This window comes from Butyricimonas paravirosa, assembly GCF_032878955.1.
GTDB classification, from domain to species: Bacteria; Bacteroidota; Bacteroidia; order Bacteroidales; family Marinifilaceae; genus Butyricimonas; species Butyricimonas paravirosa.
Genome location: NZ_CP043839.1, coordinates 4,900,138 through 5,015,480, shown reverse-complemented (window position 1 = coordinate 5,015,480; position 115,343 = coordinate 4,900,138). Strand labels below are relative to the sequence as shown.

Below are 115,343 nucleotides of genomic sequence, written 5' to 3'. Positions count from 1 at the left end.
ATTCCCGATCTTATTATATCGGACGTAAATATGCCGGAAATGGACGGAAGAACATTCCTCAAGCAGCTAAAAGCAAGCTCCACGTTCAATTTTATACCCGTTATTATTTTATCCAGCCTGGAGAGCAGTAACGACCGAATTGAATTGCTGGAGGCAGGAGCCTCTGACTTCGTGCTAAAACCTTTCAACCCGCAGGAGCTGAAGATCAGAGTACGTAATTTATTGCGGTAAAGATATGTACACGTACTATATCGGGGAAAACACGGACTGGATAAACAAAATATCACACTGTCTGAATTGTCAAGTTATTACTTTCAATAACCCGATTAAAACGATTTTGTGCATCAATGAACAATCGAAGAAAGATATATCCCCTACCTATATCTTCGTCGAATCATACAATAAAAAAAGGGATTTACAATGGTTGAATGCCATCGCTCAAGGCGATCTGAAGAACACGTATCTACTACTGCTTTCAGAGAAGATTGCAAAAGAAGATATTGTGGACTATCTTCATGCTGGCACTAGCGAAATCGTCAATATCAACACAACCCCGGAAGATTTACAAACGACATTGGCTTTCCTGCCTAAAATAAAACAGCACACGACAGTTCATGTTCAAAATAATCCCCGGAGATTCAAGCTCCCTTGGTGGAAAAGAACATTTGACATTCTCTTTTCCGGGACGGCAATTATTTGCCTCTCCCCGTTTCTGATTGTAACGGCACTTGCCATCCGGATCGAAAGTAAAGGTCCTATTATATATAAATCCAAACGAGTCGGAAGTAATTACGACATATTTGATTTCCTCAAATTCCGTTCCATGTACGTGGATGCGGACAAACGCCTGAAGGAATTCGAGGCCTTGAATCAATACCGGGAAGAAACACAAGATCAACAGGCTCATACCGAAACTTCCCCAACCTCCAATCAAACCAACGAGACTCTTCTCGTGGCCGATGATTTCATCACGACAGAAAAACAATTATTAAAGAACAGACGGAAACAACAGAAAAATGCTTTCGTCAAATTCGAGAACGATCCCCGAATTACCAAAGTCGGACGTTTCATCCGTAAATATAGCATTGATGAACTTCCTCAACTGGTTAATATACTGAAAGGAGATATGTCCATCGTCGGCAACCGCCCCCTCCCCTTATACGAGGCGGAATTACTAACCACGGACGAATACATCGAGCGTTTCATGGCACCTGCCGGACTCACCGGTTTATGGCAAGTAGAAAAAAGAGGTGACCAAGGAGCCCTTTCCGCAGAAGAAAGAAAACAACTAGATATAAAATATGCCCGCAACTTTTCGTTCGGGAACGATATAAAGATCATTTGCAAAACATTCACGGCGTTTGTGCAAAAAGAGAATGTGTGATTAACAATATTTTAAAATATGGGTGCTAAATATATTATTATAGCCTGTTTATTATGTGCTGATTTTGTTTGCCTTGCTCAAGAGAAACAGAAAAGGGATTCTATTCTTCCTTATGAAAGTTTCGTTCCGCAAACATTAACAACCAATGAATATATTAACTATCAATTACCTCCACTGGACTCGCTTTTTGAAGGAGCTAAAACAAATCCCCGGCTGAAAGCAATAGGCGCATCTATCGAGGCTGCCCGTAATGACCTAAAGGCAACCAAACGAGATTGGTTACAATACTTTTCCGTACGAGCCGGGTACACGTATGGAATTCTCGGAACATATACCGATCAAGAAAGCCAGTATACACCCTTAACAACCGTATATTCCGGAGCAACTCAAAATAGCTGGTCCATAGGAGCCAATATCATTATTCCTTTCAACAGGTTCTTCAGCCATCGGGTAAACGTGAAAAAACAAAAAGAACTTGTCAAGAATGCAGAGTACACGCAACAGATTAAATTCGATGAAATCAAAAACGAAATTATCGAATTATATTGCAACATTCAATACCAATTGAAATTGTTAAAGCTAGCAACAGAGTCCATTACCCTGTATAACGCAGAATATCAGGTAGCGGAGCTTGACTATATCAATAACAAAAACAACAAGGACAGGTCGCTAAGTGACTTGAAACATTCACAGAAAGTGGCAAAAATTGAATATGAGAAAATCATAAATGAATTAAACATCATGTTCTTAAAGCTTGAACTCATCAGTAATATTCATTTTAGAAACCAATAGCCATGAAATATATTACCTACTTTATCAAGTTCTTCTATCGTATTCGCTTCTGGTTGATCATAGCACCGATTATCGTTGCTTCTCTCGTCTACTGGAAAACCAATAATTCCCCCCGCGATTACACGACGACTTGCTCCATATATACCGGAATTATCACGGGTGTCAATATTTTATCCGAAAGCGGGGTTACCACGACATCTTATACTCAAGGTAGTATGATGGATAACCTGTTAAATATCATCACTGCGGACCAAACCTTAAAACAGGTTTCATTACGCCTATATGCTCGCATTATGGTATACGGTGATCCCCATAAAGACAATATCTATACAAAAGCCAGTAATTATAGAAATCTCTACAATCACGGAATACCTATTCATAATTTAATAGATAAAAAATCTGATAATGATTCGATCAACGAGCAACGTACCTACGAAAAGTTACTTGCTTATGAAACAAACGATCCGACAAACTACGTCTACGGAATATATCAATGGAATCTCCCCTATGTAAATCGGGAAACTTTGAAAAAAATATATGTCAAACGCCTTGGTAATAGTGATGTGCTTGAAGTTTCATATACAACAAACGATCCCGGTATCGCATATCAAACAGTACTGATTTTGATTGATGAATTTAATAAACAATATCAAGAGCTACGTTTCGGCGAAACTAATAATGTCATCAAACATTTCCGCCACGAACTGGATAGTATTGGAAAAGAACTCAAGATTTCAGAAGATTCCCTTACCAAATATCGAGTGGAAAAACAAGTGATCAATTATGACGAAGAGACAAAGCATGTGGCAGCTTTGAATCGGGATTACGAATTACAATACTGGGAAACACTAAATAATTATAATTCAACTGATAGTTTAAAACGGGAACTCGAAAAAAGGATGCAATTATACACGGAAATTATTCAAAACAATAATTCGTTTATCCTTTTAAATAGCAAAATCAGCGAGATCAATGAAAAGCTGGCCATGGCAAAATACTACACGAGTGATGCTGTTTCGAAAGTAACCATTGATTCTCTCCAGCGTGAATTAGACAAAAACGAGACGGCTTTAACTGAAGCCGTTCATAAAATAGGGTATCTGAAATATAGTAAAGAGGGAATTTCCAACGAGAACATGATCGAAGAGTGGTTGAAACAAGTTCTCGCCTATAAAAAGGCTCAGGCAGAATTAATCGTTTTAAATAAACGAAAGATTCATATGGCTCAAAAATACATTCATTTTGCCCCTATCGGTTCGACCCTAACACGTAAAGAACGTATGGTAAACATCAATGAAAGAAGATATTTAGCGATTCTTGACGCCTTGAATACAGCTTTATTAAAACAGAAGAGTATTCAAATGAATTCTGCCAGTTTGAAACTAATGAACGCCCCCTACTACCCCTTAGTTCCCTCCGCACTTGGTAAACACAAATTACTAACAATCGGAGCTTATTTAGCAACATTAATATTCACAATATTTTTCTTCTTGATTATTGAGATACTGGATCATACATTACACAATCTCTTCAAAGCCGAACAATTAACCGGATGTAAGGTTCTGGGAGCTTTCACCCGGCAATTATCTCTTGCAGCCAGAAGATATAATAAAGTTTACGCCACGCTTTCCGCACAAAACTTGTGCAATTCCGCAACGACTTATTTTAAGCCTGATCAAAGTAATATTATAAATTTAATCAGTAACGAACCCGGAGAAGGAAAGAGCTATATCATGGAGCAAATGGCTCAACAATTTATGGAACGAGGATATGACGTAACACAATTATCCTGGCAAAATGAACCACAGACAGATGCTCAAGCTTTTATTCAATCCTTGAACATGAATGACCCGGATGATTTGGAAAAGAACAGCCTAAAGGAAAAAATCGTTATCGTAGAGTATCCTTCGTTAAAAGAAGCCGCATTAACAGCCAATATCTTACAAAATGTCAGCCTAAATTTACAAGTTGTAGATTCTAGACGTACATGGAAAAATACAGATCAACAACGATTTGAACGGACAAAAGAAATGTGTCATAAAGCACCCCTGTTTTTGGTATTAAATTACACGAAACGGGATGCGGCGGAAGACGTGAATGGTTTAATGCCACCTTATTCTTTTTTACGCAAATTATTGTATCAACTTTCACAATTAGGACTAACTGCAAACGACAAGACAACACAAATCTCTAAAGATAAACACCGTAATGATTAAAAATGGCTCGTCCTATATTACAGCGATCGCATTTTTCATCGGTCTGAGTGCTATATACCTATTAACACTAAAAGGAGGAATTATCCCGGCCCTTCTTTTTGCCTGTTTACCGGCAATAGCCATGGTTACAGCCAAATTTTGCCGGAAACAGTATTACTTTTACGTCTTTTTTGTCATAAACTACGTCATCACTGGAATTGACCGATATATTCCATTGAAATTTGGAATGATTATGCTCGGTTTAACTTTAGGGATCGGATGTCTTCTTCTTTTAAAAAACATCTTCCAAGTATATGAATGGAGACGTGGCTTTAATGCGCTAACCGCTTTATGGGGTATATGGTTCTTTTATTGTTTATTTGAACTTTTCAACCCGTTAGCGGTGGCTGACGCATGGTTTATCGCCATAAACGGATATGCTCTTTTCCCGTTGATAAGTGCTATAATTATACCCGTCCTCTTTACTCAATTCAAACATTTTCATTGGCTATTAGTCCTGTGGGCTATCTTATCCATATTGGCAGCCTTAAAAGGATATTGGCAAAAAAGTCATGGATTTGACTCTGCCGAATTATACTGGTTGTTTGTAGAAGGCGGGGCAAGAACCCATATTATCCATTACGGAGTTCGTTACTTTTCCTTCCTATCGGATGCGGCAAACTTTGGAATCACAATGGGACTTTCTCTAGTCGTATTCGGGATTTCAGGCTTTTTCGTTAAAACACGTTGGATAAAATATCTATTTTGGCTTACTGCCCTTACCTCTACCTACGGATTATTAATCTCCGGAACCCGTAGCGCCATTGCTGTTCCTTTAGTCGGGTTATGCGCATACGCAGTACTATGTCGAAGTTTCAAGAATCTATTCATTGCCGGAGGAATATTAATAGTCATTATCTTATTTCTCACCCAAACCAATATAGGCAATAGTAACTCCATTATCCGCAGGATGCGTTCCGCTTTCAATAAAGAAGATGCCTCTTTTAAAGTCAGAGGGATCAACAAGGAAAAAATGATTCCTCTAATGAGGGATAAGCCTTTCGGGGTCGGATTGGGACTAAGCGGGGGACGCATGGAACGTTTTGCTATAAATAGTAAATTATCCGAATTGCCCCCGGACTCCCTACTTACGATGTATTGGCTGGAGACTGGAATCGTGGGATTATCTCTCTATCTTTCTTTGCTGGTCCTCATTTTTACACGGGCCTCCTATATTGCCATGTTCATCATCAAGGACAAACGATTGAAGAATATTCTATTTTCCATTATAGCCGGTCTGGCAGGTGTATTTGTTGCGGCCTATGCCAATGACATCACGACTTACCCGAACGGTATCCTCATTTGTATTCTATTTGTATTCCTATTCATTGCACCCTATTACGATAAAGAGTTAACACAGAATGAACCAACAACCTGATATATCCATTATTACTATTAATTATAACGGTTTGGAAGAAACCTGCCAACTAATAGAATCTCTACAACAATACCCACAAGATTGCTCGTACGAGTTTATTATTGTCGATAATGGTTCTATTCAGAATGAAGCGTTACTTCTTCAAAAAAAATATCCGGAAGTTCACGTCATTCGCAGTGAACAAAATGTAGGTTTTTCGGGAGGAAATAATTTGGGGATTCAGACTGCCAAAGGAAAAGGGATATTCTTGCTAAATAATGATACATTGGTCACAGCCAACGATCTAAAGTATCTATACGAAAGATTGTATAGCTCCCCGGTAATAGGTGCCGTAAGTCCAAAAATCAAATTTGCTTTTCCACCCCAGCATATACAATTCGCAGGGTTCACTCCTTTAAGCAAATACACGTTACGTAATCGGACTATCGGGTATAACGAAACGGATGAAGGACAATTCGACATACCACAAGAAACGAGTTATTTACATGGAGCCGCCATGATGGTAAAACGAGAAGTAGTCGAACAAGTCGGGAGGATGCCGGAAATCTATTTCCTCTATTACGAAGAAATGGACTGGTGTACACAAATGTCAAGACAAGGATATCAGTTATGGTACGAACCTCGTTGCACCATATACCACAAAGAAAGTCGCAGTACCGGTAAAGATTCTCCTTTAAAAACATATTACCTCACCCGGAATCGCTTGTTATACGCATGGCGCAATCGACAAGGAAGGACACTCTATATATCTATACTATATCAGCTTTTAATGGCCAATCCTAAAAATATAATGATGTATCTACTACACGGCAGATTATTGCAAGCAAAGGCCATTTTTGACGGGAGTAAGGATTTTTTTCTATTAAAACATAAAAGAGAAAATATATGAATATTCAAGAAGTATTATACATATTCGAGTATATTTGTTGGATTCTTGCAAGTATTGCCGTTGCATACCCACTAATTTATTCTCTTGCCTCTCTAGGAACAAGAAAATCATATTACCCGACAGCCAATAAACAACATAAATTCGCCATCCTGTTCCCCGCTTATAAAGAGGATAGGGTTATCCTTCCGGTCGTGGAGTCTTTCCTACAACAACACTATCCACAAGAGCTGTACAAAGTAATTGTCATCTCGGATCACATGCAGGAAACCACGAACGAACGGTTGGCTCAACTCCCAATCACGCTACTCAAAGCAAACTATGAAAATAGTTCGAAAGCGAAAGCCCTGAATTTCGCCATGGACCACTTCGGACGGGATGAATTTGATGCTGTTGTTATTCTGGATGCCGATAATATTGTTGATACAAATTTTTTATTAGAAATTAATAAAGTCTTTGATGCCGGAGTGCAGGCTATCCAAGCACACCGGACGGCAAAGAATCGGAACACGGACATTGCGGTTCTTGATGGTCTTAGTGAAGAAGTTAACAACTCCATTTTCCGACGTGGACATGTAAGACTAGGCATATCCTCCGCCCTGATAGGTTCGGGAATGATATTCAACTATCAATGGTTCCATGACAACGTAAAACACCTCGTCACCACAGGGGAAGATAAAGAATTAGAAGTTTTATTACTCAAACAGAGAATATTTATTGAATTTCTGGACGAAGTGTACGTATACGATGAAAAGACACAAGGAGAAAAAGGATTTTACAACCAACGCCGCCGTTGGTTGGCAACACAATTCGCTCAATGGGGACGAGTCTTCAAGGATCTTCCCCAAGCAATCTTGTCCGGGAATATTGATTACAGTGATAAACTGATCCAATGGATGTTACCACCTCGTCTTATCCTATTCGGAGGAATCATCGTGATGGGAAGTATCATGCAAATCATTGATTGGCCGCTTGCCTTGAAATGGTGGGCTTTATTTCTTATCATGGGAGTCACGTTGTGTCTCGCCATACCGGACAAACTAGTGGATGATCGGTTCAAAAAATCAATCAACAAACTACCCTTGTTATTTATCATGATGGTAGTCAATTTATTCCGGATGAAGGGAATGAACAAAAAGTTCGTGAACACGGAAAAGAATGGTTCCTCAACTTTATAAAATGAACCCTATGAAAATAGCCATTGAAGCACAACGCATTTTTCGCACGAATAAACACGGGATGGATTTTGTCGCTCTCGAAACAATCCGGGAATTACAAAAGCTAGATCATATTCATGAATATTACATATTGGTTGCCCCCGGAGAAGATCATTGTCTGGAAGAATCAGCCAACTTCCATATTATAGAAATAAAATGCCCGACCTATCCGCTATGGGAACAAGTTGCCTTACCACTAGCCATACGCAAGATAAAACCGGAGATTGTACATTGTACGAGTAACACAGCTCCATTATTCTGTCCGGCACCACTAATCCTCACATTACATGATATTATATTTTTAGAAAAACGGGTACACAATAATAAGTCCATGTACCAAAACATGGGATGGTACTATCGTCGTTTTGTTGTTCCCCGGATACTGAAAAAGTGTAGACAGATTATTACCGTGTCCCAATTCGAATGTCATCGGATTCAGGAAACATTACATCTGCCGGAAGAACAAATTATCGCCATTCACAATGGTTTCAGCCAGCGTTTCCATCCGCTAGAATCGGTTTATGACACCACGAAAAAATATATCCCGTCCAAAGAATATTTATTTTTCTTGGGAAATACCGATCCTAAAAAAAATACACCACGCACGTTAAAAGCGTATAGCGTGTATGTACAACAATCTGCCCACCCATTACCCCTGTTGATTGCAGACCTGAAAGAAGAAGTCATCCATCAAATATTAAAACAAGAGGGTATCGAAAACATTAAAAATATGCTCTATTCTCCGGGCTATATCACCCATTCTGATTTGCCCGCCATATATAATGGTGCCCGGACTTTCCTCTACACTTCCCTACGGGAAAGTTTTGGAATTCCTCTTTTGGAAGCCATGGCATGTGGCACTCCGGTCATTACTTCTAACACCTCTGCCATTCCGGAAATCGCAGGAGACGGAGCGATATTGGTTAATCCGCTAGACGTTAATGCCATCGCCAAGGAATTACTCAGACTGGAAACAGACGTTCCCTACCGGAATCAACAAATTGCATACGGCTTGGAAAGAAGTAAGCTATTCTCTTGGCAACACACGGCAGAACAATTACTGAAAATATATGAATCTATACACTAAAAAAGAAGATTATGAATGATTATATATCTATTATCAGTTCGTTGATCATATTTCTATTTCCATACTTGGGGCGCAAATGGTTTAATCCTCAACTATTAAGTTCAACTGTGGTTAGTCTCGGATTACTGGGAACTTTTGGAGGTATCATGTACGGCCTGTGGGTTTTCAGTGTCGAGCAAATCGACTCATCTATTCCGCAATTATTGGAAGGATTAAAAACAGCCTTTTTAACTTCTATCGCAGGTATGTTAGCCTCGTTAATACTCAAGCTTGTACCCGTTTTTTACGGGATTAGAAAAGAAGAAGAACAGGAAGAAGAGATCACAGACAAACAATTACTCCTAGTACTTGAAAATATCGAGAAAAATACACAACCGACAGCCACACTGGCATTGGTTCAAGAAGTTAAATTTTCAAACGAACAACTCAAGAATAATTTTCAATCCCTGAACGACAATCTACAAAATATGGTTGCCAGAGAATTACATTTCAACACGGAAGCACTTGCTAGTTCTCTCCAAACGGTTATATCCAATTTAGACAATAGGATTTCAGAACAAATTAATCAAACCATTTTAAAGATATACGATATACTGGAACAACAATTACAGCATATCATACATTCCCAAGAATTTAACCAGACAATACAGGAACAACTTCAAGACACTCTTTCTAAATTACAAGAAACAATACAGAACATCGAAACCTTTTTGGGAAAATCCAATAATCTAAATATGAAACAAAATCATGTTTTCATGGAGCAAGTGACCTCATTCGGTGAATTTATCAAAGGCTCGGAACAACAAATGAGTTCTCAATTAAACCGTATGGAAGAAAAGTATGAAAGGGAATTAACCGAACTAGAGAAGTTTACCAAGACGTTAATGACGATTATCAAGAAATTATCACAAGACCACGATACACTGTACAAAAAAACAAATGACGTGGAATGAACATCTAATTGTGTATTATGAGAATATTTAAATCATCGAAAGAAGAAAACCAATGGATGTCAATCTCAGACTTGATGTCTGTACTTATGATGATCTTTCTTTTCATTTCTATCGTGTATATGAGAAGTGTGAATCTCGAAAAAAATAAAATAACTTCCATTGCCCAAACCTATGAAACCACACAGGTTGAAATCACGAACGATTTAAAAAAGGAATTTACAAAGAATCTGCAAATCTGGAATGCCGTATTGGATTCCTTAACGCTTTCCATCCGTTTTGAAAATCCCGAAATCTTATTTAAGGTCGGAAGTGCCGAGTTAAACGATCATTTCAAAAGTATTCTGGATAGTTTTTTTCCCCGATTCATACAGATTCTAACCGATCCCAAATACAAGAACGATATTGAAGAGATTCGTATAGAAGGCCACACGTCCAGCGAATGGGCCGGAGAATCCTCACCCTATCAAGCTTATTTCAACAACATGGAACTTTCACAGGACAGGACTCGCAAAGTATTAGAGTATATCCTTTCGCAGATAAAAGATGAACAACTACTCCACTGGACTAAAAGTAAACTTACCGCCAATGGTTTATCTTCCAGTCATCTAATCTATAATCCAAATCAAACAGAAAACAAAGAACGTTCCCGACGGGTTGAATTCAAAATAAAAACAAATGCAGAACAACAAATCATTAGAATTTTAGAGCAAAGCAAGTAACAAAATAATTCTATTTTGAAAATCTTTATCAAGAATCAATAACGTAAATCACTTATTACCATGTCACTTACAAAAAGAATATTATATTTTTTCATAAAAAAAAGTTCGGAAAAATCACACCGGATTTATTACAAACAAAAAAACAATTACTATATCAACCAATACATTCAGTGTACCCAAAAGAAAAGTCCATCAAAAATTCGAAAAGAAACACATGAACTATGGAAATATTGGAAAATATACCCAATACAATATTTCCGCTATAATATGTATCGCTCAGATTGCCCTCTAAGCATATCAGAAATGAAAAATTATATTCCAGATTACTTTGCTTATTATCTGTTCTATCCGAAATCTTTCAAAGAAAGGAATATTCTTTGTGAAGACAAGTTTCTCTTCTACACAATCTGTCAAGGTTTAAGAATAAATCAACCAAAAACAATTCTCTATACTAGAAATAACTCATTTTTAAATGATCAGCAAAATATTATAACTTTACAAGAAACATTAGAAATTATTCAAAATATACCAGACAAAAAACTTTTTATAAAACCAAGATTCGGAGTTGGAGGCACTGGTATTCACGTATTAAACAAGACAAATCCTAATACTTTTATTGATAAACAAAAGAACGTTATAGTAGATCTTGAATACATAAAAGAAATCGTTAAACAAGATTATATCATTCAGGCCGGGTTAACACAACATACCATCATAAACGAAATATACCCATTTTCAATAAATACATTTAGAATTGTAACTGAATGTATTGATAACTCTAAAATAAAAATTTTATTCGCACTATTAAGAATGGGACATGGAGGAATGGAAATTGATAACGCAACTTCAGGTGGTCTTTACACAAAAGTAAATCCAAACACCGGAGAACTCTATAAATATGCCCTAACAAATAATCAGGAAAAGTTTCTAGCACACCCTTATACTAATTTCAAATTTGAAGGATTCCATATTCCATTCTGGGACAAGATTGTAGAATTCACGTTAAAGCTCGCTTTCAAATTTTGCGATATAAAATATATTGGTTGGGACATCGCCTATACCGAAGACGGTCCAGTTGTCATCGAAGCAAACAATGGGCCTGATATAAGTATTTTACAAGATTTCTATGGAGGTCTTAAAAATCATTTTAAAATAAATTCTCCCACAGACTTTTGGTATTCAGAAAACTATGGAATTAAAGACCTATAAAAACACATCAAATGTTTGATAAATTAAAAACTGTTATAAAAAGAAATACTCAAATTAAGAGATTCATCATGTGGTCAATCTCCCCTACTAATAATCCCCGGCCTCGTCTCTGGGTTAAATGGTTCATTAATCCCTTTGTACACAAAAAAGGGAAAGGGGCAATCATCCGCCGAAGAAAATCACGTATTGACGTGTTCCCGTGGAATCAGTTTTCTATTGGTAATAACACGATTATCGAAGATTTTACAACAATAAATAATGGAGCGGGCAATATCATTATCGGTAATAATGCCCGTGTCGGGATCGGCTCTGTCATTATAGGTCCCGTATATCTAGGCAATAAAGTAGGCTTAGGACAACATGTCTTTATTTCCGGTTTCAATCATGGATATGAAGATGGAGAACGGGATTCTAACGAACAGGCTTTAGTAAAAAAAGAAGTTATCATTGATGATGAGTCCCATATCGGGGCCAACTCTGTCATCGTTGCAGGAGTTCATATCGGTAAAAGATGCCAAATTGGAGCAGGAAGCGTTGTTACCAAAAATATTCCCGATTATTCTGTTGCCGTAGGCAATCCTGCGAAAATTATCAAACGATACAATTTTCAAAACAAAACATGGGAACGGACACAAGAATTAGTTCCCCTTGTCAATAATAATAGTAACCATATTTAGAATATAATGAACTCATTTAAAGTCAGCGTGATTATTCCTGTATACAACACAGAGTTATACATAAAACAAACCGTTGAATCAATACAAAAACAGACATTATATGACATTGAAATCATTATCATAAATGATGGTTCCACAGACAATAGTCTTTCTCTACTCTTGGAACTATCAAAACAAGACCATAGAATAAAAATATTCTCTCAAGAAAATCAAGGTTTATCTATATCCCGCAACACCGGACTAGAAAAAGCATCTGGAGAATTTGTTTATTTCATGGACAGTGATGACCTTTTGGAAAAAGATGCACTGGAAATATGTTATCAGAAATGTATTGCCGAAAAATTAGATTTTGTCTTTTTCGATGCAGAAAGTTTCTATGCTGAAAATACATGTCCAAGAAACTACCAATATCAACGCAATCTGCAAATATCCGATAACGTTTGGCAAGGGACAGAATTGTTAAAGATACAGGATCAAACAGGTAATTTCCGGACATCTGCTTGTCTTAGTTTTTCCAGTTCAAGTTTCCTGAAAAAAAATAATATTCGGTTTTATCCTCACATTATCCATGAAGATGAATTATACACGGCTCTGTTATATTTAAATGCTACACGAGTAAAATATATTCAACGAACTTTTTTCAAAAGACGAGTAAGAAAAAACTCTATCACCACCCGTCCATTTTCAATGAAGAATATCCAAGGATACTTTACCGTGGCAAATGAATTAAAAAACTACACGTATTCACAAGCTGCAGTAAGAGAAATCATTCATAATCACTTATCTAAAATGCTCAACGCTGCCATACGAAATGCGTTCAAACTACCTGCAAAACAACGTCTTTACATTGCGAAATGCGCCCTAATGGACTACTCTAAATATGTGAATTGTAAAACAATTTGCGTGTTACTTTTCAAATCTCTACTAAAAAGATAATTCTATGGGTTCGATTAAAAAAGAGCTACTCTCCGGTGTTTTTTATACAGCCATTGCTAAATATTCAGGTATTCTCATATCATTGATTATTACAGGAGTACTTGCCAGATTAATATCCCCGGATAAATTCGGTATCGTGGCCGTAGTAACGGTTATCACCTTTTTCTTCAGCATATTCAGTGACCTTGGAATAGGAGCGGCTATCATACAAAACAAGGAACTTCAACAAAAAGATCTTAACCAATTATTTTCATTCACGGTATGGAGCGGGTGTATCTTAACACTATTATTTTTCCTTTGCTCATGGCCGATTTCCTTCTTCTACAAGGAACCGAGCATGAAGGCGATCACCCAGCTATTAGCTATAAATCTTTTCTTCGCATCAGCAAACATTGTCCCGAATGCCCTATTGTATAAAGCGAAAGCTTTCAAATTTCTCGCATGGAGAAGTCTTGGCGTGCAAGTAAGCGGAGGTATAATCGCTATTCTGGCAGCTCTTGGTGGGGCAGGACTTTATACTTTAATTATAAATCCCATTCTTTCCAGTATCCTATTATTTATCATATCTTATCAAAAATATCCTCAAACACTGGAAATGACCTGGGGCATCCCTTCTATCCGGAAAATATTCAAATTCTCGGCTTATCAGTTCATGTTCAATATCATCAACTATTTTAGTCGAAATCTCGATAAGCTCCTTATCGGGAAATATATGGGAATGTCACCCTTGGGATATTACGAAAAATCATATCGGCTGATGATGCTTCCTTTACAAAATATCACCCATGTCATCACTCCCGTGATGCACCCCATCTTTTCAGACTATCAGCATGATTTAAATCATCTAGCAAATTCATACGAAAAAATCATCCGTTTACTAGCTTTCATAGGGTTGCCATTATCTGTTTTCCTTTGGTTCTCAGCACGTGAAATCACCTTGATGGTATTCGGAGAACAATGGATGCCCTCTGTATCAATATTTCAAATATTATCTATTTCTGTCGGAATACAAATCATCATGTCTACCTCCGGCTCCATTTTCCAAGCATCCAACGACACAAAGAGCCTATTTTTATGTGGGTTATTCTCATCAATCATCAACGTGGCAGGTATATGCGTCGGATTATTTATTTTCAAAACACTGGATGCCATAGCCTGGTGTATCACGATCACATTTTCAATCAGTTTCCTTCAATGCTATTACCAAATGTATTACATCACCTTTCGTCGTTCCATCATTCATTTAGGGAAACAATTTCTCTCCCCTATCCTACTCGGTAGTATCGTATTTCTAACACTATTTTTAATTACCCCTTTCATAACTCCATATTCGTTATTTATCAATTTGATCATAAAATCAGTTGTCTTTATAGGAATAGATCTAACCTATATTCATATCACAAAAGAATACAATTTGGTGAAACTACTTAAATTCAAAGCATGAAAGCATTATTTCTCACGTTCCATGGCTTTCACGCCACCAATGGAATTAGCAAAAAGATCCACTATCAAGTACGAGCACTCGAAGCTAACGGGGTGGAGACTCATCTTTGTTATTTATCGGAAAAACAAGGAATAAAATACCGTATGCTGGATCAAGAGATTCTGGCAGATTACGGAGATGGTATAAAAGGAAAACTATACAAACGTTTTGAATTCAATTCGGTCTTCCGCTACATTATTAAAAACCAAATTGATCTGGTATATATTCGCTCTGACCACAATGCCAATCCATTTACGATTAGGCTAGTACGTAAAATAAAAAAGGCCGGAATCCACGTGGTTATGGAAATTCCCACGTATCCGTACGATCAAGAATACATTCTATCCAAAGGGAAAATACAACTACTTATCGACAAATGTTTTAGGAAACAACTTGCTAAATATCTGGATCAAATCATCACCTTTTCCAATTACAAAACGATATTCGGAATCCCAACACTCCAAATCTCTAATGGGATTGATTTCAATGACATCCCCGTAAAACAAGAAGCAAACGACACTTCACAAGAAATTCATTTAATCGGGGTAGCCGAGATTCACTATTGGCACGGATTTGACCGCTTGTTGAAGGGCCTTGCTAATTACTACATTCATTCTCCCCAATACAAAGTGTATTTTCATATTATTGGAGATTTTTTTAGTCCTAGAGAACGTGAAGAATATATGTCTATCATCAAAGAGAATCACCTAGCACCCTATGTTATCCTGCATGGACGGCAAGCTGGACAAATGCTTGACCTTCTTTTTGAACTATGCGATTTCGGAATCGGTAGTTTGGGACGCCATCGTAGTGGAATCACAAATATTAAAACGCTTAAAAACAGAGAATATGCAGCTAGAGGCATTCCGTTCATCTATTCAGAAATAGACGAAGATTTTGAAAATATGCCTTATATCATGAAAATTCCCGCAAACGAGGAAGCTGTGGACATAAAGCAAATACTCAATTTTTACAATCAATTACATATCACGCCTTTAGAAATAAGAAATTCGATTCGACATCTTTCATGGAATAACCAAATGAAAAAGGTACTTGATGAGATGCAGAAAAAAGATAAAATAAATCCAAACAACAACAATATTGCTAACTTTGCCACATTATATACTAATAAATTTATCCCTAATAAAGAGAAATGGCCGCACTAAGGTTTTTCTTTTACCTGTTAATGAAACCAGCAACCCTAGGAATGACATTCTTGGGCGCATGTGGAATTTTCGCACCATGTATCAATCCTGATAAATGGTGGATTCCTGCGTTATCTGGTCTATTCATGCCGGGAATTATATTAGTCAATTTCTATCTCCTAGTATTTTGGGGGATCCATAAAAAATGGTGGATTATATTACCATTTATCACAATCATCAGTAATCATCAATTCTTTTCAGGAATGTTCCAATCACCTTGGAAACAAGATATTCCCTATGTTCCAAAAGATGAAATCACCATTGCTAGCTATAATGTTGAAGGTTTTTACTGGATCGCACGAAATATAAAATATAATATAAAAAAATTAGTAGAAGACAATCACATTGATATTTTATGTATCCAAGAACATTGTGAAGAATCACATCTGGATAGCATCACCATTCAACAAAAATTCGGACTTCCCAATCGATGTGTGTTTTTTAACAGACAAACGGCATGGGCCAATTTTGGAATCAGTATATATAGTCATTATCCCATAATTCGATACGGTGAAATCAATTTTAATTCCGAAAAGAACAATAGTATGTGGGCAGACATCTTAATCGGAAAAGATACCATCCGTGTATTCAATAACCACTTACAAACAACAGATGTCAGCATGAATGGCAAAAAATATGAAGAATACAGAAGCGTTAAAGACTGGAAAGGTCAAGCCCGAACACTTGTGAACATCGTGGAACAACTAAAAGCCAACTTTGTCATTCGTGCCAGCCAAGCTATACAGGTTCGAAACCTCATTGACACGACCCATTACCCTGTCATTGTATGCGGAGATTTTAACGACACGCCCGTGTCCTTTGCCTATAACCATATTGCAGGAAATAACTTAACAGACGGTTTTCGAGATCGAGGGAAAGGATATGGACATTCATTCAACGGGATTAAAGGATTGTTACGAATAGATTTTATCAGTTACGACAAATCTTTCACTGGATTAGTGTACGATTCACCCCATCTTCCATGGAGTGACCACAACCCGATTATAATGAAAGTAAAATTAAAAACGACATCAAGATAAGACTTCTATGGCAGCTCTCAGATATTTCTTCTCACTCTTAATGGTCCCGATTAGTTTCGTTACGGCTGGATTTAGCCTCATCGCATACATGGCCGGGCAAACAACCCCCAATGAATCAATATTTATCACGTTCATCGGGTTAGCCACTCCTGTTGTTCTGATTATAAATTTACTAATTCTCGTTTACTGGATCATTAGAAAAAAATGGTGGATAATCATACCCATCGTCGCCATTTTACTAAATAGCGGTTATATCACGTCAATCTTTCAAATGACACTATCATCTTCCAAATTACCAGATGGAAAACTTCCCCTACGTATAGCCAGCTATAACGTGGGAAAATTCAAATCATGGGAACATTTGGAAACCCAATACTATATTTCGGAATTTCTAAAAAATAACGAGACTAACATTATCTGTTTCCAAGAATACCGGGAAAACACCAAGATCAACGCAGACACTCTTTCCCATTTGTTAAACTGCCCCCATCATGCAATAACTTACTTATCCGGTTCCACAACCTTGGGAACGGGAATTTTTAGCAAATACCCTATTTTGCGATTCGGGAAGATACCTCTTGATTCCCAAACAAATGATGCCATGTGGGTTGATATTCAAACCGGGGAAACAACGACAAGAATAATCAGTTGTCACTTACAAACAACAAATTTCAGCAGGAAACGGAAATTACTAGATGATCCCGCACTACAAAATGCAGACATACAACAAGTAGAAGACGTCGTAACGGATATATCACAAGAATTAGCCCTAAATTTCAAGATCAGAGCCACGCAGGCTCAAATTGTAAGACAAGTTATTGACACGACACGAATTCCCACAATCGTCTGTGGAGATTTTAATGACACCCCTTCATCCTACACTTATCAACATATCAAGGGAAACTTAAAGGACAGTTTCAAAACACGAGGTAACGGATACGCCTATACTTTCCGGGGAATACACCACCTGTTACGCATTGACTTTATCCTTTATTCTAAAGAGTTTAAATGTACAGACTATTACTCGCCGGAAAAAGGATGGAGCGATCATACCCCAGTTATCAGTGAATTCTATCTAAAATAACAATTATGACACAATTTCTTCAATACCTATTCTGGATTTCCATTATTATCGTATTCTACACATACATCGGGTACGGAATCCTATTATACCTCCTTGTCAAGATCAAAGAAAAACTCCACCCGGAACAGCCGTTAACACTTCCGGAAACTCTTCCCGATGTTACGTTACTTATAGCAGCTTACAACGAAGAAAAGATCATCAAATCAAAAATGGATAACTGTGCGACTCTCGATTACCCGAAAGACAAGTTACACGTGATCTGGGTTACCGACGGTTCCACCGATTCTACAAATATGTTATTGACCACATACCCGAACATAACGGTTCTCTTTTCCCCCGAGCGCAAAGGAAAGACTGCTGCCCTGAACCGGGCAATGTCATTTATTAAAACATCATACACGATTTTCACGGATGCCAACACGATGCTCAACACGGAGTCGATAAAAGAAATTATGACTTGTTTCACCAATCCCAAAACGGGATGCGTGGCCGGAGAAAAACGTATCGAAAATAAGGACAAAGATAACGCTGTTTCAGGTGGAGAAGGTTTTTACTGGCGCTACGAATCAAAATTAAAAGCGTGGGATTCCAAGTTGTACTCGGCAGTAGGAGCTGCAGGGGAATTATTCGCCATCCGTACGGAATTATTCACCCCCATGCCCGAAGACACTTTACTGGATGATTTTATTCTCTCGCTACGAATTGCCATGCAAGGTTATAAAATTGCTTATTGCGACAAGGCCTACGCTATTGAATCCGGCTCCATGGATATGCACGAAGAACAAAAACGCAAAGTACGCATTGCAGCAGGGGGTTTACAATCTATCGCTCGGCTAAAAGAACTACTCAACCTATTCAAATATGGCACCCTCTCCTTTCAATATATATCACACCGGGTACTACGCTGGTCGGTTACGCCCGCTCTATTATTCCTACTATTCCCGTTGAATTTGATTCTCGTCATTGTACAGGGAGCATCCCTCTACAAGATCATACTCATCCTACAAATTATCTTTTACGTTCTAGCTTGGCTCGGGGCTATTATGGCCCAAAAACAGATAAAAATAAAGATTCTATTTATTCCTTACTACTTCATGTTCATGAATTTAAACGTGTTGAAAGCACTTTTCTATCTGAAAAAACACAAGGGTAAAGGAACTTGGGAAAAAGCGAAAAGAGGATAACAATTACAATTGAGACTTAAAATAATCTATCGTTTTCAACAACCCATCCCGCAAAGGGATCATCGGCTGCCAGCTTAACTTCATTCTAGCTAACGTTATATCCGGTCTGCGCTTTCTAGGATCATCTTCCGGGAGTGTTCCAAACACGATTCGGGACTTTGATCCTGTCAATTCCAATACCAAATTTGCCAGTTCCAACATCGTGAATTCCCCGGGATTACCAAGATTCACTGGACCGGTAAAATTATCCTCCGTGGCCATCATTCTAATCATACCATCGATTAAATCATCCACGTATTGAAAACTTCGTGTCTGGGTTCCATCACCATAAATCTCAATATCTTTTCCTTGTAAAGCATTCACGATAAAATTCGATACCACCCGCCCATCATTCTGAGCCATACGAGGTCCGTAAGTATTAAATATACGAATAATTTTCACCACAACCCCGGCCTGACGGTGATAATCCATGCACAATGTCTCCGCACATCTCTTTCCTTCATCATAACAAGAACGCAGCCCGATAGGATTCACGTTTCCCCAGTATTCTTCAGTTTGCGGATGTTTCACTGGATCACCATAAACCTCACTCGTAGACCCCTGTAACAACTTTGCCTTAACCCCTTTCGCCAATTCCAACATATTTACCGCACCAAAAACAGAGGTATTTATAGTTTTTATCGGGTCATATTGATAGTGTACCGGAGATGCCGGACAAGCCAGATTATAAATCTCATCCACTCCCTTCATATAAGGCCAGATAATATCCCGTTCCTCCAATTCAAAATTAGGATTACCTACCAAATGCTGAATATTTTCTTTCGAACCGGTAAAAAAATTGTCTAAACAAATCACATAATTACCTGATTTTATCAATCGATCACACAAATGCGATCCCAAAAAACCTGCTCCGCCAGTCACTAATACACACTTCATAATTCACCTCTATTATTTATACAAACATATAAAAAAATATTCGGAAATCACACTAATTAGTGTGATTTCCGAATATTTATATTTACAGAGACAATTAGAACGAATATCAGTACATCTGATTCAATTGCTCTTTAATCTTATCACTCGTGATATAATCATCGAAATCCATTCGCTTGTCTATCATCCCGTTAGGTGTCAATTCTATGATCCGGTTACAAACGGTTTGGATGATCTCATGGTCATGAGAATTCATTAAAACAATTCCTTTAAACGCCACCAATGTATTATTAAAAGCCTGAATGGATTCCAAATCCAAGTGATTGGCCGGAGAATCCAATAACAAGACATTCGCATTTGTCAACATCATCTTGGCTATCATACAACGCATCTTCTCACCCCCGGATAAAACTTTCACCCGCTTGTAAATATCCTCCCCGGAAAATAACATTTTCCCGAGGAATCCTCTTAAAAACGTTTCACTTGTATCTGCAGAGTACTGTCCCAACCACTCTACCAAAGTCATATCCGTCTGAAAATAAGCTGAATTATCCAACGGAAGGTAGGCATTCGTGATCGTCACTCCCCACGTGAAACTACCCGTATCCGGTTTTTCATTTCCTGCAAGGATCTCCAACAAGGCAGTCATCGCTCTCGGATCACGTGACAGGAAGGCAATTTTATCCCCTTTCTCCACGGTAAACTCTACATCACGGAATAAGGTCTGTCCTTCGATAGATTTACTCAAATTACGAACATCCAAAATCCGGTCACCCACTTCCCGTTCCGGGGTAAAGATAATCCCGGGGTATTTCCGGGTAGAAGGTAAAATCTCCTCTACATTCAATTTCTCCAACATTTTCTTACGGCTCGTGGTTTGCTTTGACTTTGCCACGTTAGCACTAAAGCGGGAAATAAACTCCTGTAACTCTTTCTTCTTCTCCTCCGCCTTCTTATTCTTAGCTTGAGCCTGACGCAAAGCTAACTGGCTAGACTCATACCAGAAACTATAGTTACCGGCAAATAACTGAATCTTACCAAAATCAATATCTACCGAATGTGTACACACGGAATCCAGAAAATGCCGGTCATGCGATACCACTAAGACCGTGTTCTCGTAATTGGCCAGATAATTTTCCAACCACATAACCGTCTCCAAGTCCAAATCATTCGTGGGCTCGTCCAATAACAAGTTATCCGGTTTCCCGAATAGGGCCTGAGCTAACAAAACCCGTACTTTCTGCTTTCCACTTATATCTTTCATCAAGGAATAATGCAAATCTTCCTTGATACCTAATCCACTCAACAAGTTCGCCGCATCACTCTCGGCATTCCATCCGTCCATCCCGGCAAACTGCTCTTCCAGTTCGGCAGCTCGAATCCCGTCCTCATCCGAGAAATCCTCCTTCATGTATATCGCATTCTTCTCCTGCATCACCTTCCACAAAGAGGAGTGTCCCTGTAACACGGTATCCAAAACCGTACACTCGTCATAAGCAAAGTGGTCCTGTTTCAATACCGACAACCGTTCTCCCGGTCCGAACATCACGGTTCCCCGCGTTGGCTCCAAATCGCCACTCAATATTCTCAAGAACGTAGATTTCCCGGCACCATTGGCACCTATTACTCCATAACAATTCCCCGGTGTAAACTTCAAATTCACATCCCGGAACAAAGTTCTCTTCCCAAACTGAATCTCTAAATCCGAAACTGTAATCATTATTTATCTTTTTCTAAAAACGCCCGCAAAGATACACGTTAAAAAGTTGCCATGCAACTTTTTAATGCTTCTCTCCAATCCCGGATCTCCAAATCGAAAGTCTCCTTAATTTTTGTCTTATCCAAAATTGAATAAGCAGGTCTTTTTACTTTAGAAGGATATTCCTCTGTTGTCACTGGGTTCACTTTACAATTTGCCCCTGTAAGAGCCACGATTTCTTTGGCAAAATCATACCACGTACAAGCTCCTTCGTTCGTAAAGTGATACACACCTTCCAATTCCGGGAGATCATCCCGTTCCATAATGCTAATAATAGCCTCGGCCAGATCCCCCGCATAAGTCGGCGTTCCCCACTGATCGCTCACCACGTTCAACTCGTCCCGCTCAGAAGCTAAACGGGATATTGTTTTCACGAAATTATGTCCATATCCGGAATACAGCCAAGCCGTACGGATAATAACATACAGACATCCCGATTTTTTGATTGCCTGTTCTCCTTCCAATTTTGTTCTTCCATACACGCTCTGCGGATTTGTAGCATCTTTTTCCGTGTAAGGATGATCCGATGTCCCGTCAAACACGTAATCTGTCGAGATATGGACCAGCAGACAATCCAGTTTCACGGCAGCATTGGCCAAGTTAGCCACGGCATCACGATTCAATTTCATCGCTTTTTCCTCATCGTCTTCTGCTTGGTCGACAGCCGTGTATGCAGCACAATTAATGATCGTGTCAATATCATGCGTCTCAATAAAGGCACATATCGCCTTAAAATTCGTTATATCCAATTCTTCAACATCCGTGTAAAACACGTCATCCAGCAAAGAAAAGCTACGATTTCTCAGCTCTGTACCCAATTGTCCATTCGCACCCGTGATCAATATATTAGCCATATATAATTTTAAATTTATGATTTCTACCCTTAAAACCCACTCACTTTAGCCCCCTTATCAACTTATGGATTCTTTATCATATTTTTCGAATTCAGAATTTCGACTGACAAACTCAGGTACAATATCCTTCATCATCTTCACCATCTCCGGGATATTTACCCTAGCAGCCAATTCATTCAATTTATTCAATTCATTTACGACATCAAAATAATTATACTCCCGGACTTTCGCTACCCGAATTTTGTTGTGAGCTGTCGGCAAAGTGTTCTCCTTGTTACTTAACAACTCTTCGTATAGCTTCTCCCCCGGCCTTAACCCCGTGTAGATAATGGAAATCTCCTTATCCGGATCAAATCCCGATAATTCAATCATCCGTCTTGCCATATCGGCAATCTTCACGGGACGTCCCATCTCGAAAATATAAATCTCACCTCCCATACCCATCGTTCCGGCTTCCATCACCAAACGACAAGCTTCCGGGATCGTCATGAAATAACGAATAATATCCGGATGAGTCACCGTAACAGGTCCCCCGTTGCGAATCTGTTCACGGAACCTCGGAATTACCGAACCGTTAGATCCCAACACGTTCCCAAAACGAGTCGTGATAAAACGAGTAGTTCCTACTTGCAAACCATCCCGAATGGCCACACTTAAACTTTGTACATATATCTCGGCCAAACGTTTAGAGGCTCCCATGATATTCGTCGGGTTAACCGCCTTATCCGTGGAAACCATAACAAAACGCTCCACCCCATACTTCACGGCATGATCCGCAACATTCATCGTCCCAAACACGTTTACCCGCACGGCTTCACAGGGATTCGATTCCATCAAGGGCACGTGCTTGTAAGCTGCCGCATGGAATACCACTTGAGGATGATAATTACGGAACACAAAATCCATTCGATCAAGAGATCTCACATCCCCAATCACAGGCACAAAAGGAGTCTTCGGGAACTTATCCGTAAATTCCAACTGGATATTATGCATTGGAGTTTCAGCCGAATCCAAAAATATCAATTGCTTGATATTAAAACGTGTCAATTGACGACATAACTCGCTCCCGATAGAACCGGCAGCTCCCGTTACCATAACGACTTTCCCTTCCAATCCTTCCGCAATCTCCTTCATGTTAATCTTTATCTCGTCACGCCCAAGCAATTCCTCCAAACGGATTTCCTTCATTTGCGGACGCGGCAACTGCCCGTCACTCATCTCCTCCACGGAAGGCAGTACTAACATTTCCAACCCCAATTTCTGACAATAACGCACCAATCGTTGTTGTTCCTCCTGAGCGGTCCGATAATTCGGGAACACGATTCCATCAACCTGTAAACGCTTTACCAACCGGTTAAATCCTTCTTCTCCCGTGATAAAGTATACTGATTCACCGGATAACCGGTAATGCTTATATCTTTTTCCAATAGTCAAATACCCCGTTACCTTGTAAGATGGCAGGAAACTGTTAGAAACTGCCGTACTGAGCGAGGCAGAACAATCATCCATCCCGAAGATCAACACCCGCTTTTGTTCTCCATGCAAACGAACTTTCAAAAAGTCATACAGGCTCACTAACACCACTCGCACGGAAACCAACACTACGGTAGTCGTCATCATGTCCAACAAAGCCCCTAAAATCAATCTTTCATTAGATACCTGCGGGTAGAATACATGAATCAAAGGGTAAAGAATGATCACTTTCAAAGCCATCGCTATCCCCAAACGCCAAGTTTCCCGTAACGTGGTGAAACGCATCACGACACGATGAGCATGTAATATGGCAAATGCCAAAGCACTAATGACCGCCGCCAATAATGCCAAATATGCAACCCACGACCAAACAACAGGTTCTTCCCTGACAAACCGGATAAGCCAGTAAGCAAAAACCGTTACCAAAGTTGAAAGCACAACGTCAATCCCCATCACGATCCAGCGACTCAGGTATCTCGTGTGTACAATCTTGGTAGCTAATCCATTCGGTCCAAATAAATAATTTTTCATTTAATTCCTTTTTACAACAATATCGCATCCCGCAACCTCGGATGCTTTTTATCCTTCTCCGACAATATAATATCCTCTAACGGCAATCTCCAATCTATCCCTAAATCCGGATCATCGAAACAAATCGCCCCTTCATAATCCGGAGCGTAATATTCGTCACACTTGTACTGAAATATCGCCTCCTCACTCAAAACCGCAAATCCATGCGCAAACCCCTTAGGTAAGAAAAATTGCAATTTATTCTCTTCACTCAGCTCCACGGCAACATATTTCCCGAAAGTCGGTGAACCTTTACGAATATCCACGGCAACATCCAAAACACGACCTTTCACCACTCTCACCAGTTTCGCTTGCGTATATGGAGGTAATTGATAATGCAAACCCCGTAAAACACCATATTTAGATTTAGATTCATTATCCTGCACAAACACCGTTTTACTTACCTTCTCTTCAAAATGTTTTAAAGAAAAACTTTCGAAGAAATATCCCCGATCATCACCGAACACCCGCGGTTCAAGTATAAAAACACCTTCTATTTCAGTCTCAATAACCTTCATTATAATTGAAAATTGAAAATTGAAAATTGAAAATGTACCACTAGGTACAATTTCATACTTCAATTTACAGATTATACATTGATTCGCAATACTTCATGTATTCCCCACTCGTCACGTTATCCAACCAATCCTGATTCTCCAAATACCATTTTACCGTTTTTTCAATCCCCTCCTCGAACTGCAAGGAAGGCTCCCAACCCAACTCTTCATGTAATTTAGTGGAATCAATAGCGTAACGCAAATCGTGCCCGGCCCGGTCTGTTACATACGTGATCAGCTTCTCGGAAGTTCCTTCCGGACGGCCTAATAAACGATCAGTAACCTTGATCATGACCTTGATCAGATCAATATTTTTCCATTCGTTAAACCCGCCTATATTGTAAGTGTCCCCCACTTTACCTTTATGGAATATCAAATCAATTGCCCGTGCATGATCCTCCACGAACAACCAATCCCTCACGTTCTCTCCTGTTCCATACACAGGAAGTGGTTTATTATGACGAATATTGTTTATAAACAACGGGATCAACTTCTCCGGGAACTGGTAAGTTCCGTAATTGTTAGAACAATTAGAAATTTTCACGGGTAAACCGTAAGTGTCATGATAAGCTCTCACGAAATGATCCGAAGAGGCTTTCGATGCCGAATAGGGAGAATGAGGATCGTATTTTGTGGTCTCCAAAAAGAAACCTCCATTCGGTTGCAAAGAACCATACACTTCATCCGTTGAAACATGATAAAATAGTTTTCCGTCAAAATCACCCTCCCAAGCCAATTTCGCTGCTTGCAACAAGCTTAACGTTCCCATTACGTTTGTCTGGGCAAAAGAAAACGGATCTTTGATAGATCGATCCACGTGACTCTCTGCTGCCAAATGGATTACCCCATCTATTTCATATTCAGCAAAAACCTCACGCATTTTCTCAAAGTCACAAATATCCGCTTTCACGAACTTGTAATTCGGCATGTTCTCAATATCCTTCAAATTAGCAAGGTTACCCGCATAAGTCAATTTATCCAAATTGACAATACGATACTCCGGATACTTGTTTACCATTAGCCGAACCAGATGCGAACCGATAAATCCGGCCCCGCCAGTGATTAATAAATTTTTCATTCTTCAAAATTTAGTTTCAAGTTTGCAGGTTACAAGTTGCAGGTTGTAGAATCCAGATAAGTAATTAACTTACAACATCTTTAGATAAACCATACAATCGGACAATAACCCGTTTACCTTTATTTCATCTATATTTTAGTTACAAGTTTACAGGTTACAAGTTGCTGGTTGTGGAATCCAAATAAGTAATTAATTTACTGATACCTTTAGATAAAACCATACAATCAGACAATAACCCGTTTACCTTTATTTCATCTATATACTTCAAATCTTTAGCTAAATACAACATACTCCTGACTTCACCACAACTTCCCCTCGATATTTGCAAAAACTTCTTAAACATCACATTACCACCAGCCTCATACCCCTCCGCAATATTATTCATCACCGAAACCGCCGCCCTTCTAACCTGATCATTAAACCCATAATCCTTCACTCCTGCAGTGTACAAGTAAACCTGATTTACCAACAAACGGGCATCCTGCCAAATCTTAAAATCCTCAAAACACCTAACCGTCCCCATAAACAATTTATAATCTGTAAATAACTTGTAACCTGTAACCTGCCAACCTGCAACTTATTGAAATTACTGCAGTAATTTCAATAAATACTGTCCATACTGGTTTTTGATCATCGGTTGAGCCACAGCCCTCAAACGCTCCGCATCTATCCATCCCTTCATATAGGCAATTTCCTCCAAACAAGCAATCTTCAGCCCTTGACGTTTCTCGATAACTTCTACAAAATTAGAAGCTTCAGCCAATGAATCATGAGTTCCCGTATCCAACCAAGCAAATCCACGTCCCAACAACTGAACTTTTAAGTCACCCGCTTCTAAAAAGGTCTGATTCACAGAAGTAATTTCCAACTCTCCGCGAGCGGACGGTTTTATCTCTTTAGCAACACGAACCACTTCGTTCGGATAAAAATACAACCCGACCACGGCATAATTCGATTTCGGATTCTTCGGTTTTTCTTCAATACTCAGCACATTTCCGTCTTGATCGAATTCGGCCACCCCGTAACGTTCCGGATCATTTACCCAATAACCGAAAACAGTTGCTTTATCCTCCCCTTCCGCGGCTTTCACGGCATCTAACAACATTCCTGTAAAATGCTGTCCATAAAAAATATTATCCCCCAACACCAAGCAAACCGAATCATTTCCGATAAACTCCTCCCCGATAATAAATGCTTGTGCTAACCCATCCGGGCTTGGCTGTTCTGCATACGTGAAATGAACCCCGTAATCGGAGCCATCACCGAGTAAACGTTCGAACCCCGGTAAATCCTGCGGGGTTGAAATAATTAAAATATCCTTGATTCCCGCCAGCATTAATACTGAAATGGGATAATATACCATTGGCTTATCATATATCGGCAATAACTGCTTTGATACGCCTTTCGTAATTGGATATAACCTGGTCCCGGATCCACCGGCTAATACAATTCCTTTCATATCATTAAATTCTGACGCGAAGTTATCATTTTATTTATAGGCTCCAGTATTTCATCAGGTGAATTTTCCCCCTATAAATCCCTTTTATATCTCCTAATACAGCGTGTTCGTATGTCAATCCACGGAAATACTCCTCGTCCAGATCCATGTACTCCTTATGCGCTACTGCCACGATGACAGCATCATAATTTGCCCGGGGCTTCTCGATCAACTTAAAACCGTATTCATGCATCACTTCTTCGGAATCTGCATTCGGGTCCGTGACATCTACATCCACGCCAAAATCTTTCAACTCGTTCACTATATCCACGACTTTCGAATTCCGAATATCCGATACATCCTCTTTAAACGTAACCCCCATAACCAACACTCGAGCGCCCAAGATATTCTTTCCCATCCCGATCATCTTCTTCACAATCTTCTTGGCTATATATCCTCCCATCGAATCATTTACAAACCGCCCGGCATTAATCATTTGCGGATGATACTTCAACTCTTTTGCCTTATGCACCAAGTAATAGGGATCCACCCCGATACAATGTCCTCCCACTAAACCGGGATAAAACTTCAAGAAATTCCATTTCGTCCCCGCAGCCTCCAGCACGTCATACGTGTTGATACCAATACGGCTGAAAATAATGGATAACTCGTTCATCAGAGCTATATTCACATCCCGTTGTGTATTTTCAATAATCTTCCCGGCCTCAGCCACCTTAATATTCGGAGCCCGATGTACTCCCGGTTTCACTACTAACTCGTAAACCTTAGCCACCGTTTCCAAAGTCTCTGCATCACATCCAGAAACAATCTTTACCGTGTTAGCCAACGTATGAACCTTGTCGCCCGGATTAATACGTTCCGGAGAATAACCGATCTTAAAATCAATTCCAACTTTCAGTCCGGAAACCTCTTCCAACACCGGGACACAATCTTCTTCCGTACAACCCGGATAAACCGTAGATTCATAAACCACGTAATCTCCCTTCTTTAAGGCCATTCCTACCGTGCGGGATGCCGCCAGCAGGGGTTTCAAATCCGGTTGATTAAACCTATCTATCGGGGTCGGAACCGCCACGATAAAAAACGACGCTTCCCGTAACTCATCCACGGAAGAAGTAAAATAAATATCGCTATTCTCAAACGCATCCGTCCCCAACTCATTACACGGGTCGATTTTCTTTCTCATCTTTGCCAACCGTTCCTCGTTAATATCAAAACCGATCACGGAAATCTTCTTGGCAAACTCCAGTGCTATCGGTAACCCGACATACCCCAACCCGACTAATGCCAACTTTGCCTTTTTATTTAGTAACTTATTATACATACACAGTAATTTAAAATGTAGAGTTTAGAATTTAGAGGAGAAAGAATCTGTAACTCGTCCAAAGCGAACGCTCGTGCGACTAAAATCTAAAATCATAAATCTAAAATTAATCAAGTCTATCTTCCGGCCCCAACGGACGGTACGGCCCATCTTTCACTTCAAAAATCACGGTTCCTTTTTCCACGACTTCCAACGTGTGCCATTGCCCGGCAGGTATATGAATACCATATTCACCTTTCAACGGATTCAAGGTCACGGACTCGGTTACCCGCTTGTCATCATCATAAAAAAACACGTTAATTTCACCACGCAGCACGATATAAGTCTCCGCGGTAAAACAATGTCTATGCACAGGTAATTCCGTCCCCGGCTCCAGAGCATTCAACAAACGTTGAGCATTAGCCTCCAACGTATCGTGAAAATTATAATTCATCCTCAGACGCGGACTCTCCGCAGCCTGCCGAGAAACCTCATCTAACAACCCATTATCAATAATCTTCATTTTCCCTTTATTTTTAGTTTTTACCCTTAGTTTTTAATTTTTTATCTTTCAGTTTTTAACTTTTATCTTTTAGTTTTTATCACCTTCCCCAACCGAAAGGATGTTTTACCAATGGTAATTTAGCCAAGGGATGATAATCCCCTTTTAAACCAATTGGGGTTGCGTGTCGAATATCATGAACTATCCCAATACAATTACGGGCTTCTTCTATACGGAACCCTTCTCCTGCCAGAATTTTCCGATAACTCTCGGTATGCAATTCCGTGAATCCTTGACTAAATTCAAATTCCTCCCCCTCAATACGGATAGAACGATAAGTTCTTTTCTCCCCTTGTACGGCATTTTCCGGTAAATTATCAGCATTTATACTCAAAAAATAACGTACACGAGCCTTTTCCAATCCCAAAAAACCGGCAACTCGGTCGTGACTCATCACATGCACGATATTCTCCTTTACCGGACCAAAAATCCATGACAACATATCATAAAAATGGACCCCGATATTCGTGGCGACACCTCCACTCTTCCGCTCGTCTCCTTTCCAACTCGTGTAATACCAATTTCCGCGAGAAGTAATATAAGTCAAATCCACGTCATACACCTTGTCTTTCGGTCCTTCCTCGATCTTCTTTTTCAAAGCTTTTATTGACTCGTGTAAACGCAATTGCAGGATTGTGTACCCTTTATGTCCTGTCTCTTTCTCCACGTCCTCCAATGCATCTATATTCCAAGGATTCAATACCAACGGTTTCTCGCAAATCACATCAGCCCCCAAACGCAAACCATAACGGATATGAGCGTCGTGCAAATAATTCGGCGTACAGATTGATACCATATCCACCCGTTCGTCTGTCTTCTTCAATTTTGAACAATGACGATCGAACAACTCCATCTCCGTGAAAAAAGAACAATTCGGGAAATAACTATCCATGATGCCCACGCTGTCAAACTTGTCATAAGCAGCTACCAACTGATTCCCCGTGTCTTTTATAGCTCGCAAATGCCTTGGAGCTATATATCCTGCCACGCCAATAATTGCAAAATTCTTCATATCCATTTTATTAATTCTTTACTCACGTCTACCTTTGGGTCAAATTAAAAATTTGAACTTCAAAAATATAACATTAATACTTTACATCAAACGAAAGAAGGACGAAATTCGAAGTTATTTTTCCTTCGTACATTTCAATGCCTCGTACAAAACTTCTATCGGATGCAACGCCTGTTTCCCCGTACCATCCTTTATTTGTTGTCGGCAACTCGTTCCCGGGGCTGAAATACAAACATCCTCCCCAGCACCCCTCACGGCAGGAAATAACACTTGTTCCCCGATTTTCATGGACAACTCGTAATGTTTTTTCTCGTACCCGAAAGCTCCCGCCATCCCACAACATCCGGAAGGAATAACCTCCACGCTATAATTCACTGGCAAAGATAACATTTCTCTAGAAGGCTCGACAGAAACCAACGACTTTTGGTGACAATGCCCATGCAACATAATCTTCAACGGTTGATCAGTAAATTGTTCTGCCCGGATTCTTCCGGCACGAATCTCCCGGGTAAAAAACTCGTCATACAACAAGCAATTTTTCCCTAACCTCACGGCCTCTTCCTTCAAATCATCTCCTACCAAATCCGGGTATTCATCCCGGAACGATAATATACACGAAGGCTCAATACCTATCAATGGAATATTTTCTGTAACCAAGCTTTTCAACAATAGTACATTCTTCCGGGCCACTCCTTTCGCCACCTTCAACATACCTTTCGAAATCGCTGTCCGTCCACTTTCCACGTGTTTCGGTATAATAACCTCATACCCTAACCGATCCAGTAATTCAATCATCTTTATCCCGATCTCCACGTCCATGTAATTGGTAAACTCATCGGCAAAAAGAAACACTCTTCCCACGATCTCACCCCTATTCTTTCGCCGATAACGACCAAGCCAATGTTTCAACGTGGTCTTATAAAGAGTAGGAATCGCCCGCTCCGGGGCAAAATGCAACATTCGTTTCAACATCCCGCCTGTCATCCGGTTTCGAACGACGGCATTATAAAACCACGGTAAGATCGTACCCAAACGCTGAATTTCTGTCAAACGGGCAATCAAAAAAGCCTTCATCGGCACCCCGCACACATCATAATGCTGTTGCAGGAACTCTGCCTTAAAACGAGCAATATCCACGTTAGAAGGACATTCTGATTTACACGCTTTACATGAAACACAGGTATCTAACACTTCTAAAATCTCCCGCTGATCATATATCTTTTTCGTTCTCGGACGAGTCATCAACTCCCGTAACGTATTCGCCCTAGCCCGTGTCGTATGACTCTCTTCCCTTGTGGCACGAAAACTCGGACACATCGTACCACCAAAAGCATATGATTTCCGACAATCTCCCGAACCGTTACATTGCTCAATGGCGCACAACCAACCTTTTTCCTTCGAAAAATCAAAATAAGTACGACTCGTCACGTTCGAATCCCCTATCTCATATCGAAGAGAGGTATCCATGGGCGGCGTGTTCACAATCTTCCTCGCATTAAAAATGCCCTTCGGGTCCCAACAAGCTTTAGTCTCCTGCATCAAGTCATACACCTTCTCCCCGAACAACAATGGAATAAACTCCCCTCGTAAACGTCCGTCACCATGCTCTCCACTTAAAGAGCCGCGATGCTTTTTCACCAACTTAGCAGTCTCTTCTGCCACACGCCGGAATAACACCCGGTCATTCTCCTCCTTCAAATTCAACACGGGACGTAAATGTAACTCACCCGTACTGATATGTGCATGATACACGCACTTCAATCCCAGTCGTTCCAGCATCTCCCCGAAATCCTTCATGTAAGCAGGTAACCGTTCCGGAGCCACGGCTGTATCCTCAATCACGGACACGGGCTTCGCATTCCCCGGCATTCCGGACAACAACCCTAGTCCCGCCTTCCGTAAACTCCACACCCGGTTAATATCACTCCCGTACACTCTCGGGAAATGATACCCATACCCGTGCATCTTCATATCCGCTTCGATCTGGTCTGCCACCTGATCCACCTCTTCCCTACTTTTCTGTGCCAACTCAACAATCAGTATTGCAGCAGGATCACCTTGAACGAAAAAACGGTTCTTATTTTGTGCTATATTTCCTTTACTTAGTTCTAATATATTCTGATCCATTAACTCGATAGCCACCGGGTGGTGTTTCAATGCGACCAGATTCCCCTCAAACGCCTCCTCTAATGTCCTGCAATGTACACAAATTACCGCCTTTTCTTTGGGTGGTAACGGGACAAGATTCAATTTCAACTCGGTCACAAATGCCAGAGTTCCTTCTGATCCGGCTAATAACTTGCACAAATTAAACTTTTCCTCATAAGCAACATCAAAGTAATCCGAGTACAACAATTGATCAATGGCATACCCAGAATTTCTTCTCCGCAAAGCCGGGTCCGGAAAATGTTGAATAATCTCCTCTCTATTATTTTCCAACATCTCCACAGAACACCTGTATATCTTTCCCTCCAACGTGTCTTCCGTCATTTTATCCCTCACCTCATCTTTATTCATTCCCTTCAACCAAGCCTCCTCCCCGTCACTCAAAATAACTTTTGCCTCCAGAAGATGATCCCGAGTACTCCCGTACACCAAAGAATGAGAACCGCACGAATTATTTCCCACCATTCCTCCCAAACAACAACGATTAGAAGTAGAAGTCTCCGGCCCGAAGAACAATCCCAACGACTTTACCCGCATATTCAATTCATCCAGCACTACCCCCGGTTCAACCCGAACCCAATGTTCTTTTTCATTTATCTCTAGCACGTGATTCATATACCGGGACACATCAACGACCACCCCATTCCCTACCACCTGTCCCGCTAAAGAAGTTCCTGCGGCACGAGGAATCAATGTAATCCCATTTTTTCTGGCAAACTTGATACATTCCTTCACGTCCGAGGCATCCCGAGGATATACAACAGCCAATGGCATCTCCCGATAAGCCGATGCGTCTGTCGCATAAATCATTTGATGAAGAGAATCCGTCATCACGTCTCCCTTCATATTTCGTGCTAACTGTTCAAAATCAATCATTTTCAAAGACTATCAAATATTTTATCACACGTCCCGGTCCCCACGTACCGCAAAGGTAAAAAACTTCTCACAAAAAGAGGTATGCCAATACATTTTGACACACCTCCTGTAATATGAAAACCGGATCCCCGATTACAAACTTATTCTTTTATAAACCGTTTCAATTTATCATTTCCAAAAATATTAGCCACGAAAGGTAATGCCAAAACCATACCCACTCCAGCAAAGCCTCCCAAGAACGTAAACAACACGCAAATCAACCCCCTTTTAGGTTTAGAACGTTCAATCGGAACTACAACCGGTTCCACGATCGTCAAAATCGGTGTGGTTTCATTCACGGCAATCTTAGCCTGTTCCATCTGTTTTGCCAACTCGGAATACACGCTATAAGCAAGATTATATTCATTCGTTAAAGCCTCCTCCTGAGTCTTTGCCACGGCAGAAGAAAAACTCTTGTTCGCATCTCTGAAACGAGCCAAACTATCCTGCATCTTCTCGTAACGTTTTTTTGCAGCATCATATTGTTGCTCCACGAAAGTCAAATTTGACTTCACCTTCTCGATTTTAAAATCCGTAATATACGTCTGTAACAACTCTTGAGCCCGTTCAGCCAACTGAGCTACAGCCAAAGGTTCTCCTAAAGACGCAGACAATTGCACGTAACCGTCTTTATCATTCACGTTCAAAGAAATCATATCATTCAACATCTCCGACATCTTCTTCTCATCCTTTGAAAGTGACTGAATCGCACTTCCCTGCCCCGCAGAAATCATCGTTGTATCTTCTCCCCGAATTGCATTTATGATCACTCCCGGTAAACCAATCGTGTATTTCGCAATTGTACCTCCCAAACTAAATTTCTGGTACTCATCCTTTGTATAATAATCCAATAACGTGATCGGTTGATCATACTCTTCAAACTTCAACGGGGTCGCCATCAAGTCCTTCTTAAAAGGAATACTTGCCACAATCTTAGGATAAATTGTCGGAGATAAAACCTCACCACCAGAAGCCCCACCTAAATTAATTCCGACCATGGATGCCAGTCCACTCAAATTTCCACCAACTTTCTTATCCCCGGATTGAGGGACCATCGTACATCCAGCAGTATATTCTTTCGGACTAAACAGGGCCACTAATACCCCTAGTACCATAAACACGACGGTAATTTTCAGTATCAGCTTCCGGTTTTTCCACAACTTCCGGACCACCTCTACCAAATCAATTTCTTCCTCCTGTGGCATCTGATTTGCCTGCTTTACTTCCTGTTCCATACTATTTCGTGTTGTTAAGAATTGCAGTAACCATTGCCGCTATCGAAGTCGTTGATGACGCCAAACTCAAAATTTCCGGTAAGCCCATCCGATTTTTGTTCATGGATTTCAACGGAACTATAATCTCGCATCCCGGCTCTATCTTTGTACGATTTCCCTTGCATACGGCAAGCGTCCCGTTTGGATAAAGCACATATGCTCTCCGTTTTTTCGCATCCACACTATACCCTCCGGCATTTTCCACGTAATCCTTATATTTCATTTTCTTGTGATAAGTTACAGCATTAGGATGCATCACCGCACCACTAATCTTAACTGTATTCACGTAATTAGAAACGTGCAACACATCACCTTCACGAAGTACCAAGTCTGCCTCGCCTCCCGGATTTTCCAATGCCTTTTTCAAATCGATTCCCACGTAATAAACCTTTTCCAAAGACATACTATCTATCACTAAAGAATCACGACTGGAATGTTTAGCTAACTGCAAAGCAGAACTAACTCTTGCCAATTCATCAGCATTCATCCGACGCAACAAACGAGCCCCATTCACGTAGGCTTTAGAAGTAACCCCGCCAGCCCGTTTTACAATATCAGAAAGACGATCATTAGATGAACGCTTTGCGTATACACCAGGGTAAAGTACCTCGCCATTCACCGTCACGTTCTGCTGTTCACGGTATCCCGGGGAACGACGAACATATATCTCATCAAAAGGTTCAAGTGTAAATTCAGGATCTCCTTCCACAACCAAACCATTCTTTAAACCAAATGTAAATAATTCAGCCTCAGCCGGAGCTTCCTCCGTACTATTAGGAGACTTTATTCTTCGGGAAACATCCACACGTACCATAGAGGCCGACTCCAACAAACCACCCGCTTGCAACACGGCATCTTCCAACGTCATATTATCCACGAAAGGATATTTTCGAGGATCCTTTACTTCTCCCCGAATATCAATCACATAATCTCCCCGCAATTGAGTTGCAGAAGGTACATACAAACGATCATTCTTTTTCAATGGAATATCGTCAATCTCACCTCTTAGCAATTTTCCCAAATCAACAGCAAGCATTTCTTGACTTAAATCCTCTTTCTCACGATATAAAATAGTTCTATTTAAAAAGGCATCTTCCCGCGGTCCTTCCACCACGTTTACCAAATCCTTCACGGTCTTTATGGAATTATTTATCGCGTAATTTCCCGGCCGATATACCGCCCCAGTCACGGATACTCGATTTTCGTACCGACTTATGATAGGATCAATCATAACAGAATCACCATCAGCTAACGTAAAGTCAACAAAATCCTCGTTATTTACAGTATATATCTGAAACTCGGAGTCTCCCTTACGGCTCACATTTACATTCTTCTTGTAAGCATCACTAGTAAATCCCCCAGCATACTCCAATAATTTACTCAGGCTCTCCTCTCCCTTCATCTCGTAACGCATCGGACGTTTCACTTTACCAGCTACAGTGACAATTTTCTCGTAAGTACCCACGTTAATCAAATCACCATCCTGCAAAGTAATATCAAAACTATTATTACCATTCATGATATAATCATAAACATCCACGTGCTTAAAGGCTTTTCCATTCCTATACAACACGACATCACGCAAAGTTCCCACGTTATTTACACCTCCTGCCGCATACAATGCGTGAAACACCGTTGCCAAAGAGGGCAACATATAAGTCCCAGGCATGACAATCTCCCCCATCACGTTCACCTGAATACTTCGAATTTGTCCCAACGATACTTTCAAAAATGTTGATGGATTTTCCGACGCTAAATCTGAATAGATACGACTAAACATCGTTTTTAAATAAGAAGATGCCTCTTGAATCCGTTTTCCATTCAAATAAATCGGTCCTATATTCGATACGTTTATACTCCCCTCCGGGGATATCACCTGCCGAACAGTCGCTTCCGAATTTCCCCATATATCAATGATAACCTCGTCTCCTGGCCCCAACACATAATTCTCCGGTGTAGGAATATTCAAACTCGGTTCAAAAGTTAAATTTTTATTACTAAACAAATTTCGACCGAAAATACTATTCTTATCCCCTTCTGTAACCAACACCACATCCCGATTCTCTAACGAGATAGTCTCTATACGCTCTCTATTTTCTTGAGCCAAACCTCCCTGCTTTCCTGAATTCTCTCTCTCGTAATTCTCCTTGATTCTCAACACCTGCTCTTTCGTGACGCCTTTTTGCGATAACATCAAAATAATCTCATCTTGACTTTTTCCTTGAGCCTGTGCGGACTTCACGGCTTCAATAACTTGTGCATCGGTCATCTGCGCACAAGCAATTCCCGTGACGCCAAGCATAAGTACAATAAAAATTAAAAATCTCATATTACTTTTTTTGAATGTTTTTTATGCAACCATCCCACAGGTTCATCTTTCTTGATTCACAAATCAATCCTGATAAACCTATATGCCGGATCGGCCACAAAGATACTGCATTAATTGAAAATCAAAAATCGAAAATCGAATTTTATTATAGTTTTCAGTCTATAATATTTCTTCAAATCTCATACTTGCTCTCGTAACGCATAAAATTTACGTCTCAAAGGTAAATAAACAACCACCAGCACCACCATAGAAATAATAAAATAAATCAATGTATACTCTGGAGTATACATCAACACCAACAAATACCCCAAATTAACAACAGCCTGTATTCCCATGTAGATCAAAGAAACAGGCAAATGAGCAAGCTTTCCCTCATTAGCCAACAACTGGTATAAATGTTTCCGATGTGGTTGACCGATATTCTCTTTCAACAAAATACGATGTATAATCGTCAGCACGCCATCTACCCCGTAAACAGCTAAAAACACCAATGCCGATACGTGTCCGGTGTGTATTATAAAGCTACCCAACAAAAAGAGTATAATAAAAGCCATTGATATAGCTCCTACATCTCCCGAAAAACATTTGGCATGAGAACGGAAATTATAAAAATTAAATACCAGCAATGATAGTATCACCACGGGAATAAACCCCGCCGGCGCTATCGGGAAAACAAACGCATTGATTCCCCATAACGCCAACATGGCAACCAGACTATATCCTCCGGTAATACCGTTAATACCATCCATGAAATTATATATATTGAGTATGGCTAACCCGACAAATAAAGCCACAACCACGTATCCCCACGAAACCTCATGAACCCCTAGCTGTAACAGCAGCAATAACAAAGAAAAGGTCTGGACCAAAAGACGAACCTTTGCAGAAAGCGGGTGCATATCATCAATAAAACTCACCAAAGCCACCAACGTCAACCCGCATAAAAACCAAGGTGCAAAAAAATCAAAGATCAATCCATGTACAAGTACCCCTAAATAAAAAATCACCCCACCTCCTCGTAGGGTAATTGCATGATGAGAACTCCTTGCATTAGGAACATCCAAAATATTATATCTCTTGGCAATCTTAAAATAAATGTTCTCCAGCACGAAAAGGAGCAGGAGAACAAATCCATAGATCCAATTTATCATTTTTGTTGCTTAAACGATTCAACCATTTCTCGAATTCCATCCTCCAACGTGTAACGAGGCTCGTAACCGATAGCGCTTAATGCTAACTGACGATCAATAACCACATCTCCCCAGAGTTTCTGATAAAGATCAGGACGAACCTTCTCTATCAGTTTCAAGAATATGGATGGAGAAGGTAGATTTATCGTGTGTACTCCCAATTGACGAGAAATTTCCTCGACCACGTTACGCGTAGAATAAGGAACTTTATCCGTCGGATAGAATACACCCTCAACCTCTTTCTCCACGGCTAAATGAATAAACTCAACCAAATTTTTTACATTAATAAAATCACGACTATTCCGGGCTGAACCGAAAGGCAGCGGAATATGTTTATTTACCAAACGAATCAAACGCAACATATTACCCGGAGCCATTCCACCCCCGTATGCCATTGGCGGACGAATAATTGCGGCCTTAAATTCCCGGTCACTCATTGCCACTAACTCTTTATCTGCTTTAAGCTTAGAACTCCCGTAATAAGTCTGTGGTCTTTCCGGTGTTGTCTCAGAAATTCGACTGGCACTACCGAACACGGCAATCGTACTCATCTGCACGAACTGACGTACCCTTGCCTGTTTTGCTTTTTGAGCTAATAAACAAGCCATCCGATAATTCACATCATCATAAAGCTCTTGGTCTTTCACTTCCGGACGATGTACGATAGCTGCAAAATTTATTACCGCATCAAACCCTGAAAATGCTTCAACAGGCATATCTCGAAATGCTTTCACAACAATCTCTTTCTCGTACCCGGTCGGCCTGCGACTGTAACACGTGATAGAATCCGTTGATACATATTTCTTTATAAATTGCCCGGCAATAAAACTATCTCCTCCAATAATCAATATTCTTTTCATTCCTTGATCCATTTAAAACGGCATAAACCTCCAACTTGCCCACATACATGAGCATCATTATCTATCTCATATTAGCGTGTTTATAAACAGGATACGCTCTCTCCCTCTTATCTTGCTCCCCCTTTTACGTCGTATAGACCTCAGATGTTTTATTCGTTCTCATATAATTAATAATAGTGTTGTGTGTGTTGTTTTTAATCAAGATGCAAAAGTACATCAATGGTTGCGTCACAAAATGATGTTTTTTTGTTTTTAACAAACTCTTAACAAAATTGGAACGCAATTAAATAAAGATTACCTCCTTTTTCTATATGTATAAACTTATATGTATTTTTGTCGAGTTAATCTATATCGAAAAACTATCAATGATACAAGAACATAGTCAACGTATTACAAGAAACACGCTAATACTTTACTTTCGAATGATTTTTACAATGCTCGTAAGTTTATATACATCGCGTGTTGTCTTGAATACATTAGGAGTGGAAGATTTTGGCATTTACAATGTCGTAGGAGGCGTGGTTGCAATGCTCAGTTTCATAAACGGCTCATTAAGTGCAGCTTCATCACGATATATTACTTATGAATTAGCGATAGGAACCCCAGAAAGTCTAAGAAAGACTTTTAGTTGTGTTATGACGATTCACATATTTATTGCCTTACTTATTGCGATCTTAGGAGAAACTGTTGGCTCATGGTTTTTACTTCATGAACTCAAAATTCCTGAAAACAGATTGAATTCTGCCATATGGGTATTCCAATGTTCTATTTTAAGCACAATGCTATCTATAATTAGCGTTCCTTACAACGCTACAATTATAGCTCATGAAAAAATGAATGTATATGCATATATCTCGATCATGGATGTAATGCTCAAATTAGGTATTGTCTATTTATTAGTGATTCTTCCTTTTGACAAACTTAAAATTTACGCATTACTTATACTTGCGATACAAATTTTTGATGTTTTCGTATACCGTTGGTATACATCCACTCGCTTTAAAGCATGCAAATTCAAATTTACCTGGGATCAATCCTTATTTAAAGATATTTTTATTTTCGTAGGCTGGACAATAAACGGTAATTTGGCCGTAATCGGTTACACTCAGGGATTAAATATTTTATTAAATTTATTTTTTGGCCCCGCAATCAACGCTGCAAGGGGAATTGCTGTACAAGTACAAACAGTTATTCAAAATTTTTGTAATAATTTTCAAGTAGCCCTAAACCCTCAATTAACAAAATCGTATGCACAGTCAGATTTTGAGTACATGCATAAACTATTAATTATTAGTTCTAAATTTTCATTTCTCCTACTTCTATTGCTTTCAATGCCAATAATCTTCGAAGCACAAACCATATTAAAATTATGGTTGAATATTGTTCCAGAATACACAGTCATTTTTCTAAGATTAATTTTGTGTTCAAGTATGCTCACGGCTTTAGCCAACCCACTCATCATATCCGTTCATGCCACAGGTAAATTAAAAACATTCCAGTTAGTTGAAGGTAGCATGCTTCTAACAATCGTACCAATATCGTATTTATTACTAAAATTTTGCAATGTTCCCCCAGAAGCTGTTTTTATTGTTCACATTGGCATTGAGATTTGTACACAATTTGCAAGAATGAAAATTGTTCTTCCCATGATTAACATGAAAATTCACGATTACATTAAAAATGTTCTATTTCCTATCACAAAAGTGCTTATCCTATCTCCTATTATTCCATTCATTATATATATTTGTATGCCCAATAATTGGTATTCTTTCATTATGGTGTGTTTCACATCGGCATTTTCAGTATTAATAGTAACATATTATATTGGATGCCAAAAACATGAAAGAATATTTATCAAACAAAAAATATACACGATCATAATGAAACTCAAATTAAAGAAATGATAAAGACCCCACATATATCGATTATTGTACCAGTTTATAATGTAGAACTTTACCTAGCGACTTGTATTAATAGTTTAATAAATCAAACATTCTCCGATATTGAAATTCTTCTCGTTGACGATGGAAGTTTAGATGGATCAGGTAACATTTGTGACAAATACGCTTCAGAAGACTCAAGAATTCGAGTATTTCACACCTCGAATAATGGAGTAACCTTTGCCCGTAAAACTGGTACAGAAAATGCACAGGGAGAATGGATTTGTTTCGTAGACTCAGATGATACGATGCCTTTAGATGCTCTCTCTCAAATGCTACACATGGTCGGTAATTGTGATATGTTAAAGGGAGACCATCGGAAAATTCATAATATAGATGCAAGTTCTTCACAATGTTCCATTCAACAGGATCTGATACAACTTCAATCAACAGATTTCATTTGTGAATGTCTAAAAAATTGGAAACTTCGAGGTCCTTGGGGAAGCTTGTATAAGAGGAAATTATTCGACAATAGTATTTTTGATCTTCCTCGAGATATCGTTCGAGGAGAAGATTATATAATGAATGTCAGATTAGGTAATAAAGCAAAACAAATAGCAGTAACCACATCTATTGTTTATAATTATTTCGACCGTCCAGGGTCTTGCATGAACACGTTCATTCCAACATTACAATATGAAAAACAATTTGAAAAATATTTAGTTGCAACCTTAGACTCCATACTCAACTCAAAAGAAATAAAGGAAGCCCTATTTTATCATCGCTATGCAGTAATAAAAACATTATATTTAACAAATAAAAAATTAGATACTAAAGATACTTACATAACAGAACTAATAAAAAATACCCGACATCTAAATTTAAGTAAAGAAGACAATATAATCCGTCATCTTTATAAGTACCCTCGACTTGCCAAAACCAGTCTAAAAACACTTCGGATATTACACAATTTAAAAGAAATCATAAAACCATCATGATTAAATATTTAAAATATATTCTATACCAACTTACATACAATATATTACCATTAATAATGCAAATCCCATCTTTTGCCATTAGACATGCAATTTTAAGATTATTATTAAAAAAGATCGGGAAAAAAACTTCAATATTTAGAGGTTTTGAATGTATAGCAGGATCACACATCTCTATCGGAGAACATTGTGTTATTAATAAAAATGTATTCATGGATGGTCGGGGCGGTAACTTAACGATTGGTAACAACGTCGATATTGCTAGAGAAGTAAACATTTGGACAATGGAACACGATGTACACGATGATCTACATGGACTTAAATGTGGTGAGGTCACAATAGAAGATCATGTATGGATCGCTTCACGTGTAACAATTCTTCCTGGAGTAACAATCGGACAAGGAGCCGTCATTGCATGTGGTTCTGTCGTTACAAAAGATATTCCCCCACGTGTAATAGCCGGAGGAATTCCAGCAAAAATAATTGGCCAACGCAACAACCAACTGAAATATGAATTATATTATCGACCATTATTTGAATGACAACATATTACTTTTTCTAAAAATAGCCTCATTTCCACCATAGAAGCAGTCATTGAATAATTTTTTAGAAACATTTCACGAGCATATCTCTGACATTCTAATAAGCGTTCTTTATTATGTCCTAAATCATTAAGAATTGTAATCATATCTTGAGCCGATACACTACATCCTCCAACTTGACGGGTGTCAATATCATACCCCTCAAAAGCCTCAGGTGTTCCAACAATAGCTTTCCCATACATCATAGCCTCTGCTGTTTTTGTCTTCATTCCACTACCTAAAAATAAAGGGCAAACTACTATATCCACTTTAGCATACCATTCTTTCAAACTTTGAACATAGCCAATCACTTGTACTCGATCCGAAATCAAATGAGATACAGCCTTTTCCATACCTTTCCCTACAATGAACAATTTCCCATCTACATACGGCATTACTTCTTGTACAAACCACGTGATCCCTTGAATATTTGCAAAAAAATCACTCCCTACAAAAAGATACTTAAGCTCATCTAAACCCTCTTCCTTCTTCGCCTCTCCCGAATCACTAAATGAAGTTGGTAATAAAGCTGTTACATCCTTTTTATATATATCTAATATTTGTTTAGCATCTCTATTATTCAATGCTATTAAATAATCACTATACTTTACTGCTAGTTTTTCTGCTCTATAAACAAAAAAGATGTTTAATAAATTTCCCATACTCTTTACATTATTTTTAAACATCTCCCAAGCATACCTTACCTCAACATTGTGCAAAAAAGTTACAATAGGTAATTGCGGGAACTCATCTTTCACCCGTTTCACAATACATCCATACAACGAATGTGCTATAAATACCAAATCCACTGGATGTTCCCTCAAATGAATAATAATTTCTTCTATATTCAGCCTCGACACCCCCCCATTAACTCCATGAACTCGTTCTTTTAAACGCTGCCAAAAAGGTACTTTATACTGTTCAAACTGAAAAACTTCAACATCACAACAAGTAGCTCTTAATAACTCTAAATTTCGATGATTAATCACACCTCCACCAAAATCTTGATCCATTTTCCCTACGATATAAAAAATTCTCATATCACTACTTTGTTATGTACAAACTCTTTATACGATTATTTATCTTTCTTCGCTCTGTATCATAAAACCATCCCCACTTATTAAAATAATAAATAGCAGCTTTTACATGGATTTTAAATAAACGCAAATTCTTATGGGATCCTTTTCTGAAATGATGATATACAAACGCCTTGGGATAAAACATAGTTTTATACTTTCGCCCTATACGACGACACAAATCAGTATCCTCACCATACATAAAGATTCCTTCATCAAATACCCCAATTTCAGTTATTACATGCCGAGGAATAAAAAGGAAACATCCAGAAAGATAAGGGACTTCCATTATAGAATTATAATCAGTAAAACGCATTTCAAAATCATAATCTAACTTTTTTTTCACCCTATCAATAGGAATAAGGCTACGTGCAATCCAATTAATTGGTGTCGGTAACAATTTACACAAATATTGCAAACTACCATCCGGATAAAGAACTTTAGGCATACAAATACCTACATCTTTATTCTGATCCATAAATTGCACCAACCGTTCTATGGTGCCAGCCTCAAAACTAATATCTGGATTCAATACTAAATGATATCTACCTAATCTTATCTCTTCCCTCATAATAATATTATGAGCGGCTCCAAAACCTATATTAGCATTATTAAAAATGTATTCAAGTCGAGGAATATTTTCACATAATACTCTTAAATCATCTGTTGGAGAGTTATCTACAATATAGAGTTTAACATTCAAAGTTGTATTTAAAAAACTATCAATAGCTTTCTTTAATACGTCTTCTCTTTCCTTATATGTTACAATCGTGGCCGTTACTAATAAATCATTCATAAATATTTCTCATCGTATTAAATCAAACATAAAGCAAATCACATTTTTGATTTTTCTCAAAAACCAATATGCAAGCGACGAATAAAAAATAATATCCTATAAAAATTTATCCCCCTCTTAAAACCTGCTAAAATCAACCTATGCTGCCAAATAAGAAATTTCAAATATTTTGTCCGGTAAAAATCACTATATATTTGTTTTACCAAGCTTTCTTCTCTATCTACTCCCCCTTGGTTGCAACAAGTCAATAAACATCTCAAATTAATAATTGCAATATCATCAAAATAATCACTATAAACATTCCTTGCTTTAAAAAAATCTGATACATACTTTGCGGCCAATAACGCATCCATCGCATGCTTTTTCGTTGGAGTTTTTGTTGCAGCACCCTGACGTTGATAGTAGTGATATCCATAATAACTACTTTTCGCTATTACTCGAGCATAAAATGATAATTGTAGCACACCCAACATATCCTCTGCCATACTCAAACCATCAGGAATGACCATCTTATGACATATTGATTTTTTTATTAACTTCATCCACAAGCACCATGGTTGCTTTCCTATTGCCAAACTATGAATAAACTCCTTTGAAGAAAGAACATCAAAATTAGTTGAAAACATTTCTATGTCCTCGTTATCAGTACTATAATAAGCGTTTCCCACAATAATATCTGCATCTTGCTGTTTTCCAAGCAAATATAACCGTTCTAAACTCTCACTCTCCAACCAATCATCTCCATCTAAAAAAAATATATATTTTCCCTGGGCATTCGCAAGTCCTTCTCTACGACAAGAGGTTACGCCACCATTCTCCTTATTAAGAACAACAACTCTTTCATCTCTTATCGCATATTCTTCTAATATCTCTAATGAATTATCAAGACTTCCATCATTTACAACAATAATTTCCAAATTTTTATAAGTCTGTGATATAACAGAATCTAGACAACGCTGCAAATACGAAGCTATATTATAAACTGGAATAATTACAGATATTTTATCCATTGTGTTATTTATTTTTATAAACCTGCTCAATTCCTGCCAATGTCCCTTTAAAAAAAGAGAAATTTTTCTCCAAACAACTCTTGATAAGGTTCAATAAAAGTAATCCTAATAAAACCCAATTCATTTTCAAAGATGATCCCAATCTATGTTTTCGATATATATGAACGTAATTAACTACATATTGTCTACGATAATTACTTTGATCTTTTTGTATCGTTGATACATGAGCATGAAACCCCTTAAAACCATCAAAAAAGCACGCTTTAAATTTTTTATTAAATTGATGAGAGAAGTCTGTATCTTCAAGATAAGCATAATCCTTAAAATATTCATCATAACAGATATCTGCAAAAACATATCTTCTATACACAGAAAAACCTCCTCTCAAAAAAGATGCAGGATGTTCCTTATATGAATCTAAAGCTAAAATAGGTAACCCACCCAAAGTCAAAGACATTTTTCCAAAATAGGAGGTAAAAAACAACTTTCCAAAAACATATTGCAATCTTCTTGTAAAAGTGGAAGGCAGTACTCTTTCAGACAAAGCCCCTGTAATTGCATCAATTTCAGGACGTTTCATAAAAAAAAGTCTCATTTTTTCTAAAGAGGCAGGAAAAAGATATATATCATCATCTAAAAACATTACCAAATCACATGTAGCTTTAGCAATTCCATAATTTCGTTGTAAAGGCAACCCTGGTAAAGTATGAAAATAACGAATATTAGGTTTCACCTCTCCAAAATCCTCTCGTCCTATTGCTCTAGGTCTATCACTACTATCAACAATTATAATTTCATCTCCTATATTAAACTGGTCTATAAAAAGTTCCAGATTATGAATAAGTATATCTCGACGATTTCTTGTGCAAAGTATCAAACTAACATTCATTTCAACAACTTACAATATTATCACTTACATCTAACTTGCTTGCTACTTTCTCTTGCCTATAAACATAGGACAAAAATAAAATAAAAGATAATAATGGGAAATAGAATATTTCTAAAACATTTCCCAATAAAAATATTGCAACAAATAGTAGTACAAAATTTTTATCTAGAAAATAATAACAATAAAATGCACAAGCGAAAACGATTAACAAACAAACGATCCCCATCTCTAATAAGATTTGGAGATAAGAATTATGCAAATTCATTCCTTCTGTCGTTATTTCACGAGTCTTTCCTGCTCCCAATCCCCAACAATAATCATCATTCAATTCTAAAGCATCGAAAGCCTCCAATTGACTTTCAAATCGTAAGGACAAAGAAACAAGTTTTTCTGCTATATAATCATTAGAAGTATCAACATCACGTAAAGTTGTCAAGACAAATAACATCCCATAATATATAACAAACACTCCAACTAAAACCATTCCACCTAAAACCTTCACATTCCTATTTGGCAATACCCACAATTTTTTTACATGAAAAAGTATAATGACACCAAACATCGTTATTATTAAAGAAAGAGAAAAAGAAAGTAAAACTGCCCCTATCAAAAAATAATTGAAATGCCCAGTTTTTACTTTCAAATAATAAATATAAACAAATAACAGATAAGAAAAAAAATTAGAATCTTCTATTACTCCAGAAAAACGCATGAAACCATGCGTTTCAACGCCTGTTGTCAATGACAATCCCAAGGTATTATATAATACCACATCAATATAAATTAATGCTGCATTAAAAAGAAGGAAACAATGAAGTAATTTCGTTATCCGTAAGTCATTTACCAAAGGTATATAAAGCGTTAACCAGATCAATGTTAATGTTTTAAATATCCTATAAGCTGCCCCTCCATCATGAATAAGCAAATAAAAAGTAGTTAGGACACCAACACTTACTAAATACACATAAAACCCTTTTCGATGCCTCACATCTGATCCTAGAAAAAGACAAAATAATATAGCACAAGCAAAAACGATATATAAATTCATCGCATAGGTTAATGAGAAAAAACCTAGCACAAAAAATATATTATAAAGTCCATTAAAAGAAATCAAGTTTCTCATTTAAACATTCCCCTAACCAAAAGTCCTATTATTCCAAAAAATCCGAATAAAAAAACACTTCCTAAAATAATTAATAATGTTCTAGGTTCGCTTGGATATGAAGGAACAGAAGCTGGTTCTATTATAGCAAACGTAGGCGTTTCTTCTTGAACTTTCATTTTTGCTTTATCCAATTCCTCAATCATCGATGCGTATGGCTTATAAACCAATTCTACGTCTTGTTTCAATCGAAATTGCTCCATCGTTGAAACACTAGAAACACTTTCTCTATGAGAAGCTATATATTTACTTAAATCTTCCTGCTTTTTTTCATAATTAAGCCGAGCGTTATTCAATAGATTCTCATAAAATTTCACATCAACATTAGCTTTATATGTTTTTTTCTCTGCCACCAATGTTTGCATTTTTTTCAGGATTTCATTTGCTACTAACGCAGAAACCATAGGATCTTGCATCCTCACAATCAAATTCATCACACCATTGCGTTTATCCATTTGGACTTTTATGTCCTTATTCATTCTCCCTACAAATGTAGCTTGTTCTGGTGCTAGTTGAAATAAATTTACAGTATCAAGAAAAATAGGCTTTCCATACCTCCATTTTTGTATCGTAGCAGGTAGCTCTATAATATCTCGCCACCAAGGGAACTTATATTCATTCAATATATAATTTCGCAATAAAATTTTACTTTTATCTAGCTTAGAAACTTCTAAACTCCAAAAGTTTAATAGGAACGGTTTACTTTTAACAATATCCGAAATAAAATTACTATTATCAATAGTAGACTGATCTGGAACTATCTTTATCGTTGTAGTATACGCAGTTGGAATACTCCAAGACACAATTAATCCAACAACAACCCCTATACAAATAATTAACAATAACTTTTTCTTATTTGTCCAAACCTGTTCAAACATTATCAAGGGATCTATCCCTTTTAATTTTTGTTCTCTATTCATCAGAATTCAATTAAATATTCTTTTATTTACATTTTTCACGGAATAAACTACTATTAAACAACCATATAGATTAATAGATAAAAACAAATATTTTGTTTGCGAAGTTACAACAATAAGTAGTTTAAAGCAAACAATTAATCACGAAACTATTTATACGATAATTCAATCATCGTCATCACAAGTAACCATGAGGCTCATGCAGATTTTCTAAATCTTCCCACATCCAAAATCGTTATCCCACCGCCACATGACGGGAACATAACATAAGAGAAAGCGACCAGTAAGACCCAAGAAATAGTTAAACCATAGAATTAAGGTATTATTACTCTAGGAACAAGCATAACAAATAAAATTACAGCTGAGAAAATATCATGTAACACAAATTCAACCCAAATGAAGAAGTAATCCTACCCCAATAATCCCTCTCATTCAGAGATTACTCGAAGATCCCTCGTAGCTCATTCATTCCGTAATATTTGAGCTACAAGGGATCTTCGAGTAATCTCTGAAAAAGGGGGATTATTTCCTTAGGATTTCCCCAGCTTCTCGACAGGTTCTCATTATAAACCTAGTTCTACGCAGAGGTATACATTTCGACCCTATAAAAAGTTTCTGACGATATAACTTCTCTTCAAATACTTATTATACTTGATTTCGACACAATCCCAAGAAATTGGAAACGTGCTTTTCAGCATCCCACGTAACAGAGTGCTACATCAAAAACACACTTTTCGTATATTTTACAAGCCAAATAATTACACTTTTCCGAGAAAAATAATAAATCCGAATAATTACAACGCCTTTACGCAATCTAATGAAACATTTGCACAAACACCTATCAAACAAGGAACATGAACCATAATCCGATGGCCACCAGCTACCTCGACCAACTCTCCCTGTACCCCGGTTAATTCACCTTGAATCACACGTACACCAGATCCTACCGGAATTTTCCCATTCACAACTTCAATCATCTCCGCCCGTTCATTCAAAATCCGCAAACTATCCAACTGTTCGTCCGAAATCACAACCGGGCCTTGTTTCTCTTTTAACAACGCAATCACGCCCCCAATTGATAACACGGAAGGTAAATTTATTTCAGAAACACGGACAAAAATACACCCCGTAATCACAGGAACTTCCAACCTTTTCACCAATCCATCCCTCACAAACTCGACCTCTCGCACAGGTAAATAATTCTCGATTCCTGCTTGTTCCAAACGCTCCTTCACACGTTTTTCCGCCCGAGAAGCAGTGAAAACTGCATACCAATTCGTCTTCTCCATTACTCTCTGACTTCTAAATTTTCGGCTACCTGAATTTTATTTAAAACCTCTTCCATATGATGTTCTACACCTTCCTCTTCCATCTGGAAATCAATAGATTCATAGGTTGAATTTTTCGATTTAAACTCAGGTACGATACATTTCATTTGTTTCACCACGGCAAAATTATCTTTTGTCTGCAAAGCTATATCAAGAGCCTTTATCGCATCCGTAACTTCACTATAATTATATTCACGTACTTTGGCAATCTTTATTCGTTCATGCACGGTCGGCAAAGTTGTCTCCTTCACGTTAAGCACCTCCTCGTACAATTTCTCTCCCGGTCTCAAACCGGTAAAAACGATATGAATATCTTTCCCAACTTCATAACCGGAAAGTTTAATCATCTTACGAGCCAGATCGACAATCTTAACGCTCTTACCCATGTCAAAAACAAATATTTCACCGCCATTTCCCAACGCCCCCGCTTGCAAAACGAGCTGACATGCCTCGGGAATAGTCATGAAAAAACGAGTTATTTCCGGGTGAGTAACCGTTATCGGACCACCCGCCTCTATCTGTTTCTTGAAACGAGGGATCACTGAACCATTCGATCCCAAAACGTTCCCAAAACGAGTAGTAATAAAACGAGTATTCGCGATGCGATTCAATGATTGCGTGTAAATTTCCGCTATACGCTTACTTGCACCCATAACATTCGTCGGGTTCACCGCTTTATCGGTAGAGATCATCACGAAACGCTGGCAATCATACTTCACAGCACAATCGGCAACATTTTTCGTTCCGAAAATATTAGTTTTCACACCTTCAATCGGGTGTTTTTCCATCATGGGAACGTGCTTATAAGCAGCCGCATGATACACGATATTGGGATGATATGTTTTAAAGATTCCTTCCACCCGGCTCGCATCACGTACATCCCCGATCTCAATTTTATAATCCGTGAAACCACACTCTTCCTTCAGTTCCAGCTCAATATCATAAAGCGGAGATTCGGCCTGATCAAACAAAACGATCAAAGAAGGATTAAAATGCGTCAACTGCCGCACGATTTCACTCCCGATAGAACCAGCCGCCCCGGTCACCAAAACCACTTTATTCAATAATTGTTTCCGAAGATTGGTCTCCTCCATGTGAATCACGTCCCTCTCCAACAAATCTTCGATCTTGATATTCCGGATATGCCGCATACTTAACTCCCCGTTAATCCAACTTTCAAAACGAGGTACTTCGAGTACGTTCACATCAGCGGCCAAGCAGATCTCGACAATTTCCCGTTTTTTATCCGGAGAAATCATCTTTTTGGCGATGACCACCTTGTCCACCCGGTTACGTTTCAACAAACCGGGTAAAGACGACATCTTATAGATCTTGACCCCCTCGATAATCTTTCCCGCTTTCCGATCATTCACATCAACAAAAGCAAGAATATTATACGTGGCATCCTCCACGTTATCCATGGCATGTTTTGCCATGATACCGTATTCATCGCTACCACATATAATTACATTCTTTTTAGTACGCTCTGCACCAATATACTGTGCGAAGACTTTCTTCACGATCACCCGGCTCATAACCATCAAACTGGTCAGAAGAACGTACTCCGTGAGTAAAACGGAAACCGGTATAAAAAGATAATCATACAACAGAAAAAACACGCCACTACCCAAAAGAAGGGCAATCTCCCCTGCCGTCAACACGTAGTAGATGCGCAAAGCATCCTCCGTTCCCGTGAAACGTACTATTCCGGAATAAGTATGTCCCAACAAGAAACTGATCACCCGGATACCCACAATAACAAGGGCCCCGGTCAAGACAAAATCCAATCTCATCCGGTCAATCTGGAAATTGACCCAAATCAGATAGGCAACGCTAACTGCCATAATAGCAAGAGCCACGTCGATCAAAAATACAATCCATCGAGGAGTGTATGAGAATGAACGCAATGTCCTCATTCTATTCAGACCATTTGTGATAAGTGCAACCATAATTTTTTAATATAAAAATAAAACCTTCACGGGATAAACCTCCTAAAAGGTGGACACCCGCAAAGGTAATAGTAATAATATTAAAAAAAAAATTTTTTAGTAGGCCTTTAAAATATTAACCTCATCTTCAGTTAGGAAACGCCAGTGACCCCTGGGCAGATTTTTCTTCGTGATCCCAGCAAAAAAGACACGGTCCAAACGAAGAATCTGGTACCCCAAATGCTCGAAAATCCTCCGGACGATACGATTTCTACCGGAATGAATTTCAATCCCCACCTGTGTACGATCATCTTCCGCCACTCTCACGTCATCCGCCTGGATAAAGCCATCCTCCAAGTCGATTCCCTTACGAATAGCCTCCAAGTCGCCCGTTTGAACCACCTTGTCCAAGAACACGTGGTATATCTTTTTCTGGTTATACTTCGGGTGTGTCAATTTCTTGGCCAAATCGCCATCATTCGTGAAAAGCAACACTCCCGTGGTCTGGCGGTCAAGTCGTCCAATCGGGTACACGCGCTCTTTACAAGCTCCCTCGATCAAGGTCATCACGGTTCTACGTTCCAAAGGATCTTCCACGGTCGTCACGTAATCTTTCGGCTTATTCAACACCAAGTATACTTTACGCTCGGGAGTAATCACTTGATCATCTACCTCCACTCGATCCGTACGTTTTACTTTTACCCCAACTTGTTGCACGACTTCCCCGTTTACTTTCACCCGACCGGCTGCAATCAACACATCAGCATCACGACGTGAACACACCCCGCCTTTAGCGATATAACGGTTCAAGCGTAATTCTGTCTCCTGCCCCTCGTTCTTCTTGCGATATTCAATTTGTTTTTTCTTACTATACACACTTTTGGGAGCGCCATCCCCATCTGCCCGACGGGTAAACACTTTTCTCGCCGGACGATCAGAATAACGATCCCGACGATCATCCCCCTCTCTGCGATCCCGACGATCGCCACGATACCCTTCTCCACGTCCTCCTTCCTCACGGAAACCTCTTTCCCGACGTCCTTCCTCACGTCGATCATTACGATCCCTGTTTTGATAACGATTATCTCTTCTTTCTGCATTTTCATCCCGATCTTGAGGCCGCCTTTCACGACGCTCTCCACGATCGGAAAAACGATTGTTATCCCTGTTACCTCTCTCGTACGATCTTCTATTATCCCGATTCTCGTAACGATTATTATCCCGATCCCCTCTTTCACGGTTTCTATCTGAATCCCGGTAATAACGATTCCCGTTATCTCGATCTCCCGTACCCTCGTTACGCTCTCTCTCCCGTTCTTTGTTCAAATCACGGATATACCCGTGTCCTTGTTCCCGTCTCGGTCTGTCCGTGTTGAAACGGTTAGGTCTTCTTGTTTCGCTTTCTCCACCTTCACGGTTTTCGAAACGCGGTGTTCTGCTCCGACGATTCTCATCACGATTCTCGATCGGCCTTGTAATTCTAGGTCTTTTAGTCTCCCTATTCATATACTTACGTATAAATTTTTGATTTTAAATTTATGATTCTTGCTTATAGCCCTCATCGGCCTATTCTATTGATTGAAGATATGCACTCATTTTTCATACCTTCTTAATTATTCATTTTCAATTCTACATTTTCAACATTCAATTATTTCGGTGCCGCCCGGTATACAAATAACGCCACCACAGCAAATAACATATTCGGTATCCATACCGCTAATAACGGACTCATGCCTCCATTGGTTGCAAAAACCGTGGAAAATTGCATAAATAATATGTACGAGAAACTGATTAACAATCCCAATCCCAAATGGAACCCCATTCCTCCCCGAATCTTACGGGAAGCGATACATACCCCGATTAACGTCAATATAAATGTAGCGAAAGCGCCCGAAAACATCTTGTACTTCTCAATCTGGAACTCAACCACGTTACTACTTCCCCGCAATTTTTGCCGGGCGATGTATTCATCCAGTTCCGGTAATGTCAAGCGCTCCTTAATTTTCTTGGGGTCCTCGGAGAATTCCGCCGCACTAAAATTTAATAGCGTGTCAATAGTTTGTCCTGTCGTGTAAGTCTCCTTGATCCCGTCAAATTCCCGTAGCGTCCAGTTGTTAATCCGCCACTTCTCAAGTTCTTTATTCCATGAAATAGATTTTGCCGTCAACTTACTAACCAGCGTATCCTCCCGAAATACCTCGTAGGTAAAATCATTACCCCGGCTGGAATACACGTTAAAACTCGACATGTAGATAAAAACACCCGGTGCAATCTGCCGGTGAATATTCTCTTCCTTGTTACTATACTTTTTCCAAATATATTGCTCGGAGAACTCGATCCGCTTCTTGTTGGCATTCGGAATAATAAAAGCACTCAAAAGAAGTGACAAACAGGCAATCACCCCGGCCGATATCATGTATGGCCGGACCATTCTCCGGAAACTGATACCCGTACTTAAAATAGCAATAATCTCACTATTATAAGCCATCTTTGACGTGAAGAAAATAACAGAAATAAAAGTAAACAACGAGGAAAACACGTTCGCAAAATAAGGCACGAAATTCAGGTAATAATCAAATATGATCGCCTTCACGGGAGCCTCGTTCTCAATAAATTTCTCCAATCTCTCCGAAAGGTCGAAAACCACGACAATACTCAAGATCAGTACCATCGAAAAGAAAAAGGTACCTAGGAACTTCCGGATAATATATAAGTCTAATTTTTTCATTTTACGCTAGTTGCTTCTCAGCACTATAATCTTCTTGTAACTTTCTTTATCGTACTCTCTTTCCACGTCACGAAATCTCCTTCCAGTATATGTTTACGAGCTTCACGTACTAACCACAAATAAAACGACAAATTATGGATCGAGCAAATTTGTAGCCCTAAAATTTCATCCGCCTTGATTAAATGGCGCAAATACGCTTTCGAGTAATCATCATCTACAAAACTCAACCCGGCCGGATCAATACGACTGAAATCCTTCTCCCACTTCTTGTTCTTTATATTGACCACGCCCTCCGTGGTAAACAGCATACCATTTCTCCCGTTTCGGGTCGGCATCACGCAATCAAACATATCCACACCTAAAGAGATTGCCTCCAAAATATTCTCCGGGGTCCCGACACCCATCAGGTAACGGGGCTTATCCTGCGGCAAAATCCGGTTTACGACTTGAATCATCTCGTACATGACCTCAGCCTCTTCCCCAACAGCTAATCCCCCGATTGCATATCCCTCTCGATCAAGAGAAACAGCGTGTTCCGCTGCCTTTTCCCGCAAATCCCGGAAAGTACATCCTTGCACGATCGGAAAAAGCGACTGGTGATAACCGTACAATGGCTCCGTGGAATCAAGTCGTTTCACGCATCGTTCCAACCAACGCTGGGTCAGCTCCAATGAATTCTTCGCATAACCGTATTCACTCTGCCCCGGGGGACACTCATCAAATGCCATGATTATATCAGCCCCTATCTTACGCTGAATATCCATGACATTTTCAGGAGTAAACAGATGTTTCGAACCATCAATATGAGAACGGAAGACGACCCCTTCTTCCGTGATTTTCCGACAATCTCCTAAAGAAAAAACTTGAAAACCGCCACTATCCGTGAGGATCGGACGATCCCATGAATTAAATTTATGTAGTCCCCCTGCCTCTTCCAACACCTCTGTACCCGGTCGCAAATACAAATGATACGTGTTGCCCAAAATGATCTGGGCCTTAATATCTTCCTTCAACTCTCTCGCATGCACGGCTTTCACGGTTCCCACCGTACCCACAGGCATAAAGATCGGAGTTTCAATATTCCCATGATCCGTGGTTAACACACCACATCGTGCATCACTGTTTTTGTCTTTCGCTAAAAGGGTATATTTCATCTAATCATGATTTTGAGCGCACAAAGATAGGAATAATTAAATCTAAAATCATAAATCTAAAATTATTTATATCTTTGGTCCAAATTAAAAAAACAAAAAATAATTGTCATGAGGATGTTTTACAAGTTAATTGTATGTATGTTTATCGTGGGGTTTGCCCTACCCGGAAACGCTCAAAACAAGGGCAAAAAATTCACTCTGGAAGATTTTAACTTGACCTACACGTTCAGGACACAAGGTGTTTCAGGCCTCCGTTCGCTAAATGACGGGGAACACTATACAGTGTTGGAAGACAAAGGCAAAAAGCTGGTCATGTATAGTTACAAAACCGGGAAAGCCGTAAGCACTTTACTAGACTTGAACGATCCCAAGTACAAAGCTGTTCAGACTATCCAAGATTACGAATTCAGCCCGGAAGAAGACCGGATTCTGATTTGCACGAATATAAATCCGATCTACCGTCGTTCATTCACGGCAGACTACTTCGTGTTCGATTTTAAAAATAAGGAATTAAAACCTTTATCGGAAGGTGGTTCTCAACGTTTGGCAACCTTCTCTCCTACCGGAACGAAAGTGGCATTCGTGAGAGACAACAACATCTTTATCGCGGACTTACGTTTCGGTTCCGAAATTCAAATCACCTTTGATGGGAAATTTAACGAAATCATTAACGGAGCCCCCGACTGGGTATATGAAGAGGAATTCGGATTCAACAAAGCCTTCGAGTGGGCCCCCGACGGCTCTGCCATCGCGTTCATCAAATTTGACGAATCAGCCGTGAAGACTTACCACATGAATATGTTCAGAGGACAATATCCGGCATACGAACAAAATGCCCTTTATCCCTCAAACTATTCCTATAAATACCCGAAAGCCGGGGAAACCAATTCCATCGTGAGCGTCCACGTTTACGACATTAAAGATCGTGTCACCACCCCAATGAATATTGGTGAAGAGACAGATATTTATATACCCCGTATCAAATGGACAAAAGATCCGAAAAGATTAGCTATCATGAAACTGAACCGTTTCCAGAATCAACTGGAAATCCTGTTGGCCAATGCCCGCGTGGGAAGTACAACCGTGCTTTACCGGGAAGAAAATAAATATTATATCGCGGAAAGCAACTTGGACAACTTGATCTTCATGGAAGACGGGCAACATTTCATCATGAGTAGTGAAAAAAGTGGTTATTCTCACCTTTACTTGTATGCCATGAGCGGTAAAGAAATTCAGCCGATCACTTCCGGTAAATACGACGTGGTTGATTTCTACGGGTACGATCCGGTAAAAAAACTTTATTACTACGCCTCTCACGAAGAATCACCTTTGGAAAAATATATCTACTCTATTGACTTAAAGGGTAAGAAGAAGAAACTCACCCCGACAAAAGGATGGAATGAAGCAGAATTCAGTAAATCATTCAAATACTATATTAATATAGTATCTAACGCGGATATGCCTCACGTGTACACCCTCTATGCGGCAAACGGTAAAGCAGTCCGCACGCTGGAAGACAATGCCGCGTTGAAAACGAAACTAGCAGATTACAATGTTGCCAAAAAAGAATTCATACAAATCCCGGCAGCAGACGGAACCACCATGTTAAATGCATGGCTCATGAAACCTGTGAATTTTGACGCATCCAAGGCTTACCCGTTATTAATCATCCAGTACAGTGGTCCGAACTCTCAGCAAGTAAGCAATAGCTGGGGCATGGACTGGACACAATACCTCGCACAAGAAGGTTATATCGTGGCTTGCATCGATCCTCGTGGAACGGCTGCCAGAGGGGAAGAATTCCGCAAATGCACTTATATGCAACTCGGAAAAATCGAAAGTGACGATATGATCGCCGCCGCAAAATGGCTTGCCGGACAATCTTACATTGATGCACAAAAAGTAGGTATCTGGGGCTGGAGCTTTGGTGGATTCATGTCATCACTTTGCCTTATGAAAGGGAACGACGTGTTCTCCACGGCTATCGCCGTTGCTCCCGTTACTCACTGGGGATTCTACGATTCCATCTACACGGAACGCTTCATGAGACGCCCGCAGGATAATCCTTCCGGCTACAATGACAACTCCCCGATCAACTGGGTAAAACATTTAAAAGGAAACTTATTGTTATGCCACGGAACTGCTGACGATAACGTACACGTGCAAAACACCTACGAATTATCCGAGGCTCTTGTACAGGCAAATAAACAATTCGATATGCAGATTTACACCAACCGTAACCATAGCATATACGGCGGTTACACCCGGTTACAACTGTATACCAAATTTGTAAACTATTTGAATCAACATTTGAAATAAAATTTCAAATGTTGATTCAAGTTACAGGTTGGCAGGTTACAAGTTACAGGTTTAGCGTCAACGCTTGCACGTCAAGAACCTGTAACTTGTAACTTACCAACCTGAAACAAAAAAAACAGATAAGTTGTGATTCGGTCACAACTTATCTGTTTTTTTTATATCTTGCAAACGATAGAAATAAACATGATCTCAGCGTAATTATCTTCGGGATAACCAAACTGAAATCTTAAATCATAAATTTAAAAATAAAAACGTTATGAGTAAATGTATCTGTACGTTAGAACCCAAAGCCATCTGGGAAAACTTTTATAAACTAACTCAAGTTCCACGTCCGTCAAACCATGAAGAAAAAGCCAGAGAATTCGTTATGAATTGGGCAAAAGAAAACGGAATCCATGCTGAAATGGACGAGGCTAACAATATATTATTGAGCAAACCGGCAACCCCGGGAATGGAAAACCGCAAGGGAGTTATCCTGCAAGGTCACCTGGACATGGTTCCTCAAAAAAATGAAGACAAACAACACGACTTCACCAAAGATCCTATTGAAGCATATATCGACGGGGAATGGGTAACAGCAGACGGAACCACTCTTGGAGCAGACAACGGTATCGGTGTTGCCACCGGAATGGCTATTCTATTATCAAAAGATATTCCTCACGGTCCGGTTGAAGTGTTAATCACGGCTACCGAAGAAACCGGAATGGATGGAGCAAACGGCATCCGCCACAACTGGTTAAAAGGAGACATCTTGTTAAATCTTGACTCTGAAACAGAAGGCGAATTGTATGTTGGTTGCGCCGGAGGTATTGATGGAGAAATAGCATTCGACTACACTCCCGAAGCCGTTCCCGCAGAACACAAAGCATTCCAATTATCATTGAAAGGATTAAAAGGTGGTCACTCCGGGATGGACATCAACTTGGGTAGAGGAAACGCCAACAAATTATATTTCCGTTTCTTGAAAGCAGTCAGCAAAGAATTAGACCTCCGTCTTTCTTCCGTATCCGGAGGAAACATGAGAAACGCAATCCCGCGTGAAGCTTTCGGAATCATAACTGTTCCGGCTGCCAATGCAGACAAATTCCTAGCTAAAGTAAAAGAATACGAGGGAATATTTAAAGCTGAATTAAGCGCTAAAGAACCGAATCTCACTTTCTTTGCAGAAGAAACAGCTCTTCCACAAAACGTGATGCCGGTAAAAGTACAATATAACCTGATAAATGCCATCAAGGCTTGCCCGAATGGTGCCATGAGAATGATTGATTCCATGCCGGACACGGTTGAAACATCCAACAACTTGGCGATCGTGAAAGGTGGAGAAGGAAAGATCGAAATCTACATGTTAATGCGTTCTTCTGTTGAAACTGCAAAAACATCGTTAGCTCAAGTAGTAGCATCTGTATTTGAACTGGCAGAAGCAAGCAAGATCAACTTTACCGGAGAATACCCGGGATGGAAACCAAATCCGGATTCAGCTATCCGCAAAGAAATGGAAGAAGTTTACATGAAATTATACGGTAAGAAACCGGCGATCATGGCTATCCATGCCGGATTGGAATGTGGTATCCTAGGATCTGCCTACCCACATTGGGACATGATTTCTTTCGGACCGACCATCAGTTCTCCTCACTCTCCGGACGAGAAAGTGAACATCGAATCTGTAAGTAAATTCTGGGAATTCTTGAAAGCTACATTAGCTGCAATTCCTACGAAATAATTAAATAAAAGGGGTTGTCCAAAAAGTCATTTAATTTCAAAAAACTCCTCCGTCACTTCGTGCCACCTCCTCTATAAACAGAGGAGGAGCTGGTGACTCTTCCTGAAGACAGGGAGTATTTCAACTCTCCCTCTGTTTATAGAGGGAGTACGGCGAAGCCGGGAGGGAGTTTGAAAAATGACATTTTGGACACCCCCTTTTCCCATTTTCCCGAAAAGAATAAAAAGCCGGAACCCTCAAATAAATCAAGCGTTGCCGATACGTAAAACACTAGAAATTGTTTCAAATTTTCCTCACTTTCAAGCCATTTACTCTATTTTTAAATATTTTAACCACATCGTATTGTTTTCTGTATTATCTTTGTATGGAAAATTCATATTATTAAAACATGACTTTAAAGAAATTGACACTACCGGAACTCTTGAAAAATAGCTGTTCCAAGTTTTCAAAAAATTTATCTTTAAATTTTGTCGCAAGCGGAAAAAGAACTTACCAAGATCTATATAACGAAGTTGTATCTATTGCTAACCACTTACTTCATCTAGGTGTAAAGAAAGGAGACAAGGTTGCCATTTTAAGTGCGAATATGCCGAACTGGGGAATCACCCAATTTGCCATCGCAAACATCGGAGCCATTGCCGTACCGATCTTACCGGGATTCTGTTCTACAGAACTCCAGAATATATTGGAACATGCAGAGGTAAAAGTGATCTTCGTTTCCCGCCTACTGGCAAAATGTTTGGAAGGAGTAAAAACACCATTCCTTGAGCATAAAATCCTGATCAATAACTTTGCCACCATGCCGGAAGGATGCTACCAACCGGAAGACTTGGATAAATTGGTCCCGGATATTAATTTGAATAATACAACCCCTCTTCCCGAAGTTTCAATTGAAGAAGAGGACATTGCATCAATCATTTACACCTCCGGTACAACAGGATTCTCGAAAGGAGTAGTCTTAACACACAAAAACTTGGTATGGGATGCACGTCAGTGCCGTACCATTCAACCTGTAGATGAAACCTACCGTTTCGTAAGTATTCTGCCCATGGCACATACTTACGAAAACACACTGGGACTTTTGTTGCCCTTGATGTTCGGAGCACAAGTATATTATCTGGATCGAGTACCGACCCCCAAATTACTTGTTCCGGCAATGCAGAAAATCCGTCCTACGGTAGTTTTATCCGTACCCTTGATTATAGAGAAAATTTACAAGTCGCAAGTGTTGCCTAAATTCACCAGTTCGAAATTGATGAGCAAGCTCTACCAATTCGCTCCGGCTCGTAAATTATTCAACCGATTGGCAGGAAAGAAACTAATGGAAACCTTTGGTGGGGAACTAAAATTCTTCGGAATCGGTGGTTCTAAACTGGATGGTACCGTGGAGCAATTCCTTCGGGAAGCTAAATTCCCCTATGCTATCGGTTACGGACTTACTGAAACAGCTCCTATGGCTGCAGGTTCCAACCCGTCACAGACCTTCCTTCAAGGAGTAGGTCCCGTCATGGAAGGTGTGCAAATTAAAATCAACAATCCCGACAAGAGCGGACAAGGTGAAATCTGGATCAAAGGTCCTAACGTGATGAAAGGATACTACAAACGTCCGGAACTCACTGCGGAAACCTTCACGGAAGACGGTTGGTTCAAAACGGGAGACTTGGGTTCTTTCGACAAGAAGAATAGATTAGCTATCCGCGGAAGGATCAAAACCATGATTCTCGGTGCATCCGGAGAAAACATCTACCCGGAAGAAATCGAATCTATCATTAATAATTTCCGTTTCGTGAACGAATCCCTCGTAGTGGAAAATAGCGGTAAACTGGTAGCAATGGTCCATTTTAACATGGAAGAACTTGAAAAACAGTACCAGAAATTGAAAGACCAAGCCGGGAACTACAAGGAAAAAATCAACGACTACATTGAAGAACAAAAACAAGAACTACGGGATTACGTGAATGCCCGGGTGAACAACTTCTCAAAACTACAACTTGTACTCGTACAACATGAACCTTTTGAAAAGACTCCCACTCACAAAATCAAACGTTTCTTGTATTGCAAATAATACAAAAAAATCGGGTTTTTAGGAACCCGATTTTTTATTTCTATCATTTTACCTGAAAGTCCAGCAAACATTCCCCGTCTAAAAGCACCCGAAGGTGATCTCCTATTGATAAATTCCTTTGTCGAAAAACACCTCCACAAAACAAGAAGTCTCCTATTTTCAACATATAATACTCAGACATTGCTGCAAGTGTCTTCTCCGGTTTTTGCGAAATCTCACAAACTTTACGTGTGAAAACGCTCTCATCGTTCAATTCAAATGAAAAGATCATATCTCCCAGCGAGACGTCCACCAATGATTTCATCGGTGAAATTGCCGCCGAAGAATCAAAAGCCATTGCCGCTGTAGGAGACAAAGAAGCCGCCAACAATTCTCTTTCCAGATTATCCGCATAGAAACGGATCCCCACCCCCACCTCCTCGTAATACCGTCCGGCAAAACGCTCGGCCACGTGTTTTCCGATCTTCCCAACCCGTAATACTATTTGCGGTACACAACTCAACTCCGTGGCAAAAGCCGGAACATAGAAATCATCATTGTTTCGCAGGAGGGCATTATCGCCAATGACATTATAGGCAACCTCACCCGCCTCATTATACTCCGCACAAAGTAATTTCATCTCTACAATCCAAAATTTAGAATCAAACTTTCAATTATCACAGAATCACCAATTCATCCAAAGACCGTTTCGGCACGTGGTGAGATCCGTCCGTTTCCCGCCAGTACTTGTAATCACCGTCTTTCATCTCTTCCAACACCACCGTTTCTTTCGGTTTACCCAGTGCGATAACATACATGACCTTCAAATGCTCCGGCAGTTGCAACACCTCTCGCAACGACTCATTCTTGAAAGCCTTGATAATACAACCGCCATATCCTTTCTCCACGACTCCCAACAATATAGTCTGTGCTTGAATCCCGTCATCACACAAACAGTTCTCCACGATAGAAGTATCCAACAATTGGATCAAATAAGCTGCCGGGCGTTCTCCCTCTTCCGGACCATCCCAATCTTTTAGATAGCCAGCCCATGCTAAATTAGGAAACACCTTACCACACAAATCGGCATCCGCCACCACCTTGTATTTCAACGCCTGTGCGTTTCTTCCCGAAGCACAATACCGAGTCAGTCCGACCAATTCCGCCAATTCCTCCCGTGTGATCCGAACGTTCTGAACAAAACGACGGTAACTTCTATTTTTTAATAACAGTTCTTTCAGCATAAATCTATATTGAATCTAATGATTAAATTGTAAATTTGTTCCGAAACAAAAATAGTAATAAAATATGAATTCGTTTCTTCATCTCCTGGCAAAAGATCTGATTCAGAAATATGGCCACAATTTTGACAACCTGACCATTCTGTTCCCGAACAAACGAGCCGGACTATTCTTAGCTCAAGAACTGGCCCAACTGATTGATCGTCCCGTGTGGATGCCGGAAATACTGACGTTAAGCGAATTCATAGAACGCCAGACCGGACTGAAAAAAGCCGAAGAACTGACTCTTATCATCAAACTTTACAAGACCTATCAAGAATATGCCGGAACGACCGAACGTTTTGACGATTTCTATTTTTGGGGCAATATGTTACTTGGGGATTTCGATGACATAGACAAATATCTCGTGGACGCCAAAGACCTCTTTTCCAACATCACGGCATTGAGGGAAATTGAATCCGCCTTCCCCTACCTTACCCCGGAACAGGTGGAGTTTATTCAAAGTTTCTGGCGGAGTTTCAACTCGGAAAAATACAGTCGGGAACAACAGGAATTTCTAAACGTATGGGATAAACTCTACCCGACCTATACCCGTTTTAAGACAAAACTACTCGATGAAAACTTGTGCTACGAAGGTATGGGGCAACGTCTATTCTGCGAACAACTCTCCCAACATCACACGGATCGTCAACTGATATTTGCCGGATTCAATGCCTTGAATCAATGCGAAAAACGGATATTTTCCTATTTCCGGGATAACCGACAAGCCCTCTTCTACTGGGATTACGACTTGTACTATTCGGCAAACGACAACCACGAGGCAGGCATTTATATCCGGGAGAACATGAAACTGTTCCCCAATGCCCTGGGACTGGAACATTTCAACAACTTCAGGTACAACGACAAAGCCATCGAGTACATCTCTGTTCCCTCAACCATCGGACAGGCCAAACTGATCCCGACACTGATTGAACAAATCCACCCGGAACGGCAAGATTCATACACGGACACGGCCATCGTCCTTTGCGACGAAAGCTTACTCACCCCGGTCATACACTCCATTCCCGACACGATCGACAAAATCAACATCACGATGGGGTACCCGGCACAGAACACGTCTGTTGCCGCCTTGATTGCCATGCTGGGAGATTTAAAGCATTATGCCAAGAAAGAGGGAGAAATGACCCATTATTACTACAAACCGGTCATCGCCCTGTTGAACCATAAACTAATAAAAAGTTCCTGTTCGGAAGATATTCCCAAGATCACGAATTACATTAACACGAACAATATCGTGTACGTGGCAGAAAAAAGTCTTCAATTCAGCGAAATCACACGAGCCATATTCTCCTCGTCGGAAGAGAACTTGCTCGATTACCTGTTGCGCATTTTGAAACAACTGATTGCTTCCATACAGCCCGAAAGCCATGAAGGACTAGCCATCGAAAAGGAATTTCTATTCACGATTTTCACGACGATTCAAGGCATTAAAAATACCTTTATTGAAGAAAATATTATCCCGGACAATAAGTTTTACCTGCAAATTATTCACAAGATATTACAAGGTGTGTCCATCCCATTCTCCGGAGAGCCGCTAGAAGGAATGCAGATCATGGGATTGATGGAAACCCGTATGCTGGATTTCAAAAACTTGATTATCCTGTCTGCCAACGAGGGAATTCTGCCGAAAGGCGGACACGCCTCGTCATTTATCCCCTACAACCTGCGACTGGGATTCGGATTACCAACTCCGGAACACATGGATGCCCTTTTCGCCTATTACTTTTACCGCCTCTTGCAACGGGCTAAAAACATCAAACTATTGTACACAGATATCACGAAAGGCATGAGTAGCGGCGAGATGAGTCGTTTCCTTTACCAGATAAAATACGAATCGGGACTACCCATCCGGGAAGTCCATTTCCAAAACAAAATATCGGTTCAGGACAACCCGACCATTTCCATCCCTAAAAATCCGTCGATCCTGGAGAAACTGAAAAGTTACACGGATGAAAACGAACGGGGAATCTCGCCATCCGCGCTCAACACGTACATGGAGTGTCACCTGAAATTTTATTTCAAATACATCGCCCGGATCAAAGAGAAAGAAGAGATGGCCGAAGAGCTGGATCACCGCCTGTTAGGGACTATTTTCCATCAAAGTACACAATCTCTCTACCAAACTTTCCCTAACGGGGAGATCACGGCAGAAGGTCTCGATGCCTTGATGAAAAACGATTCACTGATTGAACAACACATTCAGGCTGCCTACGAAAAGTTATACGACACGACCGTGTCCAAAATGTTGGAAAGCGGGGCCAATGACCTTGTATTATCTGTCGTGAAAAAATACGTGAAGAAGGTTTTCGAATTTGATAAAACGTTATGTCCTTTCCACATCATTTCCATGGAAAGAAAATATCGTATGCCCGTCACGATTTCCGCTTTTGACCAGCCCACAGTGATCTACGTGGAAGGAGACATCGACCGGGTTGACCGGGTCGCCCAAGGAACCCGTGTCATAGACTACAAAACCGGAGCCGACAAAACCGATCTTAAAGACCTGCCGTCCATCTTTGATTCAAACAACAAACAGCGAAATAAAGCGGCTTTCCAAACCTTGCTCTATTGCATGATGTACGAGTACGAAAATCCGGGTACAGACCCGATTCTTCCGGGAATATACAGCACGAAGTTGCTTTTCACGCCGAATTACAGCTATCTGTTGAAGTGTAACAAAGAACCGATTCTTCGCTTTAAACCATACGAACCGGAATTTCAAGATCTACTCGTGCAATTATTAGAAAAACTCTTTTCACCCGAAGTACCGTTCACGCAAACGGAATTACCGGAAAAGTGCCGTACTTGCTCGTACAACGAAATCTGTAAACGGAAATAAAAGAAAGTTGGGATCATTCCGAAAAGAGTTCGGCGGGAAATAAGTCGGGATGGACGTTTCTCTCTCCATTCTCCTCCGTTTCAAAGCCACTTGAGCTGATCGAATATGATGGGTAGGGTACACGTCTTTAGTTGCCACGTACGGGCTTATTTCCCAATAAACACGCCCCGAACTCTCACGTGACACGGGTACTATACCTGTTCCTTGGCTTTCAAATAAAAAGGAAGCCGGGATTCCAGATGTTCCCGAACAAAAAACTCCAACTCATCATCAGAATACATGGCCAATAAAGGCCGATTAGTGCGTTGCCGTTTCAAGCGATCGACAATAACAAGAGATGACGTGTTCAAGAAAACAGTCGTTCCCTCTTGGTTCATATAATCCATATTGTCAAAGAAACAAGGTGTTCCCCCTCCCGTGGCCAGTACAAATTCATCCGTCTCGTTACATATTTCATGCAAGATTTCCCGTTCCCTCTTCCGGAAATACTCCTCTCCCTCCTTGGCAAAAATCTCCGAAATCGACCGTCCCTCTCTGCTCTTGACACTCTCGTCCAGATCCAGAAAAGGAAGTCCTTTATCTTTGGCCAATTCCTTCCCGAACGTGGACTTGCCACTCGCCATATATCCCACGATAAAGTACTTCATACTTTTCACTTCCGGCATTTATTCAAAATCCAACTTCATCTGCGTCTCGTCACTCAGCATATCCGGGTTCGTGATCTCGAAATCAATGTCGGTCGAAGCCGTTTCCTCGCTTTCCTCCTCACCGCTATCCAAAGGTTCGATCTCGTTGATCTGTTTTACCTCGTAAGTCGTCACCCGCTTTCCGCGAGCCTTGTACGATTTCTCGGCAATAAACTCATCCGCAACAATCACCTCAGCCGGACGACTTTCGTAACGTCCACCAAACACAACCTCGAACCGAGGTCGCTTTTCACCGCTCAAGGCTACAAGATACGAACCTTCCGTTTCCCCGATAAACAGCGTATGACGCACCACATTCTCGAAACGGAAACGTTTCAAGTAATAGAATTGTTGTTCCGCATCAAAGAAAACAGCCGACCAGACTTTCTCCGGTTCATACTTCTCAAGCACCGAGAATCCCTCCTCGTAGTGATTACTCAAATCATAATCCGTCGTGTAGTAAGTACCGTTTTTATTCACCACCAGAATCCGGTCCTCTCCCTGAAATTCTCCCAAGTAACGGCCACGCCCGTCAGTATTCAGCCGCAATACATCCTCGTCAATCCATATCTTCCGACCTCCCAGCGTGGATGCCCCTTTCTGTACCAATGAGATCTTGTGAATATCATTCTTACTCAACACGTTTCCCTGCGAGTCACGTCCCTTAATCGCCAAACCTGCAAAATCATACTCGAACACCAGTTTCTTCATGCCTGGTTTCGGTTTCAAGCATACCTTGATCACCTCGGCCTCCCCGTTCGGGTTAGCACTGAAATACAGCACCCGTGACCCCTGCGTACCTTTCGTCAAGTTATATTGCTTATCGCGGGTCGTTCCCGTCACGAAGAAACGTTTCACGTAAGACGGTCCCACTTTACCATCCCGGTAGGCCACGTTATATATCGTACGCTTATCATTCTTCTTGAACACATTCACGTACAGCACGTCTTTTCCCACGAACAACTTATCCGCCACCTTGGTCACGTAATACGTACCATCCTTCCGGAACACGATTACATCGTCAATATCCGAACACTCGCAGATAAACTCGTCCTTCTTCAAGGCCGTCCCGATAAAACCTTCCTCCCGGTTGATGTATAACTTTTCGTTTGCCACCACGACTTTCGTGGCCTCGATATTCTCGAAATTCCGAATTTCCGTGAGACGTTCCCGACCTTTACCGTACTTTTTCTTGATATTTTCGTAATAATTGATCGAGTAAGGAATAATATGCTCGATGTCAAATTTCACCCGGGCAATCTCCTCTTCCAATCCCTTAATATAATTCTCAGCCTGTTCCGAGTTGAACTTCAAGATTCGTTTCATCTTGATCTCCAACAAGAGCTTTATATCGTCATCCGTCACCGGACGAATCAATTCTGGCAAGAACGGTTCCAAGCGTTTCCGCACGTGAACCACCACCTGATCAATCGACTCGCTCTCCTCGAATTCTTTATCCTTGTAAATACGTTCTTCAATAAATATCTTTTCCAGAGATGAATATTGCCAATCCGTCTCCAACTCGCCCAGCTTAATCTTCAACTCCAACAACAACAAGGCCACCGTTTCGTCCACCGATTTCCGTAAAATATCGGTAATCGGCATGAAAATCGGCTTATCATTCTCGATCACGCACGAGTTCGGAGAAACCGACAACTCGCAATCCGTACAGGCATACAAAGCATCTATCGTCTTGTCGGAAGAAACTCCCGCGGCCAGATACACCAAAATCTCCGCTGTTGCCGCCGTGTTATCATCAATCTTCTTGATCTTGATCTTTCCCTTCTCGTTCGCTTTCAGAATCGAATCGATCAAGGCCGAAGTCGTCCGTCCGAAAGGAATTTCCGTGATCCGCAGAATCTTATTCCCGGCGTCTTTCTCTATCTTTGCCCGAATTTTCACCACTCCCCCGCGCAACCCGTCATTATATTTCGACACGTCGATCATTCCCCCCGTCGGGAAATCCGGGTATAAAACAAAATCTTCATTTTTCAAATAAGCGACACAAGCATCCAGCAACTCGTTGAAATTGTGCGGCAATATCTTCGAGGCCAATCCCACGGCAATACCTTCCACTCCTTGAGCCAACAACAACGGGAACTTCACGGGCAACGTCACCGGCTCTCTTTTCCGACCGTCGTACGACAGCTTCCAGTTCGTTGTCTTCGGGTTAAAAGCCACCTCCAAGGCGAACTTCGAAAGACGTGCCTCGATATAACGTCCGGCTGCCGCATCATCTCCCGTCAGGATATTTCCCCAGTTTCCCTGGCAATCCACCAACAGATTCTTCTGTCCCAACTGCACCAACGCATCCTTGATTGAGGCATCTCCATGCGGGTGATAAGCCATCGTACTCCCCACGATATTGGCCACCTTATTAAACCGCCCGTCATCCATCTCCTTCATCGCGTGTAATATACGACGCTGCACAGGTTTTAACCCGTCGTTCACGTAAGGCACCGCACGTTCCAGAATCACGTAGGAAGCATAATCCAAGAACCACTTCTCGAACATTCCCGACAAATGCTGAATCGACCGCACCCGGCCGTTTTCTTCCTGTTGCTCCGGCTCCACATTCTCTACTTCCCCGTTCTCTATTTCCTCGCTCATATTAATTGAAAATTGAAAGTTGCAATCTAAAATCTAAAATTTAAAATCTAAAATCATAAAATGGTTAGATTTCATCCTTCTCCACGTACAAATTATCTATAATAAAATCCTGCCGCTCGTTCGTGTTCTTTCCCATGTAATAGGATAGGATCGTACTAATCGGGTCCTGCTTTGTCATGCGTACCGGTTCCAAACGGATGTCTTTCCCGATAAACCCACCGAACTCGTCCGGAGAAATCTCTCCCAAACCTTTAAATCGCGTGATCTCCGGTTTCGGTCCCAACTGCTTGATCGCCTTCTCTCGTTCCGCATCAGAGTAACAATAGCGTGTCTCCTTCTTATTCCGCACCCGAAACAACGGGGTCTGCAAAATGTACAAATGCCCTGACCGTACCACATCCGGGAAAAATTGCAAAAAGAATGTCAACAGCAACAATCGTATGTGCATCCCGTCCACATCCGCATCCGTGGCGATAATAATATTATTATAACGTAATTCTTCTATTCCATTCTCGATATTCAACGCTGCCTGCAAAAGATTGAACTCCTCGTTTTCGTACACGATCTTCTTGGTCAGCCCGTAGGAATTTAACGGTTTACCCCGCAAGCTAAACACGGCCTGCGTGTTCACGTCCCGCGACTTCGTGATAGACCCACTGGCAGAATCCCCCTCGGTAATGAATATCGACGATTCAGTCTTCCGCTCATGATTGGAATTGAAATGCACCCGACAATCCCGCAACTTCCGGTTGTGCAGGCTCACCTGCTTGGCTCGTTCTCTCGCGATCTTCTGGATACCGGACATCGCCTTCCGCTCCTTTTCCGTCTCGACAATCTTGCGTAATAACAACTCTGCCGTGTCCGGATTCCGGTGCAGGTAATTATCCAGCTCCTTCGTCACGAAATCAAAAATAAAATTACGCACCGAAGGACCCTCCGGAGCTATATCTTTAGAACCTAACTTTGTCTTCGTCTGCGACTCGAACATCGGTTCCTGTACTTTTATGCTGATCGCCGCAATAATCGAAGTACGAATATCAGCCAAATCAAAATCTTTCTTGTAAAAATCACGGATCGTCTTCACCACGGCCTCCCGGAAAGCAATCAAGTGCGTACCTCCCTGCGTCGTGTGCTGACCGTTCACGAAAGAGTAGTACTCCTCCCCGTACTGCCGTCCGTGTGTCATTGCCATCTCAATATCATTTCCCCTCAAATGAATGATCGGGTACAACCCCTCCCCACTCATATTCTCTGACAACAAGTCATACAACCCTCTCTTGGAATGTAATTTCTGACCGTTGAAATTGATAGTCAACCCGGAATTCAGGAACACGTAGTTCTTGAACATGGCCTCCAGGTAATCCATGATGTAATGGTAATTACCGAACAACTCCTTGTCCGCAATGAAAGTCACCAACGTACCATTCGGTTCCGTGGTCGGGGCCACCTCCTGATCTTCCACGATCAGCGCCTTGTTGAATCGCACCCGTTTCGTCTCCCCGTCCCGGAAGGACTGGATGATAAAACTCTCGGAAAGGGCGTTCACGGCTTTTATACCAACACCGTTCAATCCCACGGATTTCTTGAAAGCCTCGGAATCATACTTGGCACCCGTATTCATCTTCGAGGCCACGTCAATCAATTTACCCAACGGAATTCCTCGTCCGAAATCCCGTACCGAAACTGTCCGTTCCTCCACCTTGATAATAATCTCGCTCCCCGCTCCCATCGCAAACTCGTCAATACTATTATCCACCACCTCTTTAACCAGTATATATATTCCATCGTCCATTGCCGCTCCGTCCCCCAATTTTCCGATATACATACCGGGGCGCAAGCGTATATGTTCCCTCCAGTCCAGCGTCCGAATAGAATCTTCCGAATAGTTCTCTACCATAAGTTATCCATGTTTTGCACAAAAATAATCAAAACTCCGCAATTTAAAATCTAAAATCTAAAATTTAAAATCATAAATCGTAAATCATAAATCTAAAATTTATAGGAGATTTCCTTAAAGCCATATACCCGCTCATTCCCCTCCACGTCCTCCAACACCAGCTGTCCGAACTCGTTTACCCCCCGAATCGATGCCCGGAACATTCCCCGTTCATCCTCCCAATCATATACTCCCTCCCGACGGTACAACACCTTCAAAAAATCACGTTCCAACCCCTCGTAATCCCGTATTGTTTCATATCGCTTTCCAATACAATCCAGCAACTCCTCCAACGCACGCTTCACGGGAATTTCCTTCCCGATCAACTGAAACAAGGAAACCGGATTCGGTGCATCCGACAAGAAACGTTCCTGATTAATATTCACCCCGATACCGCACAAAGAACCTCCCACGTAACGCCCCATGATGGAATGTTCGATCAATATTCCGGAAATCTTCCGATCCCCCACGTAAATATCATTCGGCCACTTCACGGAACACCCGCTCACGTAACGGGAAATAAAATCACAAGCGCCCAAGGCAATCACCATCGACACGGCAAACTGTTGTCCCGCCGGTAACTCTCGCGGCTTAAACACCACCGTCATGGATATATTCTTCCCCGGCTCGCTCTCCCAATGATTCCCGACTTGTCCCCGTCCCTGCGTCTGCCTGTATGTCAAAATCACCATCTTATCTTCCAACTCGCTCCACCCCACACGTTCTGCTTCCGTGTTCGTGGACTCCAACTCCTCGTATTCCCTCACCCGAAAACCGCTAACTTGATATTCTTGCATCATACTTACCACATTTGTTTTTTCAAGCCAAAAGTAACTTTTTCCACCCAATTGCACAACTTTGTGTAACACACATCTGTGTCATTCCCCCTCAATATTCGAGCAAAAACGAATCACAATTATCCCGATGTATCACTTGGAAGTCGCTATTTTCGTATGAATCTAAAAACAAACGAGGAATTTTCACTTTCTGATCAGGATTCCATTTAAATTCATATCCTGTTATTTTTCCATCTCGTTCCTCAACCAAATCAATCTCTTTTTGTTCTTTTGTTCGCCAAAACCATGAATTGCCCCACAAACGATTATACTCCAAAAACTTTTTCCTTTCTGATATTAAAAAATTCTCCCACAAAGCACCCCGATCAGCTCGTCCCTCTATTTGATTAAAATTGGCAATTAAAGCATTCCTGATACCATTATCATAGAAGTATATTTTCTTACTGGTTTTCAGTTCATTTCTTAAGTTTCGACTAAAAGAATTCAATCTGAAAATAACATAAGACTGTTCTAACAAAATAACATATTTCTCCACCGTTTTTGAATCCAAGCTACATAATTGAGCCAATTCATTATAAGAAACTTGGCTACCTACCTGAAAGGCAAGAGCCTGCAACAATTTGACCAGACTATCAGGCTTATTGATTTGATCCGACATCAATACATCTTTATACAAATAACTATCAGACAATAATCTTAAAATCTCCCGTTCTTCTCCCGGACGCATCACGACTTCCGGATAATAACCAAAGATCAGTCGATGCGGGATCATTCTTTTCTCATCTAGTAATCCATGCTCATCTACCATCTCGCCAAAAGAGAGTGGGTACATCTTGTACTCCCATTTTCTCCCGGTCAAAGGTTCTCCCGTTTTAGTCGCCAATTCAAATGCAGAACTTCCTGTAGCGATCAATTGTACATCTTTTATTTGGTCTATCACCAACTTCAAACGTAAACCTATATCAGGAATTCGTTGAGCTTCATCAATAATGATTATTTTTTTACGACCAAACATTGCCTTCAAACGAGTTGCCGAAACCCCTTCAAACAACGCCTGTACATCCAACTCATCGCCATTTAGCCACATAACATCCTCCCGACCTTCAAAAAGCTCTTTCAATAAAGTTGTTTTCCCAACCTGTCTAGGACCCATTAACAATATCGCCTTACCATCAAAAAGCCTCTTTTCTATAATATCCCGTAACTTCCGTTTGATCATAATTGCTTTATATTTGCTCCAAAAATACAACTTTTTCGGAATCAATTCCAAAAATTCTTCAACTTTTTCGGAATCAATTCCAAAAATTCTTCAACTTTTTCGGAATCACCTCGAATTTCATCGTATTTATAAACAAAAAAGCCCCGGAATTTCCGAGGCTCAATTCTTTATACAAAATTTCAAATCACTTTATCACCAAATGTAATTTGAAATACTTTCTCATAAACAACACATACCCTATTCCCAATACGGCAACACTTCCTCCCAAACAGGCATAATGCATCCCCGGCATAGCCAGATAAACCGCTACTATCACGGCTTGCACCCCCATATACACCAAAGAAACCACCACGTGAGGAATCTTCAACTCGTTCGCCATCAACTGGTACATGTGCTTCCGATGCGGTAACCCGATATTCTCGTGTAACATCAACCGATGTATGATTGTCAGTACACTATCCACCCCGTAAACCGCCAAAAATATAATATAACTCCAATCCCCCGTTTCCAAAATCAACCGCCCCAGTAAAAACAAAATCACGAAAGCAATGCTCACCGCCCCCACATCCCCGGCAAAGCACTTCGCTTTCCGCCTGAAATTAAACCCATCAAACACCAACACCGCCACCATCATCGTGTAAATCATCTTCTCGTCAACAAAAGGAACAACCCATCCATTCACGTATGCCAATCCTCCCAACACCACCAGACTATACCCTCCCGTGATCCCGTTAATTCCATCCATGAAATTATAAGCATTAATGATCCCCGTGCAGACAACCAAAGCCACCAACACGTACCACCAAGGCAATGACACCATTCCCCACTGGTAAAACATCAATAGCATCGCCACAAAATGCACTACCAGCCTCACCCGTTGCGTCACGGATCGCACATCATCCACGAAACTCACCCCGGCAATCAACGTCAACCCCAACATAAACCACGGAAAACTAAACCCACTAGCCACAAAATAAACCAATGCCCCCACGTAAAACACAATTCCCCCTCCCCGCAACGTAATCCTCGTGTGAGAACTCCTCTCGTTCGGCTTGTCAATAATATTAAAATAGTCCGCCACCCGAAAATAGAGCAACTCTACCCCCAGTAGCACCACAAATACCACCAAATAATACAACATGGAAACTAAAATAATAAAACAGACTCCAATTTTAATTTATTAAAGAAACAGGAAAACTTATTTTATAGAAGATAACATCTCATGAATTCTTCGGATATCCTGACGAACATCAAACACCAACACGATATAAACAAACTCACCTTGAATAAAATAAAAAACTTTGGTTTGTTTATTAATTACAAAGAACCGAAATTCATATTTCAAAAAATTACTAGACTCATACTCCTTCCCTAACAAAGGATTTCGCAAAAGATCATTTACACGCCTTGTCACTTTTCCAATAATAGAAGCTGTAATATCTTTTCCGAAAGAATTATTTAAATAAAAAGCCAATTCTTTAAAACTTTCTATTGCCTTTTTCGTCCAAATTACCTCCATCCAAGCTGGTCTTCTATATAATTTTTCACGTCTTCGGTTGTGTAAACGTCTCCTCTCTCGTGGGCCTTTAAAGCATACTCAGCATTAGCATCCAACATTTCTTCCAACAAAGTCACCTCTACAGTTTCCTTCCTCTTTGTTAAAGTTAATATATAAGCATATAACTTTTGCAAATTATTTTTATCCAAAGTCATCAGCTCCTTGAATATATTCACCCGCATTGAATCCAAATTCATCGTTTCCATCCTGTTGAGTATTTATTACTACAAATATAAGATTTTTTTCTATATCACGTATATTTACTCGAAGGTTTGGAACAAATAATCTCCAACTATCCAGCATTTACAATCGCTCAATTTAAAATCTAAAATTTACAATTAGTAAACGACCTTATCGTCTTCCTCAATCCCTCCACCGCCGTCACCGGCATCCGCTCAATACCCAATGCCCTCTTGATCTTCTCATTCGAGACAACATAATTCTCCGTCAATTTCTTCAACCGCTCCAAATTCAACGGCAAACGTAACAAAGTCCCCAACCCCGCACACTCCTTCATCAACCCCTTATTCATCCGCCAAATATGCGCCTTCTTCCCCATCACCTCACACATCTCCCGGATCAACTCGTTCGTCGACAACGCCTCATCATCCGCCATGTGATAAATCCCTGACGGGACCTCCTTTTCAATCAATCCATTCACCACGTAACAAAGATTATCCACCGAAGTAAACGACCTCCTGTTCTCGAAATCCCCCAACGGCCACGGTAACCCTTTCTTCACCACACTATACAGCAAATTCAAATTCCCCTTATTCCCCGGCCCATGAATCATGCAAGGTCGCAAAATATACACCTTCTTCCCCTGCATTTTCAATTCTCCATTTTCAATTTTCAATTGTTCTAGTATGTAATTCTCCGCCGCAATCTTACTTTCCCCGTAGGGGCCCTTCGGAGTCGGGATCACCTCCTCCGTCAACTTATCCCCCACCACAAAATCCGCTGCCGCCTTCACCGAACTAAAGAAAATAAACTTCTTCGCCGAAGACTTCATGAAAAAATCAAATACCTTCTGTGTCAATCCCGTATTTATCGTAAAATACGTCTCCGCCAACGCCTCATTTTTCGTATCATGCGCCTTCCCTGCCAAATGAACAATCGCATCTATCCCCTCTATTCTCTCCAATTCTTCCCACGAATACGTCCTCATTACCCCCTCTTTTTCCGGGGCAACAATATCCAAACCATAAAGAACATGCCGCTCTTTTAAAGACGACACAAGATTAGAACCCACGAAACCGTGGATTCCTGTAATAAGAATATTCATAAATATACACCCATAAAACTAACGACACTCAAGAATAGAGCGTGCCATCTCTTTCATTATATTTTTCCGGGCAAACTTGTTAACAAAATCACCCTGTTCTTGATTCCCTCTGTCAAATTTCAATATTTGTTCCACCATACTCTCAACATCAGTTGGTGCAAACAATATATAATTACTCAAATTTTCTCGAATAAATTGACTAGCATAACCGCCAACGCCCGCTATAATAGGCTTGTCAAATGCCGCATATTCAAACAATTTTGACGGAAGCACTTTTTTAAATGCCTCCAAATCATTCAAATGCAAAAACAGAAAATCAGAATCATTATAATACCCTATCAATTTTTCTCTTGACACCGGATCTAACAACTCCACATTACGAACTCCCAATTCTTTTATTCTATCTTTCAACAATGTCTTAATTCCACCATCCCCGATAATCCTGAAAAAATAGCGATCTCCTAATTTTTTAGCTGCCATTGGGATTACCTTTTCTAATCCTTGTCCACTCCCGATATTTCCGGCATAAGTAATAACTTTCACTTCAGCAGCTTGCCGCTTAGACTTCGGGACATCAAGAAAAATATCATCTATTCCATTCGTAAAATACGAATAAACAGGTTTTCTGTATTTTTCGAAATACGTTTTAAATCCTTCCGAAACTAAATTAATATGCTTGGCCCCCGAAAATGTATATCGTTCAATCCATTCAAAACAAATCCCGGCCGGAATCCGGATCACCTCCCTCCCCTTGAATACATCCTTGATCGTATCAACAAAAATATCTCGTATATCCAAATACAAAGGAATACCCTGTTTTCCAGCAATTCTTCTACCTAAAAAAGCAGTAAACAATCTTGAAGAAGAAGCATACACTAAATCATAACGCTCTCTTCCCGCCAATCGCAACGCCTCTTTATAAAACACCCGAAAAGAACGAGCTTGATCAACAAAGCCACTCTTGTGTTCCGGAATACGAATCCGATCTATCTTATAATTATCACCAATTTCCCTCGCTTGCCCCTCGACATGAAAAGACTGATAACGATTCGGTTGTGTCGTAATCACATGAATCCAATCTTTCTCATCCATCTGGCGTAATAACTCTCGAAATAACGGTGTATTACGAAATGACCCGGCACAAAGATCCGGTTCAAAATAAAAAGTTAAGAATAAAATTTTCATTGTATAATAGTCTCTAGCCTCCTATCAAAAGAAACACGGAAGCTTCGTCTTTCTTCTCTTTTATTAAATTCGGAAGCGTACATAGACGTGAATGGTTCAATCTCACGGGCCCCTTTGAACTCTATACAATAATCCGATCCGAGAAGCCTGTTGCCATCTAAAACGATATTCTCTTTCGGCATAAAATGTAAATAAGCCATCCCCTCACAATCAATTTCATCAACAATCCGAATATGTTCTTTCATCTTTTCCACTTTACGGGTATGCAAACACCTCAAACGTTTATAGCCATCATGCACGGCAATAACACGTTCTTCTTCATCGCAAAGGACTTTAACCCTTGCCCGTCGAGCCACACGATGTCCCGCCCAAACCTGACTGGAATTTTGTCCGGATACAACCACCGTATTATGAGCCGCAGTACTTCTTTCATAAAAACGAGTATTATTTACCTCGTACGTGGAAGTTCCGGTATCGACAATGACAGGCCGGCCATTGATATATAACTCAAAACTAAATGTATCCGCATGTGCATGCCCCGGCTGATAATCCGGTCCAACTTCCCCTACATCAATAAACAATTCGAACTTTCCCCATTGAACCTTCCGATACCCGGACTCTTTCAATCTCACTTTTTTACCACAAAATATCCCCAATCGTTGGCCATATTCATTTAATTCCTTGGCTGTCGGGGCTATTCCCACCGCTGCATCATTCAGTAGTGGAATCCTTCTATCACTATAAACAACTTTTTCCAACCACCCCAACATAACCTCTGCCTTTTCTTTCAGAGTATCTTCCAACTCCTTTCCGAACAAAGCATTATTACGTACCAAATTATAGCAATCTAACACCCGATACAACATGATACAATGATACATTGGACTCCTCTCAAAATGCCCTCCATCACCCAACACCTGTTCCTGCAATTCCGGTATCAGTATCGCTTTTGCCTTCTTATAGAAAACTGGATCATTAAAATAATAAGCTCCGAACAATAATGCAAAACCATTTTCCAACAAATGGTTTCCTAACAAATGATATTCAAGTTTATGGATTAACAATTTCAATTGTGCGTATAAAACAGCATCAATATCAACATCATTTATACCATTACACGACAAAAAACGAATCCAATTTATAGACCTTAATGACAAAGGGTAAGGCTCCATCCCCATTCTGGCTTTTGGAAGATGTTGAATGAAATCTTGAATCAATTTTTTCCCTTCCCTCACGTCTATACCTTTTTGATTCAAAAACTCAAAATAGTTCAAATTATATCCCCACAATCTTCCAAACTCAACAAATTCCCAATCAACTTGCTCTCCAAAAGATTTCTGCAAATTTAAAAATTGAAAAGTATTGTCACCTAAATACGTGATTTCATTCGGGATCGACGGTACAAAATTCAATATTTGCCTATCAGGAGTCGTATCTAATGATTGCAATTTTTGTGGAAAGAATCGTTGCCACCACAACTTAGCACGATAACGCCACTGAATCGGTTTTAAGTACTTAACCGTATTCCATAGTATATCAATCTTACTAAAAGTTGACATTTATTTCAAAGAACAATCCGACAAAATTATCTAATCTCAACCCAAGCCTTCTTCTTTAAACTTTCGATACAAGCAAAAGAAGCACGAGTCGTATTTACAATACTTTCAAATGGAATTAATGCCTCTCCTCCCTTCTGCACCCTCTCATTCAATAAAGCAAATTGACGTTTATGTCCTTTATCCATCGTCCCCGTCATTTTTGAGAATCCTTTCACGCCAAACCCTTCCAGTCTCCTCCAATTATCCAACACCAACACCTTTTCTTGCGAGAATACCTCGACACGCTCTTTCGCATAAGATTTCGACCCATTAGCAAAATAATTAATCACGGCATTCGTACCATTTTCATATTTCAATAAAATCGAAACGTTATCTGTATTCTCTTGCGGGTTCTCTCCCAATGCATTCATACAAACAGCGATCACCTTACTATCGGCAAGGAAAGAACACAAATCAATAAAATGACAAGCTTCACCTATAATACGTCCTCCCCCCACTTCCATATCTTGCACCCACACTTCTAGCGGAATATATCCGGCATTCATTGTTGCCACGATATTTTTAGGTCCACCACCAACCAATGCTTTCATTTTTACCGCAAACGGAGAAAAACGACGATTAAAACCAACGGTCAGCGTTATTTTGTCGTTCGCCTTCATGTACGCATTTTCTATATTTTGTAATTCCTCCTCGTTCAAACAAAGCGGTTTTTCAACAAAAACACTCTTACCTGCCTCCAAAGTTTCCATCACCATCGAAGCATGTAAATTATGTCTTGTTGTAATAATTACCATATTTATTTCCGGATCATTCAACATGACACGATAATCAGAAGTCGCATTCTCCGCTTTGGCTTTCTTGGCTAAAACTTTCGCTGTCAATCCCTGCGCACTGGCAATATATTTTATTGGAGCATTTACTTTTTGCAATGCAGGAATAATTGTTGCAGATGCAAAATTCCCGGCCCCAATAATTCCTAACTTACCACTTCCAACCATCACACGATTCTCCCCAACAGGAACAACTCTCTCAATGGTTGAATCCACCGGAAATTTTAAGATTGAAGCTATCGATCCATGTTTACGCATATCTCCATAGATCTCCGCATAATTGGCCAGATCCACCTCTTCCGTAATCAGAGGTTGTACATCCAGTATCTTAGATGATATTGCACCAAGTATCGTTTCAAAATTTCTCTTTTCCGTCCATCGCACATAGGCTAACGGGTAATCATGTCCTTTATTTTCATACTCGTCATCATATCTTCCGGCACCGTACGAACAGGATACCTGAAAAGATAACTCTTTTTTATAAAAATCATCTCTTCTCATGTTTAACCCGATCACACCTACCAACACCACACGCCCTCTCTTGCGAGACATTAAACAAGCTTGATGAATCACCTCATCTCCTTTAGCTGAAGCTGTAATAAGCACTCCATCCGCTCCAACACCTCCGGTTATCTCTTCAACATATTTCACAGGATCAATCCCATTCTTAGGATTAATCGCATATATACCTTTATTTTTTGCAATATCCACCTTCTGTTGATCGAAATCTACCCCGATCACCTTACAGCCATTTGCCTTTAGTAATTCTGCCGCAACCAATCCAATCAATCCCAATCCAACAACAACAACACACTCCCCCAGTTGAGGATTTAACAAACGAATCCCTTGTAAACCGATAGAACCAATCACCGTAAACGTAGCCTCTTCATCCGTCACATTATCCGGAATCTTAGCCACCAAATTCTTGGGAACACAAACATACTCCGCATGATTTCCATTGGAAGCCACCCGATCTCCAACCACAAACTCCGTTACACCTCTTCCCACAGCTACAACTTTCCCCACATTACAATATCCTAATGGAAGAGGTTGTCCCAACTTATTAAATACAGCTTCCAAAGTCGGTTGCAATCCATCCGTCTTAATCTTATCCAACACCTGTTTCACCTTATCCGGTTGCTGCCGAGCCTTATCAATCAAATTCGCCTTCCCAAACTCAACCAACATCCGTTCCGTTCCCAACGAAACTAACGTTCTAGTTGTTTGAATCAACACATAGCCACTCTTTACCTGTGGAACCGGAACTTCTTCCAAAACTGTCGCTCCCGACTTAAGATCTTGTATAATTTGTTTCATGCTCAATATTATCTTTTTCCTCCCTTTTCTATACCTAGCAAACGTGATATGGATGTCCCTACGTTATAAATCGACTGTTGAGATTTATAATCTTTATACGTCTTTTTATCTAACACCATATAACTCATAATTTCTTGATAAGACACACCTAGTTTCTCTGCAATATAAGCAGTATCTTTATCTATAGAAGAGACATCGTATGGTTTTGTTGCTAATATATCTAAAGCTTTTTCTCTACTAATCTGTCCTGTAAGAATCAAACTAGACAATTGTACCCTTCTCACATCATACCCAAATCTTTCATAAAGCCAATAAGATTCATACCATCTCGTAAAGAAATCCTCAAAATGTTTTTGAGGATATTTTTGATAACCAAATTTTTCTTCTAAAGTACGAATAGCTTCCTCCTTATTATACGGGATCAAATCTAACATTCGTATTAATCGAACCCCTTTTATATAAGGCAAATAAAATTTATGCCACAAAATATTCGTCAATGGAAATTTTTTCAAAGGTTTAGTTCCAAATTTTTTATGAATATCTTTCAATTGACGTACATCTGATTGATAATACATCCATTCTTTCGGATTTCTTATACACTCTGTTGAATAATTTCCTCCTGTTAATATGTAAGGAATATTATATTTAGAAGCGAACTGATACATTGTTGCGAAACAAGCATGATCTTGAGGTGTATCTATATGTGGCACGCCTGATTTAAAAAATGCCAATTGTAAATCAGCCATCTCTTCCCAATCAATAGTTACAGTATGAAGTTTCACTCCTAATTTCTCAACAAGAGTATGAACATTATAAATCGACAAATCCGTATTCCAGCCAGTATCAATATGGAATACCAAAGGACGCAAACCTAACTCCTCTACAGCATAATATAGTAAATAAGAACTATCTATTCCTCCACTCATACCCAACAAACAATCATAATCCTTACCTTTCCCCCATTCCTTTATCTTATTTACGATATCATACAATTTACGTTTATCACCATCACGTTGATTCCAAAAAGGTTTTATATCCTTGTTAAACGTGTTGCAATGATCACAAACACCATTCTCATCAAAGACAATTTTTGAATCGGTTGTATCCATCACACAATTAGTACAAATCTGATATTTATCTTCCATATATTCAAATTAAAGCATCAATTAATACTCGTTCAAATTCATCAATATCCACCTTTATTTCTTTTAATAATGTATCACACCCCCATAAAAAAATATTTTGGTCAAAAGTTTTTACATACTCACATATTTTTTCGTATATATTATCGCCTTTTTTAATTACAATTCCAAGCTTATATTTCAATACATATTTCGCTTGTATACTTTCCTCATTCACAATCATAGGTTTCCTATAAATTAAAGAAAGATAAAAACGATTACTCAAAGGAGTATTAAATGATAAAGTATCCGGTAAAAGGATGTTGATAAAATCTACATTTTTCACAATATCAGCTTCCTCATCTTTTTTATAACGACCTGTAAAAAGTATATTATGAAATTTTTTTGAATATTTTTTTAAATTTTCATACTCATTTCCATATCCAACAAATTCCAGTAAAATATTAGATTTATTCCCAACTGCTTCAACTAAAGATGCATTAGGGGAAAAATTACGAATTTGTCCTATAGTTAGTATTTTTATCACCTTATTAGAAAAAAAACATGGAATTATCATTGGTATATTTAATAGTTTTCTTCTCAAATTATGGCCTATAATATATTCATAATTCCGAGGTAACCACTTTTTATAACCTGGAGAAGATATAACAGTAAATTTTGAATTTACAATTATCTTATGCATAAACATTCGAATGCAAGGAATAATTGGAGAATAATCTCGAATATCATATATATATTTTTTTTTAAACTTTTTACATAATAATGGCCATAAAAAAACGACACTGGCAGTATCATATAAAATCAAAATATCATAATCTGTATCTTTTATATTATTAGATACAAACTTTGAAAATTTGTAATAATCAAAAAGTTTCAAGAGATTATTTTTAGTTTCTAACGACCTGTAATTAAACCAATAATAATTATTTTTCATGAAACTTTTATAGAAACCATCACGATTCCAAGATAATAAATCAAAATTTAAGTTTAATCGTTCCAATACATCCGTATAGTATTTAATGTAAGGACATTTTTCCGGGTGCGCAGAAGATATTATTGCAATTTTCACAATTCTACAATTATTTTTAAACAACTCATAAAACAAATTTTACAATCTAAAAAATAATTATTTTTTTGTAATATATGCTTTATCCTTTTTCATTGACTTTCTTAAATTTACATACGTCCCAAACCAATTCGTCATTCCTATAAATGGATTATTCCTATAGTACAAGCATAATTTAACAAAATTTACACAGACACGAATCCCATATTTTCTAGCTTCTAAAAGATAATACATCACAGATCCTTGATATCTATGTTTGTGATGTAATCTTAAAAATTCATTATAACGCAAAACGACTTCATATCTTGCTTTTAACGTCTGTAAAGTCAATCTATTTGTTAAACTCCCTTTAGTTACAGTAGCACAATAAACAACGTTATCTACACATTTAATACTAAAAGCATAATATCCCGAATAAAGAGAGAACATAACATCATTACTTGCAATAACCTCATCGAATTTTATTTCTTTTCTTTGGATCAATTCGCGAGAAACCATTTTAGCACAGGGAGAAACAAATTTGTACCTTACAATTTCTTCTGAAGTGTTTTTCTCTTTCAAATAAAAATCAATCAAATTATTAAATAACACATCTCGATTTGCAGGTAAACCAGAATCTGAGTAACAACTATTCATTTTAAAATATATAATCTCTTCAGAAGAATCTGCCTCAGCAAAAAACAACTGGAATGCATTGTTTATATAATAATCATCTGCATCTAAAAAAAGCAACCATTTACCTTTCGCATATCTTAATCCAGTATTTCTCGCCCCCCCAGCACCTAACTGAGGATCAGAATAAAAAATCTCTACATTCTTCCTATTACGTTTAAATAAATCAGAAGGTATTGGAGAAATACTATTATCAATTATTAAAATTTGAATATCTAAACTATCAGGTATTGAATCTACAGCTCGATATAATAAAGCGATACAATCTTTATGTGGAATAATAACAGAAAAAAGCATATACAATCAGTTATAATCTTCCATCAATTTGTGTTAACGACAAAACACCTTTAACATCATAGATAACACCATTATCCGAACTCAACAAATCTCGCCAATTAATTTGTTTAAACTCATCATGAGCAACACATAAAACAATCGTATCAAATAGTTGAGTAAGAATCTGTTTGCCATCTTTTATCAAAGATATTCCATATTCTTGCCGAATATAAGAAGGATCAACCCAAGGATCATAAATTACAACATTAGCAGAATATTCTCTCAATGTTGTATAAATATCAATAACCTTAGTATTACGAATATCGGGACAATTTTCTTTAAAAGCAAAGCCAAGTAACAAAATTCTTGCATCTTTTACCATACATCCTTTTTTATTCATTATTTTAATTACTTGGTTTGCAACATAATCTCCCATTCCATCATTTAATCGTCGAGCTGCTGACATGACCCTAGGTAATACCCCATATACTTGTGCTTTCTGGATTAAATAATAAGGATCCACACTTATACAATGTCCTCCAACAAGTCCTGGTTTTAATTTTATAAAATTCCATTTTGATGATGCAGCTTCTATCACTTCATTAGTATCAATCCCCATTGCATTGAATATTTTCGCTAACTCATTCATAAAAGCAATATTTACATCTCTTTGTGCATTTTCAATAATTTTAGATGCTTCTGCAACTTTAATTGAGGATGCCTTATATGTTCCATTAAGTAAAACAGAATTATATACCTCATCTATAATGGATGCAATCTCTACCGTAGAGCCGGAAGTTACCTTTCTTATTTTTTCAACTGTATGTTCTTTATCTCCAGGATTAATACGCTCTGGAGAATAACCTGCAAAAAAATCAACATTAAATTTCAATTGAGACATTTTTTCTATCACAGGTAAACACTCTTCTTCTGTGACTCCTGGATAAACTGTAGATTCATAAACCACAATATTTCCTTTCGATATCACTTTAGCTATAGTCTTACTAGCATTTATTAAAGGAGACAAATCAGGCCTATTATTACTATCTACAGGCGTGGGAACTGCTACTACATAAAAATTACAATCACGTATATCTTCCAAAGAAGTTGTACATTTAAAGCCTGACCTTAAAGCATCATGTAATAATTGTGTAGAAATTTCGAATGTCGAATCAATCCCTTCATTTAATTCATTAACCCGCTGTTGATTCATATCAAACCCTATCGTCCGGTATTTAGTAGAAAATAGTCTAGCTAAAGGAAGTCCTACATAACCTAATCCAATTACAGCAATTTTAATTTCCATTTTGATTACATTTTAATTATATTTATGTACTGGAACATATTCCGTTTCTTGCCAAAAAAAATAGAATGGAGACATTTGATTAGCACCAACATATACTTCATATAAAAAAAAGATTATTATACTTAATAAGAACATAAAAAATAGAAAGTAAAAAAAATCATTTTCCTTACATTTACAATATAAATAGTGTAGAACAAATGCAAATATCAAAAATCTTATCTTATAAAAATACCAATTTATACGCCCTAGTACTAAAATAAAATCCGTTGCAGGTTTCAATAGTAAACCTATATAAAAAAGATTCCAATACACAATAAAACCATCATGCTTATATTTTTTATATAATTGAGGAAATAAAAATATTATCAAAATATTTATAAACCAACTTACATAAAACCCTAATCCTCCTTCTCCTTCTTTATTCAATTCAGACAGATATCCATCATAACCTAACAAAAAAATAATTCCTCCAAAATAATCATTAATCCAAGTTACAATTCTTTCAGAAACAAATATTGAAATCATTATTCCAAATAATTGTATTCCAATACTTTTAAAAATTTTACAACGCAAAAGCCAGTACAAAGGTAGACACACCAATACACTTAAGTGAAATAAAGAAGCAAAGCCAATCGTTAGTACATAACGTCCAAATAAAGAGTCTCTAATATATTTTAATGAATAGAAGAATATCATTAATGCAGTAAAATGTCGTATCCCATTTTCTAATGAACCTAATTCTGTCATTAAAAAAATGGGAACAGCCCATGGTAACAAATAATAAATCTTACGATCAAAAGACTTATAAAAAAAATAAATTTGTACAAATGCAGATATTATAAAAAAATAAATATAATGGGCATCTATTTTCAACAAAAAAGTAACAATACATTTAAAAGCAAGTTCATAATTTCTTATAGCATAACCATCAATACCACTTCTATAATCTTCTAAATATCCTTTATAATCTACACCTACCATATATCGACAACCTATAATTATCGAAAATAACATTATAGATAGCCATATGTCTAATTTAATGATGGGAACAGATGCATTAGCTTGAAAAGAGATCAAACTTCGCCTAGCCCAATAGGTCATAAATAAAATCAAAAAAATATATATAAAATATGTCAAAAACATATATATCTACACATAAAAACATTACAAAATTTTATTCCAAACAATTTCCCACATTGCAATATTTTTTGAGATAATACATTCATGTGCTTCTTTTAATTGCTCACGAACAAGCTGATTCTCTTCCATCAAAAGTAAAGAATCGATCGTTGATAGAGCATTTTTACCTTGATCAACATTTATTAATTTACTTGTCAAACCAAAATCACCAAACAATTCTTTATATTTATGACTCCAACTTGTAGCAACGCAAGGGACCCCAGTATTTAAAGCATTCACGATCCCATGATAACGTGAACTAATTAGGAAATAACACTGAGAAATAACACCTTTAATTTCTAATGCATTTAATCCTGTTACTATTTCTATTTTTGAATCAAGTAAAGAGTTCACATCATTACATAAACTCAAATCCAATTCACCCTCGTGATTTAACATAAATACATTATATCCCTTTGCTTTAACATGTTCTATTATACTACACAGAAAATGGATATAATCATTTGCATGTGTCGAAGTTTTCTTTATCATTTGATAATTTGGTATTACTCCTACAGCTCCTTGCAAATAAGCATATTTCTCAGGGAGCACACTGGATACTAATGCTGTAAAATCAGGAAACAATACTATTTTATCATAATCAATTTGAACTTCTTTCAAATAATTTAAAGACACTTTATCTCTCACAAAAATAACATCAACATAAGTATTCAAAATAGCTGCTATTTTCTTACCAATATCCGTTTTAAAAGGTCCATAGGCTTGAGGAAGTAAGATTATTTTAGTTCCATTTTTCTTTAACCTCGAATAATATCTCTCAAGTTGTTTTAAATCAGTATTAGTGATAAAAAATTGATCTGAAAATTGAAATCCACCTGCATCAATAACGACATCGATTCCTGATAATGCATAACGAAGAGAAAAAATATTATATGAAAAATTAATTCGACGCAATATACTCTGGACATGAAAAGGCTCTAAAAACTCACCCCACCCTATTCCATTTCTTTTTTTCACCTTCCCATTAAAAAAACTAGGAACCTTCCCAATTCCATTATACAATAAATCAACATCAGGTAATTTTTGAATTACCTCATTTACAATAGCATAAAGCATTAACTCAGCTCCTTTATTAATTACCCCAGTTCCATCTATCTGAATTCTCATTTCAATTTACAAATTAATTTAATAAATAATACACATTTCTGCTTCAGTAGATATACCAATAATTTCAATTGTAACACCCTTATAATATAAAAAGAAGAATGTCTTTCAAGTAACAAATAATTTCTTATTATCCGCTTTAATTTTACATCTTGAGTCTGACTTTTTAAAGAAAGTAATCTCTGCATATAAACAGGAATATTCCAACCTTTTTTCCTATATATGTATAAAACGTCTTTTGTTTGTCTTTCTTTTCTAGTAATTGCCTGCCCACGAATCACGTCCTCAATTGAACTATATCGTATATTAATTTTTTGCATTTCTTGCATTTCTTGTATTATTCTTTTCCCTACATCAGAACGAACCATAACTAAAGACTCTCCATATTGAAGATCGGCCCCTTTCATTCCCCAAGGATCACCACACACTAAATCCGCTAACAAATTCAATTTATTATGACATAAATAACACCTTGGAGATGTCAAAAAATCTTTCATTATATGTCGTTGAATTGCAGGAACAACTGTTTGTGTCCCATTTTCATATTGTATCACAATGGGAGCATCTTTATAAGAATAAAATTTCCCATTAACCATGATATTTTTTTTTCTAAAGAATATTTTCTTATCTAATTTAAGACCTTTTTTGTCATAAAGTAGAACATCACATATTGTACTAGAAAGCACTTTATCACAAATCAAACCGATCTTATATTTTATATTTACATAAAAACCATTAGTCTGTAAAGAAATAAGTCCATCAATATGACACCCAGTACCAACAATTGCAACACTTTTATATATCGAAATAGTATTCAAGATTGACAACACATCTACTGGTATATAACAACTTCCTTGAAAATCGAGCAATTGTTCTTTCTTTTCTACAACATAAGCAGAAGCTTTCGTAATTTTACCAACATCCATTTTACATACAATTGCAGCATCTATTTTTTGGGTTTCAAATAAAAACCATAATATTTCCGTAACAAGTCCGCCACTTTGAGAATTATTATATACAACCTTATTCAAGGATTTCCCTATATAAGTATCTATAACCGTCCCCAAAAAAAGATCCGATTGATTATATGGAAGTTTCTCATTAAAATTTGGACAAACTCTAAAACATTGCCCACATTTTATGCATAAATTATCATTTATTTTGGCATACAATCTTCCAATATTGGTTTTCTCTATAGATATACAACTTTTACAACACACTGTCGTACAAGCTCCACACCCTGTACACAAATTGCTACCTACAATGTCTTTTATTGTTTTTCTATTCATGAGTTATCTATGCAAAAAATACCGCACGATACGACTTTTAACCAATTTAGCTTTAAATACAATAAGTTCAAATCGAAAAGGTTTGTGTAAAAAATAGGCAAAAACAGGTATTCTTATGTGATTACACTTAAAATTTTGATAAATTTCTTTATAAAAAATTTGATTTCTCCTAGAACGTAACATAAATGCAATATAATAAACTCGATTCTTTAAATACATACTTTTATCAAATGTTTTAGGTAAACAATCAATCTTACCTAAAGAGTCAAATGCCAACAAAGTCCGTACACATTTTTCACATTTACCACAATTATATGGAGGATTACCTGATGTACAAACATATAAAGAATCACAAATTTGTGGTTTTTGTATCAACATACTAATTTTTTCTATTCTTTTCATTGTTGTGCAAGAAGAAATAAATTCAATATTATTTGTTGAAATACATTTCAATAGAAAAATATCATAATAAGCAGAGTCATCAAAATTTGCCTCAAAATTATACACAGAATATCCAGATGCATAATAGTAACGTTTAAAATATTTCTGAAAAAGGAGTATGCAAGAACAAGTTAAAAAGGTATGAGCCGTAAGAAATTTATACTTAGTTAATGACGCAATATTTGAATCAACAGTAAGAAAATGATAACCATTATTTAAAGAGAAATCCTCTGATTGTTTTACGTATTTATTATAAAGCCTTGAACTATTATCTTCTATTCCATAATATCCTGTATTCAATAATGTAAGCGTATCTATTTTATAATTAGGACACAACTCGTTAACACCATGATATACAATTGTACTCAATGAATCAACTCCACATGAAATACCCGTCCCAACATACTTAGAATCATATTTACCTGCAAAAAGCGGAGCTTCTATCTCTATAAAAAATAATCCATTATTAATATGAGTTAAAAATGGAATTAAATACTTTACCAAAGAAAAATAAAGAGATTCACTAATAGGTATTTCGCTAATAATCTTATGCTTTTTACTCATTGCATAAATTAAAATTCCTACGATATAAGCATCTGCAAGATTATAGGTTAAGTAATCCTGCATTCTATTGTCAACAATATACCATAATTTTTTTTCAGTTTGATCCTCTTTTATTGTAACTTCAATTTTAGAATTACCTTCCACAATTGTACACAAAGGTGATTTTATAGTAAGCATTAAAATCTATTTTTAATAAATAACTTTATCTTGGATTTAATTAATCTCTTTTCATCTAAACTAAATCCTAATATCCAACAACAAAAAAACACAACCAATAAATTCAAAAAGACAGAGGAAAAGAAAATACTCCATTTGTCTACAAATTTAATATAGAAATTTATTGCAAAATGAATAAAAAATGACAATAATATACAAGCTAATCCAACAATAATAATTCGAACTAACACATTCTTCATATACATAAAAATATCAAAATCATAGTATTTATGTAAGATCAGCAACCTAAAAAAGAGGCCAAGTACATTTACAAATATACTTATAAGAAAAGCATAATATGAAGGATAACCCAATACAAAAGCCACAAAAGAAAAAATAAAAACCGAAATAAAACAAAGACTAACCACTATTTGGTAAAATTTTATTCTTCCACTCGCTTGAGTTATTGTTCCCAACGGAATAAATAATATATTAATCAATGAATCTATTATTATTAACCTTGTAAATATCAATGTATTATCAGGAACATCATGTAACCAAATTTGTAAAACAAATTTGGTATTTGCTAACACGGGGAGTGCTAATAATAAAAGTAGAAAAAAAGAATATTTAGTTGCACCATACACTAAATGTGTCATGTCAACAATGTTACCCTTGGAATACAACTTCATAATTTGTGGTTGAACAGCTGTCATAAAATTTTGAATAAAAGCTAATATTGCACCTTGTAATTGATAAGCAATCCCTCTTGCAGCATTACAAATCGGACCAAAAAAAATATTTAACAATACATTTATTCCTTGAGTATTTAAAGCACTAGCCAGCGTTCCCGTAAGCATCCAACCTGAAAATGAAAAAATTTTATTCAATAACCTTTTATCCTTTACAAAATGAAATTTACATTCCTCAAAATGGGATCTACAATAAATCACATATAAACAACGAATTAGAAAAGATATTAATAACAACAGAAATGCATACAATATCAATTTGTCTACCATTACATAGATTAAAAGAAAAGCTGTAAATAATTTCAACAAAACTTCTATTATTGAAATATATGCAAATATACTCATTTGTTCATGAGCAATAATAGCAGCATTATAAGGAGTACTTAAAATATTTATTATAAATGTAAATATCGAAAATTGATAAACCCATATAGCAGCATCTATTCTATCTACAGGTATCGTTAATTGAGTTTTTACAAACCACAATCCTACCGTTTCCGCAATAACCAAAATAATCACAACAATAATAAAATAACTGAATACTGAAGTCGAAAATACTTTATTTAAACTTTCAATATCACCACACGCCATTTCTACATTAAAAAAACGTTGAGTTGCTATCGATAAAGAATTATTAAAAAAAGCAAGCATAGCTACAACTCCACCGACCACATTATAAATTCCATAATCTTCAGCACCTAACGTATTTAATACTACACGAGAAATATAAAGAGTTACTCCCATTGTTATTAACATTCTAAAATACAACATTAATGTATTTTTGGCTATTCTCTTACCATTCTCAATTTTCATTATACAAAATATTTATCTTGATTCAATGAATTATATTTCAAGTAAAATCACAAATTAAATTTTATACCCCAAAAACATCATACCTTTTTTCTATTCCCGTAACAAAATCAAAAATTCTTTTACACGCATTCCCATCTCCATAAGGATTTACAGCTTCGCTCATTATTCCATAATAATTTTGATCTTCTAGTAAACGGGAAACCTCCTCCACTATTCTATTAAAATCCGTTCCAACCAATTTCACGGTTCCTGCCTCCAATGCCTCTGGACGTTCCGTTGTATTCCTCATAACTAGAACAGGTTTTCCTAATCCTGGAGCTTCTTCTTGAATTCCACCACTATCAGTCAACACAATTGTTGATTTCTCCATCAAGTACACAAAACTCAAATACTCCAATGGTTCAATAAAAAACATATTCTTTAGATCAGATAAATCTTCTCCAAACACTTCATGTATCGGCTTTCTTACATTCGGATTTAAATGCATCGGGTAAACAAAATCCACATCCGGATATTTTTCGACCAATGCTTTTATAGCTTTACAGATATTAATAAAACCTTCACCAAAATTCTCTCTTCTGTGTCCCGTTATCAATACCAATTTCTTACCTTCATTTAAACGATCCACATCATACCCTGCTTTGATCAAAGAACAATTCAATCCGAAATCTAGTGTTTTATCATTTTTTATCCGTTCAACTACCATATACAAGGCATCAATAACCGTGTTCCCTGTTATCGTAATTTTTTCATCACAAACACCTTCATCTAACAAATTTTGACGACTTAAAGGCGTCGGAGAAAAATGGTAAGTTGCGATTCGTCCTGTTATCTGACGATTCATTTCCTCCGGCCAAGGGCTATAGATATCATGAGTACGTAAACCTGCCTCTACGTGACCTACCGGTATCTGTTGATAAAATGCAGCCAAAGCCGCTGCCGTTGACGTTGTTGTATCTCCATGTACTAAAACAATGTCAGGATTAGTTTCTTTTAAAACATCACGCATTCCTGTTAAAACCCGTGCCGTCACATCATATAAATCCTGTCCTTGTTTCATGATATTCAAATCATAATCAGGAGTAATCTCGAATATATGAAGTACTTGATCCAACATTTCCCGATGTTGTCCCGTCACGCAAACAATTGTTTGAAATTGTTCCAGATATTTTTGGAATTCCTTCACCAGAGGAGCCATTTTAATCGCTTCCGGACGAGTTCCAAAAACTAACATTATTTTTTTCATCAAAACAATCTATTTCTTATAAATACCACAAAAATCAAGAATCACTTTCTGATCTGTCCATGACAAAGTCTTGAACACATCATGAGCGACCAACATCACGACAATATCTGCCCGATCATAAGCTTCCTTGTAATCAGTCAATTTAAACACTTTATGTTCTTGTACGTTAGGTTCAACGACAAGAATATCCGCATTACTACAGGACTGCATCACTTTAGTTGTAATATATTTTGCAGGAGATTCTCGTAAGTCATCGATATTCGGTTTGAAAGCCAACCCCATCATGGCAATGATCGGTTTACGATGATGCTTTAACTCGAATTTCAACATCTCGTTTTGTACTTTTTCCGCACACCAGAATGCCTTGTAATTATTTATTTCCCGGGCATTAGCTATAATTTTAGATTCCATCGGGAAATCCGCTGTTATAAAGTAAGGATCAACAGCTATACAATGTCCCCCAACGCCACAACCGGGTTGAAGAATATTTACACGAGGATGCTTGTTAGCCAAGTTAATCAATTCCCACACGTTGATTCCCGCTTTATCACAAATCAAGGATAACTCATTTGCAAAAGCGATCTGCACATCCCGAGAAGAATTTTCTGTCAACTTACACATTTCAGCTGTACGAGCATTTGTTCTATGTAAGGTTCCTTGAACAAATTGTGAATAAAACTCAATAGCCTTATTTGTTGACTCTTCATCAATTCCCCCAATTACCCGATCATTATGTACTAATTCATAAATCACGTTTCCCGGCAATACTCGTTCCGGGCAATAAGCTATATATATTTTATCTTTTAATTCCGGTCGTTCACCATAAATCAACTCCCTCATTTTTTCTGTTGTTCCAATGGGGGAAGTGGACTCTATCACATACAAGTCACCAGCTTTTAATAGAGGTAATACAGAGCGAGTGGCAGCCTCCACGTAAGAAATATCTGGCTCATGATTTCCTTTAAAAGGAGTGGGAACAACCATAAAATAAGCCTCACAAACTTCCGGTTTCAAAGAAGCTTTTAAATTCCCCGTTTTTACAACTTCTTGCAAATATGCCTCCAATCCCGGTTCCACAATATGGAGTTTTCCTTGATTTGTCAACTCGACAACACCAGGATTTATATCCACCCCGGTAACTTTAATACCATGTTTTGCGGCAATAATAGCCGTGGGCAGACCAATATAGCCTAACCCCATGAAACAAGCTTTCATAAATTATTTTAAATTAATATATTCTTTTGTTGCTAATACATCAAAACATGAAGAAACACACCTCAAATCCTGCCCCTCAATCTTTAGCCCAACCAAAAGGTTATTCCCAACAAGATTCATATCTCCTAATTGCATCTCCTTCCTCTTTTCCTCAATTATATTCTCATAAAACTCCTCTGCCTGAAGCCACTTCCATACATTCAATTGTTCTAGATCTTTAGAAACTTTTTTCACACAACTTTCCCATTCCATCATTATCTCCTTTGCCAACCTTGCACATTCCTCCTCCCCCGTGAAATAATAACAACTACACAACAACCGACACATCTCCGGCGTTCGACAAGGTAATACAATCTCATCGCTACCCTCCAGTGATATTATCCCATAAGCTGCATCTAAAGCTATATCCAGGAAATCCATGTCGGAATAAGTCAAATAAGTTTCCATCAAGTCGGCAATATGTCCAACTCGATCTTCCAATGCAATAGATGGATCTTGTATCAGATCAGCTAATTCTCCCGCTATTTCACGAATCCGTTCATGGATATCCCATTGGCTACCATACACGTCTTCCAACCACGGGTTTACTCGCACGATGGAATAGATTGAGATATACCCATGCAATAAACCGGACAACGCAGATGGAGGGAAATCTCCAATTGGGATGACCGATACTTTTTTGTACAAATCATTAAGATTCATCGCCACTATCTCTATTTAATTTTTTCTAGGAATGATCCCGGAATGTAAGAGGTTGCCACAGAAACGACCCCTTCCAGGCGCACTATTACGCGTTTATGCCCCTTTATGCGGAGCAATTCTCCTTCAAGCCCTATTAGCGGACCTTTGATTACTCTTACCCGATCACCTCGCTTCAACTCTTCGTTAATCACCTCCACGGTGGAATCTGAAAAGTCAAGCAAGAACATGAAATCACGCATTTGCTTATCGGGAACAATCAACAAATGACGAGTTTCTAAATCTTTCAGGTAAACGACGTTTAAACCATGTTCATTCAGTAACGAGAAAGCTGTTGTTTGATCCGTTCGAATAAAAATCAAATGAGGGATCAAGATTACCCGCACGTTTTTCCTACCGGAAGAAGTTTCACGAACTTCATCACGCATGGGGAGATAATTTTCTATCTCCAAGTGCTCTAACCGCTTTTTAATCGTCAATTCCTGATTGATTTTAGTGTACGCCGCATACCAATGCAATGTTCTCGTACCCTCTGACATATTTATAGTTTGTGAAATCTGGAAATTCTCGTGATTGATTAATAAAAAATTTATATATCACGATTGACGTAGATACGCTTCGCGCACTAACCTTTAGAATCAGGCTTAACTTTTTATGCCCATGTGCCTCACGCACCATCCTTAAACAGGTACAGCACGTAAAAACTGTCTTTTGGAAGAATCATATTCATTCCCACGCAAATAATCTGATTTTACTGATTCTAGACTGTTGATCTAAAAAAACGATCGATTGATGATATTAACATATTTAATAATTTTTCATTTTGGGCAAATATGTCAACCTCCTGATGGTTAAAAAGAAAAAAAATATCTGCATTCCATTTGTAAGCATGAAAAATTAGTATATTTGCAACGCAATAATCGATCGTTTATTAACACAATAAACATTTCAATATCAATCCCTTTTTATCATCCTACTTTTCTTTGGACAAATCTTTTGTTTCCTATTGGTACACAAACTTTAACACACATAAAAAACAGATGAGAGTATCTACGATTATTCCCTCATCCGTCACAATTTCTTAATTAAATATCCAATCTCACGTTAACCGGAAATTCCCCGAACCCGAAAAGCGTATACTATCCACAGAACCAAAGAAATAATGATAATCTTCCTGTAGTCACGAAATATAGTCCAATTTGTCCTACAACACCATTATGAGATTGAGCTGGTATTTTGTTTTTAAGCAACAACGCAGAAGCCATATATATATATAAACGGCATAATACTTATCCCTTATCTTAATTATCTATGACAGTAATTATTGTAATTTGAATTATATAAAAAACCTGAAAACGACAAAATTCATTTTCAGGTTCCTGTACTCATGCTACTCATCTCAATAATTCTCTACCAGTAATTCAAAGAATCCTTGCGGATGGAGACAAGCCGGACAAACTTTAGGAGCCGTGGGGCCCTCGTGGACATACCCGCATTTGCGACAATACCATTTTACCGTTTTCGGGCGTTCAAAAAGGATACCATCCTGCAAGTTCGACAAGAGTTTCCGATACCTTGTTTCATGATTTCTTTCCGCCTCGATAATCATACGGTACATCACGGAAATATCCTTAAATCCCTCCTCTTCGGCCACTTTAGCAAATTCCGGATACAAGTGATGCCACTCGTCATACTCACCCTCCGCGGCCTCAACCAGATTACTGGCCGTGTCCAAAATAACCCCAGCAGGATACGCGGCAGTGATCTCCAACATTCCGCCTTCTAAACGGCTGAAGAAACGTTTCGCATGCATCTCTTCTTGCAAAGCGGTCTCGTAAAATATGCCCGCTATCTGTTCGTACCCCTCTTTTTTCGCTACTTCAGAGAAAAAAGTATACCGATTTTTTGCCTGTGATTCTCCGGCAAATGATTTTAAAAGATTGGCCTCTGTTAAAGTACCCTTTACACTTTTGTTCATGGTTTTTCCTTTTTCTTACGGGAAAAGGACGTCTTAAGTTACAAGCTATGTAGATCCGAACCTGTAACCGGCCAACCTGCAACCTGTAACCACTACCCATCAAGAAAACTTGATGGTAGTATAAATACCCCACATTTTAAGCATTTCTCTCCTTTAGTTGCAAAATATTAAGATATACTTTTGTATGCAAAAGAATTATGACGAGTAATTTTTCCATATAGAGTTAGTTATGTCAGAGATTTTAAAAAAGTTACAAAAAGATATTCATTTCATCGAAGGGCTGAATAGCTGTATGAATTGCGGGGTATGCACGGCAATTTGTCCGGCAGCCGAATTCTATAACTATGACCCGCGAGTGATCGTGGAAACCGTACAACGGGGGAATGAAGAAGAGATCGAAGAGTTGTTGAAAAGCAACACGATCTGGTATTGCGGGGAATGTATGTCTTGTAAAACTCGTTGTCCGCGCTGCAACACGCCGGGCCTCGTGATCATGGCATTAAGAAAAGCATCCCAGGAATTGGGATATTTTGTCTATTCGGAAAAAGGACGTCAGCAATACGCGCTAAAACACGTGATCGGAGAATCCATCCTCAAAAGAGGATATTGCGTTACTCCCGACCTGGTGAAACCGGAAATGCACCCGGAGCAAGGACCCGTGTGGGAATGGATATACGAGCATCTGGATGACGTGTACGAACGTATGCACTCGAACTACCGTCAACCGGGAGCCGGGGCATTACGGGAAGTGGATTCGGAAAGTATGGATGAATTGCGGAAAATTTTCGATGTCACCGGGGGAACTGAATTCTTGGAAAAAATTGACAGTTGCTCCCAACACGTGGCCGACGAAGAGAAAGTTGATCTGGAAGAGGCTTATTTCCTGAAAACATACATGGAAAACAGCGGGAAACACCAGTAGAAAGATAAAAGTTTAAAACGAATTCAAGCAATTAACAGGAACTAAAATAGCGAGATGAATTTAGAGGGTAAACAACAGATATGGAAAGATTATCAGAAAGAGATAGCCGATGATCACTATTTTTACGCGAGAAGTTGTATTCGCCAGACTTTCTTCCCGGGGTCGGAATGGGCTTACCTGGATATTATGAAGAATAAACTGGCGAAAGATGTTATTGATGATCCGCGACACACAACTTGCACCGGGATCGGTTATCATTCGGACATCGTTCCGGCAGAAACAATCATGACGGTAGTCGCCCGTCATTTTGCCCTCATGACCGAGGCCGGGTACGAAAACATGACCCCCTCTTGTATCACATCTTTCGGTATTTACACCGAGATATTGGAGACATGGCACCACCACCCGGAAGTCGAAGAAAAAATCAGAGAATTCCTTTGGAAAGCCACCAAACGGGAATTTAAAAAACCTAGAAATCTTGCTCACACATCAGACATAATCTATAAGTTCAGAAACGAGATCGCTGCCCAGGCAAAATACAAGCTGGTGGACGTTCACACGGGAAGACCTCTCCGGGGGGTGGATCACATCGGGTGTCATTACTCGAAAATGTTCCCCACGAAAGGAATTGGGGGAGCCGAATTTCCGGCCGTGTTATCCGGTATGATTTATGCCTGGGGCGGCGATGTAATCGATTACCCGGAAAGAAGACATTGTTGCGGTTTCGGTTTTCGCCAGTATCTCGTGATGGCCAACCGGGGATATTCCGTGGCCAACTCGAAAAAGAAATTTGAATCCATGCAACCTTACGAACCCGACTTTATCGTGGCAAACTGTCCGGGGTGCGCCATGTTCATGGACAAATGGCAATACACGATCAGCGAGATGGAAGGAACCACCTACGGACAGGACGGCTACGGTATTCCCGTGCTGACTTACGAGGAACTCACAGCTCTCGTTCTGGGGTATGACCCGTGGGAAATCGGGTTGCAGATGCACCAGGTTTCAGTGGAACCCCTGCTGGATAAAATGGGCATCCCGTATGACCCGGAAGCAAAATTCAAAAACATCCGGGGAGAAGACATCGGGGCCCCGAAATGCCCCACGTACCTGAGAGTGTCAAAATTATAATGTTAAACCACAAAATTGGAAAAAGAACCATGAAGTCATTCATTTTCAACTTTCAATTTTCAATTTTCAATTAATATATGGCAAAAGTCATCATCATCGGAGGAGGTCCGGCAGGTTGCGAAGCCGCGCATCAACTGGCAAGTCAAGGAATCGACGTGGAATTAGTCGAGAAAAACAACGAAACCGGCGGTAACTTGAACAATTGGTACCAATTGTTTCCAGACCGGAAATCCGCCAAGGATCTGAACGATATATTAAAACAAAACCTGAATCACCCGAAAATTCAGTTACACTTGGGCATGGAACCCCGGAAAATCGAGAAGAACAAAGAGGGTAGATTTCTTGTACCTCTCAGCGACGGCAGCCTGCTTGAAGGCGATTCCTTGCTAGTCTCCACGGGATTCAAAATTTTCGATGCCCGCCGGAAGGAAGAATATGGTTACGGGATATATGAAAACGTGATCACCTCCGTGGAACTGGAGAATATGTTCTACAACCACTCGATCAGAATGGCAAACGGGAATACCCCCAAACGCATCGGGATCATCCATTGCGTGGGTTCCCGTGACGAAAAGGTATGCAACTACCATTGCTCCAAACTCTGTTGTATCACCGGGGTAAAGCAAGCCATTGAACTTCGGGAACTATTACCCGACACGGAAATCTTCTGTTTCTACATGGATATGCGTATGTTCGGACCGGGTTACGAGGAAATGTACCGGGATGCACAGGAAAAATATAATATCAAATTCGTGCGGGGCAGATTGTCCGAGGCCGCTGAAAACATGAACAAGCAATTACAGATCAAGGTGGAAGACACGCTTGTCGGGAAACCCTTACGCATGACGCTTGATATGATGATCCTGTTGGTCGGTATGGAATCCTCGGAAGGCAGTCGCCAAATGGCAGACACGCTAGGCTTGAACTTGGCTCCCAATGGTTTCATCAAATCCCAAGACCCGCACTATCGTAACAACAACACGAATGTCGAAGGCGTTTTCGTGGCCGGATGCGGAAGTGCCCCGATGAACCTGACCGACACGCTGGCCGATGCCCGTTCGGCAGCCATGAACATTATAGAATACGTGAAACTTAAAAAGATTTTGTGATTGTCGATTCCAGGATTCAGTGATTAAAAAGAGCGTTGGATAGAGGGGAAAAATCAATGAATCGGAAATCACTAAATCAAGAAATTAATAGGATTTAAAATTAAGAGATGATCAATTTTTGGGGTTATAGCATATCGGAAACACGGAGTATCAATTATGATACGAACGACAAATCCATGACGGAACATATCGCACGTGTGGTTCCCAGTAGCAAGTTGTGCATTGGCTGTGGCGGATGTACGGCAGGATGCACGGCAGGAAATCTCACGGACTTTAACATCCGGAAGATACAGATGCTCATGAAGAGAGGCGAAAATAAAGAGGCGAAAGAGCAATTACAGAAATGTATGTTGTGCGGAAAATGCATGTTGGTCTGCCCAAGAGGCGTGGAAACCCGAAAGATGATTTTAGAAATGCTCAACTATATAAAAACAAAATTGAAAAGCTGAAATGACCGGCCCCGTTCCCCTCATTTTCAATTTTCAATCTTCAATTTTCAATTATTATGCAGCAATACGAATACACGAACAAAATATATTACGATCACTTTGTCCTGCCGTTCACAATCGGGCTGGTCGTGCTACTGGGATACTTGTGCGTGAAATACTACAAGTGGATCAAAAGCTTTCCGAAAGAAGAACGTAAAAAAATCCGCAAAGGCTTGTTCAGTCTTAAAACCATTCGTTCCGGCTGGGAAATTTTCCGGGAAAGTTTGTTGCATCATAATATATTCAAGACGAACCCGATGCTGGGATACATGCACATGACCTTTGCTTTCGGATGGTTCTTATTGATCGTTGTCGGGAAAATCGAATCCATGGTTTACCATACCAGTGCTTTCAACCCACCTTATTTTGCAATCTTCTTCCGTTATTTCCATCCGGCAAAAGAGACGTTCCCGTACAGCGAGTTTTTCGCGTTCTTGATGGACTTGATACTGACATTCCTGTTAATCGGGATCTTACTGGCTGTCACCAAACGTTTCTGTTCCCGTATTTTCGGCATGAAGAAGACCACGAAACAACGGGCTTACGATTTGCTTATACTAACCGTACTCTGGCTTATTTTCCCCGTACGTTTTCTGGCAGAAAGTTTCACTAGCGGTCTGAACGGAGGCGGTAGTTTCCTCACGCATAATGCGGGGGACTTTTTCAGCGAATTTCTACCCTTGGAAAGTTTATCTTATCCTGCCTGGTGGCTCTACTCCTCCTTGCTTGGACTATTCTTCCTGCTATTACCATTTTCCCGGTACATGCATATCCCGACTGAAATGGTCTATATCTTCTTGAAAAACTGGGGAGTAAAACAAGGCAAAGAATATAACGGATTCAGTGAAATACAGGTCAATTCCTGCTCCCGTTGCGGAATATGTATCAATACCTGTCAATTGAACACGTCCTGTAATATAAATGACACGCAACCCGTCTATTTTCTCCGTCGCCTGCGCAATCGAGAGGAATACGCCCAACAAGCAGAAGACTGCCTGATGTGCGGACGTTGCGAGAATTCATGTCCCGTGGGTATCAACCTGAATGCGATCCGCCAAAGTAAAAGACCAGATATATTGAGAGTTACGAAAGACACGTATGCTTATGTTCCCCAACCGGAAGTGAAACCCGCTAAAGTCGCTTATTTTGCCGGATGTATGAGTCATCTTACCCCGGGCATTATAAAATCCATGCAACAGATTTTTGAGAAGGCAAAAGCAGACTACACGTTCATTGATGAACAAGCCGGAGTTTGTTGCGGGCGTCCGTTAGCTCTTTCCGGGAATTGGAAAGCGGCACAAGTGGTCATGGATAAAAACCTGCAAATGATTGATGCCTCACAGGCTGATATATTGGTTACCTCCTGCCCGATTTGTTACAAAACGTTCAAGGAAGATTACCTGTTGAATATAAAAGTCATGCACCACACGGAATATATCGATATGCTGATTCAGGAGGGGCAATTAAAGGTCAACGCCCTGGATCTGAAAACCGTGTTCCATAACCCGTGTGAACTGGGAAGAGGTTGCGGTGTCGTTGACGCCCCCGAAAGCGTATTGAAACAAGTAAGCCAGAAAATCCCGACAGCCTATGATGGGAAAAAATCACTCTGTTGCGGGGGTAGCTTGGCAAATACGGCCATTGATTCCACGCAAAAAACGAAAATTAGTAGTGATACAGTGAAAGCATACGCGGCATACCAGCCGGACGTTATTGTCTCGGCCTGTCCGCTATGTAAAAAAACATTGGGTAAAACCTCACCGGAAATCCCGGTAAAAGATATTGCAGAACTGGTTGCAGAAGCCTAAAATAAAAACGGGATTCACATAAAAATAGTGAATCCCGTTTTTTATTTCTCAACTAAAGAAAAAACTTAATCTTCAAGTTCCGCTTTTACTCCTTCAATCTGTTCCACGTTCAAATCGCTCTCATTACTATTTGTGGCAATATCATAATGTGGAAGCGGGTTTTTCTGTAACTCGATATTTTGTTCCCGATGCACGCAAACATCCATCGCCAAATAAAGAGCATTACGAAGTCCTTGTTCATCACCCAGATTCTGACCTACAATATCATAATGAGGATCGGTTAAAGACATTGAACAGATCACGGGTAACCCGGCAATATAACAAGCGGCACTTTCCTCATCCACGGACTTAAATGCCACAACCCCCTGATCGTAATACATGGCGAGAACAGCATCAAATTTCTCGTACATTCTCTCCGAGAAGAAACGCTCGGCAGAGAATGGGCCAATGGCCATAATTCCCTCTTCTCGGGCTCGTTCAATCGCCGGAATAATAACATTCACCTCTTCATCCCCATTCTGACCGCAATTTACCTGTGGGTTTAGCCCCAGAACAGCAATCTTTGGTTTCAAAATAGTAAAATCCTGACGCAAAGTATCATCCAGCAAGGTCAATTTCTTGAAGATATTCTTTTGTGTAACCTGATGCGGCACATCCCGTAATTTAACCTGTTCGGTCACGAAACCCATCTTTATCTTTTCGCTCACCAAGATGGACATAATATCCGCGGTATTATAACGCTTACCCAAATATTCCACCAAAGACCCGGCCTCTTCCGTGAAGAATGCATTCGGTCCCTGGGGAGCCAGCGTCAACACATCAATCTCGTCCCGATCCAAGTGGTCCAAGGCATATTTCAAGGCTATCATGGTAGCCTGATCCGATTCGGGAGTCTCTTTTCCAAGATCAACCTTCACGTTATCATCCACGCAATTGATGATATTGGATCGTTTCCCGTTAGCCTCACCCGGCTCACGAATCGTGTTTAAACTGAAGTTTTCAATATTTAATACCTTCCGGTAGTAGGCGGCCACTTTAGGCGACCCGTATAGGATAGGAACACACAACTCACAAATCCGATTCTCTGCCAACAATTTTATGATCAACTCATAAGATATTCCGTTTACATCCCCGTGCGTGATTCCTACATTTAATCTGTTTTCCATAGTTTATTTCATTTCATACTATGGACAAAGATAGTAAGATTTTGTGTAAAAAATAATAGAATGACGTGCAATAACATCTACAAATGACGACATCAACGTTCCGGCCAGAAAAAGAGGAAGGAGGTTGACTTAAAAGTTCTGTATTTGTTTACTAACTACCCCTCCAACTCCCCCTTACACAGGGGGAGAGCTGATTACCAATCGCTTTCCCCTCCCGTGTAAGGAGAGGCTAGGGAGGTAGTCATTTTAAACAGGATTTTTGAGTCTACCTCATCCCTCGACCTTCCTACTTATCGTTTATTCTCCGAATACTTCCTTCAACTTCGCATCTATCGGTTCAGATTCCCCCACTGCACGTACAACAATTTTCCCATCACCATCAATCAACACTTTAGTCGGGAATGCCGTGATGGCATAGTCCTTCACCACGTCACATTTATCCTTTCCCTCGTTATTCAGGATCTGAGTCCACGTCATACCATCTTCCTCGATAGCTTGCAACCATATTTCACGAGCTTTGGAACCGTTTTCCGTGGCAATATTAATGACTACCAAACCTTTATCCCGATATTTTGCCTCAATTTCTTTCAAGTGAGGATGTGAATCCCGACAAGGACTACACCAGGAACCCCAGAAATCCAGCAGCACATATTTCCCCCTGTAATCCGACAAGCGTATGGTATTTCCATCCTTATCCACTTTTTCGAAATCCGGGGCAATAGCACCTACTTCTGTACGCAAGGCAATGTCAATGGCTCCTTGCATCTCCTTACCCAAAGGCATTTCCCGCAAGGCTTGATCAAAAGCTGCAAAAGTAGCCGCGTAATCCTTTAAAGTGAAATCATTACGCATTCCATTTAAAAGATACATGGCCGCGTAACTGGACGGATTCCCTTTGATAAAACGGATTTTTTCTTCTTTCTCTTTTTCAGCTAAAGTCATCCGTTGTTCGCCTAAAGCAACCTTCTCCTCCTCTGTTACCCCTTCTGCATACGATTTACGCAACAACTCAAACATCTCGTGTTCCAAAGGCAATGTTTTGGCATACAACTTCATCAAGTCATTGTTCCACGCTCCACCTTTCCATTGCAATTCGGGCCAACGGGCATTATCCATGTTAATTTCCAATTTCGTTCCCGGCTCCATGAACAACGTGACACTCGGTCCGGGTACAACTCCCATACCCGACGGGATAATATTATGCGGGTCTCGCGATACGAGAGAGGCAACAATCGGTTCCTGCAATTTCTTCCGGTAACTCAATTTTCCATTTTCCACCCGGATCGTGTCCAATATAAAATTACCGTTCGTTTGATAGGCACAAATCAAAACCTCCTTCGGATAAGAACTGATTGTTCCCGTGATCACAAACTCGTCTTTCTGAATGGAATTGCACCCTGCCAACAGGGCTACAATTCCAAGTAAAAATACCACTTTCATCATTTATTATTTTTAATTTTATCCAACTTCCCGTGAATACGTGCAGCAATGGCATCATTCCCTGCCGGCATTTTATCCAGCGCCTTTTCTATTTGCCAAAGAGCCTCTTTCTGGTATCCCATCTTGTACAACACCTCGGCCAACGTTTCATAGCAAGTGAAATTACCGAACAGCGTAATAGCCTCCAATGCCCACGTCATAGCCTTATTCAGCAATTTTTGATCATCCGAGAGACGGGCAACATTAGCCGCAAGATCACGGAAATTAAATGCCAATGAAGCAGACTCATTGATACCGGCAAACTGAATCGTAAAGGCCAATTGTTCCGGGGTCTGAGATGCAAGTCCTGATGCATCCTTGATTAATCCCTGCAAGAATTGCATGTATTTTTCCTGATCCCGTTTCAAACAATCTTTTTCCTCTTCAAAAAGAATATCCGCATGTTTCTCTGCCAATTCCTCGAATCTCGTCTTGTCATCAATAGCGGCATAGTATCCGGAACGACTTTTCACTTCCTCGTTCGCCACATTCACTCCCAACTTCCCATTCAGGAAAGCCATCACCTTCAGGTAGCTGTTAAAACGCTCTTCATTCTTCTCTTTCACGGCACGACGATAGGAATACGAACCCATGCTATAACCCAGAATCTCGGCCATCTTTTGATCTTGCATACCCGTCACCTCACGAATACGATCCCAATTCTTCATGACAAAATCAGCGCATGCCCCTCCGGCATTTAGCTTATTCTCATAATCGAATAACTCTTTCAAGAATGTGGTATCCATCAAATTTTTCTCTTTCTCGATACTCACGTATTGATCAAAAATATCCGCATTATCCAATTTCGCCCGGTTACGCTTGGCAATGTATCCTTTCACGAAAGATGCGTTATTCTTTTTCTTAGCGTAGAGCGCTTCCCACTCTTCAATTGTCCGCTTGTCAGAGAACTCAGCCAAAGCGATCTTTCCCTCTTCAATAAACTTTTCTGCAGGCATATACGCTCCGGAACGGTAAAACAATTTCCCGTTTCCATCCACGTACAAATAAGTAGGGAATGACATAATCTGGTATGTTTTTGCCACTTCCACACCATCCCCTTTCTCGCAATCCAGTTTATAACAAATGAAATTAGCATTATAAAAATCCCCAACTTCCTTCAACGGGAATATCTCGCTCACCATCTTTTTACAGGGACCGCACCAGCTTGTATAATTATCCACGAACACCAATTTGTTTTCCTTCTTGGCAATCTCCAGGATTTCTTTCCAGCTACCTTCACGAAACTGAATACCCTGTGCCAGCAACGACATGGTGAATCCACACAGTATTACAACACTCAGAACTAATTTTTTCATCATATACCTTACTTTTTATTTTAATAATCATTCTGTACTAACTTATCATTCAATTGCAACTCCTCGGCAGGAATCAAACATACCGTCCGACGGGATGTTTTAGGATCTATCTCATTATATTGCGCTCCCGTGTAGTTACTATAAGACACGGACACTTCCTCCCGTTTCATCGTCACGCCATTACGTACATAATCATAGTACGTCAGAGCCTCAAAAGCCAGTTCCCGACGACGTTCCGTGAATATTTCTTCAAACAGGTTATCTCCGCTTAATCCCGATAGTTCCTCCAAACCTGCCCGGTCACGAATCTCATTCAAATCCCGTAAGGCCTTTGTATCCTCTCCCAGTTTAGCGTAAGCCTCTGCCCTGTTCAAGACCACCTCTCCGGCACGGATAAACACGGAAGGACAAATGAAAGAGTAGTAATCAGCAAAGGCATTATCCGCACCTCCATTGTATTTCGTTGTACTGAAACGTCCCGCATGTCGTATGGAAGGTTCCGTAAAATACTGCCACCGCAAGTCGTTTTCCTTATCCATGATTTTCTCGTAATCATGCGAAATCTCACAACAATACACACTAGTACTAGCCTCAGACTCGTAACCGCTCCAAGAATAATAATTATGAACCGCATTACCCACTCCACTAGGGAAATTACCCGTGAAGAAAGCGAATAAAATTTCCTTGTTCGTTTTCGGATTATCATACAAGTCTTTCAATTCCTCCCCTCGCAAAACCTCTACCACGTCATTTACCAAACTAAACGTTGAATCTGCATAAGCTACCGCCAAACGATTATATTCTTCATCGGGACTCTCCGGTAATCCGCCCATATACAAATACACGCGCGACAACATACCAAATGATGCCACTTTATTAGCAAACGTACGATCCGAACGTTCATCCGGCAAACAAGATGCCGCTAATCTGAAATCTGCAACGGCCTGTTCGAAACACTCCCGTACGGTATTACGAGGTAACATTTCCGCAGTAGCCTCTACATCCAACGGAATACCCAGATTCACATCCGGATTATCCCAGAAAGGACGTCCGAATACATTCGTGGCATTGAAAATCATCAACCCGCGTAAGAAAGCATTTTCCCCTTTCAAACGAATCAAATCACGCTTCTCATCCGGGTTCACCGTTTCCCCGTATAACTTATCAATAGCAATTATATTACGAGATGCTCCCAGTATCAATTGCTGACTTTTCGCCCACAACGCCCAAGCATATGACTGGGACTTCTGATCACTATTCAAGAAGAAATGGGCATCCGGAGCCCGCAAATAATCAGGAGAAGTCATAAAACCACTCTGGGCCGGGAAAGCCTCCGCGAAGATGACATTATTTCCCCGAAATTCACCCAACACATGATAACTACCGTGATAATGGTGTGCCTCTGAATACCCTCCGGCCTGCATCAAAAATTGTCCGTACAACCCCGAAGTGGCATTCACTATATTATTGAAACTACCCAGATAACTATCCGCCTCTGCCATATTATGCGGACGCATTTCATCAAGCCGTCCGTTACAAGCAAACAAGAATAGAGCTCCGATAAGTAAATATCTCTTTTTCATAACTTTCTACCGTTAAAATGTAACATTCAAACCAAATATAAAACGTCTTGGTGCTGCCCAACCGCCCACATTCTCCGGATCCATTCCAGCAAAGTATTTAGAAGCAAACGTATAGACATTGTCACAACTAAAGCTCAAGGCCGCAGACTGTACACAGATTTTTTTCATCCATTGTTGCGGGAAATTATACGTCAGCCGGATGTTCGATATTCTCAGATGACTGGCATCCGTGTAACAGAAAGAAGTCTCGCTATTCAGCTCTTGCACGAAAGCCGGATCGGCATTTACCATCGGAATATCAGCTTTATCGCCCGTTTTTTCCCATATTTTCAATCCGGAAGGCACTTTATGGAGATTTGACGAAGTCCATGACGTTCCTGACGTATATTCAGCCAGCACACTATTATACACTTTGTAATCCAAACTATACGTGGTATGCAAGTACAACTCCCAATTCTTATAGGTAAACGTGTTTGTAAAACCACCCCAATAAGGCGCACGCGACAAACCGATATTCACGTAACTCAGCTCCCCGTTACCAAGTACGGCTTCCGACAGAGAACCCACGATATTCGTACTACCGTCTTCTTCCACCCGAGCATATTGAGCAAAACCGGTCTCCGGGTCAACTCCCGTAACTTTCACTTTCTTCAACTCGTCAATATTATCCCCTTCATAGAAGGTTTTGTAACCGCTACGAGTCAATTTTTCCTGATCCAATTTAGTCAACTCATTATTATTATAACTGAACGTCAATGTCGTAAACCAGTTAAATTCTTCCCCTTTCACCGTGTGCGTGTTCAACACCAATTCCACTCCCCGGTTCTCCATCTCTCCCACATTCTGGTACTGTCTTCCCACGCCATTTGCAGCCGGCAGAGTCGTACTCATAATCAAATCGCTATTCCGCCGTTTATACCAATCCGCAGACAATGAAATACGGTTATTCAATAACGCCACATCCACCCCAATATTCAGATTATATGCTGTTTCCCATGACAACTGATCATTCCCCAACTGGTTAATGGTTGCCCCGTAAGCCGATTGATAAGCCGGATGATCCCGGTAATAGTCAAACGTCGTGTTACTTGTACTATAAAGCGTGTAGTTCAGATAATCCATTCCCGCCTCTTTACCTGACGTACCATAACTCATTCTCAATTTCAGGTTAGACACCACGTCCTGACGTGCCATAAAAGCTTCCCGAGAAACAAGCCATGATCCACTAAAGGAATAGAACGTTCCATAACGATTGTCCTTACCGAAATTCGTTGAACCGTCTGTACGGAAAGAAACCGAAGCCATGTATTTACCTGCATAATTATAGTTTACCTCCGAGAATACAGAGAAACTACCGGACTCCCGCTCTGCACCTGTCGGAATCACAGCCGGATTCGTTTTATCCCCTTGTTTCGAAAAACCACCTACGTTACGTTCTCCGGCAATCATCTGGTCATACATTTCAATATGTGACGAACGAGTGTGACGTTCATACCATTCCTGACCTACCAAACCACTCAGGTTATGCTCACCGAAACTATGTTGTAATCGTAAAATATTTGATGTCAAAAAAGTCCAGCTCCGTTCATCATCCACCTTCAAAACACCGTTACTCATCTCATTACGGCTATGATTACCACTATAAGTACGACTATCCAAATAATCATTTGTATTGACATTCGTCAAAGTCAATGTATTTGTCGAAGAAAAAGACAACCATTTGAAAGGCTTCAATGTTGCAGAGAACGAACCGAACAGATTATTCTTCAAATCCGTCACGTTATTATATTTATTATCTTGCAACGGATTACTCAACGGAGTCGGGTCCATCGTGTAATTCTTCCAAGATTTGATGTTGTACTTCAACGTTCCATCCTCATTATAGGGAGTCACCCAAGGATGGTAACTTTCCATGGAATCATCATCGGAATTGGCTGTAATATTTTTCTCAAACGTTCCGCTCAGATTCACCCCAAACGATAAATATTTCATCACATCAAAATCCAACCGTAACTTGAACAAATGGCGTGTCAGATCATATCCAATCTGTGTACCCTCCTCATCATAATAGTTATATGAAAAATAATACTGGATCTTATCTCCACCACCGCGGATACTCATTGCCACATCCTTACTTAAACCGTTACGATAAACCAGATCTCTCCAATTAGTCGTTTTCGTTACGTCAAAATTATTATATAACGTTCCCAATGTATCCTGTATGAAAGTTTCCTGATTGGCATATTTTGCACGTAAACTCTCATTCGTATTCCACCAATTACGTAATGCCATCTTTCCATAATCCAGCAACTCCTGTGAATTCATATACTCCAATTTTCCAAAATTCGGAGTACTGATACCTAATTTCATATCCAGTGCTACTGTCATACGATCTTTTGCACCTTTTTTCGTTGTCACCACGATCACTCCCGTTGCGGCCCGGGAACCGTAAATAGCGGTAGAAGCAGCATCTTTCAACACCGTAATATCTGCAATATCCGATGGAGATACCACCCCGTTAATACTCGTGTAATCGGTGATCACACCATCTATCACGATCAATGGGAAAGAAGACGTCGTGGATAAAGAATTGGAACTATATAACGTTCCTGTACCGCGTAACAGCAAATCTCCGTCACTTCCCGGAACACCGCTACTACCCGTAATCTGCAATCCAGTCGTGTGTCCTTTTAAAGCGTTCATCAAACTACCACCCGTGGCCGATTGAGCGATATTCTTTCCCCGGAATTGTTGTACCGCACCGGTCATCTCGCTCACCTTTCGAGTCGAATACCCCGTAACGATCACCTCTTCCATCTGTTCCACGTCCTCCAAAAGAACCACATTAAGTACTTTCTGGCCTGAAAACTTCATCTCTTGCGATTTCATCCCCACGAAGGAGAACACGATCACCACGCCTTCTTTTGCCGGTACTTTGATCTCATATTTCCCGTCAATATTCGTGGCTGTACCCACTGACGTACCTTTTAACATCACCGTCACACCCGGTAAAGGCTTACCGCTTGCATCCTTTACCTGCCCTTTCACCACTTCCACGGTAGGTACAACAGGAACCGCTTTTGCACGTGTAACCACAACTACCTTATCCACCACCTCGTAGTTGTACCCATTCTCCCGCAACACGGCATCCAGAATTTTTTCAACCGTCGCATCCTTTAATTTTAACGTCACCACATCATCTACCCGAACAACACCTTTCCGGTAAACAAAATCATACCCAGCCTTCTCTTTCAGGTAATCCAACACGGCCCCAATCGTGCTGTTCGTGAAATCCACATCCAATTTCTTCCCTTGCGAGAAACCCGCCGCGCTGACCGTATTTATCACGCAAACGAGTAAAAATACCCTTAAACCCATAGCAATCAATTTTTGCGGCAATCTTATCCAATAGGGATTGCCCGTTCGTCGATTTTTTTTCATAACTTTGTAAAGCATTTAATTAAACATTCATCTGAGCCAACAGATGTTTATTTATGACGAGGAGAATCTTGCCGGATTCCCCTCTTTTTTATTTGAAAACGATCACCGTCCTTTCTTCTATATCAAATTTCACCTCATTTGTTTTTTCCAAAATATTCAGCACTTCTCTCAACTCTGTATATCGCGGCACGACCCCTTTAAAGATAATGTTTTTCAACTCATCATCCCGGTACACAACCTCCATATCATACCACCTTGCAAATTTCTGCATGATCTGCTCCAAAGTTTGCTCCTCAAGAATAAACATTCCCTTTTTCCAAGCAATCACTTTCTCTACATCCACTTCCCGTTTGTCAAGATGCCCGTCCCGACAATCCAACATACTCTGTTCCCCAGGTGCAAGTACCATATTTTCCCCGCTATCAGTTGCCACCTTTACTTTTCCGGTCACCAAGGTCGTGTAAATCGCCGCCTCATCCATATACCCGGACACGTTAAATTCGGTTCCCAACACCTCTACCGTCTGTTGCAATATCTCCACCCGAAACGGCATATCCGCATCTTTAGTCACTGAAAAATAGGCCTCACCCTCCAAGAACACCCGTCGTTCTTTTCCCACGAACTCCACCGGATAACGCAACTTACTCCCTGCATTCAACCACACGGTAGTCCCGTCCGCCAAGATCAAATCGAACTCTCCTCCCCTCGGTACTTCCACCTCATTATACACTAATTTCTTTCTTTTCTCCCCCTCAACCTTTCCTTGTCCCGCGTACGATAATCGCCGCTCATCAATCTTCACGGCATCCATACCTCCCACTTTCACTCCTTCTGCCAAAGTCTCCAAATCGACCACCCGTCCATCTTCCAATCTCAAAACAGCACGTACCCCCCCGGCTTTAATGGGTTGTTCCGTCTTTGCCAAAGGCATGGACTCCTGTCTATCATCTACCGGGAACAAATAAAAACACCCCACGAACACGGCCACAACAGCTGCAGCAGCCACTCCCCATTGCCATCTTCTCTGTCTCAACCGTCGTTCTTCCTCACGAATACGCAGGTGCATTCCTTCCAATGGACGTATCACCTCCACTCCCTCCAACTGTTTCACCTCACCCATCACTCGCTGCCCATCCTTCAACTCACGATACAACCGCTCGTTATCCGGATTCCTTCCCCGCCACCATTCCAGATAGCGTTGCTCTTCATCCGAAATCGTCCCCGTCACCTCCTTGAAGATCAACCGTGAAATTTTAAAGACCTGTTCTTCTAATTTTTCCATTATATCACACTTTATATCCTGTTTCTTAATTGAATCATCCATAGAACGCAATCACTTAAAAAAAGGGTAAAAAATTCACATTTATTTTTAGAAAAAATTATCTATCGAACAAAAATATATCGTAAGTAATACATATTCAGAAAGATAACGGCACGAAAATTTCAACTGACAAAATAGAAATCAGTTTTTCAAAACAAAAAAGAATAAAAATAACTCTCTCGGCAACTTTTCCCGTAAAATATCCAACGCTTTGGCCTTCGTCTTCTTCACCGTACTCTCCGACACGTTCAATTGTTCAGCAATATCCGTAATTTTCAACCCTTCAATAAAACTCAATTCAAAAATTTGTCGCTCCCTTTCCGGTAAACTCCGGATAGCATAATATAGTAATAATTGAGTCTCCTGGTCAATCACGCTATTCTGAAAAAACACGTCCTCTTCCAGTTGTGACAAATAACGCTCACTCGCTTTCGCCTTCCGGTGAAGGCTAACAATTTCATTCTTGATAGAAATATAAAGGAAAGATTTCAATGACTCCACCGACTCAAATTGCAGCCGTCTTTTCCAAGCGTTGAACACCGCATTCTGCACGCAATCCTCGGCCAGAAAACTATTTTGTTCTCCCGCATACCGCACGGCATACAACAATAGTGCTGGATACAGACGCCTGTACAACATCTCCAAACGCCCTTGCTTGAACTCGTTCAACATCTGAACATCAATATCTTCTGACACTTTCATATATGCAGCCGGATATAATAGCCAATAAACAAAATTCAAACAAAGATAATCTTTTTTTTATTTTATCCTGCATCTTCCCGTTTTCTTCCAAATTCCACAGACACGGGAATAAAATCAATTTTCGACAACAAAAGAAATGGAGTGAAAAATCTCCCCTTATATTCGAGGAAATTCTTCACTCCATTCAGAATGACAAAATCAATGACTTACATATTATTCTTGATTTTCTTTTCTTTCCGGTCTAGGACCTCTGTCGCGATGGGGACGATCTCCCCGATCTTGTCTCGGTCCGCGATCTTGACGTTCGCCTCTATCTTGGCGTTCACTGCGATTTTGACGATCATTTTGCTCCATACCTTCCGGTTTAGGCAACAACACCTTACGGGAAAGTTTGAATTTTCCGGTTTTCGGATCAATATCGATCAATTTCACACGTACCCGATCTCCCTCTTTCAATACATCCTCCACTTTCTCTACACGTTTATGATCGATCTCGGACACGTGCAACAAACCGTCTTTACCCGGCAAGAACTCCACGAAAGCACCGAAAGCGGTGATTGTCTTTACAACTCCCTCGTAAATCTCTCCGACTTCAGGTTTGCAAGCAATAGCCTTGATGCGGGCAACGGCAATCTCGATAGATTCTGCATTGGTGGCAGCAATATCCACGATACCCTGATTACCCACTTCTTCAATAACGATAACCGCTCCGGATTTCTCCTGAATATCCTGAATAATCTTTCCTCCGGGGCCAATGATCGCTCCGATCTGATCCTTATCCACCGTAAGCGTAACCATACGCGGTGCGTGCGGTTTCAAGTCAGGACGAGGTTCAGGTAAGGTTTCCTTAATAATATTCATGATGTGTAAACGACCTCTCCGGGCTTGATCCAGAGCTTTCTCCAGAATCTCGTAAGGAAGACCGTCTACTTTAATATCCATCTGGGTGGCGGTGATACCGTCTACCGTTCCGGTTACCTTGAAGTCCATATCTCCCAAGTGATCCTCGTCACCCAAGATGTCAGATAACACGGCATATTTCTCGTTATCGGTGATCAATCCCATAGCGATACCCGTTACCGGTTTCTTGATCGGAATACCGGCATCCATCAATGCCAAAGTTCCGGCGCATACCGTTGCCATGGAAGATGAACCGTTAGATTCCAAAATATCAGAAACAACACGTACCGTGTAAGGATAGTTATCCGGCAACATACGTTTCAACGCACGATGAGCCAAATTACCGTGTCCCACTTCACGACGACCTACACCACGACTGGCTTTTGCCTCTCCCGTTGAGAACGGCGGGAAGTTATAGTGCAACAAGAATTTTTCTTTTCCTTGTTCAGTAGCCTCATCTATAATCTTTTCATCCAGCTTGGTTCCTAAAGTTACCGTGGACAATGATTGCGTTTCACCGCGGGTAAAGATAGAAGAACCATGAGGTCCCGGAAGAGGTCCGGCCTCACACCAGATCGGACGAATTTGTTCGGTCGTACGTCCATCCAGACGTAACCCCTCATCCA

The 115,343-nt window shown here is 39.6% G+C and carries 93 protein-coding genes (2 of these 93 only partly in view); 30 read left to right on the top strand and 63 right to left on the bottom strand.

Translation table 11 applies throughout. From position 1 onward, the window contains the following. From F1644_RS20165 to F1644_RS20080, 18 genes are all read left to right on the top strand, one after another. Positions 1–231, top strand: the 3' portion of a protein-coding gene (locus tag F1644_RS20165) for a response regulator transcription factor (protein ID WP_027199850.1). Its footprint begins 135 nt before the window's first position; 231 of the gene's 366 nt are visible here — the last part of the coding sequence; its start codon lies beyond the left edge, outside the window; its stop codon occupies positions 229–231. A gap of 4 nt (positions 232–235) precedes the next feature. Beyond that, positions 236–1,384 carry a sugar transferase gene (locus tag F1644_RS20160; protein WP_118304189.1) on the top strand — a complete coding sequence of 383 codons (1,149 nt, stop codon included), beginning with the start codon at positions 236–238 and terminating at the stop codon, positions 1,382–1,384. Between the two features lie 18 nt (positions 1,385–1,402). Continuing rightward, positions 1,403–2,176, top strand: a complete 774-nt coding sequence (locus F1644_RS20155; RefSeq protein ID WP_118304191.1) for a TolC family protein — start codon at positions 1,403–1,405, stop codon at positions 2,174–2,176. Positions 2,177–2,178: 2 nt separating this feature from the next. Next, on the top strand, positions 2,179–4,392 hold the full coding sequence (locus tag F1644_RS20150) for a GumC domain-containing protein (protein ID WP_118304193.1): 2,214 nt from the start codon (positions 2,179–2,181) through the stop codon (positions 4,390–4,392). After that, a complete protein-coding gene (locus F1644_RS20145; RefSeq protein ID WP_118304195.1) occupies positions 4,385–5,809 on the top strand; it encodes an O-antigen ligase family protein in 1,425 nt (474 codons plus the stop codon). The genes F1644_RS20150 and F1644_RS20145 overlap by 8 nt, the downstream gene beginning before the upstream one ends. After that, positions 5,793–6,698: a glycosyltransferase family 2 protein gene (locus F1644_RS20140; RefSeq protein ID WP_118304197.1), complete on the top strand. Its 906-nt coding sequence runs from the start codon at positions 5,793–5,795 to the stop codon at positions 6,696–6,698. The genes F1644_RS20145 and F1644_RS20140 overlap by 17 nt, the downstream gene beginning before the upstream one ends. Beyond that, the gene (locus F1644_RS20135; protein ID WP_087422381.1) at positions 6,695–7,873 is read left to right on the top strand and encodes a glycosyltransferase family 2 protein; all 1,179 of its coding nucleotides are present in this window, start codon (positions 6,695–6,697) and stop codon (positions 7,871–7,873) included. Before F1644_RS20140 ends, F1644_RS20135 begins: the two co-directional genes overlap by 4 nt. A 10-nt stretch (positions 7,874–7,883) precedes the next feature. After that, positions 7,884–8,999 (top strand): glycosyltransferase family 4 protein, encoded by a 1,116-nt coding sequence (locus F1644_RS20130; protein ID WP_118304303.1) that lies wholly within the window; start codon positions 7,884–7,886, stop codon positions 8,997–8,999. 11 nt (positions 9,000–9,010) lie between these two features. Continuing rightward, positions 9,011–9,952 carry a hypothetical protein gene (locus tag F1644_RS20125; protein WP_118304199.1) on the top strand — a complete coding sequence of 314 codons (942 nt, stop codon included), beginning with the start codon at positions 9,011–9,013 and terminating at the stop codon, positions 9,950–9,952. Between the two features lie 17 nt (positions 9,953–9,969). Next, positions 9,970–10,671: an OmpA/MotB family protein gene (locus tag F1644_RS20120; RefSeq protein ID WP_118304201.1), complete on the top strand. Its 702-nt coding sequence runs from the start codon at positions 9,970–9,972 to the stop codon at positions 10,669–10,671. 303 nt (positions 10,672–10,974) lie between these two features. Continuing rightward, the gene (locus F1644_RS20115) at positions 10,975–11,880 is read left to right on the top strand and encodes a sugar-transfer associated ATP-grasp domain-containing protein (protein WP_158571975.1); all 906 of its coding nucleotides are present in this window, start codon (positions 10,975–10,977) and stop codon (positions 11,878–11,880) included. Positions 11,881–11,891: 11 nt separating this feature from the next. Then, entirely contained in the window at positions 11,892–12,557 is a 666-nt protein-coding gene (locus tag F1644_RS20110) for an acyltransferase (protein WP_118304205.1), read from the top strand. A 6-nt stretch (positions 12,558–12,563) separates the two neighbouring features. Beyond that, positions 12,564–13,493, top strand: coding sequence for a glycosyltransferase family 2 protein (locus F1644_RS20105; RefSeq protein ID WP_118304207.1), 930 nt, complete (start codon positions 12,564–12,566; stop codon positions 13,491–13,493). Positions 13,494–13,497: 4 nt separating this feature from the next. Next, positions 13,498–14,937: a lipopolysaccharide biosynthesis protein gene (locus F1644_RS20100; protein WP_118304209.1), complete on the top strand. Its 1,440-nt coding sequence runs from the start codon at positions 13,498–13,500 to the stop codon at positions 14,935–14,937. Then, positions 14,934–16,142, top strand: a complete 1,209-nt coding sequence (locus tag F1644_RS20095) for a glycosyltransferase family protein (RefSeq protein ID WP_229782414.1) — start codon at positions 14,934–14,936, stop codon at positions 16,140–16,142. The genes F1644_RS20100 and F1644_RS20095 overlap by 4 nt, the downstream gene beginning before the upstream one ends. A gap of 20 nt (positions 16,143–16,162) precedes the next feature. Further along, positions 16,163–17,221 (top strand): endonuclease/exonuclease/phosphatase family protein, encoded by a 1,059-nt coding sequence (locus F1644_RS20090; RefSeq protein WP_158571977.1) that lies wholly within the window; start codon positions 16,163–16,165, stop codon positions 17,219–17,221. A gap of 7 nt (positions 17,222–17,228) precedes the next feature. Then, positions 17,229–18,305 carry an endonuclease/exonuclease/phosphatase family protein gene (locus tag F1644_RS20085; protein WP_118304213.1) on the top strand — a complete coding sequence of 359 codons (1,077 nt, stop codon included), beginning with the start codon at positions 17,229–17,231 and terminating at the stop codon, positions 18,303–18,305. A gap of 5 nt (positions 18,306–18,310) precedes the next feature. Continuing rightward, complete coding sequence (locus F1644_RS20080; RefSeq protein WP_118304215.1) at positions 18,311–19,489, top strand: glycosyltransferase family 2 protein; 1,179 nt, start codon at positions 18,311–18,313, stop codon at positions 19,487–19,489. Positions 19,490–19,492: 3 nt separating this feature from the next. Here F1644_RS20080 and F1644_RS20075 read toward each other — a convergent pair whose 3' ends face one another. The 16 genes from F1644_RS20075 to F1644_RS20000 form a co-directional block, all read right to left on the bottom strand. Further along, positions 19,493–20,425 carry a UDP-glucuronic acid decarboxylase family protein gene (locus F1644_RS20075; RefSeq protein ID WP_118258412.1) on the bottom strand — a complete coding sequence of 311 codons (933 nt, stop codon included), beginning with the start codon at positions 20,423–20,425 and terminating at the stop codon, positions 19,493–19,495. A 106-nt stretch (positions 20,426–20,531) separates the two neighbouring features. Then, a complete protein-coding gene (locus tag F1644_RS20070; protein WP_087422394.1) occupies positions 20,532–22,142 on the bottom strand; it encodes an ABC-F family ATP-binding cassette domain-containing protein in 1,611 nt (536 codons plus the stop codon). A gap of 38 nt (positions 22,143–22,180) precedes the next feature. After that, complete coding sequence (gene rfbD, locus F1644_RS20065; RefSeq protein WP_118304217.1) at positions 22,181–23,035, bottom strand: dTDP-4-dehydrorhamnose reductase; 855 nt, start codon at positions 23,033–23,035, stop codon at positions 22,181–22,183. 57 nt (positions 23,036–23,092) lie between these two features. Continuing rightward, positions 23,093–25,039, bottom strand: a complete 1,947-nt coding sequence (locus F1644_RS20060) for a polysaccharide biosynthesis protein (protein ID WP_087422396.1) — start codon at positions 25,037–25,039, stop codon at positions 23,093–23,095. Between the two features lie 11 nt (positions 25,040–25,050). Then, positions 25,051–25,596: a dTDP-4-dehydrorhamnose 3,5-epimerase gene (gene rfbC, locus F1644_RS20055; RefSeq protein WP_118304219.1), complete on the bottom strand. Its 546-nt coding sequence runs from the start codon at positions 25,594–25,596 to the stop codon at positions 25,051–25,053. 64 nt (positions 25,597–25,660) lie between these two features. Beyond that, complete coding sequence (rfbB, locus tag F1644_RS20050) at positions 25,661–26,713, bottom strand: dTDP-glucose 4,6-dehydratase (protein ID WP_118304221.1); 1,053 nt, start codon at positions 26,711–26,713, stop codon at positions 25,661–25,663. A gap of 154 nt (positions 26,714–26,867) precedes the next feature. Then, positions 26,868–27,236: a four helix bundle protein gene (locus tag F1644_RS20045; protein WP_118304224.1), complete on the bottom strand. Its 369-nt coding sequence runs from the start codon at positions 27,234–27,236 to the stop codon at positions 26,868–26,870. A gap of 63 nt (positions 27,237–27,299) precedes the next feature. Continuing rightward, positions 27,300–28,172, bottom strand: a complete 873-nt coding sequence (rfbA, locus tag F1644_RS20040; protein WP_087422400.1) for a glucose-1-phosphate thymidylyltransferase RfbA — start codon at positions 28,170–28,172, stop codon at positions 27,300–27,302. Between the two features lie 34 nt (positions 28,173–28,206). After that, complete coding sequence (locus F1644_RS20035) at positions 28,207–29,496, bottom strand: nucleotide sugar dehydrogenase (RefSeq protein WP_118304226.1); 1,290 nt, start codon at positions 29,494–29,496, stop codon at positions 28,207–28,209. 106 nt (positions 29,497–29,602) lie between these two features. Beyond that, complete coding sequence (locus F1644_RS20030; protein WP_087422402.1) at positions 29,603–29,998, bottom strand: WbuC family cupin fold metalloprotein; 396 nt, start codon at positions 29,996–29,998, stop codon at positions 29,603–29,605. A gap of 79 nt (positions 29,999–30,077) precedes the next feature. Continuing rightward, positions 30,078–31,049 carry a Gfo/Idh/MocA family protein gene (locus F1644_RS20025; protein WP_087422508.1) on the bottom strand — a complete coding sequence of 324 codons (972 nt, stop codon included), beginning with the start codon at positions 31,047–31,049 and terminating at the stop codon, positions 30,078–30,080. Positions 31,050–31,163: 114 nt separating this feature from the next. Next, the gene (locus tag F1644_RS20020; RefSeq protein ID WP_189021497.1) at positions 31,164–34,091 is read right to left on the bottom strand and encodes an FAD-binding and (Fe-S)-binding domain-containing protein; all 2,928 of its coding nucleotides are present in this window, start codon (positions 34,089–34,091) and stop codon (positions 31,164–31,166) included. Positions 34,092–34,231: 140 nt separating this feature from the next. Further along, positions 34,232–35,365: a Wzz/FepE/Etk N-terminal domain-containing protein gene (locus F1644_RS20015; protein ID WP_087422403.1), complete on the bottom strand. Its 1,134-nt coding sequence runs from the start codon at positions 35,363–35,365 to the stop codon at positions 34,232–34,234. A 1-nt stretch (position 35,366) separates the two neighbouring features. Further along, positions 35,367–37,733 carry an SLBB domain-containing protein gene (locus tag F1644_RS20010; protein WP_087422404.1) on the bottom strand — a complete coding sequence of 789 codons (2,367 nt, stop codon included), beginning with the start codon at positions 37,731–37,733 and terminating at the stop codon, positions 35,367–35,369. A gap of 179 nt (positions 37,734–37,912) precedes the next feature. Next, positions 37,913–38,884 (bottom strand): MraY family glycosyltransferase, encoded by a 972-nt coding sequence (locus F1644_RS20005; RefSeq protein ID WP_118304228.1) that lies wholly within the window; start codon positions 38,882–38,884, stop codon positions 37,913–37,915. After that, positions 38,881–39,783, bottom strand: coding sequence for an NAD-dependent epimerase/dehydratase family protein (locus tag F1644_RS20000; protein ID WP_158571978.1), 903 nt, complete (start codon positions 39,781–39,783; stop codon positions 38,881–38,883). Before F1644_RS20000 ends, F1644_RS20005 begins: the two co-directional genes overlap by 4 nt. Before the next feature lie 434 nt (positions 39,784–40,217). On the opposite strand from F1644_RS20000, the gene F1644_RS19995 reads away from it, so the two are divergent. From F1644_RS19995 to F1644_RS19985, 3 genes are read left to right on the top strand one after another with little or no spacing between them, the layout of a single operon-like run. After that, the gene (locus F1644_RS19995; protein ID WP_229128230.1) at positions 40,218–41,687 is read left to right on the top strand and encodes an MATE family efflux transporter; all 1,470 of its coding nucleotides are present in this window, start codon (positions 40,218–40,220) and stop codon (positions 41,685–41,687) included. Beyond that, positions 41,684–42,661, top strand: coding sequence for a glycosyltransferase family 2 protein (locus F1644_RS19990; RefSeq protein ID WP_087422407.1), 978 nt, complete (start codon positions 41,684–41,686; stop codon positions 42,659–42,661). Before F1644_RS19995 ends, F1644_RS19990 begins: the two co-directional genes overlap by 4 nt. Continuing rightward, entirely contained in the window at positions 42,658–43,200 is a 543-nt protein-coding gene (locus tag F1644_RS19985) for an acyltransferase (RefSeq protein WP_087422408.1), read from the top strand. The genes F1644_RS19990 and F1644_RS19985 overlap by 4 nt, the downstream gene beginning before the upstream one ends. On the opposite strand, the gene F1644_RS19980 is transcribed toward F1644_RS19985, so the two are convergent. From F1644_RS19980 to tgt, 11 genes are all read right to left on the bottom strand, one after another. Next, positions 43,179–44,279, bottom strand: coding sequence for a glycosyltransferase (locus F1644_RS19980; RefSeq protein ID WP_087422409.1), 1,101 nt, complete (start codon positions 44,277–44,279; stop codon positions 43,179–43,181). The genes F1644_RS19985 and F1644_RS19980 overlap by 22 nt on opposite strands. A gap of 4 nt (positions 44,280–44,283) precedes the next feature. Then, positions 44,284–45,111 (bottom strand): glycosyltransferase family 2 protein, encoded by an 828-nt coding sequence (locus F1644_RS19975; RefSeq protein ID WP_087422410.1) that lies wholly within the window; start codon positions 45,109–45,111, stop codon positions 44,284–44,286. A gap of 56 nt (positions 45,112–45,167) precedes the next feature. Beyond that, a complete protein-coding gene (locus tag F1644_RS19970) occupies positions 45,168–46,121 on the bottom strand; it encodes a glycosyltransferase family 2 protein (protein ID WP_118304232.1) in 954 nt (317 codons plus the stop codon). Between the two features lie 4 nt (positions 46,122–46,125). Beyond that, positions 46,126–47,010: a glycosyltransferase family 2 protein gene (locus F1644_RS19965; protein ID WP_087422412.1), complete on the bottom strand. Its 885-nt coding sequence runs from the start codon at positions 47,008–47,010 to the stop codon at positions 46,126–46,128. Position 47,011: 1 nt separating this feature from the next. Beyond that, positions 47,012–48,133 (bottom strand): O-antigen ligase family protein, encoded by a 1,122-nt coding sequence (locus tag F1644_RS19960; RefSeq protein WP_087422413.1) that lies wholly within the window; start codon positions 48,131–48,133, stop codon positions 47,012–47,014. Then, positions 48,130–49,092 (bottom strand): GumC domain-containing protein, encoded by a 963-nt coding sequence (locus tag F1644_RS19955; protein WP_087422414.1) that lies wholly within the window; start codon positions 49,090–49,092, stop codon positions 48,130–48,132. The genes F1644_RS19960 and F1644_RS19955 overlap by 4 nt, the downstream gene beginning before the upstream one ends. A gap of 791 nt (positions 49,093–49,883) precedes the next feature. Continuing rightward, a complete protein-coding gene (locus F1644_RS19950) occupies positions 49,884–50,378 on the bottom strand; it encodes a UpxY family transcription antiterminator (RefSeq protein WP_118304234.1) in 495 nt (164 codons plus the stop codon). After that, on the bottom strand, positions 50,378–52,366 hold the full coding sequence (locus F1644_RS19945; protein ID WP_229128231.1) for a polysaccharide biosynthesis protein: 1,989 nt from the start codon (positions 52,364–52,366) through the stop codon (positions 50,378–50,380). The genes F1644_RS19950 and F1644_RS19945 overlap by 1 nt, the downstream gene beginning before the upstream one ends. Positions 52,367–52,462: 96 nt before the next feature. Further along, positions 52,463–53,851, bottom strand: coding sequence for a pseudouridine synthase (locus F1644_RS19940; RefSeq protein WP_118304236.1), 1,389 nt, complete (start codon positions 53,849–53,851; stop codon positions 52,463–52,465). Between the two features lie 142 nt (positions 53,852–53,993). Next, positions 53,994–55,073, bottom strand: a complete 1,080-nt coding sequence (locus F1644_RS19935) for an LptF/LptG family permease (protein WP_027199888.1) — start codon at positions 55,071–55,073, stop codon at positions 53,994–53,996. Positions 55,074–55,096: 23 nt separating this feature from the next. Further along, on the bottom strand, positions 55,097–56,227 hold the full coding sequence (gene tgt, locus F1644_RS19930) for a tRNA guanosine(34) transglycosylase Tgt (RefSeq protein WP_118304237.1): 1,131 nt from the start codon (positions 56,225–56,227) through the stop codon (positions 55,097–55,099). 108 nt (positions 56,228–56,335) lie between these two features. Here tgt and F1644_RS19925 point away from each other — a divergent pair, with 108 nt between their 5' ends. The 3 genes from F1644_RS19925 (at position 56,336) to F1644_RS19915 (ending at position 62,331) form a co-directional block, all read left to right on the top strand. Then, a complete protein-coding gene (locus F1644_RS19925) occupies positions 56,336–58,546 on the top strand; it encodes a S9 family peptidase (RefSeq protein WP_229782415.1) in 2,211 nt (736 codons plus the stop codon). A gap of 256 nt (positions 58,547–58,802) precedes the next feature. Further along, positions 58,803–60,266 (top strand): aminoacyl-histidine dipeptidase, encoded by a 1,464-nt coding sequence (locus F1644_RS19920; RefSeq protein ID WP_118304239.1) that lies wholly within the window; start codon positions 58,803–58,805, stop codon positions 60,264–60,266. A gap of 388 nt (positions 60,267–60,654) precedes the next feature. Beyond that, positions 60,655–62,331 carry an AMP-binding protein gene (locus F1644_RS19915; protein ID WP_118304240.1) on the top strand — a complete coding sequence of 559 codons (1,677 nt, stop codon included), beginning with the start codon at positions 60,655–60,657 and terminating at the stop codon, positions 62,329–62,331. Positions 62,332–62,374: 43 nt separating this feature from the next. Here F1644_RS19915 and F1644_RS19910 read toward each other — a convergent pair whose 3' ends face one another. Together F1644_RS19910 and F1644_RS19905 are read right to left on the bottom strand one after the other, a co-directional pair. After that, positions 62,375–62,950: a fumarylacetoacetate hydrolase family protein gene (locus F1644_RS19910; RefSeq protein WP_118304241.1), complete on the bottom strand. Its 576-nt coding sequence runs from the start codon at positions 62,948–62,950 to the stop codon at positions 62,375–62,377. A 37-nt stretch (positions 62,951–62,987) separates the two neighbouring features. Beyond that, entirely contained in the window at positions 62,988–63,554 is a 567-nt protein-coding gene (locus tag F1644_RS19905) for a nitroreductase family protein (RefSeq protein WP_118304242.1), read from the bottom strand. Positions 63,555–63,618: 64 nt separating this feature from the next. Between F1644_RS19905 and F1644_RS19900 the strand changes: the two genes are divergently transcribed. After that, complete coding sequence (locus tag F1644_RS19900; RefSeq protein WP_168044253.1) at positions 63,619–66,450, top strand: PD-(D/E)XK nuclease family protein; 2,832 nt, start codon at positions 63,619–63,621, stop codon at positions 66,448–66,450. 191 nt (positions 66,451–66,641) lie between these two features. Here the strand turns inward: F1644_RS19900 and F1644_RS19895 are convergent, their stop codons facing one another. From F1644_RS19895 to rbr, 26 genes are all read right to left on the bottom strand, one after another. Next, positions 66,642–67,097: a shikimate kinase gene (locus F1644_RS19895; RefSeq protein ID WP_230328312.1), complete on the bottom strand. Its 456-nt coding sequence runs from the start codon at positions 67,095–67,097 to the stop codon at positions 66,642–66,644. Between the two features lie 18 nt (positions 67,098–67,115). After that, positions 67,116–69,746 (bottom strand): DNA gyrase/topoisomerase IV subunit A, encoded by a 2,631-nt coding sequence (locus tag F1644_RS19890; protein ID WP_087422430.1) that lies wholly within the window; start codon positions 69,744–69,746, stop codon positions 67,116–67,118. Positions 69,747–69,810: 64 nt separating this feature from the next. Continuing rightward, a complete protein-coding gene (locus F1644_RS19885) occupies positions 69,811–71,643 on the bottom strand; it encodes a DNA topoisomerase IV subunit B (protein WP_168044252.1) in 1,833 nt (610 codons plus the stop codon). A gap of 92 nt (positions 71,644–71,735) precedes the next feature. After that, positions 71,736–72,482, bottom strand: a complete 747-nt coding sequence (locus F1644_RS19880; RefSeq protein ID WP_229782417.1) for a biotin--[acetyl-CoA-carboxylase] ligase — start codon at positions 72,480–72,482, stop codon at positions 71,736–71,738. A gap of 88 nt (positions 72,483–72,570) precedes the next feature. Continuing rightward, a complete protein-coding gene (locus F1644_RS19875; RefSeq protein WP_168044251.1) occupies positions 72,571–73,698 on the bottom strand; it encodes an ATP-binding protein in 1,128 nt (375 codons plus the stop codon). Between the two features lie 184 nt (positions 73,699–73,882). After that, positions 73,883–74,836: an MraY family glycosyltransferase gene (locus F1644_RS19870; RefSeq protein ID WP_168044274.1), complete on the bottom strand. Its 954-nt coding sequence runs from the start codon at positions 74,834–74,836 to the stop codon at positions 73,883–73,885. 60 nt (positions 74,837–74,896) lie between these two features. After that, a complete protein-coding gene (locus tag F1644_RS19865; protein WP_087422433.1) occupies positions 74,897–75,217 on the bottom strand; it encodes a type II toxin-antitoxin system RelE/ParE family toxin in 321 nt (106 codons plus the stop codon). Further along, on the bottom strand, positions 75,208–75,462 hold the full coding sequence (locus F1644_RS19860) for a hypothetical protein (protein WP_087422434.1): 255 nt from the start codon (positions 75,460–75,462) through the stop codon (positions 75,208–75,210). The genes F1644_RS19865 and F1644_RS19860 overlap by 10 nt, the downstream gene beginning before the upstream one ends. 119 nt (positions 75,463–75,581) lie before the next feature. After that, on the bottom strand, positions 75,582–76,541 hold the full coding sequence (locus F1644_RS19855; RefSeq protein WP_168044250.1) for an NAD-dependent epimerase/dehydratase family protein: 960 nt from the start codon (positions 76,539–76,541) through the stop codon (positions 75,582–75,584). A gap of 18 nt (positions 76,542–76,559) precedes the next feature. After that, on the bottom strand, positions 76,560–77,726 hold the full coding sequence (locus F1644_RS19850) for a glycosyltransferase family 4 protein (protein ID WP_168044249.1): 1,167 nt from the start codon (positions 77,724–77,726) through the stop codon (positions 76,560–76,562). Further along, the gene (locus F1644_RS19845; RefSeq protein WP_168044248.1) at positions 77,723–79,285 is read right to left on the bottom strand and encodes an alginate lyase family protein; all 1,563 of its coding nucleotides are present in this window, start codon (positions 79,283–79,285) and stop codon (positions 77,723–77,725) included. Before F1644_RS19845 ends, F1644_RS19850 begins: the two co-directional genes overlap by 4 nt. Positions 79,286–79,311: 26 nt before the next feature. Continuing rightward, positions 79,312–81,432, bottom strand: a complete 2,121-nt coding sequence (locus tag F1644_RS19840; RefSeq protein WP_168044246.1) for a bi-domain-containing oxidoreductase — start codon at positions 81,430–81,432, stop codon at positions 79,312–79,314. Positions 81,433–81,440: 8 nt separating this feature from the next. Then, positions 81,441–82,577, bottom strand: coding sequence for an N-acetyl sugar amidotransferase (locus F1644_RS19835; RefSeq protein ID WP_168044244.1), 1,137 nt, complete (start codon positions 82,575–82,577; stop codon positions 81,441–81,443). A gap of 4 nt (positions 82,578–82,581) precedes the next feature. Continuing rightward, positions 82,582–83,643, bottom strand: coding sequence for a glycosyltransferase family 4 protein (locus tag F1644_RS19830; protein WP_168044242.1), 1,062 nt, complete (start codon positions 83,641–83,643; stop codon positions 82,582–82,584). Positions 83,644–83,700: 57 nt separating this feature from the next. Next, complete coding sequence (locus F1644_RS19825; protein WP_168044240.1) at positions 83,701–84,609, bottom strand: glycosyltransferase family 2 protein; 909 nt, start codon at positions 84,607–84,609, stop codon at positions 83,701–83,703. 10 nt (positions 84,610–84,619) lie between these two features. After that, positions 84,620–85,894, bottom strand: a complete 1,275-nt coding sequence (locus F1644_RS19820; RefSeq protein ID WP_168044238.1) for a nucleotide sugar dehydrogenase — start codon at positions 85,892–85,894, stop codon at positions 84,620–84,622. Between the two features lie 12 nt (positions 85,895–85,906). Beyond that, a complete protein-coding gene (locus F1644_RS19815; protein ID WP_262889271.1) occupies positions 85,907–86,908 on the bottom strand; it encodes an EpsG family protein in 1,002 nt (333 codons plus the stop codon). Positions 86,909–87,058: 150 nt separating this feature from the next. Further along, on the bottom strand, positions 87,059–88,201 hold the full coding sequence (locus F1644_RS19810) for a polysaccharide pyruvyl transferase family protein (protein WP_168044234.1): 1,143 nt from the start codon (positions 88,199–88,201) through the stop codon (positions 87,059–87,061). Continuing rightward, a complete protein-coding gene (locus tag F1644_RS19805; protein ID WP_168044232.1) occupies positions 88,198–89,487 on the bottom strand; it encodes a Coenzyme F420 hydrogenase/dehydrogenase, beta subunit C-terminal domain in 1,290 nt (429 codons plus the stop codon). The genes F1644_RS19810 and F1644_RS19805 overlap by 4 nt, the downstream gene beginning before the upstream one ends. A gap of 3 nt (positions 89,488–89,490) precedes the next feature. Next, positions 89,491–90,669 (bottom strand): hypothetical protein, encoded by a 1,179-nt coding sequence (locus F1644_RS19800; protein WP_168044230.1) that lies wholly within the window; start codon positions 90,667–90,669, stop codon positions 89,491–89,493. Further along, positions 90,669–92,213 carry an oligosaccharide flippase family protein gene (locus F1644_RS19795; RefSeq protein WP_168044228.1) on the bottom strand — a complete coding sequence of 515 codons (1,545 nt, stop codon included), beginning with the start codon at positions 92,211–92,213 and terminating at the stop codon, positions 90,669–90,671. Before F1644_RS19795 ends, F1644_RS19800 begins: the two co-directional genes overlap by 1 nt. 61 nt (positions 92,214–92,274) lie before the next feature. Further along, positions 92,275–93,459, bottom strand: coding sequence for a non-hydrolyzing UDP-N-acetylglucosamine 2-epimerase (gene wecB, locus F1644_RS19790; RefSeq protein ID WP_168044226.1), 1,185 nt, complete (start codon positions 93,457–93,459; stop codon positions 92,275–92,277). 9 nt (positions 93,460–93,468) lie between these two features. Continuing rightward, positions 93,469–94,674 (bottom strand): UDP-N-acetyl-D-mannosamine dehydrogenase, encoded by a 1,206-nt coding sequence (gene wecC / locus F1644_RS19785; RefSeq protein WP_168044224.1) that lies wholly within the window; start codon positions 94,672–94,674, stop codon positions 93,469–93,471. Positions 94,675–94,677: 3 nt separating this feature from the next. Then, entirely contained in the window at positions 94,678–95,376 is a 699-nt protein-coding gene (locus F1644_RS19780) for a hypothetical protein (protein WP_168044222.1), read from the bottom strand. 11 nt (positions 95,377–95,387) lie between these two features. Next, positions 95,388–95,912, bottom strand: coding sequence for a UpxY family transcription antiterminator (locus tag F1644_RS19775; RefSeq protein ID WP_168044220.1), 525 nt, complete (start codon positions 95,910–95,912; stop codon positions 95,388–95,390). An 860-nt stretch (positions 95,913–96,772) separates the two neighbouring features. Then, entirely contained in the window at positions 96,773–97,351 is a 579-nt protein-coding gene (rbr, locus tag F1644_RS19770) for a rubrerythrin (RefSeq protein WP_087422450.1), read from the bottom strand. Between the two features lie 229 nt (positions 97,352–97,580). Between rbr and F1644_RS19765 the strand changes: the two genes are divergently transcribed. From F1644_RS19765 to F1644_RS19745, 5 genes are all read left to right on the top strand, one after another. Continuing rightward, positions 97,581–98,273, top strand: coding sequence for a 4Fe-4S dicluster domain-containing protein (locus tag F1644_RS19765; RefSeq protein ID WP_168044218.1), 693 nt, complete (start codon positions 97,581–97,583; stop codon positions 98,271–98,273). Positions 98,274–98,327: 54 nt separating this feature from the next. Beyond that, entirely contained in the window at positions 98,328–99,404 is a 1,077-nt protein-coding gene (locus tag F1644_RS19760; RefSeq protein WP_027200984.1) for a CoB--CoM heterodisulfide reductase iron-sulfur subunit B family protein, read from the top strand. A 77-nt stretch (positions 99,405–99,481) separates the two neighbouring features. Further along, on the top strand, positions 99,482–100,513 hold the full coding sequence (locus F1644_RS19755; RefSeq protein WP_168044216.1) for an FAD-dependent oxidoreductase: 1,032 nt from the start codon (positions 99,482–99,484) through the stop codon (positions 100,511–100,513). A 107-nt stretch (positions 100,514–100,620) separates the two neighbouring features. Then, entirely contained in the window at positions 100,621–100,962 is a 342-nt protein-coding gene (locus tag F1644_RS19750) for a 4Fe-4S dicluster domain-containing protein (RefSeq protein WP_027200982.1), read from the top strand. Between the two features lie 56 nt (positions 100,963–101,018). Further along, positions 101,019–102,809: a (Fe-S)-binding protein gene (locus F1644_RS19745; protein ID WP_209279513.1), complete on the top strand. Its 1,791-nt coding sequence runs from the start codon at positions 101,019–101,021 to the stop codon at positions 102,807–102,809. A 65-nt stretch (positions 102,810–102,874) separates the two neighbouring features. Here the strand turns inward: F1644_RS19745 and F1644_RS19740 are convergent, their stop codons facing one another. From F1644_RS19740 to pnp, 8 genes are all read right to left on the bottom strand, one after another. Further along, positions 102,875–103,975, bottom strand: a complete 1,101-nt coding sequence (locus F1644_RS19740; RefSeq protein WP_087422453.1) for a PdxA family dehydrogenase — start codon at positions 103,973–103,975, stop codon at positions 102,875–102,877. Between the two features lie 297 nt (positions 103,976–104,272). Beyond that, positions 104,273–105,415: a TlpA disulfide reductase family protein gene (locus F1644_RS19735; RefSeq protein ID WP_158572084.1), complete on the bottom strand. Its 1,143-nt coding sequence runs from the start codon at positions 105,413–105,415 to the stop codon at positions 104,273–104,275. After that, the gene (locus F1644_RS19730) at positions 105,415–106,773 is read right to left on the bottom strand and encodes a thioredoxin family protein (RefSeq protein ID WP_118304268.1); all 1,359 of its coding nucleotides are present in this window, start codon (positions 106,771–106,773) and stop codon (positions 105,415–105,417) included. The genes F1644_RS19735 and F1644_RS19730 overlap by 1 nt, the downstream gene beginning before the upstream one ends. Before the next feature lie 17 nt (positions 106,774–106,790). After that, on the bottom strand, positions 106,791–108,353 hold the full coding sequence (locus tag F1644_RS19725) for a RagB/SusD family nutrient uptake outer membrane protein (protein WP_118304269.1): 1,563 nt from the start codon (positions 108,351–108,353) through the stop codon (positions 106,791–106,793). Positions 108,354–108,365: 12 nt separating this feature from the next. After that, positions 108,366–111,794 (bottom strand): SusC/RagA family TonB-linked outer membrane protein, encoded by a 3,429-nt coding sequence (locus tag F1644_RS19720; protein ID WP_158572085.1) that lies wholly within the window; start codon positions 111,792–111,794, stop codon positions 108,366–108,368. Positions 111,795–111,882: 88 nt separating this feature from the next. Next, the gene (locus tag F1644_RS19715) at positions 111,883–113,076 is read right to left on the bottom strand and encodes a FecR family protein (protein ID WP_158572086.1); all 1,194 of its coding nucleotides are present in this window, start codon (positions 113,074–113,076) and stop codon (positions 111,883–111,885) included. 180 nt (positions 113,077–113,256) lie between these two features. Beyond that, entirely contained in the window at positions 113,257–113,817 is a 561-nt protein-coding gene (locus tag F1644_RS19710; RefSeq protein WP_118304272.1) for an RNA polymerase sigma factor, read from the bottom strand. Positions 113,818–114,030: 213 nt separating this feature from the next. Then, positions 114,031–115,343 carry the 3' portion of a polyribonucleotide nucleotidyltransferase gene (pnp, locus tag F1644_RS19705; RefSeq protein WP_118304273.1) on the bottom strand. The gene runs 934 nt beyond the window's last position, so the window shows 1,313 of its 2,247 coding nt (coding positions 935–2,247); its start codon lies off the right edge, out of view — the gene reads right to left on this strand; it ends in the stop codon at positions 114,031–114,033.

Excerpts from the sequence above, each read along its gene's own strand:
- F1644_RS19970 (WP_118304232.1), bottom strand. The coding sequence starts at position 46,121 with ATGGATAAAATATCTGTAATTATTCCAGTTTATAATATAGCTTCGTAT.
- F1644_RS19740 (WP_087422453.1), bottom strand. The coding sequence starts at position 103,975 with ATGGAAAACAGATTAAATGTAGGAATCACGCACGGGGATGTAAACGGA.
- F1644_RS19810 (WP_168044234.1), bottom strand. The coding sequence starts at position 88,201 with ATGAGAATTCAGATAGATGGAACTGGGGTAATTAATAAAGGAGCTGAG.
- F1644_RS19805 (WP_168044232.1), bottom strand. The coding sequence starts at position 89,487 with ATGAATAGAAAAACAATAAAAGACATTGTAGGTAGCAATTTGTGTACA.
- F1644_RS20015 (WP_087422403.1), bottom strand. The coding sequence starts at position 35,365 with ATGGAACAGGAAGTAAAGCAGGCAAATCAGATGCCACAGGAGGAAGAA.
- F1644_RS19890 (WP_087422430.1), bottom strand. The coding sequence starts at position 69,746 with ATGAGCGAGGAAATAGAGAACGGGGAAGTAGAGAATGTGGAGCCGGAG.
- F1644_RS19985 (WP_087422408.1), top strand. The coding sequence starts at position 42,658 with ATGATTAAATATTTAAAATATATTCTATACCAACTTACATACAATATA.
- F1644_RS20150 (WP_118304193.1), top strand. The coding sequence starts at position 2,179 with ATGAAATATATTACCTACTTTATCAAGTTCTTCTATCGTATTCGCTTC.
- F1644_RS19960 (WP_087422413.1), bottom strand. The coding sequence starts at position 48,133 with ATGAGAAACTTGATTTCTTTTAATGGACTTTATAATATATTTTTTGTG.
- tgt (WP_118304237.1), bottom strand. The coding sequence starts at position 56,227 with ATGAAATATACCCTTTTAGCGAAAGACAAAAACAGTGATGCACGATGT.
- F1644_RS20035 (WP_118304226.1), bottom strand. The coding sequence starts at position 29,496 with ATGTATAATAAGTTACTAAATAAAAAGGCAAAGTTGGCATTAGTCGGG.
- F1644_RS19710 (WP_118304272.1), bottom strand. The coding sequence starts at position 113,817 with ATGAAAGTGTCAGAAGATATTGATGTTCAGATGTTGAACGAGTTCAAG.
- F1644_RS19745 (WP_209279513.1), top strand. The coding sequence starts at position 101,019 with ATGCAGCAATACGAATACACGAACAAAATATATTACGATCACTTTGTC.
- rfbC (WP_118304219.1), bottom strand. The coding sequence starts at position 25,596 with ATGAAGGTTATTGAGACTGAAATAGAAGGTGTTTTTATACTTGAACCG.
- F1644_RS19855 (WP_168044250.1), bottom strand. The coding sequence starts at position 76,541 with ATGAATATTCTTATTACAGGAATCCACGGTTTCGTGGGTTCTAATCTT.
- wecC (WP_168044224.1), bottom strand. The coding sequence starts at position 94,674 with ATGAAAGCTTGTTTCATGGGGTTAGGCTATATTGGTCTGCCCACGGCT.
- F1644_RS19975 (WP_087422410.1), bottom strand. The coding sequence starts at position 45,111 with ATGAATGATTTATTAGTAACGGCCACGATTGTAACATATAAGGAAAGA.
- F1644_RS19730 (WP_118304268.1), bottom strand. The coding sequence starts at position 106,773 with ATGATGAAAAAATTAGTTCTGAGTGTTGTAATACTGTGTGGATTCACC.
- F1644_RS20105 (WP_118304207.1), top strand. The coding sequence starts at position 12,564 with ATGAACTCATTTAAAGTCAGCGTGATTATTCCTGTATACAACACAGAG.
- F1644_RS20115 (WP_158571975.1), top strand. The coding sequence starts at position 10,975 with ATGAAAAATTATATTCCAGATTACTTTGCTTATTATCTGTTCTATCCG.
- F1644_RS19945 (WP_229128231.1), bottom strand. The coding sequence starts at position 52,366 with ATGGTTGCACTTATCACAAATGGTCTGAATAGAATGAGGACATTGCGT.
- F1644_RS20045 (WP_118304224.1), bottom strand. The coding sequence starts at position 27,236 with ATGGGGACGGTTAGGTGTTTTGAGGATTTTAAGATTTGGCAGGATGCC.
- F1644_RS19965 (WP_087422412.1), bottom strand. The coding sequence starts at position 47,010 with ATGAATGTTAGTTTGATACTTTGCACAAGAAATCGTCGAGATATACTT.
- F1644_RS20025 (WP_087422508.1), bottom strand. The coding sequence starts at position 31,049 with ATGAAGAATTTTGCAATTATTGGCGTGGCAGGATATATAGCTCCAAGG.
- F1644_RS20000 (WP_158571978.1), bottom strand. The coding sequence starts at position 39,783 with ATGAAAAGAATATTGATTATTGGAGGAGATAGTTTTATTGCCGGGCAA.
- F1644_RS19895 (WP_230328312.1), bottom strand. The coding sequence starts at position 67,097 with ATGAAGTACTTTATCGTGGGATATATGGCGAGTGGCAAGTCCACGTTC.
- F1644_RS19795 (WP_168044228.1), bottom strand. The coding sequence starts at position 92,213 with ATGAAAATTGAGAATGGTAAGAGAATAGCCAAAAATACATTAATGTTG.
- F1644_RS19845 (WP_168044248.1), bottom strand. The coding sequence starts at position 79,285 with ATGTCAACTTTTAGTAAGATTGATATACTATGGAATACGGTTAAGTAC.
- F1644_RS19935 (WP_027199888.1), bottom strand. The coding sequence starts at position 55,073 with ATGAAAAAATTAGACTTATATATTATCCGGAAGTTCCTAGGTACCTTT.
- F1644_RS20125 (WP_118304199.1), top strand. The coding sequence starts at position 9,011 with ATGAATGATTATATATCTATTATCAGTTCGTTGATCATATTTCTATTT.
- F1644_RS20140 (WP_118304197.1), top strand. The coding sequence starts at position 5,793 with ATGAACCAACAACCTGATATATCCATTATTACTATTAATTATAACGGT.
- F1644_RS20005 (WP_118304228.1), bottom strand. The coding sequence starts at position 38,884 with ATGATAAATTGGATCTATGGATTTGTTCTCCTGCTCCTTTTCGTGCTG.
- F1644_RS19765 (WP_168044218.1), top strand. The coding sequence starts at position 97,581 with ATGTCAGAGATTTTAAAAAAGTTACAAAAAGATATTCATTTCATCGAA.
- F1644_RS19955 (WP_087422414.1), bottom strand. The coding sequence starts at position 49,092 with ATGAATAGAGAACAAAAATTAAAAGGGATAGATCCCTTGATAATGTTT.
- F1644_RS19880 (WP_229782417.1), bottom strand. The coding sequence starts at position 72,482 with ATGATGCAAGAATATCAAGTTAGCGGTTTTCGGGTGAGGGAATACGAG.
- F1644_RS19750 (WP_027200982.1), top strand. The coding sequence starts at position 100,621 with ATGATCAATTTTTGGGGTTATAGCATATCGGAAACACGGAGTATCAAT.
- F1644_RS19840 (WP_168044246.1), bottom strand. The coding sequence starts at position 81,432 with ATGAAACAAATTATACAAGATCTTAAGTCGGGAGCGACAGTTTTGGAA.
- F1644_RS19995 (WP_229128230.1), top strand. The coding sequence starts at position 40,218 with ATGCTCGTAAGTTTATATACATCGCGTGTTGTCTTGAATACATTAGGA.
- F1644_RS19760 (WP_027200984.1), top strand. The coding sequence starts at position 98,328 with ATGAATTTAGAGGGTAAACAACAGATATGGAAAGATTATCAGAAAGAG.
- F1644_RS19920 (WP_118304239.1), top strand. The coding sequence starts at position 58,803 with ATGAGTAAATGTATCTGTACGTTAGAACCCAAAGCCATCTGGGAAAAC.
- F1644_RS20060 (WP_087422396.1), bottom strand. The coding sequence starts at position 25,039 with ATGAAAAATTATTTATTTGGACCGAATGGATTAGCTACCAAGATTGTA.
- F1644_RS19835 (WP_168044244.1), bottom strand. The coding sequence starts at position 82,577 with ATGGAAGATAAATATCAGATTTGTACTAATTGTGTGATGGATACAACC.
- F1644_RS19900 (WP_168044253.1), top strand. The coding sequence starts at position 63,619 with ATGAATTCGTTTCTTCATCTCCTGGCAAAAGATCTGATTCAGAAATAT.
- F1644_RS19990 (WP_087422407.1), top strand. The coding sequence starts at position 41,684 with ATGATAAAGACCCCACATATATCGATTATTGTACCAGTTTATAATGTA.
- F1644_RS20135 (WP_087422381.1), top strand. The coding sequence starts at position 6,695 with ATGAATATTCAAGAAGTATTATACATATTCGAGTATATTTGTTGGATT.
- F1644_RS19875 (WP_168044251.1), bottom strand. The coding sequence starts at position 73,698 with ATGATCAAACGGAAGTTACGGGATATTATAGAAAAGAGGCTTTTTGAT.
- F1644_RS19815 (WP_262889271.1), bottom strand. The coding sequence starts at position 86,908 with ATGTTATTTTCGATAATTATAGGTTGTCGATATATGGTAGGTGTAGAT.
- F1644_RS19910 (WP_118304241.1), bottom strand. The coding sequence starts at position 62,950 with ATGAAATTACTTTGTGCGGAGTATAATGAGGCGGGTGAGGTTGCCTAT.
- F1644_RS20085 (WP_118304213.1), top strand. The coding sequence starts at position 17,229 with ATGGCAGCTCTCAGATATTTCTTCTCACTCTTAATGGTCCCGATTAGT.
- F1644_RS19735 (WP_158572084.1), bottom strand. The coding sequence starts at position 105,415 with ATGAAAGTGGTATTTTTACTTGGAATTGTAGCCCTGTTGGCAGGGTGC.
- F1644_RS19865 (WP_087422433.1), bottom strand. The coding sequence starts at position 75,217 with ATGGAGGTAATTTGGACGAAAAAGGCAATAGAAAGTTTTAAAGAATTG.
- F1644_RS20095 (WP_229782414.1), top strand. The coding sequence starts at position 14,934 with ATGAAAGCATTATTTCTCACGTTCCATGGCTTTCACGCCACCAATGGA.
- F1644_RS19725 (WP_118304269.1), bottom strand. The coding sequence starts at position 108,353 with ATGAAAAAGAGATATTTACTTATCGGAGCTCTATTCTTGTTTGCTTGT.
- F1644_RS20090 (WP_158571977.1), top strand. The coding sequence starts at position 16,163 with ATGAAACCAGCAACCCTAGGAATGACATTCTTGGGCGCATGTGGAATT.
- F1644_RS20020 (WP_189021497.1), bottom strand. The coding sequence starts at position 34,091 with ATGATTGATTTTGAACAGTTAGCACGAAATATGAAGGGAGACGTGATG.
- F1644_RS19800 (WP_168044230.1), bottom strand. The coding sequence starts at position 90,669 with ATGCTTACTATAAAATCACCTTTGTGTACAATTGTGGAAGGTAATTCT.
- F1644_RS20010 (WP_087422404.1), bottom strand. The coding sequence starts at position 37,733 with ATGAGATTTTTAATTTTTATTGTACTTATGCTTGGCGTCACGGGAATT.
- F1644_RS19825 (WP_168044240.1), bottom strand. The coding sequence starts at position 84,609 with ATGCTTTTTTCTGTTATTATTCCACATAAAGATTGTATCGCTTTATTA.
- F1644_RS19885 (WP_168044252.1), bottom strand. The coding sequence starts at position 71,643 with ATGGTAGAGAACTATTCGGAAGATTCTATTCGGACGCTGGACTGGAGG.
- F1644_RS19905 (WP_118304242.1), bottom strand. The coding sequence starts at position 63,554 with ATGCTGAAAGAACTGTTATTAAAAAATAGAAGTTACCGTCGTTTTGTT.
- rbr (WP_087422450.1), bottom strand. The coding sequence starts at position 97,351 with ATGAACAAAAGTGTAAAGGGTACTTTAACAGAGGCCAATCTTTTAAAA.
- F1644_RS20070 (WP_087422394.1), bottom strand. The coding sequence starts at position 22,142 with ATGATTACAGTTTCGGATTTAGAGATTCAGTTTGGGAAGAGAACTTTG.
- F1644_RS19980 (WP_087422409.1), bottom strand. The coding sequence starts at position 44,279 with ATGAGAATTTTTTATATCGTAGGGAAAATGGATCAAGATTTTGGTGGA.
- F1644_RS20030 (WP_087422402.1), bottom strand. The coding sequence starts at position 29,998 with ATGAAGATTATTGATAATGGGTTGTTAGATGAGGTTTCTCGGCAGGCT.
- F1644_RS19780 (WP_168044222.1), bottom strand. The coding sequence starts at position 95,376 with ATGAATCTTAATGATTTGTACAAAAAAGTATCGGTCATCCCAATTGGA.
- F1644_RS19860 (WP_087422434.1), bottom strand. The coding sequence starts at position 75,462 with ATGGAAACGATGAATTTGGATTCAATGCGGGTGAATATATTCAAGGAG.
- F1644_RS20130 (WP_118304303.1), top strand. The coding sequence starts at position 7,884 with ATGAAAATAGCCATTGAAGCACAACGCATTTTTCGCACGAATAAACAC.
- F1644_RS20110 (WP_118304205.1), top strand. The coding sequence starts at position 11,892 with ATGTTTGATAAATTAAAAACTGTTATAAAAAGAAATACTCAAATTAAG.
- F1644_RS19925 (WP_229782415.1), top strand. The coding sequence starts at position 56,336 with ATGAGGATGTTTTACAAGTTAATTGTATGTATGTTTATCGTGGGGTTT.
- F1644_RS20100 (WP_118304209.1), top strand. The coding sequence starts at position 13,498 with ATGGGTTCGATTAAAAAAGAGCTACTCTCCGGTGTTTTTTATACAGCC.
- F1644_RS19950 (WP_118304234.1), bottom strand. The coding sequence starts at position 50,378 with ATGGAGAAGACGAATTGGTATGCAGTTTTCACTGCTTCTCGGGCGGAA.
- rfbD (WP_118304217.1), bottom strand. The coding sequence starts at position 23,035 with ATGGCTAATATATTGATCACGGGTGCGAATGGACAATTGGGTACAGAG.
- F1644_RS19715 (WP_158572086.1), bottom strand. The coding sequence starts at position 113,076 with ATGGAAAAATTAGAAGAACAGGTCTTTAAAATTTCACGGTTGATCTTC.
- F1644_RS19940 (WP_118304236.1), bottom strand. The coding sequence starts at position 53,851 with ATGAATAGGGAGACTAAAAGACCTAGAATTACAAGGCCGATCGAGAAT.
- F1644_RS19755 (WP_168044216.1), top strand. The coding sequence starts at position 99,482 with ATGGCAAAAGTCATCATCATCGGAGGAGGTCCGGCAGGTTGCGAAGCC.
- rfbB (WP_118304221.1), bottom strand. The coding sequence starts at position 26,713 with ATGAAAAATTTATTAATCACTGGCGGGGCCGGATTTATCGGTTCGCAT.
- F1644_RS19720 (WP_158572085.1), bottom strand. The coding sequence starts at position 111,794 with ATGAAAAAAAATCGACGAACGGGCAATCCCTATTGGATAAGATTGCCG.
- F1644_RS19915 (WP_118304240.1), top strand. The coding sequence starts at position 60,655 with ATGACTTTAAAGAAATTGACACTACCGGAACTCTTGAAAAATAGCTGT.
- wecB (WP_168044226.1), bottom strand. The coding sequence starts at position 93,459 with ATGAAAAAAATAATGTTAGTTTTTGGAACTCGTCCGGAAGCGATTAAA.
- F1644_RS19850 (WP_168044249.1), bottom strand. The coding sequence starts at position 77,726 with ATGAAAATTTTATTCTTAACTTTTTATTTTGAACCGGATCTTTGTGCC.
- rfbA (WP_087422400.1), bottom strand. The coding sequence starts at position 28,172 with ATGAAAGGAATTGTATTAGCCGGTGGATCCGGGACCAGGTTATATCCA.
- F1644_RS20145 (WP_118304195.1), top strand. The coding sequence starts at position 4,385 with ATGATTAAAAATGGCTCGTCCTATATTACAGCGATCGCATTTTTCATC.
- F1644_RS20120 (WP_118304201.1), top strand. The coding sequence starts at position 9,970 with ATGAGAATATTTAAATCATCGAAAGAAGAAAACCAATGGATGTCAATC.
- F1644_RS19820 (WP_168044238.1), bottom strand. The coding sequence starts at position 85,894 with ATGGAAATTAAAATTGCTGTAATTGGATTAGGTTATGTAGGACTTCCT.
- F1644_RS20080 (WP_118304215.1), top strand. The coding sequence starts at position 18,311 with ATGACACAATTTCTTCAATACCTATTCTGGATTTCCATTATTATCGTA.
- F1644_RS20075 (WP_118258412.1), bottom strand. The coding sequence starts at position 20,425 with ATGAAGTGTGTATTAGTGACTGGCGGAGCAGGTTTTTTGGGATCGCAT.
- F1644_RS20155 (WP_118304191.1), top strand. The coding sequence starts at position 1,403 with ATGGGTGCTAAATATATTATTATAGCCTGTTTATTATGTGCTGATTTT.
- F1644_RS20160 (WP_118304189.1), top strand. The coding sequence starts at position 236 with ATGTACACGTACTATATCGGGGAAAACACGGACTGGATAAACAAAATA.
- F1644_RS19775 (WP_168044220.1), bottom strand. The coding sequence starts at position 95,912 with ATGTCAGAGGGTACGAGAACATTGCATTGGTATGCGGCGTACACTAAA.